Below are 114334 nucleotides of genomic sequence, written 5' to 3'. Positions count from 1 at the left end.
AGCGGCGAGTGGTTGAGCCGCCACCTGCGCCGGTTGCCGCCCGCGAAGGCCTTCTTGAACAGCTCGCGGGTCTGCTCCACGCCCAGGAAGTGCTCCTGGTCGGGCGCCTTCTCGTAGGCGTAGGCGGGCGAGATCATCATCTCGTCGACCTTGAGGTCGTCGTTGAGGAAGTTGAGCACCTCGATGATGGTCTGCGGGGTGTCGGTGTTGAAGAAGGTGGAGTTGGTGGTGACCCGGAAGCCGCGCCGCTTGGCCTCCTTGATGGCCGCCACGGCCTCGTCGAACACACCCTCCTTCGCCACGGACTCGTCGTGCCGCTCGCGCAGCCCGTCGATGTGCACGGCGAAGGCGAAGTAGGGGGAGGGCGTGAACTTGTCCATCTTCTTGCGCAGCAGCATGGCGTTGGTGCAGAGGAAGACGTACTTCCTCTTGGCCACCAACTGCCGCACGATCTCGTCGATCTGAGGGTGCATCAGGGGCTCGCCGCCCGCGATGGACACCATCGGCGCGCCGGACTCCAGCACCGCGCCCACGGCCTGGGCGACCGGCATGCGCTGCTTGAGCACTCCCGCCGGATGCTGGATCTTGCCGCAGCCCTCGCACTTGAGGTTGCAGGCGAAGAGGGGCTCCAGCTCGACGATGAGCGGGAACTTGTCCCGCTTACGGAGCTTCTGTTCGGCCAGGTATGTAGCGACCTTGATGGACTGGCGCAGCGGCATGGCCATGTGGCTCACCTCCGGGGGAGCAGAACATTACGGTGCCATTCGAAAAAAGCAGGCAGGACGGAGCGAAGAACACGGAAAGCCGATATTCCACCGCGCACCGTGCCGATCCGGACGAGTTCATGTTCTGGAGCGTCCACGACCACTCGGACGGCCGCAACCGGGCGCAGATCCGGGCGCACGGCGCTCAGGAGCGTCGCCGCCGACTCCATGTCGACCGCGATTGCGCCGGTGGCGAGCAGGTCGCCCCGTTCGTGACCGCGCACGACGTGGTCGGAGCCGATGACAGGGCCGGTGTGGACGGTGCGCCCCGGCACGGTGCGCACGAGCTCCTTGACGAGCAGTTCGGTGCCGACGCAGGGGACACTGCCGCGGGGGTCGCGGGTCTCCTCTGCGACGACCAGGTCACCGGGGTGCATCCCGGGGGCGAGCCCGGCGCAGAAGCCCGTGGCGAGCACCGCCGCCCCGTGGAGCACCGGGTCGGCCAGGACCCGGGTGACGGAACGCTCCGCCGCCTTCGGCCCCATGCCCGTCCGCAGGACGGTGACCGGCCCGTCGGCCCCGCTGCGGTCGCCCATGCGCAGCGCGAGGTGCTCGATGCCGAGCGCGCAGGCGATCAGCAGCGGGGCGGGGACGGGCTGTGCGCTCATTCAGCTCCCTTCGGCCCCGGCGGCGGCCGACTGGGCGCCGGGCTTCTTGCTGAACGGCTCGCCGTGGACGTACCGACCGAGTGCGGTCAGCGGGAAGACCTGCCGGTAGAGGTGGTAGTTGATGGAGAAGTCCCACGGGAAGCCGGTGCCGGTGAAGTACGGCTCGTCCCAGGAACCGTCCTCCCGCTGGGTCTGCGCCAGCCAGGCGATGCCCCGCTCGACGCTCTTGGCGTCCTTCTCCCCCGCGGCCAGCAGGGCCATCAGCGCCCACGCCGTCTGGGAGGCCGTCGAGGCGCCCCGGGCGCTGAAGCGGGTGGGGTCCTGGTAGGAGCGCAGGTCCTCGCCCCAGCCGCCGTCGTCGTTCTGCACCCGCTCCAGCCAGGCCACCGCCCGCCGGATCGCGAGGTGCCGGGCGGGCAGGCCCGCCGCGGTGAGGGCGGGCACCACGGACCCCGTCCCGTAGACGTAGTTGACGCCCCAGCGCCCGAACCACGAACCGTCCGGCTCCTGTTCGGCCAGCAGCCACTCGATGCCGCGCCGGGTGCGCGGATCGTGCGAGAGCCCCTCCACCGCCAGCATCTCGACGACGTGCGCGGTGACGTCCGCGGACGGCGGGTCGATGACCTCGCCGAAGTCGCAGAACGGCAGCCGGTTGGGGAACGGGCTGGTGTTGTCGACGTCGAAGGCGCCCCAGGCCCCGTTCCGCGACTGCATCCCGAGGTTCCAGCGCACCCCACGCGCGATGGCCCGGTCCATCCGCTGCGGGTCGTGGTGCTTGACCCGGCGCAGCGCGAGGACCACCTCGGCGGTGTCGTCGATGTCGGGGTAGTTGTCGTTGTGGAACTCGAATGCCCAGCCGCCCGGCGGCAGTTGGGGTCGCCGTACCGACCAGTCGCCGGGGCGCACCACCTGCTCGCCGAGCATCCAGTCGGCGGCCTTGACCAGTTGCGGATGGTCGGCGGGGAGGCCCGCGTCGGCGAGCGCGATGGTCGCCAGGCAGGTGTCCCACACCGGTGACTGGCAGGCCTCGATCATCCGGGCGCCGTCCTCGCGCCACACCGCGTACCGGTCGAGGGACTTCAACCCGGCCCGCATCACCGGGTGTTCGAGGTCGTAGCCGAGCAGGTGCAGGGCGATGATCGAGTAGACGGCGGGCGGCTGGATCCCGCCCCAGCAGCCGTCGTTCTCCTGGCGTTCGATGATCCAGCGGGCGGCGGAGTTCAGGGCGGACTTGCGCAGCCTGCGGACCGCGACCGACCGGTAGCCGCGCACCACCTTGTCGAGCCGCTGGAAGAGCCCGTCCCAACTGTTCACCGGAGCAAGGGGTTTGGGCGGGTTGGGGTTCGCCGGGTCGGTGTGCAGCTCGTCGAGCGGGAACGGCGCCGGGCGCACCGGGCGCTTCGCCGACACGACGGTGAGCGGCACGATCGTCTGCCGGGCCCAGCAGCCGAAGTTGTAGATGCTGAGCGGGAACCACTTGGGGAAGTACAGGAGCTCCGGCGGGAGTTCGGGCAGGTCCTCCCACTTCCACCAGCCGAACAGGGCCAGCCAGATCCGGGTGAAGACGCGGGCGGCGGCGATGCCGCCCTGGTCGCGGATCCACGCGGAGGCGTTCGCCATGTGGGGCGCCTCGGGGGCGTCGCCGGCCAGGCGGAGGGCGACGTACGCCTCGACGGTGGCGGAGAGGTCGGGCGGGCCGCCGTAGAAGGTGGCCCAGGTGCCGTCCGCGCGCTGCTCGCCGCGGACGAAGAGGGCGGCGGCCTGCGTGGTGGCCTCGTCGCGGATGCCCAGGAACTGACGGAGCAGCAGGTCCTCGGCGTCCATGGTGACGTTCGTCTCGAGGTCGCCCTTCCACCAGCCCTCGGCGTCCTGCCGGGCGAGCAGGAAGTCGGTGGCGCGCTGCATCGCGCGTGCGGCGGCTTCTTGTACCCCGGCCGCCACGGGGATGGTGATGTGGGTTTCGCTGGCCGCGGCAGCGCGGGGCGGGAGAGCCCCGGTGCTTCCGTCGGTCGTCGCTGTCATGGCTTCCCCTTCGTGCAGTGTGCATGTCGTTGCGTCTGCTGTGGGTCCGCCGTCGGCCGGTGCTCTGACTCCTCGCACACCGGCCGGCGACTACGCGAGGGCTATTCGACCGATAGTGATCATCTCTTTCGTACGACGACGAAGTCGGCGAGCGCCGTGAACCGGGCCCGTACCTGCTCGGGCATGTCGACGGCGTTCAGGGCCTCGAGGGCCACGGTGTGCTGACGGCGTGCCTCCTCGGCGGTCCACTCGCGGCCGCCGGCCTCCTCGATGAGCGCGGCGCGGGCCGCGAACTCCTCCTCGGAGAAGTTCTCGAAGTCGCTGCTCTTGGCGTCGGCGGCGAGGATCTCGCCGAGCCGCTCGGAGGCGGGGCCGCCCGCCGCGAGCGCGGCCACCACCGGCAGGGACTTCTTGCGCTGGCGCAGGTCGCTCCAGGTCTGCTTGCCGGTGGAGACCGGGTCGCCCCAGATGCCGAGCAGGTCGTCGACGGCCTGGAAGGCGAGGCCCAGGTGGTAGCCGTACTTCTCCAGCGTGTCGGCGGTGCGCTCGTCCGCGCCGCCGAGCACGGCGCCGACGGAGCTGGCGCAGGCCAGCAGGGCGCCGGTCTTGTTGCCCTCCATCTCCAGGCACTCCTCGACGCTGACGCGGTCGCGGTGCTCGTAGGAGATGTCCTGGGCCTGGCCGTCGATGAGGGCGCGGGTGGCGGTGGTCAGACGGCGGGTCGCGCGGCCGGCCTCGACGGTGCCGAGTTCGAGGAGGATCTCGTTGGCGAGGGCGAACAGGGCGTCGCCGACCAGGATGGCCTGGGCGGGGCCGTGCACCTTCCAGACGGTGTCGCGGTGCCGGCGCTGTTCGTCGCCGTCCATCAGGTCGTCGTGCAGGAGCGAGAAGTTGTGGACCAGCTCGACGGCGACCGCGCCGGGAATGCCGACCTCGGGCGCGGCGCCGGTGACCTCGGCGGAGAGCACGGCGAGGGCGGGGCGCACGGCCTTGCCTCCGTCGCCGTCGGTCGGATTGCCCTGGGCGTCGATCCAGCCGAAGTGGTAGGCGGCGACCGTGTCCATGGGCGGAGCCAGCCGGTCGACGGCCGCCCTCAGCACCGGCGTGGCCAGGGTGCGGCCGCGCTCCAGGAGCGCGGTCACGTCCACCGCGGTCCTACGAGCGTCCGGCGTGGCCGGGGGCACAGGGGGCACAGTTTCTCCTCTTGTTGCGGTACCGGAGGGGGTGCGGGGGTGTGCCGAGCCGTGCTGATCGAGCATCAGGCCGCCTCCTCGAACGCGAAGAGGCGGCGGGGGCGGGGCCGGCCCAGGGCGCTCAGCGCGGCGTCCGCCGCACTCACGCCGCTGCGGACCGCACTCTCCATGGTCGCGGGCCACCCTGTGGCGGTCCACGCTCCGGCCAGGTACAGGCCGGGGGCTTTGGTGCGGGCGCCGGGACGCAGCCGCCCGACGCCGGGGGTGGGGGCGAACGTCGCCGTGCGCTCCCGGGTCACGAAGAAGTCCCGCACCTCGGCGCCGCGCGCGCCCGGCAGCAGCCGCTCCAGCTCGGGCAGATAGCGCTCGCGCAGCACGGCGACGGGTTCGTCGATCTCGCTCTGCGCGGCGGACTGGGACAGGGCGAGGTACTGGCCCTCGCGCAGGCCGGAGGCGTGGGTGCGGTCGAAGACCCACTGCACGGGCGTGCCGAGCGCCGCGAAGAAGGGCTTGTCGAGCACCTTGCGGTCGTAGACGACATGCACGTTGAGGATGGGCGCGGTGTCGATGTCCAGCAGCAGCCGCGGGTCGTCGAGCGCTCCGTCGGGGAGCAGGTCGTACGTCTCGCGCTGCGGCACGGCGAGCACGACGGTGTCCGCGCGGAGCGTCTCGCCGGGAACCTGAACGCTCCACGCCCCGTTTTCGTCAGTAGAGATGGAGGTGACGCGTGAACGGACCTCGATCCGTACGCCCGAGGACTCGAGCGCCTTGCGGGTCAGCCGGTCGTGCAGTTCGCCCAGCGGGACGTGCGCCCAGCCGATGTCGGCCGCGCCCGGGTCGGACAGCAGACCGGTCTTGAACACCATCGCGGCGAGCCCCAGCGAGGAGTCGCCCGCGACCGCGTTGAGGGTGGCGACCCCGACCAGGTCCCACAGGGCCTCGACGGCGCGTGCCGACTGACCGTGCGCGGTCAGCCAGCTGCCGAAGTCCTGTGTGTCCAGGGTCGGATCGGCGAGGTCGAGTCCCTTGAGCGCGAGCGCGGCCCGGCCCACTCTGGCGCGTTCGGCGAGCGAGAGGTGGGGATACGTGGCGAGGCTGCGCCCCAGATGCAGGGGCACCGGCAGCGCGTCGCGCCGCAGTCTGCCCAGCCGTTGCCCCTCGGGCTTGGCGAGGTCGACGACGGGCACGTCGAGCCGGTCCTGCAGCGGCGCCAGCGCGCTGCCCTCGATGCGGTCGAGGAACCAGCGGTAGGCGGTGCAGCAGCGCAGGTACACGTGCTGTCCGTTGTCGACGGTGAGGTCGCCGCGCTGGAAGGAGAAGGCGAGGCCGCCGAGCCGGGGCCGGCTTTCGAGGAGGGTGACCCGTACGCCCGCGTCGGCGAGCGCGAGCGCGGCGGTGACACCCGCGAGCCCGCCCCCGACGACGACGGCTGTGCGTCCCGAAGTACCGGAGACCTCCGAGGCGTCGGCGAGCTGCTCGTCGTTCATCGTGCACCCTCCCGTGCGGGCCGGCCGTGGTGTGTGAACTCTGCACCGCAGGCCGTCGCAGTCAGGGACGCCGCGCCGGACCGGAGGGTTGCGTGCCGGTTTTCTCCGGGGGAATCGCCTTGTCCCACCGTGTCGTCCGCCGCGTCCATCAGGTGTGCCTCCTGACGGTCCGTCGCGACACATGCCGGGCGTCCAGGCCCGACAGGCCGCGTACGGCGACGTAGGCCTTCTCCCGTCCGGGCAGCGAGACCCGGCCGCGCAGCACCGCCTCGGGGTCGCGCTCGATGCGGTCGAGGAGCCGGCGGTAGATGCCGGCCATGGCGGCGACACAGGCGCCGCTGCGCCGGTCGAGCAGGGGGAGCAGCCGGTAGCCCTCGGCGAACAGGGTGCGGGCCCGTCGCACCTCGAAGTGCACGAGGCCCGCGAAGTCGGAGCCCTCCGGCGGTTTCGGCCCGTCGAAACCGGCCGAGCAGCCGAACTTGGCGAGGTCGTCGGCGGGCAGGTAGACCCGGCCGCCCTCGGCGTCCTCGCGGACGTCTCGGAGGATGTTCGTGAGCTGGAGCGCGAGCCCGAGTGTGTCCGCGTACTCCGGCGCGCGCTCGGCGCCGCGCGCCCCGGGTTCGGTGCCGAACACGCCGAGCGAGAGCCGCCCGATGGCGCCCGCCACGCACCGGCAGTACGTCTTCAGGTCGTCCCAGGTCTCGTAGGTCTCGCCGCGCACGTCCATCAGGACGCCGTCGATCAGCTCGTCCAGGCCGCCCAGCGGGATGGGGAAGGCCCGGGCCGTGTGCGCGAGGGCGACCGCGACGGGGTCGGTGTCGTCCTCCTCGACCTCGCCCTCGCGGACCCGGGTGAGCAACGCCCGGGTGTCCTCGAGCCGGGCGGTCTTGACGTCCCCGTCCAGCCCGCCGTCGCCGATGTCGTCGACGCGGCGCGAGAAGGCGTACAGCGCCGACATCGCGCGGCGCTTGGGCGTGGGCAGCAGTCTGATGCCGTACGCGAAGTTACGGGCCTGCTGTCCCGTGACGGTCTCGCAGTAGCCGTAGGCGGCGAGTACCGGCGCGGACACGTGTGGTGACGACTCCACGGTCCGGATCACCCCTCTCCTCGCAGGGTCACGCCCACCTCGCGCAGCAACTGCAGCTTGCCGGGCTCGGGCGGGCCGGGAAGTACGTCGTAATCGGCGGCGGCGATCGCGCGGATCGCCGCCCTTCCCCCCGCCACGAACCCTGCGAGCAGCAGTCTCAGCCTGCCGTGGACGCTACCCACCAGGGGGGCGCCTTCATTCAGGAGATCGCGGGCGCGTTGCGCCTCGTATGCAACCAGAGCGCGCACCGACGCGCCCGCGGTTTTCGTGGCGAGATCCGCTTCTCGCACGTGGAAGCGCTTCATGTCCGTGGCGGGCAGGTAGACGCGGTCGCGGCCGAGGTCCTCGGACACGTCCTGCAGGTGTTCGACGATCTGCAGTGCGGTGCAGATCGCGTCGGAGCGGCGGACGCGCTCGGGGGTCGAGGCGCCGGTGACGGCGAGGACGAGACGGCCGACGGGATTGGCGGACAGTTCGCAGTAGGCGAGGAGGTCGTCGTAGGTCTCGTAGCGGGTGACGAGCTGGTCCTGTCGGTTGGCGGCGATCAGGCCGAGGAAGGGCTCGGGGGTGAGCGAGCGGCGGCGGACCGTCGACTGGAGGCGGCGCAGCAGGGGGTGGCGGGGCGGGCCGTCGAATCCGTCGAAAACACGATGCAGATCGGCCTCGAAGGCGTCCAGCAGGAGCAGCCGGTTCTCGGCCTCGGCGGCCGACACGCCGAGCAGTCGGGCGTCGACGCCGCCCGGGGCGAGGTCGCCGTCGCCGATGTCGTCGACGAGCCGGGCGAAGCCGTAGACGGCCATCAGGTCCTCGCGCCAGTCCTTGGGCAGGAAGAACGGGGCCACGGGGAAGTTCTCGTGCGCGGCCTTGTCGAGGGTGCCGCGTTCCGGGTCGCCGGTGCGTGGCGCGACCGGCGCCGTCATCGTCGACCGCCTGGGGCGGAAACGGCACGGCCTGCGCTGAGCTGGGGAGTCTCCGTAGCCATTGCCGTCACATCTCCCGTTCTACACTGCGGACCCAATACACACTATTTCGGACACGCCGCCCGACCGCCCGTGCACCGGCCCGACCATGGGCGCTGCGCATTATCGCCCCACTTGACGCGTTTCGGGACCGGTCCAGCTTACGTTGTACAACGCAGCACGGTTCGCGGGGGTGTCCTGCACATCACAACAACACACCGATTGGCGTCAAGATTCCTAAGGCGACACGGAGTTGACGTTTCCTTTGCAGACGCAGGGCCCCGCCGGGAAGTTCCGGCGGGGCCCTGGTCGCATCGCTCTACCTGGCCGAGAACTTCTCGTACTCCTTGAGGACCTCGTCGGTCGGGCCGTCCAGGCGGAGTTCGCCGCGTTCCAGCCACAGCACGCGGTCGCAGGTGTCCCTGATCGACTTGTTGCTGTGGCTGACCAGGAACACCGTGCCGGCCTGCCCCCGCAGCTCCCGGATGCGTTCCTCGGAACGGCCCCGGAACTTCGCGTCGCCGGTGGCCAGCGCCTCGTCGATCATCAGGACGTCGTGGTCCTTGGCAGCGGCGATGGAGAAGCGCAGCCGGGCCTGCATGCCCGAGGAGTAGGTGCGCATCGGCAGGGAGATGAAGTCGCCCTTGTCGTTGATGCCGGAGAAGTCGACGATCTCCTGGTAGCGCTCCTTGATCTGCTCACGGGACATGCCCATGGCCAGGCCGCCGAGCATGACGTTGCGTTCGCCGGTGAGGTCGTTCATCAGCGCCGCGTTGACGCCCAGCAACGAGGGCTGGCCGTCGGTGTAGACCTTGCCGCTCTCGGGCGGCAGCAGGCCGGCGATGGCGCGCAGCAGGGTCGACTTTCCGGAGCCGTTGGAGCCGATCAGGCCGACGGCCTCGCCCCGGTGGACGGTGAAGGACACCCCGCGCACCGCATGCACCTTGCGCACGCCCCGCGTCGCCTCGCCGGAGCCCCGCTTGACCATGCGGCTGAGCGCGGACGTGGCGCTGCCCTTGCCGCCGCCCGCGCCGTTGACGCGGTACACGATGTGGACGTCCTCGGCGATGACGGTGGGGACGCGCGGCCCGGGGAGCCGCTCAGCCACGGCCGTACCTCTCCTCTGCGCGCCAGAAGAACACGAAACCGCCGACCGCCAGCAGCAGCGCCCAGCCGCCCGCGACCCCCCACACGTGGGCGGGCAGGTTCTCGGCCTCGTACTCCTCGATGAGCGCGAAGCGCATCAGGTCCATGTAGATGGCGGCCGGGTTCCACTGCAGGATGTTCGCCACCCACTGCGGCTTGTCGGCGAGGAAGACGGGGATGGAGAACATCACGCCGGAGGCGTACATCCAGGTCCGCATCACGAACGGCATCAGCTGCGCCAGGTCCGGGGTCTTCGCGCCGGCCCGGGCGAAGACCATCGCCAGGCCGGAGTTGAAGCAGAACTGCAGTATCAGCACCGGCACGATCAGCGCCCAGGAGGCGTCCGGATAGCTGCCGAAGCCGATGACCACCACGAACAGCACGACCATCGAGTACAGCAGTTGTTGGAGCTGCTGCAGCGCGAAGGAGATCGGCAGCGAGGCGCGCGGGAAGTGCAGGGCGCGGACCAGGCCGAGGTTGCCGGAGATCGCGCGGACGCCGCTCATCACCGAGCTCTGCGTGAAGGTGAACACGAAGACGCCCGTGACCAGGAAGGGGATGTACACCTCCTTCGACATGCCCCGGCCGGCGTCGAGCAGCAGGCCGAAGATCATGAAGTACACGGCGGCGTTCAGCAGCGGAGTGGCCACCTGCCACAGCTGGCCGAGCTTGGCCTGGCTGTACTGCGCGGCGAGTTTCGCCGAGGAGAAGGCCAGGATGAAGTGGCGTCGGCCCCAGAGCTGACGGACGTACTCCGGCAGGGAGGGGCGCGCCCCGCTCACGGCCAGCCCGTACTTGGCGGCCAACTGCCCCGCCGTGAGGCGTTCGTCGGGCGACGGAGGCGCGCTCACCGCGACTCCGACGTCATGCGTTGTCTCACTCACCAGTAGGAAACCTTCGTCTTCGGGATGCGCAGCCTTGACGGCTGGCATGAGCCGGCGGGCCCGTGGTACGGCCCGGGTGCCTCAGTAACGAGCTTGTCAGATCACCGGGGGCCGGCCCAGTCGGGTCAGCCGCCATACCGTGCGCCACTTCATGGGCCTGCGCGGTCCGCACGAAGTGCCCCAGCCTTCCCGGAAACCGCCGAACCAGGCCTTCAGCGCGGAGCCCGAGGGGCGGCGCGCCAGCGTCAGCAGCAGCCAGACCCCGAGGTAGACCGGAACCAGCGGGGCGGGAAGGTTGCGGCGGGCCAGCCAGACGCGGTTGCGGGCGACCATGCGGTGGTACACCGCGTGCCGCGAGGGCGCGGTCGTCGGGTGGTACAGCACCATGTCGGACCGGTAGTCGATCATCCAGCCCGCGTCGAGGGCCCGCCAGGCCAGGTCGGTCTCCTCGTGGGCGTAGAAGAACTCGTCCGGGAGCCCGCCGACTTCCGCGAAGACCTTCGTGCGGACGGCGTTGGCGCCGCCGAGGAAGGTGGTGACCCGGGAGGAGCGCATCGGGTCGGAGGCGCGCAGCCGCGGTACGTGCCGGCGCTGGGTGACCCCGGTCTCCGGGTCGGCGATCCGGAAGCTGATGATGCCCAGCTTCGGATCGGCGTCGAAGGCCTGCCGGCACAGCTCGGCGGTGTCGTGGTGGGCGAGCAGGCCGTCGTCGTCCAGGAACAGCAGGACGTCGACGTCCCGGCCGCTGGGGCCGAAGGCCTCGATGCCGACGTTGCGGCCGCCGGGGATGCCGAGGTTCTCGGGCAGCTCGACCGTGCGGACGCCCTCGGGGACGTCCGGGACGGGCGAGCCGTTGCCGACGACGACCACCTGGACCTGGTCGCCGTCCTGCTTGGCGACCGAGTCGAGCAGTGCGCGCAGTTCGTCGGGGCGGTTGCCCATGGTGATGACGACCGCGCCGACCGTTGTGGGCGCGCTCACTTGAGCCTGCTCGACACGAGGATGGACACCAGGTGCAGCAGCGTCTGCAGCAGCGCGATGCCGGCCAGTACGGCGACGCCGAGCCGGGAGAAGAAGAGGTCGCCGCGGACCTGGTCGACGACGGCCAGGACCAGGATCAGCAGGGACGCCTCGATGCCGAGGATCAGCCGGTGGAACTTGAGCGCCGAGGCGGCCCGCCGGGCCAGCGCCATGCCGGAGGAGCGCGGTTCGGAGGCCGACTCCTTGACCGGCGGCAGTCCGCCCTGGTGGCGGGCGACGCCGACGAGGTCGGTCTCGGCCTTGATCAGGATCGCCCCGAGCGCGGCCAGCGTGCCGAGGAAGGCCCACAGCCAGTCGATCCGGCCGCTGCCCCACAGGTCGGCGGCGCGCAGCCCGAAGCCGACCAGGACGGCGGCGTCGGTGAGATACGCCCCGACCCGGTCCAGGTAGACCCCGCCGAGGGAGTACTGCTTCTTCCAGCGGGCGATCTCGCCGTCCACGCAGTCCAGCAGCAGGTACATCTGGACGCACACCACGCCGAGCACGGCGCCCGTGATCCCCGGCACCAGCAGCGCCGGGGCCGCGAGGACGCCGAAGACGGTCATCAGGTACGTGAGCTGGTTGGGCGTGACCCTGGTGTTCACCAGATAGCGGTCGACCCGCAGGGACACCTCACGCATGTAGAGGCGCCCCATCCAGTGCTCACCGCTGCGCCGGTCCTTCACCCCCGGAGGGTGGACGACCGGTCTGAGTTCAGCTACCGATGGCCTTGACATAGTCGGCGTAGATGTCCTTGATCTGTTCGGTCTTGAGGTCGAGGTGTTCGAGGATCGTGTAGCGGCCGGGCCGGGTCTCGGGGGCGAACTCCACCGCGCGGACGAACTCGTCCACCGTGAAGCCGATCTCCTCGGGCAGGACCGGCAGTCCGTGCCGGCGCAGCACCTGGGCCATGTAGGCGGACTGCTCGTGGGCTCCGCGCAGGTACATCGCGAAGGCCGCGCCGAGTCCGCACTGCTCGCCGTGGGCGGCGGCGCGCTGGGGGAAGAGCAGGTCGAAGGCGTGGTTGATCTCGTGGCAGGCGCCGGAGGACGGGCGGGAGTCGCCCGACACCGACATGGCGATGCCGCTGAGCACCAGCGCCTCGGCCAGCACCTGCAGGAATTCGGTGTCCCCGATGCCGCCGGGGTGCCTGAGGACCGCCTCGCCGGCCTGGCGGGCGATCGCGGCGGCGAGGCCGTCGATCTTCTCGCCCTTGACCCGGCTCGCGAGCTCCCAGTCGGCGATGGCCGAGATGTTCGACACGGCGTCGCCGATGCCGGCCCGCACGAACCGCACCGGGGCCTCGCGGATGACGTCGAGGTCGATGACGACCGCGATCGGGTTCGGCACTCCGTAGGAGCCGCGGCCCGCGTCGTTGTCGAGGGTGGCGACCGGCGAGCACAGGCCGTCGTGCGCGAGGTTGGTGGGGACGGCGACCAGCGGGAGGCCCACCCGGGCCGCGGCGAACTTGGCGCAGTCGATGATCTTGCCGCCGCCGAGGCCGACGACCGCGTCGTAGTGGCCGGCCTTTATGTCACCGGCGAGCCGCACGGCGTCGTCGAGGGTGCCGCCGCCGACCTCGTACCAGGAGGCGCCGGGCAGAGCGGGGGTGAGGCGCTCGCGCAGCCGGGCGCCGGAGCCGCCGCTGACGGCGATCGCGAGCTTGCCGGAGTGCGAGATGCGCTCGTCGGCGAGGACCCCGACGAGGTCGTCGAGGGCGCCGGGGCGGATGTCGACGACGACCGGCGAAGGGATCAGCCGGGTCAGTACTGGCACGCGATCTCCCGTCCACGGGCGAGATCGTCGTGGTTGTCGATCTCGACCCACTTGACGTCGCCGATCGGCGCCACGTCGATGCGGAAGCCGCGGTTGACGAGCTCCTGGTAGCCGTGCTCGTAGAACTGCTGGGGGTCGGTCTCCCACACGGTCTTGAGCGCGTCGGCCAGTTCGGGGGCCGCGTCGCCCTCGATGAGGGTGACGCCGATGTACTCGCCGGTGGCCTCGGCCGGGTCCATCAGCTTGGTGATCTTCGTCATGCCCTTCTCGGGGTCGACGACGACCTTCATCTCCTCGTCCGCGAGAGACTTCACGGTGTCGAGGGCGAGGATGATCCTCTTGCCCTCGCCGCGGGCGGCGAGCAGCGTCTTCTCGACGGAGACGGGGTGCACGGTGTCGCCGTTGGCGAGGATCACGCCGTCCTTGAGGGCGTCCCGGCCGCACCACAGGGAGTAGGCGTTGTTCCACTCCTCGGCCTTGTCGTTGTCGATGAGGGTCAGCTTGAGGCCGTACTTCGCCTCCAGCGCCGCCTTGCGCTCGTACACGGCCTCCTTGCGGTAGCCGACGATGACCCCGACCTCGGTCAGACCGATCTCGGCGAAGTTGCCGAGCGTCAGGTCGAGCACCGTGGGCTCGCCCTCTATGCCCGCGGGCCCCACCGGCACCAGCGCCTTCGGCAGGGTGTCGGTGTAGGGGCGCAGACGCCGGCCGGCGCCGGCCGCCAGCACGAGGCCGATCATGCGGGTTCTCCTTCATCGTGTACGGCGGGAGCGCCGCCCTTGTGGGCAGCCACCCAGAAGCGGATGCTCTCGACGAGCACCACCACGGCGACGGCCACGGCGAGGACCGTGAGCGCGACCTTGAACTGCGAGGCGGTGAGCGCCATGGCCAGCACGGCCACGACCAGCGTCCGCCCCTCCTGCCCCCCGACGGCGCGCACCAGCCAGGCCGGCGGCGCTCCGGCGTTGCCGCGGATGCGGTACACCGTGTCGTAGTGATGGTAGGCGACGGCGCCGACGAGGCCGAAAGCCGCGGGCAGCGCCCCCTGCACGTCCGCCTGGGCCGCGAGGATCAGCACCGTGCCGTACTCGGCGGCCCGGAAGAGCGGCGGGACCAGCCAGTCGAGGGCGCCCTTGAGGGGGCGGGCGACGGCGTCGGCGGACAGCAGGACGTACAGCACGACGGCCACGAGGAGCGAGAAGCCCGGCCCGTCGAACCCGGCCGCGAGGACCAGCAGGCCGGCGCCGGCGCCCGCGGCGAGGGGGGCCGGGATGCGGATGCCCGCGGGCAGGGTGCGGGCGAGCAGTTCGGTCAGGAGCCCGTTGTCCGCGAGGTCCGCAAGGGCCTGCGCCGCCCGGTCCGTGCGCCTGGCCTTGCGGGTCAGGGAGCGCAGGACACGGCCCGCCGTGGTGTACGTCGCCGCGAAGGCGCAGCCGATGAGCAGCGCGTAGAAGGTGATGCGGGGGGTGGCGGCCGCGGTCAGGACGGCGATCATGGCCCAGCGCTCGCCGATGGGCAGGACGATCATCCGCCGCACCCAGACCGTCCAGCCGACGCTGTCGAGCTTGTCGGAGAGGGCGGCGGTGGGGCTGGTGTTGGCGGTGGCGTCGTGGTTGGCCTCGTTGAACGAGAAGTCGACGACGTGCCGGCAGGTCTGCAGCACCATCGCGCCGAGCGCGAGGGCCCATACGTCGTCGCCGCCGCGGGCCGCGCCGAGCGCGAGGCCGGCGTAGTAGGCGTACTCCTTGGCACGGTCGAAGGTGGCGTCGAGCCAGGCGCCGAGCGTGGAGTACTGCAGGGAGTAGCGGGCGAGCTGGCCGTCGGTGCAGTCCAGCACGAAGGACGCGATGAGCAGCACGCCGGCCGCGATGAACCCGCCCCGGGTGCCGGTCGCCGCGCAGGCCGCCGCTATGAGCGCGGTGATCAGCGAGGCGGTGGTGACCTGGTTCGGGGTGAGGCCGCGGCGCGCGCACCAGCGGGCGAGGTAGCGGGAGTACGGGCTGATGCAGAAGGTGGTGAAGAAGCCGTCGCGGGCCTTCACGGCCGACTTCAGTCGGACGGCCTCGTCGTCGACGGCGGCGACGGCCTGCCGGGCCTCGTTGCGGGCCTGCGGGTCGGCGGGGACCTCGGCGACCAGGCTGCCCAGCTCGGGGCGGTAGACGTCGACGCCGTCGGCGTCGAGGGCGGTGACGACACGGTCGGCGAGGCTGTCCACGGCCAGGACGGCGCCGCCGCTCGCGGAGTTCTCCCGGGCCATCGCGCGGGTCAGGGCCTGGCGGCCGTCGGGCTGCGCGGTCACGGCGCCCGGGATCGCGGCGATCGGGAAGCGGGGGTCGGTGAGGCCGAGGCGCAGCGCGTGCTCGTGGCCCACGAAGCGGGCGTCCACGACGGCGACGCGCTGGTCGCCGGGGACGGCCGCGAGGAGGGTCTCGGCGTCACCGGCGTCGGAGGCGGTCCGCACGTCGTAGCCGAGGGACCGCAGGTCGCCCTCGATCGACGATCCGGGGACCGGCAAACCGGTGAGGATGGCGGTCGGCAACCGAACTCACTCCCTGGGTCCGACGCGTTCACGCCGGTCATGTACACGATGGGGGCGCCCTTGGCCGCACCGGCGACTGCACCGGTGGCCGCGCCAGGCGGGCGGCATGTCGGCAGAGGCTATCGGATGCCGGGAAGGCCGGGTTCACCGCCCGTTCAAGGACGATCAACGAGGTCCGACAGCCCGGCTTGAGCCCGGCTTGAACCGGCCTTTGCCGAGATCATCATCGGTGATCTGCGGCCCGGCCGACAAACCGCGCCCCACAGAGCCGACATCCGGGACATTGCCCACCGCGCCCTGGTGCCGATACCGGTCCGCATAGGGTCTACAGGCATGACGTGGCTGATCACCGGCGGAGCCGGATACATAGGGGCACATGTGGCGCGGGCCATGACCGGCGCCGGGGAGCGCGTCGTCGTCCTGGACGATCTCTCCACGGGCGCCGCCGCGCGGCTCGGGGCGGACGTGCCGCTCGTGAAGGGCTCGGCGCTCGACGGCGACCTGCTCGGGCGGGTCTTCGCCGACCACGAGGTGACAGGGGTCGTGCACCTGGCGGCGCACAAGCAGGTCGCCGAGTCGGTGGCGCGGCCCACCCGCTACTACCGGGAGAACGTGGGCGGTCTGGCCGCCCTCCTCGACGCGGTCGCCGAGGCCGGGATCCGACGGTTCCTCTTCTCCTCCTCCGCGGCCGTCTACGGCAACCCGGACGTGGACCTCATCACGGAGGACACCCCGTGCGCCCCGGTGAACCCGTACGGCGAGACCAAGCTCGCCGGGGAGTGGCTGGTCCGGGCGGCGGGGCAGGCGCACGGCATCGCGACGACCTGCCTGCGCTACTTCAACGTGGCCGGGGCGGCGGCGCCGGAGCTGGCCGACACCGGCGTCTTCAACATCGTCCCGATGGTCTTCGACCGGCTCACCCGGGGCGAGGCCCCGCGGATCTTCGGCGACGACTACCCGACGCCGGACGGCACCTGCGTCCGTGACTACATCCACGTCGCCGACCTGGCCGAGGCGCACCTGGCGGCGGCGCGGCGGCTGACCGCGCCGGACGCGGGGGGCGATCTGACGGTGAACATCGGGCGGGGCGAGGGCGTCTCGGTGCGCGAGCTGGTCACCCTGATCGGCGAGGTCGCCGGCGACACCCGGCCCGCGGTCGTCGAGCAGCGTCGGCCCGGGGACGCGCCGCGCGCGGTGGCCTCGGCCGGTCTCGCGGCCCGGGAGCTGGGCTGGACGGCCCGGCGGGACCTGCGCGAGACGGTCGGTTCGGCCTGGCGGGGCTGGCGGCTGCACCACGCCTGAGCTGCAGGTGAGGGTGCCCTGACCTGCGGTTCGTTTCCGCAGGTCAGGGCACATGACAACGGTGTTCAGTGCCGCGTTGCCGGATACCCCCCACCCGTAGTTCACTGTGAGCCCGGGCAGAACACGACGGGCCGCGACGGACCACAGAAGGGCTGCTTCCATGGGGGCTGGGCACGACCACGGCCACACGCACACGCACCCGCCGACCACCGGCACGGCCGCTGCGGCGTACCGCGGCAGGCTGCGGGTGGCGCTGTCGATCACGCTCGGCGTCATGGTGGTCGAGATCGTCGGCGGGCTGCTCGCCGACTCCCTGGCGCTGATCGCGGACGCGGCCCACATGGCGACGGACGCGCTGGGCCTGGGCATGGCGCTGCTCGCCATCCACTTCGCCAACCGGCCGCCGAGCACGACCCGCACCTTCGGGCTGGCCCGCGCCGAGATCCTGGCGGCCCTCGCCAACTGTCTGCTGCTGCTCGGAGTGGGCGGCTACGTCCTCTACGAGGCGGTCCAGCGGTTCTTCACGCCGGCCGCCACCGAGGGCGGGCTGATGATCTGGTTCGGCGCGATCGGTCTGGTCGCGAACATGGTCTCGCTCACGCTGCTGATGCGCGGCCAGGCGGAGAGCCTGAACGTGCGCGGGGCGTTTCTGGAGGTGGCGGCGGACGCGCTGGGTTCCGTCGCGGTGATCATCTCGGCGGTTGTGATCCTGGCCACCGGCTGGCAGACCGCCGACCCGATCGCCTCGCTCGTCATCGGTCTGATGATCGTGCCGAGGACGGTGAAGCTGCTGCGCGAGACCCTCGACGTGCTGCTGGAGTCGGCCCCCAAGGACGTCGACATGGCGGAGGTGCGCACCCACATCCTCGCCCTGGAGGGGGTGGAGGACGTGCACGATCTGCACGCCTGGACGATCACCTCCGGGATGCCGGTGCTGTCGGCGCATGTGGTGGTGCGCTCGGAGGTGCTGAACGCGATCGGTCACGAGAAGCTGCTGCACGAGCTCCAGGGCTGCCTGGGACACCACTTCGACGTGGAGCACTGCACCTTCCAGCTGGAGCCGAGCGGGCACGCGGAGCACGAGGCACGGCTCTGCCACTGAGCGTGCGCGGGTCATGGGCGGCGGGTGATCCGCACCGATCCGTACAGGCGTTCCACACGGTTCCCCCCTGTCGGCGCCGGGCAAGATCACCTACGGGGTCCCCTTGCCGTGCGCGGGACATGCGCGCTTTCGCGCGAAGCGCCGGGAGTGCCGGGCGGGTACGGCAGACTGGGGGACGCGAGGACCGATGCTAAGGATGGGTATGCCGATCACACCTGCCACCGCGACACACACGTCGTCGAACGGCACCGCGGACGCGATCTTGCTGGAGCTGGTCGACGAGAACGGCGTCACGATCGGCACCGCGGAGAAGCTCGCCGCCCATCAGCCACCGGGGCAGCTGCACCGCGCGTTCTCCGTGTTCCTCTTCGACGAGCGGGGCCGGCTGCTGCTCCAGCAGCGGGCGCTCGGCAAGTACCACTCCCCCGGCGTGTGGTCCAACACCTGCTGCGGTCACCCCTACCCCGGTGAGGCGCCGTTCGCGGCGGCCGCCCGGCGCACCTTCGAGGAGCTGGGCGTCTCCCCCTCGCTGCTCGCCGAGGCGGGCACGGTCCGCTACAACCACCCGGACCCCGACTCGGGTCTGGTGGAGCAGGAGTACAACCACCTGTTCGTCGGGCTGGTGCAGTCCCCGCTGCGGCCGGACGCGGAGGAGGTCGGCGACACGGCCTTCGTGACGCCCGCCGACCTGGCGGAGCGGCATGCGAAGGACACGTTCTCGTCCTGGTTCATGACCGTGCTGGACGCGGCGCGGCCTGCGGTCAGGGAGCTGACGGGTCCCTCGGCCGGCTGGTGACCCTCACAGTCCCCGCACGGGTTTGAGCGGCAGGGCGGCCCAGATCACCTTGCCGCCGCTCGCCGTGTGCTCGACGTCGCACGCCCCGCCCGCCTCCCTGGTGATCTCCCGTACCAGGAGCAGTCCCCGGCCGCCGGTGCGGCCGTGATCGGTCTCCAGGGCGGTCGGGCGGTAGGGGTGGTTGTCCTCCACGGCCACCCGCACCCAGTCGGCTCCGACGGCGATCTCCACCGCGAGCACCGGCGACAGCAGTGCCGCGTGCCGCACGGCGTTGGTCACCAGCTCGGAGACGATCAGCAGCAGCCCCTGGGCCAGGTCGTCCGAGACGGGCACCCCCTGGCGGTACAGCAGGTCCCGCACCGCGTGTCGCGCCTGCGGGACGGAGGCGTCCACGGCTGGTGCGGTGAACCGCCAGACGCCTTCGTAGGGCAGCGGTCGCGGCACGGCTTCCCGTGGGGAGTCGGGAGGTCCGCCTGGGCCGCCCTCTGGGCGTGGGTCGGGCCCGCGCCCGTGATCGTCCATCGTCCGGTCGCCACCCTCGCGCTCGATTGTCACCACACGTCGAGTGTTGGTAACGAGACGCTTCCCTCCGGATGACTGAACAGAAGTCAGCAGTTATCGAGCGTTTCCGACCGCCCGCGGAGGACCCGGTCGACCGCAGGACCGTTTCTGTCGTATCAGCGCCGCCTTCGCGCACTCTTCGGGTTGTACGGGTTCGACGGCGCCGACCCTCCCCTGCGGGGGTGGCTAGCATCCTGGGCATGGAGCCCGAACTGCTGTACGGCGTCACCGACGCCGTGGCCACCGTCGTCCTGCACCATCCCGCGAAACGCAACGCCATGACGGCCGCGATGTGGGCGGCGCTGCCCCCGCTGCTGGACACCCTGGCCGCCGATCCCGGGGTGCGGGCGCTGGTGCTGACCGGCGCGGGCGGGACGTTCTGCGCGGGCGCCGACATCTCCACGCTCCAGGACGCGCCGGACGAGGCGCCGGCGCTGGCGGTACGCGCCGAGGACGCCCTCGCGGCGTTCCCCAAGCCGACGCTGGCGGCGGTCCGGGGGCACTGCGTGGGCGGCGGCACACAGCTCGCGGCGGCGTGCGACCTGCGGTTCGCCGAGGAGGGCGCGCTGTTCGGGGTGACGCCGGCGAAGCTCGGGATCGTCTACCCGTCCTCCTCCACCCGGCGGTTGGTGTCCCTGGTCGGCCCGTCCGCCGCCAAGTACCTGTTGTTCTCCGGTGAGTTGATCGACACGGAGCGGGCGCTGCGCACGGGCCTGGTCGACGAGGTGCTGCCCGCGGACGAACTCGGGAAGCGGGTCGAGGAGTTCACGCGCGTCCTGGTGTCCCGCTCGCAGCTGACGCAGGCCGCCGCGAAGGAGTTCGCGACCGGACGCACCGACCGGGACGCCCACTGGAGCGCACAGGCGCGCGGCAGCGGCGACACCGCGGAGGGCGTCGCCGCGTTCCTGGAGCGCAGGGAGCCGCGCTTCACCTGGACCGCGTCGGGCTGACGCGAAGGGTGGACGGCCGGGCGCGCGGTACCCGGGGTGTCCAGCCCGAGGGACGCCCGAGCGAGACCCGAGTGAGCCCGAGGGGAATCGAGTGGAAGGGGACGTACGTGTTCCGCGCGATCGCAGACGTGTTGCGGCAGATCGGTTCGGCGGTGGCCACCGTGGTGACCCTGCCGTTCCGGGCCCTGGCCCGGCTGTTCGGCGGAGCCTCCGGCTCCGCGCACGGCCGCAGGGCCTGAGCCCCGCCGCGAGTGCGCCCTGATCCCCGACTGTCGGCGCCACCTGCCACAATTGCGGCGCAACCTCAGTGGAGAAGGCGGTACGGGATCGTGACGACACCCGGGTCCATCGAAGTAGGGTCCATCGAAGGCAGGATCGCCGAGGAGCTCGGCGTACGGGAGCGGCAGGTCAAGGCCGCCGTGGAGCTGCTGGACGGCGGCTCCACGGTGCCCTTCGTCGCCCGCTACCGCAAGGAAGCGACGGAGATGCTCGACGACGCGCAGCTGCGCACGATCGAGGAGCGGCTGCGCTACCTGCGGGAGCTGGAGGAGCGGCGGACGGCGATCCTGGAGTCGGTGCGTGAGCAGGGCAAGCTCACCGACGCGCTGGAGGCGCAGATCCGCGGCGCCGAGACCAAGGCGCGGCTCGAGGACATCTACCTGCCGTACAAGCCCAAGCGGCGCACGAAGGCCCAGATCGCGCGTGAGGCGGGCCTCGAACCCCTCGCCGAGGGCCTGCTCGCCGACGCCACGGTCGACCCGCTCGCGGCGGCCGCCGCCTTCGTCGACGCCGACAAGGGCGTCGCCGATCCCCAGGCCGCGCTGGACGGCGCTCGGGCGATCCTCACCGAGCGGTTCTCGGAGGACGCCGACCTGATCGGCGAGCTGCGCGAGCGCATGTGGGGGCGCGGTCGGCTCGCCGCCAAGGTGCGCGACGGCAAGGAGGAGGCGGGCGCGAAGTTCGCCGACTACTTCGACTTCGCCGAGCCGTTCACCGCGCTGCCCTCGCACCGGATCCTGGCGATGCTGCGCGGCGAGAAGGAAGAGGTCCTCGACCTCGTCCTGGAGCCCGAGGAGCCCTCCGAACTGCCCGGCCCCTCGTCGTACGAGGGGATCGTCGCGTCGAGGTTCCAGATCGCCGACCGGGGCCGGCCGGCCGACAAGTGGCTGACGGACACGGTCCGCTGGGCGTGGCGCACCCGCATCCTCGTCCACCTGGGCATCGACCTGCGGCTGCGGCTGCGGACCGCCGCCGAGGACGAGGCGGTGAACGTGTTCGCCGCGAACCTGCGCGACCTGCTGCTCGCCGCGCCGGCCGGCACGCGCGCGACGCTCGGCCTGGACCCCGGCTTCCGTACGGGCGTGAAGGTCGCCGTCGTCGACGCGACCGGCAAGGTCGTGGCGACCGACGTGATCTACCCGCACGTCCCGGCGAACAAGTGGGACGAGGCGATCGCCAAGCTCGCGCGGCTGGCGCAGAGCCACGCGGTCGACCTGGTCGCCATCGGCAACGGCACGGCGTCCCGCGAGACCGACAAGCTCGCCGGGGAACTCATCGCCAAGCATCCGGAGCTGAACCTCACCAAGGTGATGGTGTCCGAGGCCGGCGCCTCGGTGTACTCGGCCTCCGCGTTCGCCTCGCAGGAGCTGCCCGACATGGACGTATCGCTGCGCGGCGCGGTGTCCATCGCGCGTCGGCTCCAGGACCCGCTGGCGGAGCTGGTGAAGATCGACCCGAAGTCGATCGGCGTCGGCCAGTACCAGCACGACCTGTCCGAGGTGAAGCTGTCGCGTTCGCTGGACGCGGTGGTGGAGGACTGCGTGAACGGCGTGGGCGTGGACGTCAACACGGCCTCGGCGCCGCTGCTGTCGCGGGTGTCCGGCATCTCCTCGGGCCTCGCCGAGAACATCGTGGCGCACCGGGACGCCAACGGGCCCTTCACATCCCGCTCCGAGCTGAAGAAGGTGGCGCGGCTCGGTCCGAAGGCGTACGAGCAGTGCGCGGGCTTCCTGCGCATCCGCGGCGGCAGCGACCCGCTGGACTCCTCCAGCGTGCACCCGGAGGCGTACCCGGTGGTGCGGCGCATGGTGAAGACCTCCGGGCAGGAAGTCGCGTCCCTGATCGGCAACACGGGCGTCCTGCGGTCGCTGCGGCCGACCGACTTCGTGGACGAGACGTTCGGTCTGCCGACCGTCAGCGACATCCTCAAGGAGCTGGAGAAGCCCGGGCGCGACCCGCGGCCCGCCTTCAAGACGGCCACCTTCAGGGAGGGGGTGGAGAAGATCTCCGACCTGTCCTCCGGGATGGTCCTGGAGGGCGTCGTGACGAACGTGGCGGCTTTCGGGGCGTTCATCGACGTCGGCGTCCACCAGGACGGCCTGGCGCACGTCTCGGCCCTGTCGAAGACGTTCGTCAAGGACCCGCGGGACGTCGTCAAGCCGGGCGACATCGTCAAGGTGAAGGTCCTCGACGTGGACATCCCGCGCAAGCGGATCTCGCTGACGCTCCGGCTGGACGACGAGGCGGCCCCGCAGGGCGGCCAGGGCCAGTCCTCCGGCGGGGGCGGCCGGCCCCAGCGCGGCGGGCGTCCGCCCCAGCAGCGCCAGCAGGGCGGCCAGCGCGGCGGCGGCAGCGGCGGTTCCCGCCAGGCCGCTCCCCCGCCGGCCAACAGCGCCATGGCCGACGCACTGCGCCGAGCGGGCCTGGTCGACCCGAAGAAGGGCAAGCGCTGAGAACGGACCGGCTCACGGGCCGGCCGCTTCGCCGTACGCGGCGAGCAGGCCGGCCGGGCCGGGTCCTCGGCGGCGGCCGGCCAGGGCCGGGTTCGGCCCCAGTGCGTCCAGGACGGCTCGGGTCACCTCTTCAGGGGTACGGCCGTCCGTGGCCACGACCGCACCGGCGACCGTCTCGTACAGCTGGCGGCGGGTCTCCATCAGGTCCTGCCACTGCTTGCGCGGGTCGGCCGCCAGCAAGGGCCGGGGCGTGTCCCGGCCGGTGCGCCTGAGCGCCTCCTCGGCGCCGACCGACAGGTAGACGACCCGGCACCCGGCCAGCAGGCCGCGCGTGCCCGCGTCCAGGATCGCGCCGCCGCCGAGCGCGAGGACGCCGTCGTGCTCGGCGAGCGCGCGGTGCACCGCCTGCTTCTCGATCGCGCGGAAGGCCGGCTCGCCCCCGTCGGCGAAGATCTCCGCGATGCCGCGGCCCTGCTCGGCGACGATGTCGTCGTCGGTGTCCCGGTATCCGGCGCCGAGGCGTTCGGCCAGCAGCCGCCCGACGGTGGACTTGCCGACGCCCATCGGGCCGACCAGGACGACCAGCGGCCCGCTCATCGGATGTGCAGGTTGTCGAGGTACGACCGCACGTTGCGGCGGGTCTCGGGGACGCTGTCGCCGCCGAACTTCTCCGCCACCGCGTCCGCCAGGACGAGGGCGACCATCGCCTCGGCCACGATCCCGGCCGCCGGCACGGCACACACGTCCGAGCGCTGGTGGTGCGCCTGGGTCGCCTCGCCCGTGGCCACGTCCACCGTCCGCAGGGCGCGCGGCACGGTCGCGATCGGCTTCATCGCCGCCCGCACCCGCAGCACCTCACCCGTCGACAACCCACCCTCGGTACCGCCCGAACGACCCGAGGCCCGCCTGATCCCCGCGGCGCCGGCGAGGATCTCGTCGTGCGCCTTCGAACCCGGCACGCGCGCCAGCTCGAACCCGTCGCCGACCTCGACGCCCTTGATCGCCTGGACGCCCATGAGAGCGGCGGCCAGCCGGGCGTCGAGGCGCCTGTCCCAGTGGACATGCGAGCCCAGCCCCACCGGCACCCCGTACACCAGCACCTCGACCACACCACCGAGCGTGTCACCGTCCCTGTGGGCCTGGTCGATCTCCGCGACCATCGCCTTCGACGCGTCCGGATCCAGACACCGCACCGGATCCGCATCCAACCGTTCCGCGTCCGCCGGAGTGGGACACACCCCGTACGGCGCTTTCGCCGAGGCCAGCTCGACCACGTGGGAGACGATCTCGGCGCCCGCCGTCTCCTTCAGGTACGACCGGGCGACCGCGCCGAGCGCGACCCGGGCGGCCGTCTCACGGGCGGAGGCGCGCTCCAGGATCGGACGGGCCTCGCCGAAGCCGTACTTCTGCATGCCGGCGAGGTCGGCGTGCCCCGGCCGTGGCCTCGTCAACGGCGCGTTGCGGGCCAGCCCCGCCAGCACCTCCGGGTCCACCGGGTCGGCCGCCATCACCTGCTCCCACTTCGGCCACTCGGTGTTGCCCACCATGACCGCCACCGGGGAACCCAGCGTCAGCCCGTGCCGGACGCCGCCGAGGAGCGTCACCTCGTCCCGTTCGAACTTCATCCGTGCACCGCGTCCGTAGCCGAGCCGCCGTCGCGCCAGGTGCTCGGCCACCATGTCCGTGGTGACCGGCACTCCGGCCGGGAGGCCCTCCAACGTCGCCACGAGTGCGGGGCCGTGCGACTCGCCCGCGGTCAACCACCGCAACCTGCTCGACACCTGTCTCACTGCTCCTCGAAGTCGTAGGCGGGAAAGAGCCTTCGCAGCTCGGTGTGGAACCCGGGGAAGGTCTTGCCGACACAGGCCGGGTCGTCGAGCGTGAGAGCGACCGAGCTGCCGAGGCCGAGCACGGCGAAGGACATGGCGATCCGGTGATCGCGGTGGCAGGCGATCCGCGCCCGCTGCGGTGTGCCGGGATGGACGGTGATCCCGTCCCGGCCTTCGTCGACGCGAATGCCGCAGGCGCGCAGGTTCGCCGCCGTCACGCCGATGCGGTCCGACTCCTTCAGCCTCGCGTGGCCGATGCCCGTGACGGTGACGGGTGCGTCGGCCAGCGGTGCGATGGCGGCGAGCGTCATGAAGGTGTCCGAGATCTCGCCCATGTCCACCTGGAAGCCGCCGCGCAGCCGCCCCGTACCGGTGACGGTGGTCGCCTCGTCCCCGATACGGACGTCGGCCCCCGCCCGCGCCAGCACCCGCACGAATCCCAGATCGCCCTGGAGGCTTTCGCGCCCCAGGCCGGGGACGGTGACGGTGCTTCCCGTGACGGCGGCCGCGGCGAAGAAGTACGACGCGGTGGAGGCGTCCGGTTCGATGGACACGTCCGTCGCGGTGTAGCCGCCGGGGGTCACCTCGATGCGTCCGGCGGCGGACTCGGTGACGTGTGCGCCGAAGGTCCGCATCAACGCCAGCGTCATGTCGACGTAGGGCCTGCTGACCAGGCGGGCGACCTCGACGGACAACGGGCGGCGCATCAGCGGTCCGGCCATCAGCAGCCCGCTCAGGTACTGGCTGCTGAGGCCGGAGTCCAGCTCCAGCGGCCCGCCGTCCAGCCCGTCGCCGCGCACGGTCAGCGGCAGGGATCCGCCGGGCCCGGTACGCACCTGCGCACCGAGGCGGCCGAGTGCCTCGGCCAGCGGGGCCAGCGGGCGGGCGCGCAGCTGGCGGGTCCCGTCGAACGTGAACTCCCCTTTCCCCGCCGCCGCGGCGAACGGCGGCAGGAAACGGACCGCGGTGCCCGCGTCGGCGCACCACAGGTCGGCGCGCCCGGCGAGGTGTCCCCGGACGCCGGTGACTTCCCAGGACGCGTCGGCCGGGGCGACCCGCACCTCGACGCCCAGCGTGCGCAGTGCCTCCCGGAAGGCGAGGGTGTCCTCGCTGACCAGCGGCGCCCGCAGCACGCTCGTACCGCTCGCGGCGGCGGCCAGCAGCAACGCCCGGTTGGTGAGACTCTTCGACCCGGGCATCCGCGCGGTCAACGGGGCGTGCGTGTCCCCGGCGGCGTGCGGCTCGCCCGCGGTCGTCCGGCGCGATGCGCCCACGGCTTCTCCTTCGTCGTCGGTGGTCAGCTCCGGGCAGGGGCCCGGAGACGGCTAGCCGGCCGTGCCGGCCAGCAGCGGGCCGGTGGGCGGGGCAGGTTCGGGTGCGGGAACGGCCGGGGCATCGCGGTGGCCGGGGGCCCGTTGCACCGTCCAGCCGTACTCGGCGAGCCGGCGGGCCATCCGGACGGCCGAGGCCGGTTCCACCAGGAGTTCGACCAGCCCGCTGCGCTCGCCCGGCGAGTGGTCGATCGACACCTCCTCGACGTTGACGCCCAACTCCGCCACGGTCGCCAACAGGCGGGCCAGCTCACCGGCCTGGTCACCGATGAGCACGTGCACGGGCGCGCAGTGCGACGGCTTCTCCCCGTGCTTGCCCGGCACCCGCTCACGGCCCTTCCTGCCGCGACCCAGCAGGTCGGCGACGAGCATCAGCCCTTCCGCCCGTTCGTCGGCGTTGTCGGTGGCCAGGCCCCGCAGCGCCGACACCGCCACCGTGAGGTCCACGGCGAGTTCCTGCAGCACATCGGCGACGGCCGTGGCGTTCGCGTCCAGGATGTCGCCCCACAGGCGCGGATCGCCCCCGGCGATGCGGGTGACGTCCCGTACGCCCTGGCCGGCGAGTTGCGAGGCGTCCTCAGGCATGTGCTCGAGCCGCGCCGCCATCAAGGAGGCGACGAGGTGGGGGGTGTGGGACACCAGGGCGACCGCCCGGTCGTGGGCGGCGCTCTCCATGACCACCGGAACCGCCGCGCACAGCGACGCCACTTCCAGCGCCCGGTTCAGAGTCTCCGTGGCGGTGTCCGGGGTGGGGGTGAGCACCCAGGAGCGCCCCTCGAAGAGCGTGGCGGAAGCGGCGAGCGGACCGGACAGCTCGCGCCCCGCCATGGGGTGTCCGCCGATGTAGCAGGACGGGTCGGCCAGGGCGAACACGTCCCGCTCCGGGCCGGTCTTGACGCTGGCCACGTCGGTGTAGCTGCGGGCCAGCCCGTTCGACTGCTGCTTGGCCAGCACCTCGCCGACGCTGCCGGGCGGCACGGCCAGCACGGCGATGTCCGCCGGCGCCGTGGGAGGTCCGACGGTGCCCGCGCCGAGCGCGGCGGCGGTGCGGGCCGCCGACTCGTCCGCGTCGAGCAGATGGACGTGCACTCCTCTGCGGGTGAGCGCGAGGGCCACCGAGGTGCCGATCAGGCCGGTGCCCACGACCGCTGCCGTACGGATCACCGGGCCTCCTCGGCAGTGCCGGCGAGATCGCTGCGCAGCGCGGCGGCGCCGCCCAGGTACACATGGCGCAGGTCGCGCTTCTGCCGGTCGGTCTCGGCGTGCAGCAGGACGCGTACGACGCGCGGCAGTGCTCCGGCGACGTCGAGTTCCTGGGCGCACATGAGCGGGGTGTCGGTGATGCCCGACTCCCGGGCGGCCACCGCGGGAAACTCGCTGTGCAGGTCGGGCGTCGCCGTGAAGATCACGCTGACGAGATCCCGCTGCTCCAGTCCGTTGGCGTCGAGCATCTCCTTCAACAGGCTCTTGGTGCTGTCCACCAGGTGGTCTCTGTCATCTCGTTCGAGCTGGACCGCGCCCCGTACTGCGCGCACTGTCATCTCACTCTCCTAGCGGCGCTCGGCGGTGGTGGTACAACTCGGCGACCTGGAAGGCCAGGTCCAGCGACTGGTAGCGGTTGAGGCGCGGATCGCAGGCGGACTCGTAGCGCTGAGCGAGGTCGTCCAGGCGTACCTCGGCGCCGCCGCCCACGCATTCGGTGACGTCCTCGCCGGTCAGCTCGACATGGATGCCGCCCGGGTGGGTGCCCAGTTCGCGGTGGACTTCGAAGAAGCCCTTCACCTCGTCGAGCACGTCGTCGAACCGGCGCGTCTTGTGGCCGCTGGGAGCGGTGAAGGTGTTGCCGTGCATCGGATCGCAGATCCAGGCGACCTGAGCGCCGGACGCCGTGACCTTCTCCACCAGCGCGGGAAGGACGTCGCGGACCTTGTCCGCTCCCATCCGGGTGATGAAGGACAGCCTGCCCGGCTCCCGGTCCGGGTCCAGTCGGTCGATGAGCGCCAGCGCCTCGTCCCCGCCGACGGTCGGCCCCAGCTTCACGGCGACGGGGTTGCGGACCTGCGCGGCGAACTCGACGTGGGCGCCGTCGAGTTGCCGGGTGCGTTCGCCGATCCAGATGAGGTGGGCGGACACGTCGTACCACTGCCCGGTACGGGAGTCCTTCCGGGTGAGCGCCGACTCGTAGTCGAGGAGCAGCGCCTCGTGGCTGGAGAAGAACTCGGTGGAGCGGAACTCGGTCGGCTCTGCCGCGCAGGCCTTGAGGAACGCCAGGGCCTTGTCGATCTCCCGTGCGAGGCGCTCGTACCGCTCGCCGACGGGAGAGTTGGCGACGAAGTCCTGGTTCCAGTCGTGCACCTGCCGCAGGTCGGCGTAGCCGCCGGTGGTGAACGCCCGGACGATGTTCAGCGTGGCGGCGGAGGCGTGGTACATGCGCTTGAGGCGCTCGGGGTCGGGGGTGCGGCCCTCGGGGGTGAACTCCAGGCTGTTGACGGCGTCGCCGCGGTATGCCGGGAGCTCGATTCCGGCACGCCGCTCCGTGGGCTGCGAGCGCGGCTTGGAGTACTGGCCGGCGATGCGGCCCACCTTGACCACCGGCACGGAGGTGGCGTAGGTGAGCACCGCTGCCATCTGCAGCAGCGTCTTGACCTTGTCCCGGACCTGGTCGGCGGAGACGGCGTCGAAGGATTCGGCGCAGTCACCGCCCTGGAGGAGAAAGGCCTCCCCGCGTGCCACCGAGGCCAGCCGGGTGCGCAACTGGTCGCATTCGCCCGCGAAGACGAGGGGCGGTGCGGCCGCGAGGTCGGTGAGCACCGTGCCGAGGGCGTGCTCATCGGGCCAGGTCGGCTGCTGCGCGGCGGGCAGGCCTCGCCAGGACTGCACCGGGGGGTTCTGCTGAGAGATCATGGGGTGTCCTTCATCTGTTCCACCTGGGGCACGAGATCCGCCGGGGCGTGGGTCGGACGCTCACTCCTCGAGCAGGTCGGGCTGCTCGGCGACGATCTCGTCCCAGAGCAGCTGGAAGCTGAACCAGCCGAGCTGGGCGTCGCCGAATCCGTCGCCCGCCGCCGTGGCCTGCTCATGGGTGAACGTCTTCGGGGTCCCGGCCGCGAGGGCGAGCAACTGGACCTGGGCGCAGCTGTCGTAGGTGAAGAACCAGTGCACCGCCTCGTCCAGTGAGCCGCCCACCGTGATCAGGCCGTGGTGGCGCAGCAGGATGGCGCGGTTGTCGCCGAGCTGCTCCGCGATGTCGCGCCCCTGCTCGAGGGAGACGGAGGGCCCTTCGTAGGCTTCGTACAGGGTCTGCCGTCCGTAGAAGGCGGCCGATTCCTGGTCGATGGGCTCCAGCAGTCGGCCGAGCGCGCCGAGGGCGCGGGAGTGGGCCGTGTGGCCGTGAGCGGCCGCGGTCGCTCCGGGGTGGAGTTCGTGGATCTGGGAGTGGATGACGAAGGCGCTGGGGTTGACGCGGTGTTTTCCGTGGACGACCCGCCCTTCGGCGTCCACGCAGATCAGATCGGCGACGCGGACCTGCTTGAAGGAGACGCCGAACGGATTGACCCAGAACTGGTCGGGATACTCCGGGTCCCGGACGGAGATATGACCCGAAATCCCTTCTCCGAAGCCGTACTTGCCGAACAGCCGGAGGGCCGCGGCCAGGCGCTGCTTCCGATGCCGCCGGGTCTCCTCCGGGCTGTCGAAGACCGGCTCACCGGGAATCGGCAGACCGGTCGCGGTGTCCGCGAGGTACGCCGCACGGGTCTCGGCGGTCGTGTCGGTCGTGTCGGTCGTGTCGGTCGGCGTGATCATGGTGGTCATGGTGACTCCCTCTCTCTGGGCCGGTGTTGACCGGGAACGGGGGGATCTCGTCGGTACGGGAGGCGCTAGGCGGGCAGCAGGACGTCCGCCGGCCGGGCGGTGTTCGCGGCGCCCGCGTGCTGCAGGATGGCGGCGACGATGTCCTCACCGCGGTCCACCAGCGACGGGACTCCGAACGTGAAGAAGAGCGCGCCGGAGCCGATGTTGCCGAGCCCGTACAGTCGCGGGTCCTGGGCGCCGTCGGCGATGAGCCGGCTGGTCGCCCGGGCCAGGTTCAGCCCGCCGTGGGGGTGGCGGACGGCCGCGTGACTGCGCGTCAGGGTGGTCACCAGCGGCAGCGCGCCGGTGGGGATCCGGCCTTCGGAAGCGTTGACCGCGTTGATCACCTTGTCCGCCGCCAGGGACGTCCCGTCCGCGGTGATCATCTCGAAGCCGCCGCCGGAGCGTGCCGCGACCTTCTGCAGGCCGGAACGGACGTCCAGTCGGCCCGCGTCGACGAGTTGCAGCATCAGGGACGCGCTGCTCGGCGGCATGGGGCAGCACAGGCTCATGACCGTCCGGTAGTGGGAGCGCAGAAGCTCGGCCTTGTCCTGTTCCCTGAGCAGCGGCCACACGTCGGGGCCGATGTCGGGCACCGCGCGCTGCAGGATGCGCAGACCCGGGTCCGTGGAGCCCACGGCGGCGAACTGACGTCGCAGGCGGTCCACCGGCGCTTCCCGGTCGGCGTGCATGATCTCGGCGTACACCGCGTCGAGGTCCGCGCCGGCGTCGCGCAGTTCGGCTTTCACGATGTCCGCGAACTCCGCGAGTGACAGCTCACTCCGCCGCCCGGCGAGGGACCGCATCCGCTCCTTCGTGAGATGGCGCGGCTCGAAGGCGGCCGGACGCTGCCGGACGCCGGGCAGCAGCCCTCGCCTCGACAGCAGGCTGATCCGGCCCTGATGACCCTGAGCGGCGAGGGCGAGGATGATGTCGACGGCCGTGAGGCCGCTGCCGATGACGGCCACGTCCTCCCGCGGGCCGATGTCCCACAGGCGGTGCGACACCGGGTACGGGTCCGCGATGAATCCCGGTGCGCCGGTGAGGCCGTAGGCGTCCTTGGGGCTGTCACCGCCCACGCACAGAACGACGTAGTCGAAGGCGCCGGCGTGGCCGTTGCTCGTGCTCAGCAGCACCTGGTCGGCGGTCCGCCGGGCCCCGGTGACCGCGGCGCCGACGAGATCGACCCGCCAGCCCTGCCGGCGCAGTTCTCCCAGGGCCGTGTAGGCCGACTGCTCCAGATATTCGCCGTAGACGGTCCGCGGTGCGAAGCGCGCCCCGGAATAGGGGTCGGCGCTGTCGAAGTCCTCGACAATGCGCTCGCGAATCTCCAGCCAGCGTTCGAAATGACCGAGGTCCCCCACGCGTACGGACATGTCGTCGGGCGGCGCATTCACCTTGATGGTCTCGACGTCGACCTGATAGGCGCGGCCTCGCCATAAATTCGGCGACGGCTCGAACACCGTGATGCTGCCCGGTCCGCCCTGCGCCTGGGCCAGTGCGTCGATGAGGCATACCGCAGACGCACCACCTCCGACCACACCGATCGATATTCCAGACATATGCTCTCTCATCCGCAGCTCTTCCGGTCCGCTCATATCGCGTTCCGGTCCATACGGTGGAATTCCCCGTGCAGGAATATGAGTGACGACCGGGAGTCGTTCACGCCGGCGCCGACGACCTCTCCGACGATCAGCAGGTGGTCGCCGGCCACCAGGTGGTTCCGGTATCGGCACTCCATCCAGGCCGCGGAGTCGAGGAGCAGGGCGCCGGTCTGTCGGCCGGGCTCCGCGGGCAGGCTGCTGAGGGCCTTCATCCGGTCCGCCGCGGGGCGGGCGAAGATCCGGGCCAGGTCTTCGGCGCCGCCGTCGAGGATGGAGAGCGCCCAGACCCGGGATTCCATCAGATCGTCCAGAAACGTGGAATCGCGGCGGATGCTCAGCGAAACCAGGGGCGGGGTCAATGAGACGGAGGTCAGTGAGTTGATCGTCAGAGCATTGTGCCGTCGAGTCGAATCCGCGTCGGAGAAAGTACTCACCACGCACACACCGGAGGCGAAATTGCGCATGACGGAACGCAGATCGTCCGTCACGGCAACCGGCGGATGATTCGCTGCTGACAGGTCACCCATGACTGGTCCTCTCCGGGGAATTTAAGATACGCACCGGTTCGATGCCGGAGACGTTACAGAGAGGCCGGGTGGCAGTTTTGCGGGGGCGCGCACAGGAATTAGCCCGTACACGCCTGCGGCGACGGTCGTGGCACATACGCGAAAGAGCCGGCGGAGACCCGCCGGCTGTCACTTCGAGCAGGCGCGCGGCTGCCGCACGGCGGGCAACAGGGGACGCCTCGGGAGGAAAATACCGCCGTGCATGTTCTGACCGATACCGGGGCCCGCGCCCCGGGCAAGCCTTCTAGTCGGAGCCTGAGCCCGAGTCGGAGCCACTGCCGCTGTCGCCGTCGCCGTCGCCGTCGGCGCTCTCTGCGGCGGCCGCAGCCAGAGCCTCCGCCTCGGCCAGCACCCGGGCGCCGCGCTCGGCGGTCAGGTCGAGTCGCGCGAGCACGGCCGGGACCGCGACGGTCGGCAGCAGCTGCATCAGGAGCACGGACAGCCGCTGCGCCATGTCCCTGCGGTCGGAGAGCACATGGGACAGCAACTGGATCCCGGAGAAGGAGGCCACGAGGAGTTCGGCGGTCTCCTGCAGGTCGACGCTCCGGTACAGCTCCCCCTGCTCGCTCGCCTCGGTCAGACCGGCCAGATTGTGCTCGATCCAGGCCAGGAACGGTCGTCGGCGGTCCAGTTGATGCGCGCCCCGTTCCAACGACAGGCTGACGCTGCCCTGGAGCATCTGGTCGTGCATGAGGCGGTGCGCGAAGACGAACCCGGCGTCCACCAACTCCTGGAGCTTCAGCTGACGCCGGACGATGGGGTAGGTCCCCCGGTCCACCTGGACCTCGAGGATCGCCTCGGCCAGATCCTCCTTCGAGGAGAAGTGGAAGTAGAACGCCCCTTTGGTGAGCCCGGCCCGTGAGTAGACGTCGGAGATGGTCGCGCCGTCGTATCCCCGCTCGGCGAAGACCGCCCCCGCCGCCTCCAGGATCAGCTCCCGAGTCCTGATCGCACGTTCCTGCTGGGCCACGAGCACCATCTCCTACTGACTCAAACTTGATTGAAACCATACCGCTAAGCACGTATCTTTCCCCGAGGGGGGACAGGCCTCTCCATGCTCGTGTCACGAGGGGGAGCCATGAGCTGGACACCTGTGGCCTGCGGCCGGCAGGCCGTCGACGCAGTGGGCGGAGCCGGAGCGTTACCCAAAGAGCTGGTGCACAGACCGCGCGTCGACGACGTTCTGCTGACCGACTGGCAGCGCCTGGACGACGAACGCTTCTCGGTGACGGCGAACTGGCCGCATGCCCACGAGTTCTTCGTCCCCTTACAGGGCAAGCACGCCCCGGTGCTGATCGTCGAGACGCTGCGGCAGGCCGCGATCCTCCTGTCCCACACGGAGTTCGCCGTCCCGCTCGAACACCACTTCCTCATGAGAGACCTCCATTACCGGTCCCACCCCGAGCACCTCGACGTGACGGGCACGGCGACCGAGTTGCGGCTGGACGTCGTCTGCTCCGACATACGGCGTCGTGGCCTGCGGCTGACGGCCACCGACTGCCGGATGACCGTCCGGCACGGCGCCCGTACGGTGGCCACGGGCGGCGGCCGGCTCAGCATCTCCACCCCGCAGGCCTACCGCCGGCTCCGCGGTGCGGTCTCCCCGGCCGGGTCGGCGGCGCCGGTGATACCCGTCGCGCCCGCTCTGGTCGGCCGGACGGATCCCGTACACGTCGCGCTGGCGCCCACCCGCGAACCGGGGCGCTGGCGGCTGCGGGGCGACACCGGGAACGCCACCCTGTTCGGCCGGGCGGCCGACCACTATCCCGGCATGCTCCTGGTGGACGCCGCGCACCAGGCCGCCACGGCCCTGCTCTCGCCGGAGCCCTTCTACCCCGCGTCGTTCACCATCGACTTCCACCGTTACGCGGAATTCGCCACGCCCTGCTGGATCGAAGCGCACACCGTCCCCGCCATGGTCCCGGGCGCCCGGTCGGTCCGGGTCACCGGCCGTCAGGACGGCCACCCCGTCTTCACCGCCTCCCTGACCGACGCGGGAAGGAAGTCGGCATGACCCGCGCGACCCGGCCGACCGTGCTGGTCACCGGAGGAGCGGGATTCATCGGCGGCCACGTGGTCCGCCGGCTCCTCACCGCCGAGGCCGCCGCGCCCGGCGCTCTCGTGCGGCTGCTGGTCCATGACCGGGGGGTCACGGCGCCGGCCGGCGCGACGGGGCAGACCGTCCACGGCGACCTGTGCGACGCGGACTCCCTGCGCGGCGTCTGCGACGGAGTGGACACGCTCGTCCATCTCGCCGCGCAGGTCGGCGCGGACATGGAGCGCTGCCGTGCCGTCAACGTCGAGGGCACGCGGGCGCTGCTCGCCGAAGCGGCCCGGGCCGGCGTCCGGCGGATCATCCACCTCAGCACGGCCGCGGTCTACGGCGACGGGCCCCACCGGGGCGAGACGGAGTCGCTGCTGCGGCCCGCCCCGGTGTCCCCCACCAGCATCACGCGGCTCGCCGCGGAGGAGAGCGTGCTCTCGGCGGGCGGCCTCGTCCTGCGGCCGCACATGGTCTACGGCGAGGGAGACACCTGGGTGGTGCCCTCCCTCGTGGCGATGCTGCGCCGCGTCCCGCACTGGGTGGACGAGGGTCGCGCCCGGGTCTCGATGATCGCCGTCGACGATCTGGCCGACGCCGTCGCCCGCCTGGCCCGCCTCCGCGCCCTGCCGGCCGGCCGGGTCCTGCACGCGAACCACCCCGACCCGGTGCGGGTCCGGGACGTGGTCACCGCGGTGGCCCGGGCGTTGCACCTGCCGCTCCCGCAGGGGAACGTCTCCCACGACGGGGCGCTCGACCTGCTCGACGCCCGGAACGACCCCGCCCGGGCGCGCCGGCTGTCGCTGCTCGCGGTCGACCACTGGTACGAGAGCTCGGCCCTGTGGAAGCTCGTCGGCGCCGACCCGGGTCCGGGTTTTCCGGAGCGCTTCGCGTCGTACGCCGCCTGGTACCGGGCCGCCGTGGCGGCCCGGCACGGGCCGGAGTCGGCCGCGCGGCCGGCCGGCTGAGCCGTCAGACGGCAGCGGTCTCCCGGTCCAGGAGGACCAGTAGTTCCCGGTGGCCGTTGGAGATGAACGACTCCTGCGCCTCGGCCGGCCGGCCGGGTTGGGCGAGAGCCAGCGCCGGAAAACGCTCGAACAGGGAGCGAAGGGCGATCGACACCTCCAGCCGGGCCAGCGGCGCGCCCAGGCAGTAGTGGACGCCGTGGCCGAACGACAGGTGGTCGCGGCGGCCGGGCCTGGTGATGTCGAAGCGGTCCGCGGTGTCACCGTGCCGCGCGGGGTCCCGGCCCGCCCCGGCGTAGGAGATCATGATCGCGTCGCCCTTGGGGATCACCACCTCGCCGAGGTCCAGGTCCTCGACGGCGTAGCGCAGGATCGAGTGGGCGCCGGGGGCTTCGTAGCGCAGCGTCTCCTCGATCACGTCGTCCCAGTCGGCGTCCCCCTGCTGTACGAGGCGGAGCTGTTCGGGGTGGTGCAGCAGGGCGTACACGGCGTGGTCGAGCAGATTGACGGTGGTCTCGTATCCGGCCGTGAACAGCAGGATGAGGTTGTCGGCCAGTTCCTTCTCGGTGAGACTCGCGCCGTCCTCGTCCCGCGCGGCGATCAGGTCGCAGGTGAGGTCGTCCCCCGGGTTCTCGCGCTTGTACGCGAGGACTTCCGACAGGGTGGCGTACAGGGCATAGCCGTTGGCCTGCGCCTCCTGTGCGGACGCGGACGTACGGAAGAAGCCCTTGATGATCCCGTGCAGTGCGGAGCGGTACGCGGCGGGGATGCCGAAGAGCTCGCACATCACCTGGTTCGGCAGCGGGTGCGCGAACTTCTCGCGCAGGTCCAGCGGTCGGCCCGGCGGCTCGGCGGCCAGGGCGTCGAGGAGTTCGTCGGTGATCTGCTGGATGCGCGGGCGCAGCGCGGTGACCCGGCGTTGCGTGAAGGCCGCGGCCACCGGTTTGCGCAGACGGGTGTGGTCGGGGCCGTAGGCGGTCACCATGTTCTGGACGGACACCCAGATGGCCAGGGGCCAGTCCTGGGGTATCTCGCCGTTGATCCAGGAAGGCCAGTGCTGATAGGCGTCCTTGGAGACGCGCGGATCCAGGAGAAGACTGCGGATCAGGTCGTAGTCCGTGACCGACCAGGCCGTCACCCCGCCCGGGAGCTCCACCTGCACCGCGGGTCCCAGGCTGCGTATCCGGGCGATCTCACCATGGATGTCGCGCCCGCCGGCGTCCATTACGAAGGGGCACAGCCCACTACGGTCCATCGGTCATCTCCAGGTCTCACCGGGTCGGTCCCGTCCGCCCGGGAAAGTGAACTCTGCCGGATTCGATCACTGCCCGCTGGGCATTTTCGGTGCCGCCGGGAGGGCCGGAATTCCACCCCGTTCCGCGCGCGGGGGTGGGGGCAGAACTCCGGCCCGTCCGATCGGCGGGCGTTCGCTACTGGATCGCCGCCGCGCCCTCCGGCCGGCGTCGCGCCGAGGCACGCAGCGCCGCGCCGAGCGTGAGGAGGGTGGTGAGGACGGAGATGGCGGTGACGACGTAGAGGCCGGAGTGGTAGCCGTCCAGTGTCGCGGTCGTGTCCTTCGCCCCTTCCTCGACCGACATCGTGGCGGTCACGATCGCGAGGACGATCGCCGCACCCACCTGGTAGCCCGTCTGCAGCACGCCCGCCGCGAGTCCCTGCTCGGAGTCGTCGACGCCGGTGGTGGCCTGGACGTTCGCGGCGGGGAAGGAGAAGGGGAACGCCACGCCGATGAGCAGGATGCTCGGAAGGATCACCCAGAGGTACGAGGACGTCTCGTCGATCCGCAGGAAGAGCAGGTACGAAGCGGTGTAGGCGACGAAGCCGGCGAAGATCATCCACTGGACGCCGAAGCGCGAGATCAGCTTTCCGGCCCGGGGGGCGATCGTCATGATGAGCAGACCGATGGGCAGGAAGGCCAGGGCCATCTCCATCGGCGACCAGTCGCGCAAAGTCTGCAGGTAGAGGCCGCCGATGAACTGGAAGCTCATGTAGGTGCCGAGGATCGCCGCGGCGACCAGGCTGGCCCCCACCAGGGCGCGGTTGCGCAGCAGACCCAGACGCAGCAGGGGCTGGACCGCCCGGCGCTCGACGGCCACGAAGACGGCGAGGAGGACCACCGACGCGGCGAACGTTCCCAGGGTGCGCGGGGAGGTCCAGCCCGCGTCGGGCGCCTCGACGATGCTGTAGACGAGGAGCAGCATCGCCGCGGTGACGGTGACGGCGCCGGTGACGTCGAACGTGCTCCCGCTCCGGTCGGTGCGGGGGTCGTGCGGCACCAGTGCCAGCGCGCCGCCGAACGCGATGAGCGCCACGACCACCGGGAGCAGGAAGGTCCAGCGCCAGCTGATCTCGGTGAGCGCGCCGCCGACGATGACGCCGGTGGAGTAGCCGACCGCGCCGCAGGCGGTGTAGATGCCGACCGCGCGGTTGCGCTGCGGGCCTTCGGCGAAGTTGGTGATGATGATGGACAGGCTGGCCGGGGCGGTGAACGCGGCCCCGATGCCCATGATGAACCGGGCTACGATCACGACGAGACCGTCATTGGTCACACCGCCGACGAGCGATCCGACGGCGAAGACGGCGACGCCCATCAGGAACATGCGGCGTCGGCCCAGCATGTCCGCCATGCGTCCGCCGAGCAGCAGGAAGCCGCCGAATCCCAGGACGTAGGAGCTCACGACCCACTGCACGGACTGGGTGCTCATGCCGAGGTCGGACTGAATCGGCGGAACTGCGATGCCGACCATGATGTTGTCGAGGGCGTCCAGGAAGAATGCCGCACAGACGCTGACGAGCAGGCCCCACTCGCGGAATCCCCAGGGCTTGGTCCCGTCCGGTTTTCCTCCGCCTGTGCCTACTGCGTCGACTTCTACTTCGCTGGAAGTTGCCATGAACTGTCCTCATCTAGTCAATTGCCGGTCATTTTGCGTCCGATGCCGGCGGTGCGGCCGGTGAGCGGGACGTTCGCCCCGCTGCACCGACCGCCGTCACCGTGTCCGGGTTATCCCTTGAGCCCGAGGGGGAAGGGCGCCTGCGGCGTGCCGCCGAGGAGATGGGCTCCCGCCGACTGCACGATCTGCTCCTGGGCGAGAATGTGCTGGCACATGGTGTGGAGGTCGCGCAGCCAGCGGTCCAGCGGAGAGGTCTGGTAGATGGAGGCCGTTCCGACGAGGTCGGAGAGCCGCGAGACGATCGAGCGGGCCGTGCGGAACGCGTTGACGCGGGCGAGCGCCGAGGAGACCTGCTGGTCGCGCGTCGGCTGCACCCCCTCCTCCAGCCGGCTCCACAGGTCGTTCAACGTGCCGTAGACCGCGTAGCGGGCCGCGGAGAGTTCCATCTCGGCCTGGCCGATGGTCGTCTGCACGCGGTAACTGTCCGACCAGGGGGTGCCCGTGGCCCGCTCGACGCGATCGGCCGCCAGCTCGCGTACGTGGTCCAGTGCCGCGCGGGCGACGCCCAGCGGCACCCCGGGCACATTGCCCAGGAAGGCGTCGGGGGCGGAGAGCGGCCCGGATCCCCGCGGATTCGTGAAGTCGAACGAGCGCTCTTCGGGGATGAACAGGTCGGTGGCCTGGTAGTCCATGCTGCCGCTGCCGGCCAGACCGTGGGTGTGCCAGGTGTCCACCGTCTCGAATTCCTCGCGACGGGCCAGCATCAGCCGCCAGTTCACCGGCGCGCCGCCCGGACCCGGCTCCGGCTCGCCGTCGGAGTGGACGACACAGCCGCCGACGACCCAGTCGGCGTGGGTGACGCCGCTGCCGAACGGCCAGCGGCCGTTGACCCGGTAGCCACCGGGGACCCGGTCGGCACGACCGACCGGGAAGATCAGACCGGCGGTGATCGCATCCGGGTTGGCGAGCATCTCCTTGAGCACCAGCTCGTCCAGGTAGCCCGCGTAGATCCAGGTGTCCATGCCGATCATGGCGCACCAGCCGGCGGCGGAGTCACCGTAGGAGAGCGCCTCGATCACTTCGGTCTGCTGCGCGAAGGTGAGTTCCGGGCCGCCCCATTCCTTCGGCATTCCGATGCGGAAGACGCCCGTGTCGCGCACCAGCCGGACGACGTCGTCCGGAAGGCGCCGGGTGCGGGCTATGTCCTCGGAGCGCTCGCGCAGCAGCGGGGCCGCGGCCCGCGCCCGCGCCAGGATCTCCTGCGCGGAGACGGGGGCCTGCTCGCCGCCCATGGCCGGACTCAGCGTCTCGGTAACAGTCATGGAAACCCTCCTGTGCCTGCGTGCTCGTCTGACGTCGGGGCGCGTCGACAGGCCGTCGGCCGATCTCGCGCCGCCCTCACGCTATGGACGGTGGCCTCTCGCTTCTCGTGTGAACGCGCACGCGATTTGGTACGTCCGCACACACCGATCCGACTAACCAACGAAACGGACTTTACAGGTTAGGAATCTCTCCTTGCAACCGGTCACGTATGCTTGAGGGGTTAGAACCGGATCGGATGGAGGATGCTGCGATGACCGAGACCGACCCGCGTCCGTTCGTCGGCGAGCCCCTGGCTCTCGACCTGCTGAACACCCGTTGGAAGGAGCACGGTCGGGACGAAGACCTGCTGGACTCGCCCGGCGGCCTGCACGTATGGCTGGCCGGCCACGGCCTGGCCGACCGCTTCCCCGCTGACACCGCGTCGCTCGAGGCGGTTCTCCTCGCGCGCGAGGCGCTGTCGGCCGCCGTCACCACGCCGGGCTCCGCCGCCGCGGCCCGGCAGGTCGACGACGTCCTGGCACACGGCCGTATCAGGCCCACCCTGAGCGCCGAAGGGCCCGGTGAGGCCACCGAGTTCGAGGATCCGGCCTGGGGCGCGGCATGGACCGCGGCCCGCGACTACCTGCGTCTGCTCGCCACGGCTGCGGACCGGATCCGCCTGTGTGACCAGCCGGACTGCATCCGGTACTTCTTCGACACCTCCCGCAACGGCGGCCGCCGCTGGTGCTCCATGGCCCTGTGCGGCAACCGCGCCAAGGCGGCACGGCATTACGCGCGGACCCGCCACACCTGAGTCCGAACGGGCCTACGGCGGCGGCACGACGGGCGCCGGCGCACGACCGCGGCAGCGCACTGCAGAGCACGACAGGACAGGGCAGGGCAGGGCAGAGGACGGCAGGGCACGCTCACAGCAAAGGGGTTCCATGGATCCGCATATCCGTCATCGCACCGTCAGCGTGCGCGGGCTCGACGTCTTCTACCGCGAGGCCGGCTCCCCCGACGCACCGGTCCTCCTCCTGCTGCACGGCTTTCCCGCGAGCTCACGCTCGTTCCGCGACCTCATGAGCCGCCTGGCCGGGAGCTACCGGGTGATCGCCCCCGACCACATCGGCTTCGGTCACTCCGCCCGGCCGTCCGCCGAGGACTTCGACTACACCTTCGCCAACCTGGCCACGATCACGGGCGACTTCACGCAGCGGCTGGGGCTGTCGCGCTTCGCCCTCTACGTCCACGACTACGGTGCGCCGATCGGATGGCGGCTGGCCACGGCCCACCCCGAGCGCGTCACCGCGATCGTCACGCAGAACGGCAACGCCTACCGGGAAGGCCTGCTCCCGCAGTTCTGGGGCCCCGTCCACGCCTACCTCGCCGACCCGAACCCCACGACCGAGGCCCCCCTGCGCAAGGCCCTGAGCCCGGAGGGGATCCGCTGGCAGTACACCCACGGAGTGTCCGACGAGAGTCTGCTGGACCCGGACGCCTGGCATCTCGACTCGGCCGCGCTACGGCGCCCCGGCAGCACCGCGATCCAGCTCCGGCTCATCCGTGACTATGCCTCGAACCTGGAGGCGTATCCGCTCTTCCAGGAGTACTTCCGCAGCAGCCGGGTTCCGTTGCTCGCCGTCTGGGGAGCCCACGACGAGATCTTCGGCCCCGAAGGCGCCCGGGCCTTTTGGCGCGACCTGCCCGAGGCAGAGGTCCATCTGCTGCCCACCGGGCACTTCCCGCTGGAGACGCACTGCGCCGAGACGGCCGACCTGGTCAGGGAGTTCCTGGGCCGCAAGCTCCCGGCGACCGCCCCCGCCATGGCCGAACCTCGCGGGTGGGCCGGTCGCTGAGCCGGCCCCGGAAACAGACCGGCGACGCCAGGGGAACCCTCCCCCTGGCGCCACCGCCTGCGTGTCGGGCCCTCTGCAGGGACCGGTCAGGAACGCCGCGCCAAGGCGTCGGCGCGGTCCGCGTCCCGTGATACCTCGAACCGCTCCCGCAGCTGCGCCCGGCGCAGCTTGCCGATCCCGGTCTTGGGGACGTCCTCCTTGGTGACCGCCACGACGTGCGCCAGGTCGACGTCGAACGCGTCCGCCACCCGGTCGCGGACCAGGCGTTCCGCCTCGGAGACGGCCACGCCGTCGCGCGGGTGGAAGAAGACCGCGAGTTCTTCGCGCTCCGCGTCCTCCCCGCTCACCAGGCAGGCCACGGTGTACGACGGCACGACGACGTCGAGTTCCTCCACCCGGGCTTCGATCTCGTGGCCGTGGTACGTGACGTCGTCGAGCTGGATGACGTCGTCCGCCCGCCCGGTCACCGTGAGGATCCCGTGCTGGATGTAGGCGAGATCACCGGACTTGAACCAGCCGTCGGCGGTGAACGACTGCCGGTTCTGCTCGGGGTTGCGGTAGTAACCCGCGGTCACGGAGGCACCGGTGACCTGCAGTCTGCCGGTGACGCCGACGGGGACGAGCTCGTTGCGCTCGTCGACCACCCGCAGGGAGGTGCCCGGTTGCGGCCGCCCCACGGGCACATAGCGCTCGTCGCCGGCGTTGGCGACGGAGAACTCGCAGTCGGCCACTCCGGCGGAGGTCTCCGACATGCCCCAGCCCGGGTACATGGCGTCCGACGGAAGCCCGAAGGGGGCGAGCAGTTCCAGGAACCGACGGACCACACCGCTGCGGACGGCTTCGCCGCCGTTCATGATGTAGCGCAGGCAACTGAGGTCCCAGGACTGCTCGTTGAGCCGTTCCGCCTGGTCGTTGATGAGCCCGAAGGCGAAGTTGGGCGCCCAGGTGGTGTCCGAACGGTGCCGGTCCATCGCGGCGATCCAGCGCAGTGGATCGCCGAGCACCCACGCGAAGCGGGCGTGCACCTGGTGGCAGCCGAGGTAGACGTCACGGGCGTGGAACATGACCAGACCGCCCACATGGTCCAGGGGCATCCAGTTGAAGGTGCGGGTCCTGCTGCTGAGCCCGTTCACCTGGACGGTGGCCGCCGTCCGGCTCAGCACGTTGCGATGGCTGAGCACCACCGCCTTGGGCACACCCGTGCTGCCCGAGGTGAGCAGCCGCACGGCCGGGTCGTCCGGGTCGGCCTGATGCCAGGTCATATCCGGTGTGTGCGCGAGCAGTTCGGACGTGTTTTTCAACCAGGCGCCGTCCCAGTTCGGATCGGCGGTGACCTCGGGCGACAGCTCCTGGCCGACGCCGGTGATCACCCTCGGCCTGCCGTAGCCGTGCCAGACCCGCCGCAGCAGCTCGGGAGCGTCCGCGCGCTGCTCGGCGGTGGCGCCGGCGTTGACGGGCATGGGGACGAAGCCGCCCAGGACGCACGCCCAGAAGGCGGCCAGCAGTTCCGGGTCGTCGCCCACCTGGAGAATGATCGTTTCCCCGGGAAGGACGCCCGCAGCGCGGATGCCGGCGAGCATGCGCGCGGCCTCGTCCAGCAGGCGCCGGTACGTGCTCGCCGCTTCGCTGCCGTCCGGCCGGATGAACCTGATGCGTTCCTCGGCGCCTGAGTCGTGCGCCGCACGGACGAGCGCCGCACCGAGATGGGCCACGGTCGGCTCGACGGCCGGACCGCCGTCGAGAAACGAGAGATCGGAGGTCGTCATTTGGAGCTCTCCCCCGCCGCGGTCGCCACGATCACCAGCGGGCCGCGTCCGTGGCCGGGCGCCTGTTCCTTCCGGAAACCGCCGAACTCGGCGGTTATGGTCAGTCCGACGTCGGCCAACAGCTCTCGCACCTCCGGCCCGGTGAGGACGGCCTGGTCGAAGAAGTTGTCGTACATGGCGACCCGGCCGTCCGCCTCACGGACGAGAAGGGTCTCCTCGTTCCGCCAGCTCGCCGCGTGCGGGTTGATCGACTGCCGGGCGAGCCGGGTGATGAGCACCCCGTCACCGCGGTGGTGGGCCACCGTGTGCTGCTGGTAGCTCTCCACGAAGTTCAGCAGATGACCGAATTCCAGGACGACATGGCCGCCGGGCCGCAGCAGGTCCCGCATCTTCCGGAGAACCGGCCGCAGCTCGGCTCGCGGCAGGTAGTTCAGCGTCATGAAGAGGCTGTAGACCAGATCGAACCGGTCATCGCAGACGAAAGCCTCGGCCCTGTCGTGCACGTACTCGACGCCCTCGCCGCCGGCGTTGCGCGCATAGTCGATGAAACGTGCACTCTGGTCCACTCCCAGGCAGGAGTAGCCCCGTGCACCGAGCTCGCGAAGGTTGGCGCCCGTGCCGCAGCCGAGATCGAGCACGCGCGCGCCGGCCGGTGCGAGGGAGGCGAGGAACTCCGTTTCCGCGGCGAGGTCCCGAAAGCCCCTGCGCATGATCTCGTAGTACTCTCCAGGGAATTCAAAGCTGGTCAACGCATTACCTTTCCATGACTGTTGTCAACCGTCCGGACCATGGAACACATGCACCGTGCGTCAATTGCTGAGAGCTGCCTCGCGCATTTTCCTGAATTCCCGGGGCGTGACGCCGTACCGGTCCCGGAAGAGGCGGCTGAAGTGGGAAGCCCCGTAAAAGCCGGATCGTTCGCCGATCACCGCGATGGAGAGGTGATCGAACCTGGGATCGGCCAGCTCGGACCGGCAACGAGCGAGCCTCTCGTCCCGGATCCAGCGCGCGGGGCTGGTGTTGTGCTCGTGGAATATCTTCTGCAGATAGCGAAGCGAGACGTTGTGCCGCTGGGCCACCGTCGACGGGCTGAGCTCGGGGTCGGCCAGCCGCTCGCGGATGAACGCCTGGATGCTCAGCATCAGGGTCGGTCTGGCCGCGCCGGCCTCCTCGGCCATCGAGCGCAACTGCTCGGCGAACAGCGCTGCGGCCAGGCCCGCCACGCTGCCGCCCAGGAGTTCGATCCCCGTGTCGACCTGCTCGCCGTACTGTTCGAGGCCGACGAGCAGGTCGGACATGAGCGCCCCGAGACCGTGCGATCCGCGCCAGGCCTTCGCCGTGAGCGTCCCGGTGTCCTTGGCGGTGAGCCCCATCAGACGATGCGGCAGCACCAGGATCACCATACGGAACCGCTCCGGCATGATGATTTTGTAAGGCCGTGAACTGTCGTAGCAGACGAGTTGCGCCCCACGCGCCGACGCATGTCGTCCGTCCTGGAACACCAGCACCTCGCCGGCCAGCGGGCGACATACGCTCAAATACCCGTCCAGGCCCGGTTCGAGCAGTCTGCTGGGCCGGATCATTTCGCGCGGGCCGCCTTCCACGAAATGGGCCCGCACTTCACCGAACCGTTTGGTCGCCCTGGTCCCTTGAGGCTCTTCGCCGTGCTCGCGGACGATTTGTACGCAGCCATGGGACTGCATGTCCGCATTGAGGTGGACAACGGTCTGAGCCGAACTCCGAACACCGACATGTGCCATCGACTAACCCCCGTCTGTCGAGCAGGAATCAGGGGGGTGCTTCGTCGCCTCACCACAGCCGCGCCTTTGCGGCCGCCGCACCCCGATGGGCTGGTGTCACCCCTGCATCCGTCCCGCCGCGAGCCATTGGAACATACCCGGTTGCTGGTTTTCTACAGCGACTGGTAGTTTCTCGATCAACAACATGGCCCTCTGTGACCCCACGAGTACTGCGCGCACCCGGCCCTGTCTGCGTCGATGCGGCCCACCGCCGCCGCCCCGAGCCGCAGGGCCGCCCGACGAACTGGACGCATCCCCTCCATGCGCGGTGCGCGATTCGACAACCAGAGGGGTTCCGCCCTCACTAGCGTCTCGACCACCGGCCGGGGCCGACGGCAGCGGACGGGGTCGGGGAGAACCGCGGAACACGAGGAGACCAGCGTGACCAAGCCGCGCCAGCACCAGGGTGAACAGGCCGTACAGAGGAGGGCCGGCGAGGGCCGCTCGGGGTGGGGCTCACCCATGTTCGACGATGTGATCCAGCCCCCGTTCGCCCACTTCCTGAGGCAGCAACGGCTGCTCCTGCTCGGCGCGGCCGACGCCCAGGGCGCCGTGTGGGCCTCCGCCGTCACAGGAGGCGTCGGCTTCGCCGACACCGTCGACCGACACCACCTCAGGGTCGCCGCCGTGCCGGTGGCCGGCGACCCCCTCGAGCACGCCTTCGACACCGAGCGCGCCGTCGGGATGCTCGCGATCGAACCGCGCACCGTGCGTCGCATCAGGCTGAACGGCGTGGCACGACGGCGGGAGGGCGCTCTCCACGTCCGCGCCGAGCAGGTCCTCGGCAACTGTCCCAAGTACATTCAGCAGCGGGTCCCCCTGGAGGACGCCGCGGACCCCGGACAGCCCCTGGCCGAGGTCCGCGCGGATCTCACCGAGCGTCAGCGGCAGTGGATCTCACAGGCGGACACCTTTTTCATCGCCAGCCACTCCCCCGACCACGGGGCCGACGCCTCGCACCGCGGGGGCGAGCCGGGCTTCGTGACCGTCGCCGGTGCGCGCCGGCTCTCCTGGCCGGACTACGTCGGGAACTCCTTCTACATGACGTTGGGGAACCTTCATCTCAACCCGTCCTGCGGGCTGCTCTTCCTGGACTGGGAGCAGGGCCACACGCTCCAGCTGACCGGCCGGGCCCGGCTCGACTGGGATCCGCAGCGCAGCGCGGCACTGCCCGGCGCGTTGAAGCTCGTCGAGTTCGACGTCGAGCGCGTGGTCGAGATCCGCCGCGCGACGGCCCTCCGCTGGGCCCTGGCCGCACCGTCCCCGTACAACCCTCCGCTCCCCGCCCCGCGGGACCAAGGCCGGTGAGGAGCGGTTGCCGGCGGCGTGGGAAGCGGGTGGGCTCGTGCGGTGGCTACCGCTCCGTCACCTTGCCGTCCGCCACTTCCAGCCGACGCGTCACCTGGACCGCGTCCAGCATGCGCCGGTCGTGGGTGACCAGGAGCAGCGTGCCCTCGTAGGCGTCGAGGGCCGACTCCAGTTGCTCGATGGCCGGGAGGTCGAGGTGGTTCGTCGGCTCGTCGAGGACGAGGAGGTTGACGCCCCGGCCCTGGAGCAGCGCCAGGGCGGCGCGGGTGCGCTCCCCGGGTGACAGGGTGCCCGCCGCCCGCATGACGTGGTCCGACTTCAGGCCGAACTTGGCCAGCAGGGTGCGCACCTCGACCGGTTCGGTGTCGGGGACGGTCGCGCGGAACGTGTCGAGGAGCGGCTCGGAGCCGTGGAACAGCTGCCGCGCCTGGTCGACCTCGCCGACCAGGACGCCCGAGCCGAGCGCCGCGTGGCCCGCGTCCAGCGGGACGCGGCCGAGGAGCGCGCCCAGCAGCGTCGACTTGCCGGCCCCGTTGGCGCCGGTCACCGCGACCCGGTCGGCCCAGTCGATCTGCAGGGACACCGGCCCGAGGCGGAAGTCGCCGTGCCGTACCTCGGCCTCGCGCAGCGTGGCGACCACCGCGCCGGAGCGCGGTGCGGCCGCGATCTCCATGCGCAGCTCCCACTCCTTGCGCGGCTCCTCGACGACGTCCAGGCGTTCGATCATGCGCTGGGTCTGCCGGGCCTTCGCGGCCTGCTTCTCGCTGGCCTCGCTGCGGAACTTGCGGCCGATCTTGTCGTTGTCGTTGCCCGCCTTGCGGCGCGCGTTCTTCACGCCCTTGTCCATCCAGGAGCGCTGGGTCTGGGCGCGGTCGTGGAGCGCCGCCTTCTTGTCGGCGTACTCCTCGTAGTCCTCGCGGGCGTGCCGACGGGCCACGTCCCGTTCCTCCAGGTAGGCGTCGTAGCCGCCGCCGTAGAGGTTGATCTGCTGCTGGGCGAGGTCGAGTTCGAGGACCTTGGTGACCGTGCGGGTGAGGAACTCGCGGTCGTGGCTGACGACGACGGTGCCCGCGCGCAGGCCGGTCACGAAGCGTTCGAGGCGCTCCAGGCCGTCGAGGTCGAGGTCGTTCGTCGGCTCGTCGAGGAGGAAGACGTCGTAGCGCGAGAGGAGGAGGGAGGCGAGGCCCGCGCGGGCGGCCTGCCCGCCGGACAGGGACGTCATCAGCTGGTCGAGGCCGACGCCGAGGCCCAGCGAGTCGGCGACCTCCTCGGCGCGCTCGTCGAGGTCGGCGCCGCCGAGGTCGAGCCAGCGCTCCAGGCTCGTGGCGTAGGCGTCGTCGGCGCCGGGCGCGCCGTCGACCAGGGCCTGGGTGGCCTCGTCCATCGTGCGCTGCGCCTCGGCGACGCCGGTGCGGCGGGCGAGGAACTCCCGCACGCTCTCACCGGGGCGGCGCTCCGGCTCCTGGGGCAGATGGCCGACGGTCGCGGTCGGCGGGGAGAGCCTGAGCTCGCCCTGTTCGGGCGCGGTGAGCCCGGCGAGCAGCCTCAGCAGGGTGGACTTGCCCGCGCCGTTGGCGCCGACCAGCCCGATCACGTCCCCGGGGGCGACGACGAGGTCGAGCCCGGAGAAGAGGGAGCGGTCGCCGTGCCCGGCGGCGAGGTTCTTGGCGACGAGAGTGGCAGTCATCAGGTCGTAGATCCTAGTGGTCGTCCGGGGACGCCGTCGCACCCGTTCTTCGGCGATCTCGCTGACCGTCGGAACGGTCGGTTACCGTCCGGGCATGGACACTCGGACGAACGGCGATGTGATCGTGGTCGGCGGCGGGGTCATCGGGCTGTCGACGGCCGTCGCGCTGGCCGAGCACGGGCTGCGGGTGCGGGTCTGGACGCGCGACCCGGTCGAGCGGACGACCTCCGCCGTGGCCGGTGCGCTGTGGTGGCCGTACCACATCGAGCCGAAGGCGTCGGCGCGGGCGTGGGCGCTGCGTTCCCTGGACATGTACGAACTCCTCGCCGAGCGGCCCGAGGAGACCGGCGTGCGCCTGGTCGACGGGGTGATGGGCGGGCAGGAGCCGGCCCGCGTCGAGGCCTGGGCAGCCGGTCGGCTGACCGGCTGCGCCGGACCACGGCACGCGAGTACGGCGCCGGGCCGGGCGTGCGGGTGCGACTGCCATTGATCGATATGTCGACTTATCTGCCGTGGCTGCGGAAGCGGCTGCTGCGGGCGGGCGGCACGGTGGAGGAGCGCACGGTGACCGACCTGGCGCAGGTCGAGGCGCCCGTCGTGGTCAACTGCACGGGGCTGGCCGCCCGGGAACTGGCCGCGGACCCGTCGGTGCGGCCGGTGCGGGGGCAGCTCGTCGTCGTGGAGAACCCCGGCGTCGACACCTGGCTCGTCACCACCGCCCCGGACGGCGCGATCGCCTACCTCTTCCCGCAGCCCGGACGGCTGCTGCTGGGCGGCACGGCCGAGGACGACGCGTGGTCGCTGGAGCCGGACCCGAAGGCGGCCGAGGCGATCGTCCGGCGCTGTGCGGCGCTGCGGCCGGAGGTCGCCGGGGCACGGATCCTGGCGCACCGGGTGGGGCTGCGGCCGGTGCGGGACACGGTACGGCTGGAGCGGGCGGAGCTGCCGGACGGGCGGCCGGTGGTGCACCACTACGGGCACGGCGGGGCGGGCGTGACCGTGGCGTGGGGATGCGCGCAGGAGGCGGCCGAGCTGGTGCTCTCGGCCGCCTCGGATTAGGGGACCAGGGGACTACGGGATCCGGCGGGCGCTGGGCGGGGTCCGTACGCCGTCCAGGGCCCCTGCGCCGGGCGTGACCGCTGCCGCCGCCGCGGACGTGGCGCGGGCGAAGGCGTCGGCGCCTCCGACGAACGGGACCCGGGCCGAGGCACGGGACAGGTCCAGGGTGAGGGTCGGGGTGTCGGCGGGCGGGTCGATGAGGTCCTTGTCGGTGCCCGCGACGATCAGCGCCAGTCGGTGACCGGCCGGGACGACATGGTCGGTGGCGGCCAGGTCGAGGGTGATCGTGTAGGCCTTGCCCGGGGTGAGCGGGACGCCCTTGCCGGGGTCCGCGTAGGTGCCGAGGTCGGCCCAGCCACGGCTGACGACCGTGTAGTCGACGTCGGCCGTGTTCGCCCTGGTCTGCTTGAAGCAGGCGCTGTCGCCCGCTGTGCTCGCGCCCCAGCAGGTGCGGTCGGTGAGGGTGGTGATGCCCTCGCCGCTCGCCGCGTAGTCCCGGATCGTGTCGGGGCCGAGGTCGACGAGGACGGCGGTGAGGTGAGCGGTCGCGGTCGTGGGCGTGGCGGTGACGGTGACCTTCGAGGAGCCGGACAGCCGCAGGTCGCGGGTGAGGGGACCGGTGCTGAAGCCGGCCTTGTCGGGGGTCGGGGTGTCGATCCGCGCGGCCCAGTCGGTCTCGCTCAGCTGCGGGTTGTCGGTGAAGGCCGCGGTGCCGGCGCCCTTGCGCAGGCCGAGCGTGCCGACGCCGGGCTGGGCCGCGGCGGCCGGGTGCAGGGTCGCGGTCCGGGTGCCGCGCGGCGGCCAGACGGCGGAGGTGACCCACTGGTCGGGGTGGCGCTCGACGTCGGCCATGGGCTCGCGGTCGATGCCGTTGTCGTAGCCGAGGAGTTCGTGGTCGAACCAGCGGTGAAGGGTGTCCACCCAGGCGGAGCGGCGGAAGTCGAACGGGTCGACGTGGCCGGTCTGGGAGAGCCAGATCTTGCGCTCGACGCCGTTCTTCGCGAGGGCGTCCCACCACTGGCCGAAGTGCTTGGTGCGGACGTTGAGGTCCTGCATGCCATGGACGAGGAAGACGCTCGCCTTCACCTTGCGCGCGTCCTTGACGTAGTCGCGTTCGGTCCACAGCGAGGTCCAGTCGCCGGTGCGCGGAGCCCCGTCGACGATCTTCTGCTGGACAGCGGCGCACTTGGCCCGGGCGTCGGGGCTGTCGACGTAGTTCGAGAGCCAGTCGGGGCCCGAGTCGTAGAGCGGGGCGCCCTGGGCGAAGTAGTAGTCGTACCAGGAGGATATGGCGCTGATCGGGACGATGGTCTTGAGGCCCCGCACGCCGGTGGCGGCGACGCCGTTGGCTATGGTGCCGTCCCAGCTCTTGCCGATCATGCCTGTTCTGCCGTTGGTCCAGCCCGCCTTGGCGGTCGTGGCGCCGGTGCGGGTGGTGTAGGCCTTGGCACGCCCGTTCAGCCAGTCGACGACGGCCTTCGCGGACTGGATGTCGGAGCGCCCGCCGACGTCCACGCAGCCGTCGGAGCGGTTGGTGCCGGCGAGGTCGACGCCGACGAAGGCGTAGCCGCGCGGCACGAAGTAGTTGTCGTAGAACAGCGGCGTCTGGACGACGTTCCCGGCCGCGTCGTACGTCTTGAGCTGGCTCTCGTTGCCGCGGCCGCAGCAGGAGTAGTAGGGGCTGGCGTCCATGATGACGGGCACCTTGCGCCCCTGTGCGGCGGGTTCGCGGGGGCGGACGATGTCGACGGCGACGCGGTCCGTCCTTCCGTCGCCGTCGCCGTCGAGTCCGGTGTCGACCCAGACGGCCTCGCGGATGGCGTGCTCGTAGGAGTAGACGGGCCTGCTCTCGCGCGGGGCGCCGTGGGCGGCGGTCGGGGTGAGGAAGGCGGCCACCAGGAGGGTGATGCCGGCTGTGGCGAGCGGTCTCCAGATCGTGAAGCGCATGCGTGTCGACATGCGCCGGACGGTACCCCGGTCAACTCCTGTGCAGAAGAGGGCAGATGGGAGAGGGACGGGCCCCGACGGCGGGTGGGCCGGTGGCCGAAACACGTCGGTGGAGACGGTCGCTCATGACGGCCGAATGGCGATCGTGTGACAGGGGTGGCGGTGGACACCTTCTGGGCACAGGGACTGAATAGGCTCCGAACAGCCTTCGCACCCCCACGACTTGGAGCTTTCGTGCACCGCAGACTCATCGCGCCGGGCGCACTCGCTGCCGCGTCCGTACTGCTGGCGATCCCGGCATCCGCCGCGGGCTACTCCCCCGGCGCGTCGGGCATCGGCGACCCGTACTACCCGGCCTACGGCAACGGCGGATACGACGTCTCGCACTACGACCTGCGGCTGACGTACCAGCCGACGACGGACGAGCTGCAGGGCACGGCGACGATCCTCGCCAAGACCACGCAGGACCTGTCGAGCTTCGACCTGGACTTCTTGCTGGACGTCCAGGAGGTCCGGGTCAACGGCGCCGCGGCCGCCTTCACCACCTCCGGCGAGCACGAGTTGGTGGTCACGCCGAAGCAGCCGCTGGCGAAGGGCACGTCGGCCACGGTCGTCGTCCGCTACCGCGGGGCGCCGTCGACGAAGAGCGCGTACGGCTTCTCCACCTGGCACCGCACGCCCGACGGCGCCGTCGCGGCGGACGAGCCCGAGTCGGCGTGGTGGTGGTTCCCGAGCAACGACCACCCGCTCGACAAGGCGACCTACGACGTGTCGGTGGCCGTGCCGGACGGCACCCAGGCGATCTCCAACGGCACGCTCCAGTCGACGACTTCACGCCTCGGCTGGACCCGCTACAACTGGCGCCAGAACAAGCCGCAGGCGACCTATCTGGCCACGTTGGCGCTGGGGAGGTTCGACGTCACGACGAGCACGTCCGAGGGCGGCGTGCCGGTGATCAACGCCTACAGCAAGGACCTCGGGGACAACGACGGGGCGGCGCGGGCGAGCGTGGAGCGCACCGGGGAGATCGTCGACTGGCTGAGCGGCTACTTCGGGCCATACCCGTTCAGCACGGCCGGCGGGTATGTCCCCAACACCACCACCTCGTTCGCGCTGGAGACGCAGAGCCGCGTCTACTACAGCCCCAAGCAGTTCGCGAACGGCTCCAACACCTCCGTGGTGGTGCACGAGTTGGCACACCAGTGGTACGGGGACTCGGTGTCCCTCAAGGGCTGGAAGGACATCTGGCTCAACGAGGGCTTCGCCCGGTACGCGCAGTGGCTGTGGTCCGAGCACGAGGGCGAGGGCACGGCGCAGCAACTCGCGGACTACGTGTACGCCTCGCACCCGGCCGACGACGCGTTCTGGACGGTGAAGCCGGGCGACCCGGGCGCGGCGAACCAGTTCGACATCGCCGTCTACGACCGGGGCGCGCTGGCCGTGCAGGCGCTGCGCAACGAGATCGGCGACGACGCGTTCTTCGCGATCCTGAAGGGCTGGCCGCAGAAGTACGCGTACGGCAACGCGACGATCGCCGACTTCCAGGCGTACGCCGAGCAGGTCTCCGGCAAGCGGCTGGGCGCGCTGCTGGACACCTGGCTCCTCCAGCCGACGAAGCCGGCGGCGCCCGCGGCGCGGACCGCGTCGATCGCGAAGTCGCCGGCCACGCCCGTGCAGCCGAGGTCCTGGAAGAAGATCGCGGCGACGAACTCCGTGCACGGGAACTGAGTGCGCGCCGCGCCCGCCGGCCTCCGCTACCGGGGGGCCGCCGCCAGGAGTTCGTCACGGGAGACGGCGGCACTCCCGGTGGCCGGGACGGTGCACGCGTACGCGCCGGCCGTCACGCCGAACCGAGCGCATCTCAGGGGCGTTTCGCCGCTGAGGCGGCCGTAGAGGAACGCGGCCGCGAAGGCGTCTCCCGCGCCGTTGGAGTCGACCACCGGCGCGGGAGGCGCGACGGCCGGCACGTGGGTCAGCTCGCCCTCGGACAGCAGGTACGCGCCCTCGGCGCCGGCGGTGACGACGACCGCCTCGGCACGGCCGCGCGCGGCGATCCGTCGCATCGTCGCCTCGGGGTCGGTGAGCGCGGCGGCCGAGAGGAAGACGACGTCCGCGGCGAAGGCGAAGGCCTCGTGGTACGGGTTCTCGCCGTCCCAGTTGTGCAGGTCGGTGGAGATGCGGGCGCCCGCCGCGCGCAGCAGCGGCAGGGCGTCGGCGCAGCCGGGGGTGATCGCCACGTGCACATGGCGGCTCGCCGTGGCCAGCGCCCGCAGGGTGTCCTGCGGGAAGCGGTCCTGCGGTCGCCCGCGGCTGGTGTCGTACAGCGACAGCCGCCGCCCGTCCGGGCTCACCAGGTTGACCGCGCGCTTGGTGCCGGCCGGCTGCGGGACGGCGGTGAGGGCGATGCCGTGCTTCTCGTGCAGGGCGCGGACCAGGTCGCCCTCCGGATCGTCGCCCAGGAAGTCGAGGTGGTGGGTGCGCAGGCCGAGGGCGGCGAGACCCAGCGCGACGAAGTCGCCGGTCTGTCCGGCGCGGGTGCGGATCCCGCTGTCGATCATGTAGCTGTCGGCGTACGGGAGCGGCAGCTCCGGTACATGGACGATGGTGTCCACCCCTGCCCCGCCCAGGACCAGGACGTCGATGTCCCTGTCCTCCCTGTTCTGCCTGTTCTGCCCGTAGGCGTCCATGCGCGCTACCCCTCCCCGTGGTCGTACACCGTCACCGCGACGCCCCGCTTCACCAGCCGCTCGCAGACGAGCGGTTCGACCCGGGACCACTTACCACCGGCCAGGCCGCAGCCTATCCGCGGCATGTGCACCGACGCGCCGAGTTCTGTCACGCGGTCGGCCAGACGGGCCAGGGCGGTGTCGATGGCGTCGTAGCGCACCGGGACGCCCTTGCTGCCCGTGCGCACCCCGCGCTGGCCGATCATGTTGGCGACCCATATGTACGGCTCGACCTGGACGAGTTGGAGCGCGCCCAGGCCGAAGTCGTTGGCGGCGCGCTCGCGGTGCCAGGCGCGGTAGGCCGCCTCCGGCTCCGGCCAGCGGCGTGACAGCGCCAGCACGAAGCCCTTCCCCCATCCCCCGAGGTCGTTGCAGACATGGGCGATCACCTTGACGCCTTTCACCGACGGCACGGTGGCGTCCCCCCGGACATACGTGATCTCCGACATGACGCCACCGTAGGCGATGCCACTGACAGTGGCTCCGGCCCCGGCCTGGGACCTGGCTGCGGGCGCGGCTGCGCGCTCCGCCGCCCCGGGTTTCACAGCAGTGGTGTGACAGCGATACTGCTGCACATGACGATCGAGACCGAGGAGCCGGACCTCACGGTCGACGAACTGGCCGCGCGGGCGGGGATCACGGTGCGGACGGTGCGCTTCTACAGCGCCAAGGGGCTTCTGCCCCCGCCCGTCATCGGTCCGCGTCGGGTGGGCCGATACGGTCCCGGGCATCTCGCGCGTCTCGCGCTGATCGAGGAGCTGCAACAGCAGGGCCTGACGCTGGCGGCGATCGAGCGCTACCTGGACCGGCTGCCGCCCCGTCTCGACGCCCATGACCTCGCCGTACACCGGGCCGTGGTCGCCTCCTGGGCGCCGGACGCCGTGGAGACGGTCACCCGGGAGGAGCTCGCACAGAAGGCGGGGCGGGCGCTTCGCGAGGAGGACGTGGAGCGGCTCGTCGCCATGGGCGTCGTACGGCGTGACCAGGACGCGTACGGGGTCGACCTCGGGCTGCTGAGGCTGGGCGTCCGCCTGCTCGACGTACCCCTGTCGCAGGAGGCGATCCTCGCGGCCCGCACCCTCCTCCTCGACCATGCGCGCGCCGCCGCCCACGAACTGTCGCGGCTGCTGCGCGAGGAGGTGCCGGAGCATGACGCGCAGGCGGTGCGGTCGCTGTCGGCGCACATGCAGCCCCTGGTGGTCCAGGCTCTGCTGACGGCCTTCCAGCGGTCGCTCACCTCGGAGCTGCGGGAGTGGCTCGGGGAGCCGCCCGCGGACGGCTCCCCTTGATGAGCCCTGAGGTGCCCTGACTGCCCCTGGCTCAGCGCGCGTCGGTGAAGGTCTCCCCCCGTTCCGCCTTCGCCACCAGCAGCGCCGGCGGGGCGAAGCGGTCGCCGTAGCGTTCGGCGAGCTCACGCGCGCGTGCCACGAACCCGGGCAGTCCGCCCTGGTAGCCGTTGATGTACTGGAGCACTCCGCCGGTCCAGCCGGGGAAGCCGATGCCAAAGAGGGAACCGATGTCAGCGTCCGCGACGGACGTCAGCACGCCCTCTTCGAGGAGCTTGACGGTGTCGAGGGCCTCGGAGAAGAGCATGCGTTCCTGCATGTCCTCGAACGGGATCTCGCTGCCCGCGCGCGTGAAGTGCTCGCGCAGCCCCGGCCAGAGGGCGCCGCGCTTGCCGTCCTCCCCGTACTCGTAGAAGCCCGCTCCCCCACTGCGGCCGGTGCGGCCGAACTCGTCGACCATGCGGTCGACGACGGTCTCGGCGGGGTGCCCGGGCCAGGTGCCGCCCGCCTCCTCCACCGCCCGCTTCGACTCGGCCCGGATCTTCTGCGGGAGGGTGAGCGTCAGGTCGTCCATCAGGGCGAGCACCTTGCCCGGGTAGCCCGCCTGCGCCGCCGCCTGTTCGACGGAGGCGGGCTCGATGCCCTCGCCGACCATGGCGACGCCTTCGTTGATGAAGTGGCCGATCACCCGTGAGGTGAAGAAGCCGCGCGAGTCGTTGACGACGATGGGCGTCTTCCTGATCTGCCGGACCAGGTCGAAGGCGCGCGCGAGCGCCTCGTCGCCGGTGCGCTCGCCCTTGATGATCTCGACGAGGGGCATCTTGTCGACGGGCGAGAAGAAGTGCAGGCCGATGAAGTCGCGCTGGCGCTCGACGCCTTCGGCGAGGACGGTGATGGGGAGGGTGGAGGTGTTGGAGCACAGCAGGGCGTCGGGGGCGACGATCTGCTCGATCTCCTGGAACACCTTGTGCTTCAACGCGGTGTCCTCGAACACGGCCTCGATGACCGCGTCGCAGCCTGCCAGGTCGGCCGGGTCCGCGGTGGGTGTGATCCGGGCGAGCAGCGCGTCCGCCTTCTCCTGCGTGCTGCGGCCCCGGGAGACGGCCTTGGCGCACAGCTTCTCCGAGTAGCCCTTGCCCCGGGCGGCGGCCTCCGCGGAGACGTCCTTCAGGACGACGTCGATGCCGGCGCGAGCGCACGAGTAGGCGATGCCGGCGCCCATCATCCCGGCGCCCAGGACGGCCACCTTGCGGACCGGGCGGGGCTCGATGCCCTGGGGGCGGCTGACTCCGGAGTTGACGGCCTGGAGGTCGAAGAAGAACGCCTGGATCATGTTCTTCGACGTCTGTCCGGCGGCCAGTTCGACGAAGTAGCGGGCCTCGATGACCTGCGCGGTCTCGAAGTCGACCTGGGCGCCCTCGACGGCCGCGGCGAGGATGTTGCGCGGCGCCGGGTAGGGGGCGCCGTTGGTCTCCTTGCGCAGGGAGGCCGGGAAGGCGGGCAGGTTGGCGGCGAACCGGGGGTTGGCGGGAGTGCCGCCGGGGATGCGGTAGCCGGGCCTGTCCCAGGGCTGCTGCGACTCGGGGTTGGCGTCGATGAAGGCGCGGGCCTTGGCGAGGAGCTCGTCGGGGGTGGCGGCGACCTCGTGGATCAGGCCGTGTTCCAGGGCGCGCCGCGGGCTGTACTGGGTGCCCTTGAGGAGGACCTTGAGGAGGGCGTCGGCGATCCCCAGGAGGCGGACGGTGCGCACGACGCCGCCTCCTCCGGGGAGCAGGCCGAGGGTCACCTCGGGACAGCCGATCTTCGAGCCGGGGGCGTCGAGCGCGACCCGGTGGTGGCAGGCGAGCGCGAGCTCGTACCCGCCGCCGAGGGCCGCGCCGTTGAGGGCGGCGACGACCGGCTTGCCGAGGGTCTCGATGCGGCGGAGGTTGCGCTTGATCTCCATTCCGCCGTCGAAGAGCTCCTGGGCGGTCTCGGGGGTGACGCGGATCAGGTCGCGCAGGTCGCCGCCGGCGAAGAAGGTCTTCTTGGCGGAGGTGAAGACGATGCCGCGGATGGAGTCCTTCTCGGCCTCCAGTCGGTCGGTGACGACCGCGAGCGACTCGCGGAACGCCTGGTTCATGGTGTTGGCGGACTGGTTCGGGTCGTCGAGGACGAGGGTGACGAGGCCGGTGCGGTCCTGTTCCCAGCGGATGACGGTGCTCTGTGTCATGACGGGGTCTCCGTAGAAGTCTCTGGCTGCGCTGGGGTGGTCAGACGCGCTCGACGACGGTGGCGATGCCCATGCCGCCGCCCACGCACAGGGTGGCGAGGCCGTAGCGCTTGTCCTGGCGCTCCAGTTCGTCGACGAGCGAGCCGAGGATCATCGCCCCGGTCGCGCCGAGGGGGTGGCCGAGCGCGATCGCGCCGCCGTTGACGTTGACCTTGTCCAGGGACAGGCCCATGTCCCGCGCGAAACGCAGGACGACCGCCGCGAACGCCTCGTTGATCTCGACGAGGTCGATGTCGTCGATGGTCAGGCCGGCCTTCGCGAGGGCCTTGCGGGTGGCGGGCGCGGGCCCGGTGAGCATGATGGTCGGCTCGGAGCCGGAGACGGCGGCGGAGACGATCCGCGCGCGCGGGGTGAGCCCGTACCGCTCGCCGACCTCCTTCGAGCCGATCGCGACCAGGGAGGCGCCGTCGACGATGCCGGAGGAGTTGCCCGCGTGGTGGACGTGGTCGATCTTCTCCACCCAGTGGTACCTCTGCAGGGCCACGGCGTCGAAGCCGCCCAGCTCGCCGATGTCGGCGAAGGACGGCTTCAGCCTGGCGAGGGAGTCGGCGGTGGTGCCGGGGCGCGGGTGCTCGTCGTGGTCGAGGACGACGAGGCCGGCGCGGTCCTTCACCGGGACGACGGACCGGTCGAAGCGGCCCTCCTTCCAGGCCGTCGCCGCCCGCTCCTGGGAGAGCGCCGCGTACTCGTCGACGTCGCGCCGGGAGAAGCCCTCGATCGTGGCGATGAGGTCGGCGCCGATGCCCTGCGGCACGAAGTTGACGGCCAGGTTGGTCATCGGGTCGTTGAACCAGGCGCCGCCGTCCGAGGCCATCGGCACCCGGGACATCGACTCCACGCCGCCCGCGAGGACCAGGTCCTCCCAGCCGGAGCGGACCTTCACGGCGGCCAGGTTGACGGCCTCCAGACCCGAGGCGCAGAAGCGGTTCTCCTGCACGCCCGCCACGGTGTCCGGAAGGCCGGCCGCCAGCGCGGCGATGCGCGCGATGTCGGAGCCCTGGTCGCCCACGGGCCCCACGACGCCGAGCACGATGTCGTCGATCGCGGCGGGGTCGAGGCCGGGGAAGCGGCCGCGGAGTTCGTGGATGAGACCGACGACGAGGTCGATGGGCTTCGTTCCGTGCAGGGCGCCGTCCGCCTTGCCGCGTCCGCGCGGGGTGCGGATCGCGTCGTACACGTACGCTTCGGTGCTCACTGGCAGGCCTTTCGGGAGGGTGGGCCGAGCGGGGCGGGGTCAGTCGCCCTGGTGCGGGAAGTCCTTCTCTGGGGTCACGGAGGTTGCGGGCGTCTTCTCAAGGTCCGTCACGAGCCCCGGTATGTCCCAGTCACGGGCCACCGCGTGCGTGTCGGCGCCCGGTTGCGCCGGTCCGGTCCGGACGGCGGTGGGCGTCGCGGAGAAGCGGGGCGCGGGGGCCGGCTGGGTGATGCCGTCGTGGTCGGTGAAGGTGCCGCGGGCCGCGAGGTGCGGGTGGTGCGGGGCCTCGCGCAGCGACAGCACGGGCGCCACGCACGCGTCGGAGCCCTCGAACAGCGCCGTCCACTCGTCCCGGGTGCGGGTCCTGAAGCGGGCGGCGACGGCCTCACGCAGCTCTCCCCAGCGGGTCCAGTCCTTGCGGGCCTCGCGGAAGTCCCCGAGGCCCAGGAGGTCCACGAACTCGTCGTAGAACTGCGGCTCCAGGGCGCCGACGGCCATGTGCCCGCCGTCGGCGGTCTCGTAGGAGCCGTAGTACGGGCAGCCGCCGTCGAGGAGGTTGGCGGCGCGCCGGTCCTGCCAGCCGCCGGCGGCGAGCATGCCGTGGATCATCGCCGACAGGTGGGCGGCGCCGTCGACGATGGCCGCGTCGACGACCTGGCCGGCGCCGTGCGCGTGCGCGTGGTGCAGCGCGGCGAGGATGCCGACGACGAGGTAGAGGGAGCCGCCGGCGAAGTCGCCGAGCAGGTTGGCGGGGGGCGGCGGCGGTCGGTCGGGGGCGCCGATCATGCCGAGGGCGCCGGTGAGGGCCAGGTAGGTGACGTCGTGGCCCGCGCGGTGGGCGAGGGGACCTTCCTGGCCCCAGCCGGTCATCCGGCCGTAGACCAGCCGGGGGTTGCGGGCGTGGCAGTCCTCGGGTCCGACGCCCAGCCGCTCGGCCACGCCGGGCCGGTTGCCCTCGATGAGCACGTCGGCGCGGGCGGCGAGGTCGAGCACGCGCGCGGGGCCGTCGGGCGCCTTGAGGTCGATGACGACCGAGCGCTTGTTGCGGTTGGTGACGTCGTGGGCGGGGTCGATGGCGAGAGACATCCCGCCGGGGCGGTCCACGCGGACGACGTCGGCGCCGAGGTCGGCCAGGAGCATGCCCGCGAAGGGGCCGGGGCCGATCGAGGCGAGCTCCACCACGCGCACCCCGGCCAGCGGGCCGTGGCCGTCCGTCCGTCCCGTCGTCATCCAGCCCCCTTGCTGTGACACAACCGATGTAACACCAGTGATGTTAAGAACGCGTTCCAGTGGACACAAGAGCCGAGCGAGCAAGCGCTTAGCCACTTTGGGGACACCTGTCGTCGGCCTCCGTACCCCTCACGCTAGCCTCGGCCACCGACAGCGGCGCGGGCTGCACGGCAAAGGGGTGTCATGAGCAGGCTGAAAAGGTCGGACCGTCCGTACGACATCGTGCTCTTCGGGGCCACGGGCTTCGCGGGAACGCTCACCGCGGAGTATCTCGCCGCCCACGCGCCCGCCGGTCTGCACTGGGCGATCGCCGGCCGCGGCGTGGAGAAGCTGGAGCGGCTGCGCGACCGGCTCGGCGTGGACGTCGGGGTGCTGCGGGCCGACGTCTCGGACCCGGCGTCGCTGCGCGCCCTCGCGGAGCACGCGCGCGTGGTGGCCACGACCGTCGGCCCCTATGTGACGCACGGCGAGGAACTCGTCGCCGCCTGCGCGGACACCGGCGCCGACTATCTCGATCTCAGCGGTGAGCCGGAGTTCGTCGACCTGATGTACGTCCGGCACGACGCCCGCGCGCGGGAGACGGGCGCGCGCCTGATCCACGCGTGCGGCTTCGACTCCGTCCCGCACGACCTGGGCGTGTACTTCACCGTCCGGCAGCTGCCGGAGGGCGTGCCGCTGACCGTGGACGGCTTCGTGACCGCGGACGCTGCCTTCTCGGGCGGCACCTTCGCCTCCGCACTGGGCCAGTTCGCGCGCGGCCGGCAGATGATGGCCGCCGCGCGGGAGCGGGGGCGGCACGAGCCACGGCTGATGGGCCGCCGGGCCGGCGCACCGGTGGGCGCGCCCCGGTTCGCCCCGGAGGTCAACGCCTGGGCGCTGCCGCTGCCGACCGTCGACCCGCAGATCGTGCTCCGGTCGGCGCGGGCGCTGCCGCGCTACGGGCCCGACTTCCGCTACCGGCACTACGCCGCCGTACGACGGCTGCCCGTCGCCGTGGGAGCGGTGGCGGCGGTCGGGACGCTCGTCGCGGCGGCCCAACTGCCGCCCGCCCGGCGCTGGCTGTCGGACCGGCTGCAGCCCGGGGAGGGGCCGAGCGCGCAGAAGCGGGCGCGGAGCTGGTTCTCCGTGCGGTTCGTGGGCGAGGGCGGCGGCCGACGAGTGTGCACCGAGGTCTCGGGCGGCGACCCCGGCTACGACGAGACGGCGAAGATGCTCGCCGAGGCGGCGCTGTCCCTGGCCTGCGACGATCTCCCGCCGACGGCAGGGCAGGTCACGACGGCGGTGGCGATGGGCGACACGCTGACCGAGCGGCTGACCCGGGCGGGCATCCGGTTCCGGGTGGCGGCGCGCCGCTGAACGGGCCCTCCAGGGGCCACTGCGCCTACAGGGGCCACTGCACCAGCGTGTAGATCATCCCGACGATCCAGCCCAGCCCCGCCAGGACGGCGAGGATCAGCGCGGCGTTCACGGCACGCTCGACAGGACGGCCGGGGTCGGCGAGGGGCTTGGGAGCACGGTGCGTGGTCATGCGGGCCAGACTGCCGAGCGCGGGGTCGGGCGCACATCCGTACAGATACTCAGACGACGTACTCAGGAGGTGGGTCAGGCGCAGGTCGTCGCCTCCTGAAGCGCCCGCCGGCACAAGGAGTCCGCCCTGCGGGTCGTCTCCGGGAGGCGGAACTCCGGGGTGAGGGCGAGCGTATGGGCGCAGGCGACGTCCAGGGTGACGCGGTGGCCGACGGACACGAAGACCGGCTTCACGGCCGCCCGGGTGCGCAGCGCACGCCCCACTTCGTCGTCGCCCGCCAGCAGCGGGGACGCCGCGCCACGAGCGGCGCCCGGGTCGTCGTACGTGAAGGCGAACGGGTTCTTGGCGACGCCGATCGTGGGCAGGCCGGTGAGGACCCCCAGATGGCTGGCGAGGCCGAAGCGGCGCGGGTGGGCCAGGCCGTAGCCGTCGCAGACGACCAGCCCCGGCGGGCGGGGCAGGCGGTCGAGGGCGGCGAGCACGGTGGGGATCTCGCGGAAGGCGAGCAGTCCGGGCACGTACGGGAAGGAGATCCGCCCGACGGCGGTGGCCTCGGCGACGACTTCGAGGCTCGCCGCGTCGAGCACGACGGCCGCCGCCGCGACGACGTCCCGCTCGTCGTCGTAGGCCACGTCGACCCCCGTGACGTACCCCGTCCCGGGCGGCGGCCCCGGCTCGTCGAGCACCACCCGCGCGCGCAGCTCGTCCTGGACGGCGCGGGCCTCTTCCTCGGTCGCGGGCCAGCCCGCGGGAATGTCTACGGTCGTCATGGTGGGGACGAGCGTACGGCTCCCGGGGCCTGACCCGCGATCGCGTTCCGAGGCGACTGCCGCCTCAGCTCTTGCCGCCGAGCGCGCGCTGCAGCTGACTCTTGTTCATGTCCGAGCGGCCCTTGACGCCGCGCCGCTTGGCCTCCTCGTAGAGCTGGTCGTAGGTGGGCCCCTGGGAGCCCTTGCCGGACCGCTGGCCGCCGCGCCTGCCGGACGACATGTCCTGGGTGGAGGTGCGGCTGGCGGTCTTCGACTCGCCGGACCGGGCGCGCTCCTTGTTGACCGTCCGGGCGGCGATCTCCTCCGCACGGCCGGTGCTCTCGCCCCGGTCCTGCGCGCTCTTCTTGATGTGCTCGTACTGGCGCTCCCGCTTGGGGCTGGAACCGCGTGGCATGGGCGCTCACTCCTTTCGTGTACGCGCCCACCGGGTACCCCGAAAAGCCGTTCAGCCCTCCAGCCGGGCCACGCGCCCCTGTTCGCCGGCGGCCCAGCAGCCGAGGTCGGGGGTGCAGTCCACGGTGTCGTACGAGCCCGTGTCGAGGGTGCGCCAGGTGCGGCCGGCGTCGGTGGTCAGGTCGGTGCCGGTGGGCCCGACCGCGAGGGCGGCGGTGCGGCTGTGCGGGAGCCAGGCGACGCCCGAGCGGTAGGCCGGCGGGGGCGCCGCGGCAGGTCGCCAGGTGCGCCCGGCGTCGCCGGTCGTGGCGGCGGCGAGCGGCGAGGGCTGGTCCGCGCGGTAGTCGCCGCCGACGGCGAGGCCGTGGGCGCGGTCGCGGAAGGCGAGGGCGAAGACACCCCGCGCGGGATCCCCCGCGGGGATGGGGGTGTCGGCGGCCGTCCAGGTCCTCCCCCGGTCGGACGAGTGCAGCACCCGCGCGCGTGCGGCTCCGCCGGTCGCCAGCCAGACGTCGTGGGCCCCGGAGGCGACCAGGCACTGACCACTGGCGGCGAAGCCCGCCTCGCCGTCCTGGGCGGCCGGCATGCCCTCGTTGGGCAGCACCTTCCAGGAGCGGCCGCCGTCGTCGGTCGACAGGATGCGGAACTTGCCGTCGACCGGGTCGCTCATGGCGAGGCCGTGGCGACGGTCGAAGAAGGTCATGCAGTCGTAGAAGGCGTGCGCGTCGGTGTTGCGGAAGGACTCCGTCCAGGTCGTCCCGCCGTCCTCGGTGCGGTAGACGCGCGAGGCCTCGCCCTCGCCGATGGCGAGCACCACGGCGCGGCGCGCGTCGAACGCCTCGATGTCCCGGAACTGCAGGTCGGCCGCGCCGGGCGGCGAGATGTCGCGCCAGCTCTCGCCGCCGTCGGCCGTGCGCAGGACGGTGCCCTGGGTCCCGGCGACCCACGCGGTGCGGCGGTCGACCGCCGCGAGGCCACGGAACCGTACGGCGGTGGCGCCGGTGTCCTTGAGGTCCCAGCGCGGCGCCGCCGGGCCCGGTGTGTGCGCCTGGGCCGGCAGGGCGGTCAGGACGGCGAGCGCCGCCCCGCAGACCGCTGCGGCCGCGCGGCCGCCTCTACGTGCTGTCCGTACCGTGCGTCGCGTGTTCCCCAAGCGCCTCATGGCGGGCGAAGCTAGTCCACGGCTTTCGGTGCCGTCCAGAGGCCCGCGATCATCTCAACCGCCTTATACGGCACGGGAGGAGAGGTGAGTCACTCCCGTGCATGAAAAGCGGTGACCGAGGTCACTCGAAATCAGTGTGCACGGATCGGCCGGTTCCGGCGTCTCTAGCAGTGTCCGGACGCACCGCCCGGAAGTTCGTCCCGCCGTCACGAGGGAGCAAGGCGATGTCCACCGTCATCGAGCAGCCCGTAGAGGCCCGTCTGGTCGCCGCTGCGCCCCGGATGCCGAGCATCCCCGCCACGCTGCACTACGACCGGCACGACCCCTTCGCCGTGCGCATGACCTTCCCCGCCCCGGCCACCCTGGAGGGCGTCGAGGTCTGCTGGACGTTCGCCCGCGACCTGCTCGCCGCCGGCCTGCACGAGGCCGAGGGCCACGGCGACGTCCGGGTCCGCCCCTACGGGTACGACCGTACGGTGCTGGAGTTCCACGCGCCCGAGGGCACCGCCGTCGTGCACGTCCACTCGGCGGAGATCCGCCGCTTCCTGCAGGCCACGAGTGAGCTGGTGCCCGCCGGCACGGAGTACCGGCAGCTCGACCTCGACCACGACCTGGCGGAGCTGATGCGGGACGCCTGCTGAGTCGCTTTTAAATCCTTTGACACCCCTCCCGGGCCCTCCTACGGTGTTCAACGGTTCTGTTGCCGCCGATTGGAGAAGGACGTTGCTCGTCTGAGGTCTTGAGACACCGCGCCACACGTCTTGCGTGTGGATGCCGCGTGCGACCTCGGCCTGCGAGCCGTCCCTGCGGAACGGGACCTTCCCCCTGCCTCCGCGCTCTCCGCTCCCGCGGTGGTCGCCGCCTTCCGGTGTCCCGACACGCGTTGCCCTGACCGCACACGCAACCGCGAGGCCCGCTTTGACTCATTCCATCACCTGTTCCTCCCTCGCCTTCTCCTGGCCCGACGGCACCCCCGTCTTCGAGGGACTCGACGTCGCCTTCGGCCCCGGCCGGACCGGACTGGTCGGCGTCAACGGCTCCGGCAAGTCGACCCTGCTGAAGCTGATCGCCGGAGAACTCGCCCCCGTCGACGGCACCGTGCGCCTCACCGGCGAGGTCGGCCACCTCCCGCAGAACGTCACCCTGGACACCGCTCTCAGGGTCGACGAAGCACTCGGCATCGCCGCACAGCGGGCCGCCCTGCACGCCATCGAGGCCGGCGACGTGTCCGAGGCCCACTTCGAGACCGTCGGCGACGACTGGGACGTCGAGGAGCGGGCCCTGGCCACCCTCGGCGAGCTCGGGCTCGGCCATGTCGACCTGGACCGCACCATCGGCGAGGTGTCGGGCGGCGAGTCCGTCCTGCTGCGGCTGGCCGCCCTGCTGCTGCGCCGCCCCGACGTCCTGCTGCTGGACGAGCCGACCAACAACCTCGACCTGTACGCCCGGCGCCGGCTGTACGCGGCCGTCGCGTCCTGGCCGGGCGTGCTGGTCGTGGTCAGCCACGACCGGGAGCTGCTGGACCTCGTCGACCAGATCGCCGACCTGCGGTCCGGGGAGGTCACCTGGTACGGCGGCAACTTCTCCGCCTACGAGGAGGCCCTGGCCACCGAACAGGAGGCCGCCGAGCGGATGGTACGCGTCGCGGAGGCCGACCTGAAGAGACAGAAACGCGAACTGACCGACGCCCAGATGAAGTTGGCCCGCCGCAAGCGGTACGGACAGAAGATGTTCGACCAGAAACGCGAACCGAAGATCGTCATGGGGGCGCGCAAGCGCGCGGCGCAGGAGTCCGCGGGCAAGCACCGGATCATGCACGAGGAGAGGCTCGCCGAGGCCAGGGAGCGGCTCGACGACGCGGTGGAGGCCGTCCGGGACGACGACGAGATCCGCGTCGACCTGCCGTACACGGCCGTCCCGCCCGGCCGGGACGTCCTCACGCTCATGGACCTGCGGCTCGCGTACGGCGCGCGCGTGGCGGGCGGGTTCGACCTGCGCGGTCCCGAACGGGTGGCGCTGGTCGGGCGCAACGGCGCGGGCAAGACGACGCTGCTGCGCACGATCGCCGGGGAACTGGCGCCCCAGGCCGGCGAGGCGCACGCGCACGTGCCGCTGCGTTTCCTGCCCCAGCGCCTGGACGTCCTCGACGGCGAGCTCACGGTCGCCGAGAACGTGGCCCGGTTCGCGCCGGGCGCCACCAACAACCGGGTCCGGGCCCGGCTGGCCCGCTTCCTGTTCCGGGGCGCCCGCGCCGACCAGAAGGCGGCCACGCTGTCCGGCGGGGAGCGTTTCCGGGCGACCCTGGCGGCCCTGATGCTGGCCGAGCCGGCACCACAGCTGCTGATGCTGGACGAGCCGACCAACAACCTCGACATGGCCAGCGTCCGCCAACTCACCACGGCCCTGGAGTCGTACGAGGGCGCCCTGATCGTGGCCTCCCATGATCTGCCGTTCCTGGAGTCCATCGGCATCACCCGGTGGCTGCTCCTGGACGGAGAACTACGGGAGACAACAGCACAGGAGATGACGAACCCAGCCTAGAAACCGCTCCCCGGAACGGCCTTGGAACCGGGCCTGGGCCAGAGTCTCGCCCCGCGGCCGGCCCACGCCCTCCGCCCGGAACCGGAACCGGACCCGGCGACGGGCTCGGCCCAGCTGGCGGAACGGGGCTCGGCCCGGGACCGGGAACGGCGCTCGGCCCGGGGCTGGGACGGCGCTCGGCCCGGGGCTAGGACGGGGCTCCGCGACGGGCTCGGCCCAGCTCGCGGAACAAGACTCGTCCCCGGCCCCGGAACGGCGCCCGGCCCGAGGCTGGGACGGCGCTGGACCCAGGGGCCGGCCCGGGACTGGGGCGGGGCTCAGGGCCGGACTCGGGGTGGGGGGTTCTTGTGGTGTCAGGAGGGGCACATTGTTACTGCGGGGTTTTGTCCTCGTGGTCCGGCGCTGCATGATGGCTGACCGGCGTCGTCCCGAAGACGCCGGTAGGGCCTGCCCTACGCCGCCGCCGATTCGGAGACCTGGACGTGCCCAGCAAGAAGGCCCTCATCCGCCGCCCCAGCCCGCGCCTCGCCGAAGGCCTGGTGACGCATGTCGAGCGGGAGAAGGTCGACGTGGAGCTCGCCCTGGAGCAGTGGGAGGCGTACGTCGAGGCGCTGCGGACGCACGGCTGGGAGACCGTCGAGGTCGACCCGGCCGACGACTGCCCGGACTCCGTGTTCGTCGAGGACACGGTGGTGATGTACAAGAACGTCGCCCTGATCGCGCGCCCCGGCGCCGAGTCCCGGCGCGAGGAGACCATCGGGGTCGAGGAGGCCGTGGCGCGCCTCGGCTGCTCGGTGAACTGGATCTGGGAGCCGGGCACCCTGGACGGCGGTGACGTCCTCAAGGTCGGCGACACGATCTACGTCGGCCGGGGCGGGCGGACCAACGCGGCCGGCGTCCAGCAGGTGCGGGCCGCCTTCGAACCGCTCGGGGCGCGGGTCGTGGCCGTGCCGGTGAGCAAGGTGCTGCACCTGAAGTCGGCGGTCACGGCGCTGCCCGACGGCACGGTGATCGGGCACATCCCCAAGGTGGACCGTCCTTCGCTGTTCCCGCGTTTCCTGTCGGTGCCCGAGGAGGCCGGCGCGCACGTGGTGCTCCTGGGCGGGCCCCACGTGCTCATCGCGGCCAGCGCACCGAAGACCGCGGACCTGCTCGCCGATCTCGGTCACGAGCCCGTCGTGGTCGACATCAGCGAGTACGAGAAACTCGAGGGCTGTGTGACGTGCCTCTCGGTGCGGCTGCGCGACCTGTACGCCTGAACGGGTGAACGGATCACCTTTTCAGCCCTGGGACCTGCGGATCCCGGGGCCGTTCGGCGTACCCCGAACCGCCCGGCAATACACGGCTGATCAGCGATCTTTACAGCATCCTTAACCTACGGCTTCGTAACCTACGGGTTCGTAGCCTACGATCCCGTAAGTTCCGGCCTCGCTCGCCGGATTGTGCCACTCCGTTTCACGTCCCCCTGGAGTACCCGTGACGATCACCTCCCCTCATCTCGGCAGCCCCGCCGTCTGGACCGACGCCAAGCTGCTGTACGCACTGGAGGAAGTGGTCGAGACCGAACTCAACCGGCACCTGAAGGTCACCAAGGACTGGATGCCGCACGAGTACGTGCCGTGGTCCGACGGCCGTAACTTCCCCGGCTTCTTCGAGGACGGCGAAGCCTGGGACAAGGAGCAGTCCAAGGTCACGGAGATCGGCCGGATCGCGCTGGTCGTGAACCTCCTGACCGAGGACAACCTGCCCAGCTACCACCACGAGATCGCCTCGCTCTTCGGCCGGGACGGCGCCTGGGGCACCTGGGTGCACCGCTGGACGGCCGAGGAAGGCCGGCACGGCATCGTGATGCGCGACTACCTGCTCGCCTCGCGCGCCGTGGACCCGGACAAGCTGGAGCAGTTCCGCATGACCCACATGAGCGAGGGCTTCGAGTCGGACAACCGGCACTCGATGCTGCACTCGGTGGCCTACGTCGCGTTCCAGGAGCTGGCGACCCGCGTCTCGCACCGCAACACCGGCCACCAGTCCGGCGACCCGGTCTGCGACCGCATGCTGGCGCGCATCGCGACCGACGAGAACCTGCACATGGTCTTCTACCGCAACCTGCTGAAGGCCGCCTTCGAGCTCGCCCCCGACCTCACCATGCAGGCGGTGCGGGACGTCATCGTGAACTTCCGCATGCCCGGCCACGGCATGCCCGGCTTCGAGCGGTTCGCCGCGCAGATGGCCATCGGCGAGGTCTACAACATGCGCATCCACCACGACGACGTCATCCAGCCCGTGCTGCGCTTCCTGAAGGTCATGGACATCGACGGCCTCGGCCCCGAGGGGCAGCGGGCGCAGGAGGAGATCGGCCTGTACATGAGCGGCCTCGACGCCGAGGCGCTGAAGTTCGACGAGAAGCTGGCCGCGCGCAAGGCCCGCATGGCGGCCCGCGCCGCGGGCTGACCGCCCCCCGTCTCACGAACGGCTCGCGAAGGGAAGCGATTCCCGGCGCGGGCCGTTCGCGCTGTCCGGACACAGCGGCGGCGTCTCGACTCGGCGGCGTCGCGACTCGGCGGTGTCGCGACTCGGCGGCGTCCGGTCAGGCCGCGCGGCAGAGCACCGCCCGACTGTCAGGCGCCGCGGTCCGGGCCACGGTCGTCCGGACGGGACGGGCGGTGCGGACGGCGCCCGCGGCCTGCGAGCGGGTGCGCGCGAAGACGACGAGGCGCAGCACCGCGAACCGCGCGACACCGGCGAGCGCGGAGGCGGACAGGTAGACGATCTGTTCGAGCACCGCGCCGGGCGCCGCCACCAGTAGCTGCAGGACGAGCATCGCCACGCAGGTCACCGCATACGCGGCCACCGCGGACCCGGCCGACTGCGCATGCTGTCGCCAGGTCGCGCGACCGCCCGCGCCGAAGGTGAAACGGGCGTGCAGCTCGGTGGCGAGGAGCGTGGAAACCGCGGTGATCAGGGCGTTGGCCAGCACCCAGGGAACCCACGAGGCGAGGGCCGCCACGGCGAAGCTGGAGGCGAGCCCGACTCCGCCGCCGCAGAGCACGAAGCGGGCGAAGGCGGTGAAGGCGGCGGGCGCCGCCGACTGCCGGTTCCGCGCCGTCTCCATGATCCACTCCCCTTGATCGCTCACTCCGCCGACCGTGCGCCCCTCGACCTGCGAGGCCCCCGCCCCATCGTTTCCCATGACGGAAAAGCTACGTTGCATTCACACATCAGGCAACGCATTTGTTGCGCACCGTTGACATACATGCAGCTCAAGGAAGGTAAATCGTTGCAATGGATATGTGACTAACGCAACGGATCAGACCCTGGCCGTTGCAATGGATGGGAGATGAACGCTACCGCGGAGAATGACGGCCCCCGGATCCTAACCGCACCCCCGCGACGCGGTCTCTCGGATTTAAGGGGCAGTGCAAGGTACGGGTCAGTGCGCCGTGCGCCTGATCTGCAGGCGCTCCTTCTCGGACAGGCCGCCCCAGACGCCGAAGCGTTCGTCGTTGGCCAGGGCGTAGTCGAGGCAGGCGGTCCGCATCTCGCACATGCCGCAGATGCGCTTCGCCTCCCGCACGGAACTGCCGGGCTCGGGGAAGAAGAAGTCCGCCCCGGTCTGCGCGCACAGCGCTTCCCGCTGCCAGGCGAGGTCGGGTGTGGGAATCGTGTCGGTGTACATGGCGAGAATCGTGCCCCGCGGCGACAAACGTTCCATCAACGCCGCATATACGCGCCGCGGCACGACCTCGGCCGCCCCGATGATGTCCCGGCGACGGCCACGACGCACGGCGGCGCGCGGAACACGCGGCACGCTCGCACCACGCGCGCGATTGTCAGTGGGCGGTGCCAGACTCGGCAGTGCAGAGGACGGGACCCCCTTCGAGGAGGGCAATGATGCTCACCACCCGTTTCGTCAACGGCGCCCCCAACTGGATCGACGTCGGCACGTCCGACATCGACGGCGCCACCTCCTTCTACGGCGCGCTCTTCGGCTGGCGATTCCAGTCGGCGGGACCCGACGCCGGCGGCTACGGCTTCTTCCAGTTGGACGGGAAGACCGTGGCGGGCGGCGTGCAGACGACGCCCGAGCAGGGCCCGCCGTCGTGGACGGTGTACTTCCAGACACCGGACGCGGAGTCCACGGCCAAGGCTGCCGAACAGGCCCACGGCAGGGTGTTCTTCCCGCCGATGGACGTGATGGGCCAGGGCACGATGGCGGTCCTCGCCGACCAGGCGGGCGTGCCGTTCGGCCTCTGGCAGCCGGCGCTGACCAAGGGCGTGGACGTGGCGAACGAACCGGGCTCCCTGTGCTGGGTCGAGCTGTACACGCCGGACATCGCCGCAGCGGCCGCCTTCTACAACATGACGCTGGGTCTGGAGACCTCGGCCGTCCCCTTCCCAGGCGGCACGTACACCTGCGTCAATCCCGCCGGCGCCGGGGAGGAGGCGATGTTCGGCGGGATCGTCCCGATGGCCGACGATCCGACGGAGGCCGAGTCGGCGCCGTACTGGCTGCCGTACTTCGAGGTCACCGATGTGGACGCGGTCGTCGCCAAGGCGGAGGAACGGGGCGGCGGGACGCGGATGCCCGCCGCGGACGTCCAGGGCGTCGGCCGTATCGCCAAACTCGCCGACCCGTACGGCGCCCGCTTCGCGGTGATCAAGAGCGTGTCGCAGGAGACGTGAGGCGGCGAGGGACGGACGGACCGGGCTACGCCGAAGTGCGGCGCACCATCGTGGTCGGCAGGATCACGCCGCCCGTTTCGTCGTCGGCGGTGTGCCGGTCGAGGCGGCGCAGCAGGAGGCGGGCCATGATCCGGCCCATCTCCTCTATGTCCTGACGGACCGTCGTCAGCGGGGGGTCGGTCTGTTCGGCGACGGGCAGCATGTCGTCGAAGCCGACCACCGCGACGTCCTCCGGCACGCGCCGTCCGCTCTCGCGCAGGACGCGCACAGCGCCTGCGGCGGTGAGGTCGTTGGCGGCGAACACGGCGTCGACGTCGGGGCAGCGGTCGAGGAGTTCGCGCATGGCCCGCTCGCCGCCGCCGGGGGTGAAGTCGCCCTCGACGACGAGCCGCGGGTCGCCGTCGCCCATGACCTCCCGGTACCCGTCGAGCCGGTCCGCCGCGGACGTCTGGTCGAGGGGGCCGGTGAGGTGCGCGATCCGGGTGCGGCCGAGGGCGGCCAGGAGGCGTACGGCCTCCCGGGCGCCGCCGCGGTTGTCGCTGTCGACGTACACCACGTCCCGTGTGCCGTCGCTCCAGCCGGGCCGGCCGCCGAACACGGTCGGGACGCCGGCGCCCTGGATCAGGCCGGGGAGCGGGTCGTCGAGGTGCAGGGAGAAGACCAGCGCCCCGTCGACATGGCCGCCGGCGAGGTAGCGGGCGACCCGGGCGTGGTCGTCGCGGCCCTCGGTGAGCAGCAGTACGAGCTGGTTGTCGTGGGCCGTCAACTCCTTGCTGATACCGCGGAGTTGGAGGGCGAAGAAGGGGTCGGCGAAGACCCGGGTCTCCGGTTCGGCGATGACGACGGCGACGGCGTCGTGCCGCTTCGTCACCAAACTGCGCGCGGCCTGGTTGGGGACGTACCCGAGCTCCTCCACAGCCCGCCGGACCCGCTCGACGAGCGGTTCCCGGACGCCGTCCCCGCCGTTGACGACCCGTGACACGGTCGCCCGGGAGACCCCGGCCCGCGCGGCCACGGCCTCCAGCGTGGGACGCGACACTGTCTCGGTCACTTCGGAGCTCCTCCTGGCCGGCTGCCGATCAGGATAGCTCCGGGCGAGCACGGTGAGAGCGCTCTCGCCGCCGGGCGTCAGTGCTGGTGCGGCTCATGCGGCTCATGCGGCTCGTACCCCGGGATCGTGCCGTCGGGCTTCTTCACCAGGAACAGTCCGACCATCCCCATGTCGGAGTGGCTCTGCACATGGCAGTGGTACATCCACGCCCCGGCGCCCACCCCCTCCCCCGCGAGCACCTGGAAGCCGAAGGAGTCGGCCGGGCCCACGATCTTGTTGTCGATGACCTGACTGGGGTCGTCGGGGCCGGTGAGCATGCCGGTGCGGTTGTCGGCCCAGCGGTGACCGTGCAGGTGGAAGGTGTGGTAGTACTCGCCGTGCGTGATCATCACGAACTCGACCCGATCGCCCACCGTCGCCTCGAAGTCGGGGCCCTGGTGGCCCGAGTGGGCGGACCTGTTGTTGATCGTCATGTCGTTGAAGACGATCGTGTGGGTCACGTCGGGCAGGACGTCGCCCTTGCGCCGGACGATCACCGGCCCGTACAGGCCCTTGCGGATGCCGCCCGTGCCGTGTTCCGTGCCGACGACGTGGTCGTGGTAGTGCCAGTAGCCCGCGCTGCCCGCCCGCCAGGTGCCGTCGGCGCGGCGGCCGGGGGCGTGGGTGCGCCAGGTGTAGGTGCGGGTGCCGCCGGGTTCGACGTCACTGCTGTTCAACTTCGTTCCGTCGCTGGACACTTCGTAGTCCAGCCCGTGGACGTGCAGACTCACCGCCACGTCCAGGGTGTTCTCGAACTCGATGTGGACGGTGTCGCCCTCGTTGAGTTCGATGAGCGGCCCGGGGATGGTCGCCTTGCCCTTCTCGAAGCCGTAGCCGAACTGCCCGTCGGCGAGCTTCTCGGCGTACAGCTTGAGATGTCTGACCGTTCCCCCCGGCGGCGCGATCCTCGCCGGCTGATCGGCGCTCACCGCCTCCGGCCCCAGGGACAACGATGTCGCGACGGCGGCGCCGCCCAGCAGCACCCGGCGGTTGAACCCGCGTCTGTCCATGCCGAACTCCCCACCCTGGTACGGAATTTGCGACGATGAAGAAGACGTGCCTGTGATGAACCTGTGAGACGGTACCGGTCGTTCCGTTGTTTCTCCACACCCAGGACAAAGTTCGTGCCATTGCGGTCATAGGTATTGGCGAGTCACGCAAAGCGGTCTAGCTTCCTTGGCGCTGTCGCTGTGACCGAGGAGGCGCCCATGCACTTACGAGGGTTGAGCACGAAAAGACGAATCCGGGTGACGACCGTGGCGTGCGGGACGCTCGTCGCCGGCCTGCTGTCCGCGCCCGCCGCGGACGCGCGCCCGGCCCCGGATCCACCCCTGACAACGATGTCCGTGAAGTCGCCGCCGGGCGGCGCGAACGTACGTGTGCTGATCTTCCACGGGTCGGCCGCGGCCGGGGACGAGTCCCCGGTCGTGAACGCCGGTATCGAGGCCATCGAGCGGATCGGTCTGTCCGGTCCGGCGGACCAGCGGTTCGCGGTCGAGGCCACCGACGACGCTTCGGTGTTCACCGACGGTACGGAACTGGGCCGTTACAACGCGGTCGTGTTCCTGACCGGCGGCGGTGATGTCCTCGACCCGGAGCAGGAGGCGGGCCTGGAGGCCTACATGGAGGCCGGCGGCGGGTTCGTCGGCCTCCACGACGCGGCCCGCGCGGAGCCGTACTCGGACTGGTTCACCGGTCTGATCGGCGCCCGCCCGGCCGCGTCGAGTCCGACGGCCGTGCAACGGGCGACCGTTGAGGTCGGCGATCGGCGGCATCCGGCCACCAAGGAGCTGCCGCTGGAGTGGAAACGCCCGGACCTGTGGCCGAACTGGGTGAAGAACCCGTCCGGCGACGTGCACACCGTGGCCCGGGTGCGCGAGTCGACGTACCAGCCGGGCGCGAGCGCCAACGGCGCGGACCACCCCGTCAGTTGGTGCCGGGACTACGACGGCGGGCGCTCGTTCTACACGGGCATGGGCGGCACGGTGTCGTCGTACGACGAGGTCGACTTCCGTGCGCATCTGCGCGGTGCGCTGCTGTGGACGACCCGGCTGGTGCAGGCGGACTGCAAGGCGACCATCACCGGGAACTACAAGGCGGAGCGGCTGACCCAGCCCAACCAGCCCGGGCAGAACGACCAGATCGGCGAACCGCACGGCCTGGTCACCGCGCCGGACGGCCGCGTTCTCTACATCGGGCGGGGCGGCGCCGACTCCTCCCAGCCCGTGATCACCGACTGGAACAACCCGAACGTCGGCAAGGGCAAGGGCCAGATCCACGTCTACGACCCGGCGACCAAGAAGGTCACTCTGGCCGGGGAGTTGACGGTCTTCGGCAACAAGGGCGGGGGCGACGAGCTCATCAAGGTCGAGGAAGGACTCCTCGGCATCGAGCTCGACCCGCGGTTCGAGCAGAACGGCTGGGTGTACCTGCACTACACGCCCCACTCGGGCGTCAACCGTGACACCCGGACGGCCGAGCGGCGCGTCTCCCGCTTCACGCTCGACCTCGCCACGAACCGGCTCGACCTGAACAGCGAGAAGGTGCTGCTCAAGTGGCCGGTACAGGTGCACAGTTGCTGTCACGCCGGGGGCGGGATGTCCTGGGACTCCAAGGGCAACCTGTACATCGCCACCGGTGACAACAACTCCAGTGGCTTCAGCGACGGTTACTCCGGAAACAACCCGCAACCGAACTTCAAGGGTGTTTCCTTCGCCGACGCGCGCCGCACCGCCGGAAACACCAACAACCTCAACGGAAAGATCCTGCGCATCCACCCGGAGGCCGACGGCACCTACACGCTCCCGACGGGGAACCTCTTCACGGGCCGGGAGACCGACGAGGGCGGCGGCAAGACGCGCGGCGAGATCTATGTGATGGGCGTCCGCAACCCCGCGCGGATCTTCGTCGACCGCACGACCGACATCCTGTACGCGGGCTGGGTCGGTCCGGACGCCGGCGACCCGTCGACGACATGGGGGCCGGCGAAGTACGACACGTTCGCCGTCATCACCCAGGCGAGCAACCGGGGTTGGCCGTACTGCATGGGCAACAAACAGCCCTACCGGGACCGCAACCTGCCCGATCCCTCGAAGCCGCTGGGCTGGTACGACTGCGACCACCCGAAGAACGAGTCGCCGAACAACGACGGACTGGTCAATCTGCCGCCAGTCACCGGGAACAACATCTGGTACTCGCCCCAGGGCGGCGCACCCGACTACCCGCGCGACGCGAACGGCGTCCCCTCGTACCGCAAGGACCAGGCGACCTACCGGCTGCCGTGGCTCAAGGGCGGCGGGCAGGCCGCGATGAACGGGCCCGTCTACCGTTACGACGCCACGAGCGCTAGCGCGGCCAAGTGGCCCGCGTACTGGGACGGCAAGTGGTTCGTCGGCGACTTCTACGACGCCGACCAGCCGCGCAACGCGGTGGTCATGGACCCCAGGACGCAAGGGTCGGGCGGTCTGCCGGTGCACTCGGAGTCGCTGAAGAAGATCGTGCCCGTCGGCAACGACGGCATCAAGAACCTCATGGACTGGAAGTTCGGTCCGGACGGCGTCCTGTACGTCCTCGACTACGGCCGCGGCTTCTTCACCTCGGACGCCAAGTCGGCGCTGTGGCGGGTCACTTACACCGGCGGCGGTCCGACACCGGCTGCCGGCGAACTGGCGAGGGGGGCGCAGTGACACGGCGAGCACCGCACCGAAGAGTCTGGGCGGCCCTGTTGGCGGCCGTGCTGATGATGCTGGGACTGCAGGCGGCTCCGACGAAGGCGGCGGCACAGTCCGGACCGGCGGCTGCCGCCCAGGTGCTCACCTGGGCTGCCGGCGACGGCATCACCGCGTATGTGTCGGCCCCGACCACGGCGGTGGCGGGTCAGGCGACGATCGTCTTCGAGAACAGCGCGGCCACCGGCAACACCACCGGCATGCCCCACACGTTGACGTTCGTGACGAGCGATCCCGAGTTCAACGACGACGTCACGTTGAACATCCTGGCCAACCCGAACGACGACATGGGCGGCCGCCACACCGCCGAGGTCACCCTGACCCCGGGCCGCTACTTTTACCACTGCACGATCCCCGGCCACGGTCAGATGCAGGGCATCCTCGTGGTGACCGAGGGCGGCGGCGAGGACACGACCGCGCCCGAGACGACGGCGCAGGTCACCGGCGTGCAGAACGCGCAAGGCGAGTACGTCGGCTCGGCGAGTGTCGCGATCGGCGCGACGGACGACGGCGGGTCCGGAGTCGACAGCGTTCAGTACGCCGTCGACGACCTGGCCGGCTGGATCCCGTACACCGCCCCGGTCGTCGTCGACCAGGTCGGCGGCCACCGGGTCCGCTACCGGGCGTTCGACAAGGCGGGCAACGTCTCGGCCGAGAAGACGGTCGCGTTCACGGTCGTCGCCCGGCCCTCCGACGACACGGCGCCACCGGACACCTCCGCAACGGTGACCGGCGAGCAGAACGCCGACGGGACGTACGTCGACATGGCGACCGTCACCGTGTCCGCCTCCGACACCGGTTCCGGGGTCAACACCATCGAGTACGCCGTGAACTCCGGTGCCTGGCAGCGCTACACGGCACCCGTGATGGTGCACCAGACGGGCGCCCACACGGTGCGCTACCGGGCCGCCGACAAGGCGGGCAACGTGTCCGCCGAGAAGGACGTCCGGTTCACGGTGGTCGCGGCGACCCCGCAGGACACCACGCCCCCGGTGACCGGCGTGACCGTCGACGGCACGAGGAACTCCGACGGGGCGTACGTCGGCAACGCCAAGGTGACCGTGAGCGCGACGGACGCGGGCGGCTCGGGTGTCGACCGGATCGAGTATTCGCTCGACAGCGGACCGTACCTCGCCTACCGCGCACCGGTGACCGTCGACCGCGCCGGACCGCACACCCTCGCCTACCGGGCCGCCGACAAGGCGGGCAACACCTCCACCGCGCGCACGGTGACCTTCACGGTGGTGTCCAGTCACGTCCCCGCCCCCAACTGCCCCGAGTACGACGAGCGGTTGACGGTCATCGTCGGCACGGTCGACTCCGGGGTGCCGAACCGGCTGACCGACAGCCGGTGCCGGATCAACGAGTTGATCGAGGACGAGAAGGAGTGGACGTCCCACGCGCTGTTCCTCAAGCACGTGAAGACGGTCCTGGACAAGCTGTTCACCGCAGGGGTCGTCGACGGCCGCGAGTACGACGCGGTCCAGCAGGCCGCCCGCGACTCCGGCATCGGCACGCCCGGCCAGACCGAGGGCTACCGCACCATCCTCGACGGGACCGCGGAGTCGTTCGCGCGATGGCAGCAGGTGGGCGGCGGCTCGTTCGCCCTGAACGCCGACGGGTCGATCACCTCCGGCACGACGCGGGACGGGCTCGGCATGCTGTGGTTCCCGCAGCGCAAGTACGGCGACTTCTCACTGAAGCTGCAGTGGCGCGACGACGCACCGGGCACGGGCAACGCCAACTCCGGTGTGTTCGTGCGCTTCCCGTGGGTCCATGACCACCCCGAGGAGCCGCGGCCGGAGTGGGTCGCCATCAAGTACGGCCACGAGGTGCAGGTGCTCGACCGGCCCGACGGCGACATGTACAAGACGGGCTCGGTGTACGGCTTCGACCGGGTGGGACTCGCCGGGGCCGGCGTCACGCAGAAGGGCGCCTGGAACGACTACGAGATCCGGGTGGTCGACCAGCACTACTCGGTCTTCCGCAACGGCGTGCTCATCAACGAGTTCGACAACATCGGCGGCCAGGACTTCTACCCGCCCCGCTCGGACGACCCGGGCACGGACGGGCGGCGGTTCGCGTCCGGCTACATCGGGCTCCAGGTGCACAGCACGACGGACGTCGTCTCGTACCGGGACGTCCGGATCAAGGAGTTGTAGCGTCCGGAGGAGGCGCCTCGGCCTCGGCCGGGGGCGCCTCCTTCTTCGCCCGGCTCGGCTGCACCCGCTTCGGCTCCCCCGGCATCTTCGGGTACTCCGGCGGATACGGCAGATCGCCCAGCCCGTGGTCGTGTTCGTCCCGGCGGGCGAGTTCGAGCAGGGCCTCCAGCGAGAAACGGTGATCGTCCATGTCCGCGTGCACGTCGCCGAGTTCGGCGAAGCGCGCGGGCATGGTCGCGACGTCGAAGTCCCGCGGGTGCGCGATCCCGACCTCGTCCCAGCTCAGGGGAGCCGACACGGGGGCGTGAGGGCGGGGGCGCACGGAATAGGCGGAGGCGATCGTGCGGTCCCGGGCCGTCTGGTTGTAGTCGACGAAGATGCGTTCGCCCCGCTCCTCCTTCCACCACTTGATGGTCACGTGGTCCGGCATCCGCCGTTCCAGTTCGCGGCCCACGGCGATGGCGGCGCGCCGGACCTGGGTGAAGGTCCACCTCGGCTCGATCGGCACGAAGACATGCAGGCCGCGGCCGCCGGAGGTCTTGGGAAAACCACGCAGACCGCCGAACTCGTCGAGGACGGCGCGCAGTTCGTGGGCGGCGCGGACGGCGTCGTCGAAGTCGGTGCCGGGCTGCGGGTCGAGGTCGATGCGCAGTTCGTCGGGGTGGTCGACGTCGGTGCGGCGGACGGGCCAGGGGTGGAAGGTGAGGGTGCCGTACTGGGCCGCCCACAGGACGGCCGCCTCCTCCGTCGGGCACATCTCGTCGGCGCTGCGCCCGCTGGGGAAGGTGATGTGTGCGGTCGGGATCCAGTCGGGCATGTTCTTCGGCGCCCGCTTCTGGAAGAACGACTCGCCCGTCACGCCCTCCGGGTAGCGCTCCAGGGTGGTGGGGCGGTTGCGCAGGGCGCGCAGGATGCCGGGGGCGACCGCCTGGTAGTAGCGGGCGAGGTCCAGCTTGGTGAAGCCGCGCTCCGGGAAGAACACCTTGTCCGGGCTGGACAGCCGTACCGTCCGCCCGGCTGCTTCCAGTTCCACCGCATCGCCCATGCGAGCCACGGTAGACATACCTCCGAAAGCTCGCATCAGGTCGGATCGGTTTGCCTCGGCCCACGGGCGGCGTCGGGTCGCACACCGGGCGCTCGGCGCGAGGGGCGCGCAGAATCGGAGGATGGATCTGCCGGTGATGCCACCCGTGAAGCCGATGCTCGCCAAGTCGGTGACGGCGATTCCGCCGGGCATGCAGTACGAGGCGAAGTGGGACGGTTTCCGGGCGATCGCGTTCCGTGACGGGGACGAGGTCGAGCTGGGCAGCCGTACCGGGAAACCGCTGACCAGGTATTTCCCCGAGCTGGTGGAGGCGCTGCGGGAGCGGGTGCCGGAGCGCTGTGTGCTGGACGGGGAGATCGTGATCGCACGGGAGGGACGGCTCGACTTCGACGCGCTCACGGAGCGCATCCACCCGGCGGACTCCCGGGTGCGCACGCTGGCCGAGCGGACCCCGGCGTCCTTCGTCGCCTTCGACCTCCTGGCGCTGGCCGACAGGGCGCTGCTCGACGTCCCCCTGAGCGACCGGCGCGAGCTGCTGACCAGGGCGCTGGCCGGGGTCACCCCACCCGTGCACGTGGCGCCGGCGACGACCGACGTCGAGGTGGCGCGGCAGTGGTTCGAGGAGTACGAGGGCGCGGGCCTGGACGGCGTGATCGCGAAACCGCTCACCCTGCGTTACCTCCAGGACGAGCGTGCCATGTTCAAGGTCAAGCACGAGCGCACCGCGGACGTCGTGGTCGCCGGATACCGCTTCCACAAGAGCGGGCCGATCGTGGGCTCGCTGCTGTTGGGCCTGTACGACGACCGGGGCACGCTGCAGCACGTCGGCGTGTCCGCCGCGTTCCCGATGAAGCGCCGGGCGGAGCTGGTCGAGGAGCTGGAGCCGCTGCGCATGGAGGACGCTGCGGGCCATCCGTGGGCGGCCTGGTCGCAGGAGGCCGCCCACGAGACGGCCCGGCTGCCGGGGGCGCCGAGCCGCTGGTCGGGCAAGAAGGACCTGTCCTGGGTGCCGCTGCGGCCCGAACGGGTGGCCGAGGTGGCGTACGACCACATGGAGAACGGGGCACGGTTCCGGCACACGGCCCGCTTCCGCCGCTGGCGCCCGGACCGCACCCCGCAGAGCTGCACGTACGCGCAGCTGGAGGAACCGGTGCGCTACGACCTGTCGGAGATCCTGGGGCCGCCGCCGAGGAGCTGAGCCGAGCGGCTCACGGCGTCATCAGGACCTTCACCGCACCGTCCTGCTTGCGCTGGAACATCTCGTACGCGTGCGGGGCGTCCTCGAGCGGCAGGCGGTGGGTGGCGAAGTCGTCGACGCCGAGGGGGTCCTCGTCGGTGAGGTACGGCAGGATGTCGTCGCTCCAGCGGCGCACGTTGGCCTGGCCCATGCGGATCTGGAGCTGCTTGTCGAACAGGGTGAGCATCGGCAGCGGGTCGGCCGTGCCGCCGTAGACGCCGACCAGGGAGAGGGTCCCGCCGCGACGCACCAGCTCGATGGCGGTGTGCAGGGCGGCCAGACGGTCGACGCTGAAACGTTCCGCGAGCGGTCCGCTCAGTTTCCGCGGCAGCAGGGCGGAGGCGTTCTGGACCATGCGGGCGGCCGCGCTGCCGTGCGCCTCCGTGCCGACGGCGTCGATCACTGCGTCGGGGCCGCGGCCGTCGGTCTCGTCGCGGATCGCGGCGACGAGCTCCTTCTCGCTGTCGAAGCTCCTCAGGTCGTACGTCTCCACGCCCCGCGCGCGGGCCCGGCGCAGCCGGTCGCCCACCAGGTCGATGCCGAAGACCCGGCCGGCGCCGCGCACCTGGGCGACCCGGCAGGCCATGTCGCCGATGGGGCCGAGGCCGAACACGGCGACGCTGCCGCCCTGCGGGACGTCCGCGTAGGCGACCGCCTGCCAGGCGGTGGGCAGGACGTCGGAGAGGTAGACGTAACGGTCGTCGGGCGGTCCCTCGGGCACCTTGATGGGCCCGAACTGGGCCTGTGGCACGCGCAGATACTCGGCCTGCGCGCCGGGCACCGCGCCGTAGAGGCGGGTGTAGCCGAACAGGGCGGCGCCCATGCCCTCGCCGGTGACCTGGGTGGTCTCGCATTGGGTGGGCAGCGCGTTCAGGCACATCCAGCAGTTGCCGCAGGCGATCTGGAAGGGCACCACCACCCGGTCGCCGGCCTTGAGGTCGGGCACCCCGGCGCCCACCGCCTCGACGATGCCCATGGGCTCGTGGCCGAGGATGTCGCCCGGGGTCATGAACGGGGTGAGCACCTCGTACAGGTGCAGATCGGAGCCGCACAGACCGCTGGACGTGATGCGGATGACGGCGTCGGTCGGTTCCTGGATCGTCGGGTCGGGCACGGTGTCCACCCGTACGTCGCGCTTGCCCTGCCAGGTCACTGCCTTCATGGTGCCGCTCTCCCTCCGCCGTCCGGTCCGTCCCGGCGGGTCCGGGGCCCCGGGTCCTGGCTGCGCCCCGGGTACCCGGGGCCCCGGCCCCGAACCGCCGCGGCCGCCGGTCGCGGTCGGATGGCCACTGTCGAACGGATGAGCGCACAATCAAGACACGGGACGGGGGTGCCCATGACGGACACGAGTCGTACGCGTCGTTCGAGACGCACGGGGCGCGCGGGGCGCGCCCGGCGCCCGACTGCTGTCGCGCTGTCGGTGACGGCACTGGCCGCCGCCCTGACGGTCTCCCTCGCCGCGGGCTGCTCCTCCTCGCGCGAGACCTCCCGGCCCGACGACGGCAGGAGCGCCTCGCAGAGCCCGGGCCCGACCGGCGCCAGCGGCGGCTCGGTGCTCGCCGTGAAGATCGACAACGCGCCGGACGCCCGACCGCAGACGGGCCTCGACGCGGCGGACGTCGTGTACGTCGAGCAGGTCGAGGGCGGGCTGAGCCGGCTGATGGCCGTGTACGCGACCAGACTGCCGACGGCGGTCGGCCCGGTGCGCAGCGCCCGCGAGTCCGATCTGGAGCTGCTGCGCCAGTTCGAGCGGCCGGTGCTCGCGTTCTCCGGGGCGCAGAGCAAGCTGCTGCCGCTGATCGACCGGGCGCCGCTGGACGCCGTCACGCCCGAGAAGGCGTCCGACGCCTACTTCCGCGGCACGGACCGGGCCGCTCCGCACAACCTGTACCTGCGTCCGAGCCGGCTGCTGCCCGCCGCTCCGGGCGCCGCCGCACTGACCACGGGCTTCCGTTACGGCGCCGCGCCCGCCGGCGGCAGGGCGGAGCGCTCGCAGACCGTGCGCTACCCGGCGGCTCGCTTCACCTTCACCTGGTCCGCGGGCCGGGCACGCTGGCTGGTCTCGACGGACGGCGCGCCGAGTGTGACGGCAGCCGGGCAGCCGGTGGCGCCGGCCACGGTGGTGGTGCAGCACGTGAAGGTGCACGCGTCTCGTTTCCACGACTTCCTCGGCAACAACACGCCGTACACCGAGACGGTGGGGGCGGGGAAGGCCGAGGTGCTGCGCGACGGACGCGTCTTCGACGTGAACTGGAAGCGGGCGACGGCCACGGACGGCACCGACTTCACCGCCGACGACGGAAAGCCCGTCGACTTCGCCGAGGGCCAGGTGTGGGTCGTGTTCGTGAGGACGCCGTAGGCGGTCAGTTCTGGGCGACGGCGGCGGGCTCGGCCGGGTTGCGCAGCCCTTCCGCCGCGTCCGAGACCCTGCGGATGAGGTCGAAGAACTGCGCCTGTTCCTCGGCGGAGAGCGGCGCGAGGAAGACCTGGTTCATCCGGGCCGTGCGCACGGTCAGCTTGCGGTGGGTGCGCAGGCCGTCGTCGGTGAGGCGCAACAGGAAGCGGCGGCCGTCCTGCGGGTCGCGCACCTTGTCCAGCAGTCCACGGCGGCCGAGCCGGCTGATGACCTCGGCGATGGTCGACCGGTCGAGACCGACCCGCTCCCCCACGGTGCGCTGGTCCAGTCCCGGCTCGGCGACGAGCGCGTTCAGGACCGCGAACTGCGGCGAGGTGGTGTCCTCGGAGACCATCGTGTTCCACAGGAGGTAGTGCGCCTGCTGCAGCCGCCGGGCCAGGTGCCCGGGGTGGGTCGTGAGGTCCAACGCGGCCATGTGCACTCCCACTGTCCGAATTAGTCGGTGCACTGAACAATACCGGCATCCGCTGCGACTGCGCGAGCGATCGCCGTCCCACGAGGTCTTGACGGTTTCGTGCGCCGGTGGCAGCGTGAGGCACCTCGCTGAAATACTCAGTGCGCTGATTAATTAGCAGAGATGGGGCCTCAGGGATGGTCAAGGTGGTCGCGCAGGTGCTCGGCTGCGTGGCCGAGTGGCCCGAGTCCGACCCGGCGGCCCGTGGCCCGCGGGGCAGCGGCGCCGGGGTCGCCGCCCTCTGCGTCGGCGTGGGCCAGGGCCTCGCCCTCGTCCTCGAACGATAAGGAACACAGGGAAACGCCATGACTCTCACGCAAGCCGACATCGACCAGGAGATCGCGGCCGAGCACGCCGCGTACGAGAAGCGGCTGGCCGACGGTGCGCCCGTCGAGCACCAGCCGCGCCGCGACTACGCGCCGTACCGTTCCTCCGTCCTGCGCCACCCCAAGCAGCCGCCCGTCGCGATCGACGTCAGCAAGGACCCGGAGCTGGTGGAGCTGGCCTCCCCCGCCTTCGGCGAGCGGGACATCACCGAGATCGACAACGACCTCACCCGGCAGCACAACGGCGAGCCGATCGGTGAACGGATCACGGTCTCCGGCCGGTTGCTGGACCGCGACGGGCGTCCGGTCCGCGGTCAGCTGGTCGAGATCTGGCAGGCCAACTCGGCCGGCCGCTACGCGCACCAGCGCGAGCAGCACGACGCCCCGCTGGACCCGAACTTCACGGGCGTCGGCCGCACACTGACCGACGACAGCGGTTTCTACCGTTTCACCACCGTCCAGCCGGGCCCCTACCCCTGGCGTCAGCACGTCAACGCCTGGCGGCCGGCCCACATCCACTTCTCGCTGTTCGGCACCGCGTTCACCCAGCGGCTCGTCACGCAGATGTACTTCCCGAGCGACCCGCTGTTCCCGTACGACCCGATCATCCAGTCGGTGACGGACGACGCGGCCCGGCAGCGGCTGATCGCGACGTACGACCACAGTCTGTCGGTGCCGGAGTTCTCGATGGGCTACCACTGGGACATCGTGCTCGACGGACCGCACGCCACCTGGATTGAAGAAGGGCGCTGACCAGCGATGACGAAGATCGACCCGAACCGTCCGGAGACCGTGCTCCCCACGCCGTCGCACACGGTCGGTCCCTTCTACGGCCACGCCCTGCCGTTCCCCGGCGGCGGTGACATCGCCCCCCTCGGCCACCCGGACACGATCACGCTCCAGGGCTACGTGTACGACGGCGAGGGCAACCCGTTGCCGGACGCGTTTCTGGAGCTGTGGGGCGCGGACCCCGAGGGCAACCTCCCCCAGGTCGACGGCTCGATGCGGCGGGATGCGTCCAGCGGCGGTTTCCTGGGCCGCAACGGCGTCGAGTTCACCGGCTGGGGTCGCGTCCAGACGGATGCCAACGGCCACTGGTCGGCGCGGACGCTGCGGCCGGGCGCGCGCGGGCAGAGCGCCCCGTACCTGAGTGTGTGCGTGTTCGCGCGGGGGCTGCTGGTGCACCTGTTCACCCGGATCTACCTGCCCGGCGACGACGCGGCGCTCGCCGCCGATCCGCTGCTGAAGCAGCTGGCCCCGGCGCGCCGCGACACACTGGTCGCCCAGGACGGCCCGCCGGCCGCCTACCGTTTCGACATCCGCCTTCAGGGCGAGGGCGAAACGGTCTTCCTGGAGTTCCAGTGACCTCTGCGCACACCGACGGTCCGTCCGAGGCCGGTCTGCTCTCCCCCGGGTGGACCGGCTCCCCAGCCGCCTCCGCGACCGGTGACAACGCGTTTCTGCGGGCGTTGCTCGACGCGGAGGCCGCGCTGACCCGTGCCCAGGAGACGCTGGGGCTGGCCCCGGAAGGGGCCGGCGCGGCGGTCACCTCGGCGGCCGACGACGTCGACTTCGACGTGCGTTCCCTCGCCGAGCGTGCCCGAGGCGGCGGGAACCCGGTGATCCCGCTGGTCGCCGACCTGACGCAGGCGGTCGGCAAGGAGTACGGCCCGTACGTCCATCGGGGCGCGACCAGCCAGGACATCATGGACACGGCGATGATGCTGGTCGCGGTGCGCACGCTCGGCCTCGTCCTGGCCGACCTCGACCGCAGCCGGCGCGCGCTGGGCCGGCTCGCCGCCGAGCACCGGGACACGCCGATGCCGGGCCGCACGCTCACCCAGCACGCCGTTCCGACGACGTTCGGGCTGAAGGCGGCCGGCTGGCGGTCGCTGGTCCTGGACGCACGCGACCGCCTGACGGCCGTACGGGACACGCTGCCCGCCCAACTCGGCGGCGCGGCCGGGACCTTGGCGGCCTTCACGGCGTACGGGGCTGAGGACGCGACCGCGCTGCCCGCCGGGTACGCCCATGAACTCGGGCTGCGAACACCGCAGTTGCCGTGGCACACCCTGCGCACGCCGATCGCCGACCTCGCCGCCTGTCTGGCCTTCACGGCGGGCGCCCTGGGGAAGGTCGCGACGGACGTCCTCTGCCTCGCCCGCACCGAGATCGCCGAGGTGGCGGAGGGCAGCGGGGGCGGTTCCTCGGCCATGCCGCACAAGGCCAACCCGGTACGGTCCACGCTGATCGCGGCCGCCGCCCGGCGCGCCCCGCAGCTCGCGGCCACGTTGCAGGGGTCCCTGGCGGCGGAGGACGAGCGGCCCGCCGGGGCCTGGCACGCCGAGTGGGAGCCCCTGCGGGACCTGCTGCGGCTGGTCGGCGGGGCCGCCCGGGACGCGGCCGAGCTGACGGAGGGCCTGCGGGTGAACGCGGACGCGATGCGCTCGAACCTCGACCTCACCCACGGGCTGATCGTCTCCGAGCGGCTGTCGGCCGAGCTGTCGGCCGTGCTCGGCCGGGCCCGCGCCAAGGAGCTCCTCACGGAACTCGCCCGACGCGCCTACGCCGAGGATCGTCCCCTGGCCGAACTGCTCGCCGAGGAGCCCGACTTGAAGGACGTCGAGCTGGACGACCTCACCGATCCCGCCCGCTACACCGGCTCCGCCGGAGCCCTCACCGACCGTGCCCTGGAGCGACGTTGACCGAGAAACTGCTCAACCACCGTGCCGAGGGGCCGACTTCCGCGCCCCCGCTGCTGCTCGGCCCTTCGCTGGGCACCTCGTACGCCCTGTGGGACAAGGTGGCCCCGGAGCTGTCCGTCACGCATCGGGTGGTCCGCTGGGACCTGCCCGGGCACGGGGGTTCGGCGGCCGACCTGATCGGTCCCGGCGCCACCGTCGGCGACCTCGCCCGACTGGTGCTGGCGCTCGCCGACTCCCTCGGGCTGGAGCGGTTCGCGTACGCGGGCGTGTCCCTGGGCGGCGCGGTGGGTCTGCAACTGGCGCTGCACCACCCCGAACGCCTCTCGTCGCTGGCGATGATCTGTTCCTCGGCCCACTTCAACGGGTCGAAGCCGTGGGAGGAGCGGGCGGCGCTGGTGCGCCGGGAAGGTCTGGCGGGGCTCGCCGAGAACGCGAACGCCCGTTGGTTCACACCGGGGTTCACCGTGCCGGAGCTGATCGACGACCACCGCGATGCGGACCCGGAGGCCTACGCCGCGTGCTGTGACGCCCTGGGCGCGTTCGACCTGCGCGAGCGGCTGCCGGAGATCGCCGTGCGGACGCTGCTGATCGCCGGGCGCCATGATCCGGCGACGCCGCCCGCGCATCTGCGGGAGATCGCGGACGCGGTGCCGGGCGCCGCGCTGGTCGAGCTGCCGGGGGCCTCGCACCTCGCGCCCGCCCAGTGCCCCGAGGCCGTGCTGACCGCGCTGCGGGCACATCTCGACGGCGGGGCGAAGCGGGGCATGCAGGTGCGGCGGGAGGTGCTCGGGGACGCGCACGTGGACCGGGCGCAGGCCGGGCAGGACGCGTTCACCGCGCGCTACCAGGACTTCATCTCGCGCTACGCCTGGGGCGAGATCTGGACCGACCCGACGCTCAGCCGCCGCGAACGCAGCATGATCACACTGACCGCGCTGGTGGCGCACGGCCACTACGACGAGCTGGCCATGCACGTACGGGCGGCCCGGCGCAACGGTCTCACTGCGGACGAGATCGGCGCCGTCCTGCTGCAGACGGCCGTCTACTGCGGGGTCCCGGCCGCGAACTCGGCATTCGCGACGGCCCAGCGGGTGCTGGCGGAGGAGGACGGCACCGGCTGAGACGCATCAGCCGCGGCTTCCGCAGAAACAGCCGGAAACCGGTGTCTCGTGCTTACCGTGGGGGCATGTCCACCCTTCTGATCACCGGCGCCACCTCCGGTCTCGGCCGGTACGTCGCGTTCGAGCTCGTCCGCTCCGGTCACCTCGTCCTCGCTCACGGCCGTGACCCGGGCCGCACGGAGCGGCTCGTCGACGAGCTGCGAGGCGAGGGCGCGGCGGAGGGGTTCGTCGCCGACCTGGCCTCGCTGGCGCAGGTGCGCGAGCTGGGCGCGCGGGTCGCCGAGGCTCACCCCGCACTCGACGTGCTCGTCAACAACGCGGGGGTGGGCGCCGGTTCGCCCGGTTCGGGCCGTGAGGTGAGCGCCGACGGGCACGAACTGCGGCTGGCGGTCGACTACTTGGCGCCGGTCGCCCTGACCCGCGCCCTGCTGCCGACCCTGCGTGCGAACGCGCCCGCCCGGATCGTCAACGTCGGCTCGGTCGGCCAGGAACCCGTCGACTTCGACGACCCGGGGTTCACCCGCGGCTACGACGGGTTCGCCGCCTACTGTCGCGCCAAGTTCGCCCTCGCCGCCCATACCCTCACCCTGGCCGAGGAGTTGGCGGGCACCGGTGTGTCGGTGAACGTGCTGCATCCGGCGACCTTCATGGACACCGCGATGGTCCGTGAGGGCGGGGTCGCGCCGTGGAGCACGGTCGCCGACGGCGCTCCCGGCGTGCTGGCGCTGGCCACCCAGGAGCTGGGCACGGGCCGTTACTTCGACGGGACGCGTCCGGCACGCGCGCACGAGGCGACGTACGACCCGCGGGTGCGTGAGCGGCTCGCCCGGCTCACCGAGAAGCTGCTCGCCGCCTGAGGGCTATCTCCGGGTCTGCCCGGGGACGAGCCCCACCTGCGGCGCGCCCAGCCCCTGCAGGGCCTGCTGCGCCTTGTCCACCAGGCCGTCGGCGCCGCAGGAACGGGCCAGGGTCAGGCCCCGGCCGAGTTCGGACGCCGAGCGCGAGAGGATGCCGTACTCGACGCGGGCGGCGGCGTGTTCGTACTGGCAGGGCGAGGACTCCAGATAGGTGACCGCCTGCTGGGCGAGCCGGACCGCGCGCTGGCCGGTCTCCAGGGCGGCGGCGCAGCGCAGGGCCTCGCCGATCGCGGTGTCGGTGCCGAAGCGTTCGGCCTGGCGGCGGGCCTCGATGACGAGCCGGTTCGCGCGGTCCGGGTCCGCGCCGGCCAGGGCCCGGGCGAGGTCGACGGCCCAGGGGCTCATCACCGGGTTGAGGTGGCCGCGGGCGGTGGCGGCCTTCTCGGCGGCCTCCAGTTCGTTGATGCCGTCCTCGACCCGGCCGACGGCCAGCAGCAGCCGGCCGCGCACGGTCCGCGGGTCGGGCAGCACGATCGTCGACGGGTACGGCGGGGCGAAGCCGTACTGTTCGGCGGTCTCCCAGGCCTCGGCCACATGGCCGCGGACCAGCAGTGTGTCGACGAGGTTGCAGGTCGCCGACCAGTACAGGGGCAGGCCGCGGCCGACGCGTTCGGCGAGGCGCAGCGATTCCCTGAGGGACTCCTCGGCCTCCTTCAGCCGGCCCCGGCGGCGCAGGCCCACGCCGAGGTAGGCGTGGGCCAGGGCGAGGTGGCCGCCGCTCCAGCCGACGGAGACGTAGGCGCGCAGGGCCTCGTTGAGGAGGGCGTCGGCGCGGTCCAGGCGGTCGGTGTAGGCGTAGGAGCCGGCCAGCATCATCAGCAGCTCGATGCCCCATTCCTGGTCGGTCCAGCCGAGACCGGGGGCGAGGCGGCCGTTGACGAGGGCGCGGTCGCAGAACTCGACGACCTCCATGGCGTTCTCGCCGTGGATCGCCGCGTCGAAGCCGCGCAGGATGAGCAGGGCGCGCTCGGCGTTGTCCCGGCCTGTGCAGGTCGCGACGAGCGAGGCGAGTTTCTCCGAGCCGCGCGGTGCGGCCGCCTCGCCGGCGTGCACGCCCTCCCACATCAGCTGCACGGCCTGCAGTCGCAGCCGGGCGGGTCCGGGGGCGTGCCGGGCGGCCTCCGCCTCGACCGTGCGGACGCCCTCCTCCAGCTGGTCGTTGTGCACGAGTGCCTGGGAGAGGCGGCAGACGGCGTCGACGCGCTCGGCGCCGTCGAGGCCGGGCATGCCCAGTGCTGTGCGCAGGTGCTCGATGGTCCTGGCGGGGGCGGTGAGGAAGGTCGCGGAGCCCAGTTCGTAGAGCACGTGCGCATGGACGTCGGGGGCGGGCGGTTCCTGCAGGGCCCGTTCCAGACAGCGGCGGGCGGCGTCCGGGGCGCCGACGGCGAGGTGTTCGCGGGCGGCCTCGCGCAGCTGCTCGACGAGTTCCTCGTCGCCCTCCGCGTGGACCTGGAGCAGGTGCCGGGAGGCGGCCGCGAGGCCGTTGCCGGCGTCGGCGACGACCTGGGCGGCGATGCCGTGCATCGCGGTGCGCAGGCCGGTGGGGATGGAGTCGTAGACGGCGGAGGCGATCAGCGGGTGGACGAACTCCAGGTCGCCGTCGTCCGCGGGGACGGCGCCCGGGGCGGGTTCGGTGAGGATGCGGGCGTTGCGCAGCAGTTCGGCGCAGCGCACCGCGTCGTCCCGGCCGAGGCCGGCGAGCCGGGCCGCCTGGGCGACGGAGATGTCGGCGCCGAGGATCGCGGCGGCCATGGCGAACTTGGTGGCGTCGACGCCCAGTTTCTCCAGGCGGTCGACGAGTCCGCCGCCGCGTGCCGCACGGTTCAGGGGGCGCAGTTCGGTGGCCGAGGACTCGCTCGGCTCGAGTTCGCTGTCGCGGACCTTGGCGAGGAGTTCGACGGTCTCGTAGGGGTTGCCGTCGGTGACGGCCCACACCTCGCGGCAGAACGCGGCGTCGGCGTGCGCGCCGAGGGTGGCGCGGGTGAGGCCGGCGATCGCGGCCGGGGTCAGGGCGCTGAGGCTGGTGACGGCGCGGCCCGCGGCCTCGCCGATGGCGTCGAGGTGGCGGGCGGCGTCGCCCTTGACCTCGCCGGGCCGGCGGGCCACGACGACCAGGACGCAGAGCTCGTCGAGGCGTTCGACCAACGCGGCGAGCCAGCGCAGGGTCTCCTGGTCGGCCCAGTGCGCGTCGTCGACGAGGAGCACCAGCGGGTAGTCCCGCCTTGCGAGCCGGGTCACGGCGGCGACGAGGCCGTCGCACACGCCCTGCGGGTCGGCGTGGCCCTCGCCGGGTTCCGTTATGCCGAGGGCGGGGCCCGCGATGTCGTACCAGTCGCCGAGGTACTCGCGGACCTCCTCCGGGTGCAGGGACAGCAGCGTGGGCTGCAGCAACTGCCGTACCACATTGAAGGGGACGGACTTCAGCGTCTCGCCGCCGCGGGCCGACCAGACCGCGCAGCCGCGGGCCTCGGCGATGCGACGTGTCTCGGCCAGCAGGGCGGTCTTGCCGAATCCCGCCTCGCCGCGGAGCACCAGCAGGTGACCCGACGAGGACTGGCGGGCGCAGAGTGTCTCCACCGCCTGCGCGATCGCGGCGACTTCCCTCTCGCGCTCCCAGAGGGAAGTCGAGGCGGCCGCCGCCGGCCTGACCTCCGTCATCCCGCTACCTCCCCAAGTCGCCCGAACGACGTACAGACCTCGAGCGTAGCCGCCCGGGGGCCGGAGCGGAGGGCGGTCGGCGCAGGTCCCGCCTCGACGGGTGACAAGGAAGGGGTCGCGACGCCCCGGCGGGCCTGCGGGAGTGGCCTTGCGGGTCAACGGCGAGTGACGCGCGCCGAATTGACGTCGAATTCACGCCAGCCGTGCGGTCGGCGCACCGGCGCGGCGACCGGCGCCGATTTCCACCGAGTGCCCGCCCTCTCATCCGGCTTTCACCGACGCCTCATACGGTGGGGGCATGACGCAGGTGACTCCTCCCGGGTGGTATCCCGATCCGGGGCAGACAAGTGACGGTCCCGCCACCGAACGCTGGTGGGACGGCAAGGCATGGACGGACCAGACCCGCGCCGCGGGCTCGGCCGCCGTATGGGGTCCGCCGGCGCAGACCCCGGCCGACGGAACCTATCCGGCGCACCCGGGGTACCCCGGCTATCCGGGCTATCCCGGACAGCCCGCCGCCCCGGCGGGCGCGGGTCAGCGGCGCGGGCTGCGGACGGGCATAGCCGTCGCCGCGGCCGTCGCCGTCCTCGCGAGCATCGGGGTCGGCGTGTACGCGCTGGCCAAGGACGACGGCTCGGGCGGTGGCGGTGGCACGGCCCAGGGACCGGGCGGCCAGGGCGGTCCCGGCGGCAACGGCGGGCCGTTCGGCGGCTCGGGCGGGTCCGGCGGCTCCGGCGGCTCGGGGGGATCCGGCGGTTCGGGCGGTTCGGGCGGGGCCTCTCCCTCCCCCGGCGAGTCCGAGCCGCCGAAGATCAAGAGCGGTGCGGTGACCGACGCGCTCAACGGGATCAGCATCCCCATCCCGAAGGGGTGGACCGGCCAGGAGCTCAACGTGGGGGCGCAGATCACCTCCGACTCCTCCTACAAGTGCCCCGGCGACACCTCGAAGACCTGCACCAAGGGGGGCGTGTACTCGGCGCCCGTCGAGGCGCTGGAGACCAAGGGCAGCACCGCGGAGCAGGTCGCGAAGGCGGACATCTCCGCCAACGCCGAGGAGTCCTACGGCGGGACGACGTACGGCTCGATCACCTCGCACCAGGTGCTCGCCTCGAAGGCGGTGACGGTGGCCGGGCAGAAGGGCTACCTGGTGCGCTGGAAGGCGGTCACGAGCAAGGGCGCGGACGGCGTCGTCGAGTCGCTGGCGTTCCCGGCGCCCGCGGACACCAAGCGGCTGGTGGTGCTCCGCTTCGGCGTGGACGCGGACCAGAGCCTGACGGTCATCGACACGATCACGCAGGGCATCAAGGTGGCGAAGGGCGGCGGCAGCGGCCAGGACGTCTGAGCCGGACCCACGGAATGCGCGGACCCGCGGGTTCCGTGGAGAAACGATCGGCCGGGTGGGGCGCCCCTCCGCTCAAAGGGGAACCCCACCCGGCCGGGGGGTGCGCGCCGCCCCCGTCCCCACGGTGCGGCGCGAGCAGGCCGTCGTTCCGTCATCCCGGGAACGGCGGCCTGGGTCTTCTACGGTGACGCCGCGGGGAGCCCGAGGGCGGGCAGTACGGCGGCCTCCACGAAGCGGACCAGGTAGTCCGGGTCGGCGTACTGTCCCTCGATCACCGGTCGGGAACGGGCCACGCCGAACAGCTGCGCCGGGATGTACTCCAGCGCGGGATGGCCGGCCGGAACCTCCCCGCGCTCGACCCCGCGCCGCAGGATGTCCCGCAGCGCCTCGATCTCCGGGTCGATGAGCGCCTCGCGCAACGCCCGCGCGAACTCCTCGTCCCCGTTCACGGCGTGGCCGAGGGCTTGGAGCAGCTTGCTGTCGTCGGTGGACCACCTGCCCGCGGCCCGCGCGGCCGCGCGCAGGTCGTCGGCGAGCGAACCGGTGTCGATGCCGGCGAGCCGCGCGGTCCGGCGGGAGCGCAGGGCCGCCACGACGAACTGGGGCTTGGTCTTCCACTGCCGGTAGAGCGTGGACTTGCTGCAGCGCGTGCTGGCCGCGACGCCTTCCATGGTGACCGCTTCGTACCCGCAGTCCCGGACCTGTTCGAGGACGGCGTCGAAGAACTCCTTCTCACGCTCAGGCGTGATCTTGGAGCGGCGCGTTGCGGCGACCGACTCCGGTCCCTCCCCGGCCTGCGACGTCATCTTCTCTCCCTCTCCGTTCTATGCCCGATTCCAGTGTGGCGTATGTCAATCGATACGCCAGTGTACCGGTACACGAACGTATCGGTACACTGGCGTATCGGTACGACATCGTATCGATCGATCAAACGCACCGTCGTCAGCGAAGGGGCCGGGGGATGAATGCCCGCACCGAGCCTGCAGCAGTGGAGCCGGCCACACCGGCCCGGCCGCCGATAGTCCGCGAGCTCCTGCTGGTCGCAGGGCTCTTCCTGGTCTACAAGTTCGGCCGACAGCTGGCCACGGGCCACACCGGCGAGGCCCTGCGCAACGCCCACGACGTGTGGCACGCGGAGCGGTGGCTGCACCTGCCAGGCGAGGGCTCGGTGCAGGCCCTGCTGCTGCACGGCGACGGGCTGGCCGAGGTCGCGAACACCTACTACGCGACCGTGCACTTCCCGGCCACCCTGGCCTTCCTGGTCTGGCTGTACCTGCGACGCCCCGCGCACTACGTGTGGGCCCGCCGGGTGCTGGCCGCCCTCACCGCGGCCGCCCTGGTGCTGCATCTCGCCTTCCCGCTCGCCCCGCCGCGGATGCTGGCGGCGACGGGGCTGGTGGACACCGCGCGCGTGTACGGGCCCTCGGTGTACGGCCCGCCGCAGACGGACCACCTGTCCAACCAGTTCGCGGCGATGCCGTCGCTGCACTTCGGCTGGGCCCTGATGGTGGCGATCGGCCTGATCGTCGCCACCCGGTCGCGGTGGCGGTGGCTGTGGCTGCTGCATCCGCTGCTGACCCTGCTGGTGATCGTGGGCACGGCGAACCACTACTGGCTCGACGCGATCGTGGCGGGCGCCCTGCTCGGTGTCGCGCTCGCGCTGATCCACGCCCCCCGGCGCACGGCCACCACGGCCGGACGCGGTACGGGCGCCCTCGTCCCGGCCGAGCAGCCGGTCCTGGTCGGAGCGAACCGATGAACGCCACCCTCGCCGCCGTCGTCCTGTCCCTCTTCTCGGCCGTCGCCTATGCGGCCGCCGCCGTCGCCCAGGAGCGGCTGGCCTCCCGGCACCCCGGCACCGGCCTGCTGCGCATGCTCGGCAACGGCGCCTGGTGGTGGTCGGTGGGGCTGAACGCCTCCGCCGCGCTGCTGCACGTGGTCGCCCTCAAGTACGGGCCGCTCACCGTGGTCCAGCCGCTGGGGGCGCTCACGCTGGTCGCGGCGGTGCCGATGGGCGCGCGGGTCGCCGGGCGCAAGGTCAGCTTCGCCGAGTGGCGGGGCACCGCCCTCACCCTGGCCGGCCTGGCCGCGATCCTGGTCACGGCCTCGGGGCCGGCCCCGGAGGACGTCCTGAGCCTGCCGGAGGCGGTCGCGGTGGCCGGGGTCACGGCGGCGCTGATCGGACTGCTGGCCCGGCGCGGCGCCAAGCCCGGACTGCGGCACGCGACCGCGTCCGGTTTCGCCTCCGGGGTCGCCTCGGCGCTCACCCAGACGGTGACCGTGGCCGCGACGGACCGATCGGGGCCGCTGCTCAGCGTGCAGGTGATCGGGGTGGCGCTGTTGGTCGCGGCCTTCGCGACCGCCGGGCTGCTTCTGTCGCAGACCGCCTACCGGGGCGGTCTCGGCGCCCCGCTGGCGATGGTGACCCTGGCCAACCCGGTGGCCGCCGCGGCGATCGGCCTCGTGCTCCTCGGCGAACGTCTCCAGGGCGGGCCCGCGGGTGTTCTGCTCGCCCTCGCGGGAGCGGGGCTCGCGGGGCGGGGCGTGGTGCTCCTGTCGCGGGCCGCGCCGGAACCCGACGCCGTCCACGACGAGGAGCACCCCGTGGCGGCGGTGCTGGCCCTGCGGCCGGAGACGGCGTCGGCGGAACCGGCGCTGCTGCCCCGGCCGACGACCGGGCCCGAGCACCTCACACCGCTGTGACGGGCGTCAGCCGATACCGCGGGCGTCCTGCTTCAGCGCCGTGTCCACGGTCAGAGCGGTGGCGACGACCAGGCTCAGCAGCGGCTCGGGCAGTTGGTAGTGGATCTGCAGGACGTAGTTGTCCGCGGTGGTGAACACCGTCTTGGCGAGGCCTTCCCAGGTCTTGGTGATCCGGGCGACCTCGTTCTCCTCGTGGTCGACGATGGCGAAGTTCCACGCCCGCCAGTTCTCCGCCTTGATGGCGCCGATCTGCCGGCCGTCGGCGTTGATCGCGAAGTTGATCTTCCCGAAGACGTTCTGCTGGACGATCTCGCCGACCTGCTGCCCGTCGGGGCGGGTCACGATCACGCGGGACTTGAAGATCTTCGCGGGACGGGTCAGCCGCAGCACGGGCTGACCGTGGGCGTCGCGGATCTCCAGCTTGTGCGTGAAGTACTGGTCCCAGTCGCTGAGGAAGCGCACGATCTTGCGCAGGACGCCCTGGCCGACCTCGACCACCGAGCCGAGCTGGTTGCCCTGCTGGTCCATGACCTTGTACTCGTTGGTCAGCTCGATGAGCTTGGCCTTCTGGTTCACCACCAGCACCGGCTCGCTGAACAACGTGCCGCCGCCGGGGCCGCTGGGGGCGACCCCGGCCTGCTGCTCCACCTGGCGCTGAACCCGCGGGTCAGGGCCGGCGGGCTGGTTCGAATGTATGTTCACCGGGGCACACTATCCCGAGCCCACCGGGACCTGACCAGACCTCACGATGCTGTGTTGACCGGGTGTTTACCCCCGCCGTGTTTACCCCCGCCGCTACTCCGTGATGATCGCCGGGTCGCTGACGCCGGGGCGGCCGTTCTCTACGTGGCCGGCGAACCGCCTGAGGAACGCGCTGTCCGCGGTGGACGTGACGGTGAGGTCGTACCACCGTCGGCTCGTGCGCAGGTCCACGGTGCGCTTGAGCACGGCGCCCGGCCGCAGCCTGACGGTCGTGGTGCGGCCGCTGTACCCGTCGGCCACCTTCAGCTCCACCGTGCCGTAGCCCCGGTGGGTGAAGGTCAGTTCGACGCCGTCGCCGACGTGCCGTGCGACCACCTCGGCCCCGGCCGCCTTCCCGGCCTGCTTGAACACGCGCAGGAATCCGTTCGGGCCGTGCACGGTGAGGTTGTGCGAGCCGCCGGAGTACGCCGAGTTCCAGGTGTCGGAGACGGTCGCGCCCGCCCCGGTGGTGTAACTCCACGGCCCGTCGGTGCGGTTGCCGGAGGTGACCAGGAAGGCGGCGCCGGCCTTGGCCCCGGAGGCGAAGGTGAGGGTGAGCTTCCCGGCGGTCGGATCGACCGACGCGTCCACGGCGGGCGTGTACTTGAGCGGGCGGGTGGGGCGGTGGCCGCGCTCCTGCTTCGGCAGCACGGGGTTGGCCGGCGGGGTGGGCACGTAGTCGGGGTGGCGGTTCTTGTCCGGGGGCTGGTAGCCGTCGGTGTCCGGCAGGGCGACCGGCCGAGCGTCCTTGCGGGAGAAGTCGAACGCGGAGGTCAGGTCGCCGCAGACCGCCCGCCGCCACGGCGAGATGTTCGGCTCGTGGACGCCGAAGCGGCGCTCCATGAACCGGATGACCGAGGTGTGGTCGAGCGTCTCGGAGCAGACGTAACCGCCCTTGCTCCAGGGGGAGACGACGAGCATCGGCACCCGCTGGCCGAGTCCGTAGGGGCCGGCGGTGTGTCCGCTGTCGCCCTGGAAGAGGTCCGGGCCGACGTCGACCGTCGACCTGCCCTGCGCGGCCGAGGCCGGCGGGAACGGCGGGAGCAGGTGGTCGAAGAAGCCGTCGTTCTCGTCGTAGGTGACGAACAGCGCCGTCTTCGCCCACACCTTCGGGTCCGAGGTGAGCGCGTCGAGGACCTGGGCGATGTACCAGGCGCCGTAGTTGGCGGGCCAGTTGGGGTGCTCGGTGAAGGCCTCGGGAGCGACGATCCAGGAGATCTGCGGCAGCTTGCCGCCCTTGACATCGGCCTTCAGCTGGTCGAAGAAGCCCTCGCCCTTGCGGGCGTCGGTGCCGGTGCGGGCCTTGTCGTACAGCGGGTCGCCGGGCCGGGCGTTCTGGTACTGGGTGAAGTAGAGCAGCGAGTTGTCGCCGTAGTTGCCGCGGTAGGCGTCCTGGATCCAGCCCCAGCTGCCTTCCTTGTCCAGTCCGTCGCCGACGTCCTGGTAGATCTTCCAGGAGACCCCCGCCTGCTCCAGACGTTCGGGGTACGTCGTCCAGTTGTAGCCGACCTCGTCGTTGCCGAGGACCGGGCCGCCGCCCTTGCCGTCGTTGCCGGTGTAGCCGGTCCACAGGTAGTAGCGGTTGGGGTCGGTGGAGCCGATGAAGGAGCAGTGGTAGGCGTCGCAGACGGTGAAGCTGTCGGCGAGCGCGTAGTGGAAGGGGATGTCCTCGCGGGTGAGGTACGCCATCGTCGTGGCGCCCTTCGAGGGGACCCATTTGTCGTACTTGCCCCCGTTGAAGGCGGCGTGGCCGTCGTTCCAGCCGTGTGGGAGGTCCTGGATGAAGGCGAGGCCCAGGTCGTCGGCGTCGGGGTGGAACGGCAGGACGTCCTTGCCGCCGGCGTCCGGCTGATGCCAGACGGACTTTCCGCCGGCCAGGGTCACCGGGCGCGGGTCGCCGAAGCCCCGGACGCCCCTCAGCGTGCCGTAGTAGTGGTCGAAGGACCGGTTCTCCTGCATCAGGACGACGATGTGCTCGACGTCCTCGATCGACCCCGTGCGGTGGTTCGCGGGCAGCGCGGCGGCGCGCTCGACGGAGCTGGAGAGCGCGGTGAACGCCGTGGTGGCGCCCGCTAGTTGGAGGAAGCGGCGCCGGTTTACTTCGGACATGGGTGAGGCACCTCTCGTGCAGATGGGGTTCTGCCGGCCGGTTCGGTGACGGAGTGCGCGCGCAAGGAGTTTTCCAAGGGCACCGAACGTCAGGGAAGGGTCGGGTGACGAAGATGTGAAAGTCGACGGTACGTGGGGTGTGCGACCGGCCAAGAGATCGCCAAGCGACCCCAACGGCCGTACAGGGGACGGAAGTCACCGCTGACGTCGACGCCCGGCCGGACGGGAATTTCCGTGGTTGTGCCAGGGTTACGACGCACGCGTTTCCCGGATCCACCGCACCCCCGTTGCACCTCCTCGACCTCGCATACGACATCGGACAAAGGACTTCGACCGTGGCAGCCGAGCTCTCCGACGAACTGAAGAAGTACCTCGACGACTCCCGGGTCTTCGCGACCGTGGCGACGGTGGCGGCCGACGGGCGCCCGCACCTGACCGTCGTCTGGATCAAGCGCGACGGCGACGACCTGCTGTTCTCCACCACGGTGGACCGGGCGCAGGGCAGGAACATCGCCCGTGACCCGCGCGTCACCGTGATGATCAACCCGCCCGAGAACCCGTACACCTACGCCGAGATCCGCGGCACCGCGACGCTCACCCCCGACCCCGCCAACGACCTGGTGAACGAGCTCTCCCTCAAGTACACGGGCCAGGAGTACGCCACCTTCAACCCGGCCTCGAAGAACGACGGGGACCGCGTCATCGTCCGCGTGACTCCGAGCAGGACGACCGGACGGCTCTGAGGAGTCCGGGTCCAGCCACGGCACGCGAGCAGAGAGAAGGAGGCCCGGTTCCTACTTCGGTAGGACTGGACCCGGCCACAATCAGTCCTCCGGTACTGGGGTGGAGCGGCAATCCGCTTCTACGTTGAGGACCGGGTCAGGTCGGCCCCGAACGAGACGATCCCTCATCCGGCAGCAACCGTCCCCGCGGGACCTCGTCGCCGTCGCCTCTGCGCCAGACCATGGCTACCCGACACGCACCCCGGCGGGAGAAGACATGCAGGTACTGCTCATCGAGGACGATCAGTTCGTGGCCGACTCCCTGCTGCGCGGCCTGCCGCGGTACGGCTATGAGGTGGTGTGGGCGTCCACCGGCGAGAAGGCGCTCCTCTCGGAGCCGACGGACATGGTCCTGCTCGACCTCGGCCTGCCGGACCTCGACGGGCTCGACGTCTGCAGAGCGCTACGGGCCCGGAGCGACGTCCCGCTCATCGTGGTGAGCGGACGAGCCTGCGCCACGGAGAAGATCGTCGCTCTCGAACTCGGCGCTGACGACTACGTGGTGAAGCCGTTCCTCATACGTGAACTGGTCGCGCGCATGCGAGCGGTACAACGCCGGCACTCCGGCCGCACGGCATGGCGCACGGCCTACGGTCGCGTGGCCGTCGACCGTCAGGCGCACCGGGTCTTCATGGACGGAACCGAGGTCTCGCTGAGCCCGAAGGAGTACGCCCTCCTGGAGTACCTCTCCAGGCGACCCGACACGCTGGTGACCCGCGAATCCATCATGGCGGCGGTCTGGGACAGCAACTGGTTCGGCTCGACGAAGACCCTGGACACCCATGTGACCTCCCTGCGGCACAAGTTGGGCGGCGCACTGTGCATCGAGGCGGTGCGGGGTGTCGGCTTCAGGTTGGTGATCACGCCGGATGCCCCGGCAGAGGCGGCCACGGCCTTGCGGGTCGCAGAACGGCGTGAACGCTCCAGCCGCCTTCGGAGTTGGGACCGGCGGTGACCGTGCCTTGGTAGAGCGCGGCGCGTTCACGCATGCCGAGAAGCCCCTGCCCGCCGCCTTCCCAGGAAGGATCCCGTTCCGCGGCGGGCGGACCCGTGTCCTCGACGGTGACGTGTACGGCGTCCTGCTCCGCGATCAAGGAGACACGGACCGCGGTGTCGGAGGCGGCGTGCTTGAGGGTGTTCGTCAGAGCTTCCTGGACTATGCGGTACAAGGCGAGTTGCAGTCCTGCGGGCAGGCCGGTCAGGTCACCCGCCGTATGGAGGCCGACGTCGGGACCGGCCGCACGGATCCGCTCCAGCAGAGCGTCGAGATCGCCGACGCCCGGCTGGGGGCGGAAGGGCGTCTGACGAGGTCCCTCATCGCGAATCCCGGTGAGGAGCCGGCGCAGGTCGGCCAGGGCGCCGCGCCCGCTCTCCGCGATGATCCGCAGGGTTTCCGCGCCCTGCTTCGGCTTGGTCTCGGCCAGCCCCGCCGCACCGTCGGCCAGACCGACCACGACGGCAAGGGTGTGGCCGAGGATGTCGTGCATCTCCCGGGAGATGCGTGCCCGCTCCATGGCCTCTGCGAGGCGGGCCCGTTGGTCGCGCTCCACCTTCAGACGCACCGCCTGGTCCTCCAGGGCCGTGATGTACGAGCGCGCCACCCGGCCGGCCAGGCCCAGGCCGGCGATGGCGAGGATGCAGAGCACCAGGTCGGTGGTCACCGCCAGGGGGCTGTCGATCCGTTCGATCCGCCGGTCCGGTGCGAACGTCATGATCGTCACGATGGTCTGGGGAACGGTGATCGAGACGGCGACGGTCAACTGGACCGGCGGTGCGAACCGGGCGAGGTTGTACAGCATGATCAGCTGGGCCAGAAAATGGGCGTAGGTGAGAACCCCGGAAACGGCCTCCGCCATGGAGAAGGCCGTGATGACGGCGAAGACCGGGAAGGGATGACGATCCCGCGCGAGCAGCGGGACCGTGAACCCGATCATCACCATGAGCGCGACCGGGAGACCCGGACCGCCCCCGGCGGCACTGTCCAGAAGACCCGGGACGCCGAGAGCCGCGCACACCAGCGGCGCCGCCCACTGCCTGACCCGGGGGTGCTCTTGGCCGGCCCGCTGTATCGATATCAGCCAGGCCAGTAGCCGCAAGACCGTGCGGTGCTCCGGGCCGCCCAGAAGGCTGCTGGGTTCCACCGGGCGGACCCGCGAGGAGGTGGTGGTCACTGAATGCGTCTCCGGGTGCATGCGGACCGTCCGCCACCTCTGCGTGGGAAGGACCGGCGGACGGCGGCTGACAGGAAGCGGCTCACGCCCGCGATCCGTTCTCGTCGCGGAAGAAGTGCGGAGGGGCCGTCGCGCGGGCCCATATGTCACGTTAAAGGCGTCGCCTCGACCACGCGTGGCACTGGGGGACCCAAAACCAGGACGGCAGCTCCTACCACGGTAGTGGCCGCCTTCCTCCGAAGGGACGCACTCCCCTCCTGGCCGGTACCCCACTCGTGTCGGCGGGTCAGGCCCCGGACGACGCGGGGTGCATCTGCAGGGTGCGGCTCTGGATCATCGGCTCGTTGGTCAGGCCGGCCGCACGAGCCCCACGTCGTAGGCGAAGATGACCGCCTGGACCCGGTCTCGGGCGCCGGTCTTGGCGAGGATGCGGCTGACGTGGGACTTGACGGTGGTCTCGGCCAGGTGCAGGTGTTCGGCGACCTCGGCGTTGCTGCAGCCGGTGGCGACCGCGGTGAGAACCTCGATCTCGCGTTCGGTGAGGGCTTCCAGCTGTCGCGCCTGCTCGGGGGTGTGGCCGGGCAGGCGCGTGGTGAAGGCGTCGATGAGTTTGCGGGTCAGCCCCGGTGAGATGACGGCGTCCCCGGCCGCGACCGCGCGGATGCCGGCAAGGAGTTCTTCGGGCAGGGCGTCCTTGAGGAGAAAGCCGCTGGCTCCCGCGCGCAGGGCGTCGTAGGCGTATTCGTCCAGGTCGAAGGTGGTCATGACCAGCACGCGGGAGCGGCCGCCGGAGGTGACGATGCGTCGGGTCGCCTCGATGCCGTCCATGCCGGGCATGCGCACGTCCATCAGGACGACGTCCGGGTGGAGTTCGGCCGTCTTGCGTACCGCTTCGGCGCCGTGCGTGGCCTCGCCGACGACGGTCAGGTCGGGGTGCTGTTCCATGAGCATGCTGAAGCCGAGGCGTTGCAGGGCCTGGTCGTCGACGATGAGGACAGTGGTCATGCCGGGTGCTTCTCCGTAGGCGTAGGCGTGTTGGTGGGTGGGAGGAGGTGCAGTTCCGCTCGGACGCTCCAGCCGCCCCGGGAGTTCGGGCCGGCGGTCACGGTCCCCTGGTAGAGCGAGGCGCGCTCGCGCATGCCGAGGAGCCCCTGTCCCCCGTCGCCGCGAGGGCCCTTGCGCGGCGTCCGTGGGGGGCCGCTGTCCTCGACAGCGGCACGTACCGTGCGGGAGGTCGCCACCACGACCACGTCGATCGTCGTGGCAAGGGCCGCGTGCTTGAGGGTGTTGGTCAGTGCTTCCTGGACGATGCGGTAGACGGTGAGCTGGAGTCCCGCGGGAAGGCCGGTCAGGTCCCCGTCGGTGTGCAGGGTCACGGTGGGGCCGGCGGCCCGGACCCTTTCCATGAGGGCGTGGAGGTCGGTCAGGCCGGGCTGAGGCGCCAGCGGGGAGTCGCAGGACGCGGTGCCGTTCTGGCGGAGGGTGCCGAGGAGCCGGCGTAGATCCGACAGGGCGCCACGCCCGCTGTCGGCGATGAGCTGCAGGGTCTCGGCGCCTCGTTTGGGTGCGGCCTCGGCCAACCCTGCCGCGCCGTCGGCGAGACCGACCATGACGGCGAGGGTGTGACCGAGGATGTCGTGCATCTCCCGGGAGATGCGGGCTCGCTCCGCCGCTTCCGCGAGCCGGGCCCGCTGGTCCCGCTCCACCTCCAGCCGCTCCGCCCGGTCCTGCAGTGCGGTGATGTACAGGCGCGCCACCCGGCCGCCCAGCCCCAGTCCGGCCATCGCGATCATGCCGAGCGTCAGCATGACGGCCAGCGCCAGGGCGGTGGTGATGCGCTTCAGCTGCACGTCGGACGAGAACGCGAGGACGGTGATCAACGTCTGGGGCACCGCGACCGACACGGCCCCGGCCAGCGCGAGGGGGGTGGCGAAACGGGCCACGTTGTGCAGCATGATCAGCTGGGCGAGGAAGTGCGCGTTGGTCAGCACCCCACAGGCGGCCTGCGCCGCGGAGAAGCCCGTGACGACGACGAACACCAGAACAGGACGGCTTTGGCGCCACAGGAGCGGGACGGTGATCCCGGCCAGCAGAAGCAGTGAGACCGGCAGAGCGGGTCCGGACGCGGGGTATGCCAGCAGGGGCTGGAGGCCGAGCGCGGCGCACAGGATGGGCACCCCCCACCTCCTGACGCGGGGATGCGTCTGGTCCGCCCGTCCCACCGAGGCCATCAGGGTCAGGAGCCGGACCACAGTGCGGTCCTCCGAGCTGCCCAGCAGGGCGCCGGAATCGACGATGTGGTCCTTCGATGCTGAGGTCACGGCGTGTGTCTCCGAGGTACCGGCGGACCGTCCGTCGGCCCTTGGGGGAAAGGGCCGACGGACGGCGGCGGAAGGGGCGGCTCCCACTCTGTGGGATCACGGGTGCCGGCCCACTGTAAGCGGCGCGGTGGTCAGTCCCGGCTTCGGCGGGCAGGCGCGAGCGGCCTGCCCTGATCGCTTCCCGGCCCGGCTTCCCCGTCCGGCCCTGTCGTGGCGGTCGGCCCGTCCAGGACGTGCCGCAGCTTCTCGCCCTCGACGTCCACGTTGGGCAGGATCCGGTCCAGCCACCGGGGCAGGGCCCAGGCACGGCGGCCCAGCAGGGCCATGACCGCGGGCACGATCGTCATACGGACCACGAAGGCGTCGAAGAGGACCGCCGAGGCGAGCCCCAGACCGATCGACTTGATCAGGGCGGCGTCGGCGAGCAGGAACCCGGCGAAGACGGAGATCATGATGATCGCCGCGGCCGTCACCACACGGGCGCCGTGCCGGAAGCCGGCCACGACCGCTTCGGTGGGCTCGGCGCCGTGGACGTACTCCTCCCGCATCCGGGTGACGAGGAAGACCTGGTAGTCCATGGCGAGGCCGAAGACCACGCCGATCATGAAGATCGGCATCACGCTCACGATGGGCGCGGTCGTGTCGACGCCGAAGAGGTCCTTGAGCCAGCCCCACTGGAAGACCGCGACCAGGACGCCCAGGGTCGCGACCACGCTGAGCAGGAAGCCCAGCGTCGCCTTGAGGGGCACCAGGATCGACCGGAACACGAGCAGCAGCAGGATCAGCGCCAGGCCGACGACCACCAGGAGGTAGGGCACGAGGGCGGCGCCGAGCTTGTCGGAGACGTCGATGTTCAGGGCCGTCGTACCGGTGACCACGACCTCCGCGTCCGTGGCCTTCAGCACCGCCGGGGCGGTGGTGTCACGGATCTCCCCGACCAGGTCCACCGTCTCCTGGCTGCTCGGGGAGCTCTTGGGGACGGCTCGGATCAGTGCCACGTCGCCCGAGGCGTTGAACACGGCCGGGCTCACGGAGGCGACGTCGGGCAGCTTGCCCAGTGCCGTGACCGTCTCCTCGGCGGCGGCCTTCGGGTCCTTGCCGTCCCGGGCGTCGACGACGACCGTGAGCGGACCGTTGTAGCCCGGGCCGAATCCCTTGCTGAGCGTGTCATAGGCGACCCGCTGTGTGCTGCCCGCGGGGGCGGTGCTGTCGTCGGGCATGCCCAGGCGCATCGAGAACACCGGCAGGCACAGGACGCCGAGGACGGCGACCGAGACGACGAGCGCCCGCCACGGGCGCCGGATGACGAGCCGTACCCAGCGCACGCCCATCGACTCGCTCTCGCCGCGCTCCAGCGCCCGCATGCGCTTGGTCTGGAGGTTCCCCTTCATGATGCGCATCCCGGCGAAGCCCAGGACCGCGGGCAGCAGGGTCAGCGCGACGACCACGGCCACGACGACCGCGAACGCCGCCGCCAGGCCCAGGTCGGACAGCAGTCGGATGCCGACGACGCTGAGTCCCGCCAGAGCGATCACCACGGTCAGACCGGCGAACACGACCGCTGATCCGGCCGTCCCCAGGGCTCGGCCGCAGGCGTCCTCGGGTTCGTGACCCTCCCTTATCTCACCGCGGTAGCGGGAGACGATGAACAGGGCGTAGTCGATGGCGACCGCCAGGCCCAGCATCAACGCGAGCGTCGACGCGGAGGAGCTCATGTCCCAGATCGCGGTGGCGACGGTGATCGAGAGGATCGCGATGACGACGCCCAACAGGGCGGTCAGCAGCGGCAGACCGGCGGCGAGCAGCGAGCCGAAGGTGATCACCAGCGCCACTGCGGCCACCGCGAGACCGATCAGCTCACCGGCGTTGGCGCCCTCCTTCTCGTTGACGGCGTTGCCGCCCAGGCTCACGGCGAGGCCCGCCTCGTGCCCCTTGTCGGCGACGGCGCGCAGGGCGTCACGCGCCTCGGCGGTGACGTCGGCCTGGGCGACCCGGTACGTCACCTGGGCGTAGGTGATGGCGCCGTCCTGGCTGATCAGACGACTCGCGTAGGGGTCACTGACGTTCGCCACCTGGGGAGCCTTCTTGAGGTCGGCGATCAGTGACTCGACCTCGGTCTTGTGGGCGCCGGACGTCAGCTTCTGCCCGTCAGGGGCCTCGAAGACGACTCGGGCGGTGGCCCCGGAGGCAGACGCCTGTGGGAACTCCTCGTCGAGCAGGTCCAGCGCCTTCTGCGACTGGGTGCCGGGAATGGTGAACTGGTCCGACGTCTTGCCGGAGACGCTCGCGGAGCCGATGCCCACGACCGCCAGGATGGCGATCCACAGCACCACCACGAGGCGTCGTCGCCTGAAGGCGAACCGGCCGAGCCTGTAGAGCAAGGTGGCCACAGAGACACTCCCACCTGGGAAAACAACGGGACGGATGACGAGAACTGGGGTGGGTCTGCGTGACCCGTCCATCAAACTAGGCGCGGAAATCCGGCCACCCACGGCACTGGGGAAGCGAATACGCCGCTGCCGCCTCCTACTCCGGTACTGGTCGCCCTCCTCCCAAAGCACAAGGAGTCCGGCACCCGGGTCTCGCACTCGGTGCCCGAAGACGGCGAGCGCGCACTACACATTGGATGAATGAGGCCAGGGCGGCCGTAAGTATCCGTAGAGCGACTGGCGATCCACTAAGGCCCTCGGCCTCTCGACGAGGGCGATCGGACGACGTCTGCGCTTTTCGTCAAAGGCGTTGGCAAATTCTGCGACGTCGCAGTCCGCATCCCTTTGGCTCACGATCCCTTTAAAGGCCCAGGTCAGATGGGTGCGTTCCGTTCCCTGAAGTCCGCCGCAGGCGTTCATGCCTCGTTCCGCGGCCCGCCGGCGCGTGAATCACCGCCACCGAACTCTTGTCATCGTCTGCAACCTCGCCGTAACGTCCTCACCGCTCAGAGACATAGGAGCAATTCGCAGCATCCCTGCACGGCGTGCCGCCCGGGAGGCGTGTGCCGGAGCCCCCTCCTGCGCTTCGCACTGTCAACCATCGGAACACTCAGTTGCCTTGGAGGCCTCTCAATGTCGAGAGCGATCAGCAGACGGCAGTTCCTCGCCGGTACCACGGCCGTCGCTACGGCCGTGGTCGCGGGCGGCCTGTTCGACGCCGGCCCCGCCCTGGCCGCACCGTCCACGTACACGCCCGCCTGGGACTCGGTGAACCAGCACCCGGCGTCTCCCGAGTGGTTCAAGGACGCCAAGTTCGGCATCTACTTCCACTGGGGGGTCTTCAGCGTCCCCGCCTACGACAGCGAGTGGTATCCGCGGAACATGTACTTCGGCGGCAGCAAGGTGAACCAGCACCATGTCGCCACGTACGGCGACCCCTCGGTGTGGCCCTACCACAACTTCATCAACGGAGCGAACGACAAGGCGGGCAACTTCACGCAGTTCGCGCCCAAGCTGAAGTCGGCCGGCGGGAACTTCGACCCCGACGAGTGGGCGCAGCTGTTCGTGGACGCCGGGGCGAAGTTCGCCGGGCCGGTCGCCGAGCACCACGACGGCTTCTCGATGTGGAACAGCCAGGTCAACGAGTGGAACTCGGTCGCCAAGGGTCCCAAGCTCAACCTGCTGCAGCTGTTCACCGACGCCGTCCGCGCGAAGAACCTCAAGCTGCTGGTGTCGATGCACCACGCCTACAACTACCTCGGCTACTACGAGGCGGTCCCGGCGCAGTCCGACCCCAGCCTGAAGAAGCTTTACGGACAGCTGGACAAGACCACGGAAGACCAGCTGTGGCACGACAAGCTCAAGGAGGTCATCGACCTGGCCAAGCCGGACATCATCTACCAGGACGTCCACCTGGACCAGATCGCCGAGACACAGCTGCTGAACTTCCTCTCCTACTACTACAACCAGGCCAACTCCTGGGGCCGGGAGGTCATCGCCACCTACAAGGACGCGTTCAACGGCCACGGCGAGGTCTTCGACTACGAGCGCGGCGGCCCGGCCGACATCACCTCGCCCTACTGGCTGACCGACGACAGCGTCTCCAGCACCAGTTGGTGCTACACGGAGGGCATCGGCTACTACACGGCGCAGTTGTTGCTGCACGCGATGATCGACCGGGTCAGCAAGAACGGCACCGTCCTGCTCAACATCGCGCCGAAGGCCGACGGCACCATCCCCCAGGGCCAGCGCGACATCCTGACGGGCATCGGCGACTATTTGAAGCGCTTCGGTGAGTCGGTGTACTCGACCCGGGCCTGGACCGCCTACGGCGAGGGGCCGACGAAGATGGGCGGCGGCACCTTCATGAACCCGAGCGCCGGCACCGCGCAGGACATCCGCTTCACCTGCAACAAGGCGAACGACACCCTGTACGCCACGGTGCTCGGCTGGCCCGGCGCCTCGCTGACCGTCAAGACGCTCAGCTCCAGTCGCATCAACCTGGGCTCCCTGACCTCGGTGAAGCTGCTGGACAGCACGGCCGGCGCCTACATCGACCTGCCGAACCGCACCCAGGACGCGTCCGGGCTCACGGTGACCCTGCCGTCGTCGGCGCCGTTCTCCGCGCCCATGTACGTACTGAAGCTGACCTTCTCCGGCCAGCTCCCCACGCTCCAGCCGGTCGACGGCGCCCTGGTCTTCGGGGACGTCAACTACAGCGGCGCCTCCGCCGCGCTCGGCCTGGGCGACTACACCGCCGACCAGCTCGACCTGCACGGGATGCCCGCGCTCAGCATCTCCTCCCTGAAGCTCGCCCCGGGCCAGCAGATCGTCGCCTACTCCGGCGACAACTTCACCGGCACCCAGTGGACGTTCACCGCCGACAACGCCGACCTGCGGGTCAGCGGCCAGAACGACAAGATCACCTCGCTGAAGGTGCAGTTCAACCCGTCGACCTATCTCAAGATCATCAACTACACCGACGGCCTGGCCCTGGACAGCGGCGGCAACGTCGCCGGCGGATCCGACCTCAAGCAGTGGCACTGGTTCGACAACGCCAACCTCCAGTGGCAGGCGGTAGAGGTAGGAGGCGGCTACTACAAGCTGGTCAACCGGACCAACGGCATGGTCGCCGACAGCTGGGGCGCCACCAGCAACGGCGCCACCTGCAAGCAGCTGGCCTGGAACGGCCACACCAACCAGCAGTGGAAGATCACGCACCGCGGCGGCGGCCAGTACAACATCGTCAACCGCACCACGGGCAAGCTCCTGGACGGCGGCGGCAACGTCTCCGAGGGCTCCGTCGCCAAACAGTGGGCCTGGGGCAACAACACCAACCTGCAGTGGACCATCAGCCCCGTCTGACCCGTTCCCGAGAGCCCATGGCCCGGTGCGGTGCTGAACCCCGGCCGGCGCCGATGGCGGATGACCTGACCCACCCAAGTGAAGAGGGACGCTTCCATGCAGATGAGACAACCACTCCGCGGACTGAGCGCGCAGGCCGCCGCTCTCGCCCTCGCCGTCACATGCGGAGTGGCGGTACTGGCCCCGTCGCCGGCGTCGGCCGCGAGCAGCACGATCGGCGTGACCCTGACCACGTCCGACCTCAGCCAAGCCCTGACCCCGCAGCCGGGCATCGCACTCGGTCCGGTGTCCTCGGGCAGCGTGAACCTGAAGGTGGACGACACCCAGACCTTCCAGAGCATCGACGGATTCGGCGCCGCGTTCACCGACACCTCCGCCTACCTCCTCCAGAACAAGCTCGACGCCACCGCCCGCGACCGGGTGATGCGCGACCTGTTCACCCGCGGCTCCGGCATCGGCCTGTCGCTGATGCGGGTCCCGATGGGCTCCTCCGACTACACCGCGACCCCCGCGAGCAACCCCTCCACGTACTCCTACGACGACAACGGCGGCGTCGCCGACCCCACCCTGGCGAACTTCTCCACCGCTCACGACGACGCCTACGTCATCCCGGTCATCAAGCAGGCCCAGGCGCTCAACCCGTCGATGAAGCTCTTCGCCAACGACTGGAGCCCGCCGGCCTGGATGAAGACCACCAACACGATGCTCGGCCAGGGCAACGGCACCCTGAAGTCCGACATGTACGGCCCGCTCGCGCAGTACTACGTCAAGTTCCTCCAGGAGTACAAGGCCAAGGGCGTCAACGTCTGGGGCGTCACCCCGCAGAACGAGCCGACGATCTCGCCGTCCACGTACTCCGCCATGCTGTGGCCCGCGGGCGACGAGGCGAACTTCATCGCCGACAACCTCGCGCCGGCACTTCAGCAGGCCGGCCTGAGCGACACGAAGATCCTCGGCGGGGACGCCGACCACGTGGACACCAACTACGCCAACACGCTGATGGGCAACCAGGCGGCGCATGACGCGATGTACGGCACGGCGTGGCACTGCTACCAGAACGACCTCGGCAAGATGACCACGATCCACAACTCCTACCCGGACAAGCGGATCTACGAGAGCGAGTGCTCCACCGGGCCGGGCATCGCCCCGATGAACGCCGCTCAGCTCGCCCTGGAGTCCACCTTCAACTGGGCCAACGGCGCACTGCTGTGGAACCTGGCGCTCGACACCAACGGCGGCCCGAAGATGGGCGTGGGCTGCGACAACTGCACCGGCCTGGTCACCGTCGACCAGGCCACCGGCAAGGCCACGTACACCAACAACTACTACCAGCTCGGCCAGTTCTCGAAGTTCGTCGTCCCCGGCGCGACGCGCATCGGCTACGGCGACGGCGGCAACGTCTGGGCCCAGGCCTACAAGAACCCGGACGGCGGTGAGGTGCTGGTCGCGCACAACAACAACTCCAGCAGCACCGCTTTCACGGTCACCTGGAACAACGCGGGATCCTTCCAGTACACCCTGCCTGCAGGCGCCACCGTGACCTTCACCAGAGGCGCGCAGACGGCCGCCGCGCAGATCGTCGGCCAAGGCTCGAACCGGTGCCTGGACGACACCGGCAACCCGGCCAACGGTGTCCAGCAGTACATCTGGGACTGTGCGGCCGGCAGCGCCAACCAGGCCTACACCTATTCGGCGAGCCGTGAACTCCAGGTCGCGGGCAAGTGCCTCGGCGCGAATGGGAACGGCACCGCCAACGGCACCAAGGTCATCACCTGGGACTGCAACGGCGGTTCCAGTCAGAAGTGGACGTTCCACGCGGACGGCAGCGTCACCAACGACCTGTCCGGCCTCTGCCTCGACGTGACGGGCACGGCAACGGCGAACGGTTCCAAGGTCCAGCTGTGGAGCTGCACCGGCGCATCCAACCAGAAGTGGTCGGTCTCCAGCGGAGGCTGACGGAGGAACGGCGCCCGCGGCGGCCGCGTCAGAACGGGAAGTCGCGAGGCTCTCCGCGCAGCGTGATCCAGCGGAGTTCGGTGAACTCCTCCGCCGCGAAGCCCGTTCCGAAGCGGCCCCAGCCGCTCTCCTTCACACCGCCGAAGGGCATGTTCGGCTCGTCGTTGACCGGTTGGTCGTTGACATGCACTATCCCCGCCTCGAGACGGCGGGCGATGTCCAGTCCGCGATGGGCGCCGCTGGTCAGGACACCCGCGGTCAGCCCGTAGCGGGAGGCGTTCGCGCGCTGCACCGCGTGGTCGGCGTCGTCGACCGTCTCCAGGATCACGACCGGGCCGAAGGTCTCGTCGAAGGCGAGTTCGGCGTCCTCGGGGACGTCGGTCAGGACGGTGGGCGGGTAACACGGGGGCTCGGCCACTCCCCCGGTCAGCAGGCGGGCGCCCATCGAGACGGCCTCCTCGACGCGGCGGTCCAGGAGGGACAACGCCCATTTGTTGATCACCGGTCCGATCACGGTGCGTGGATCGTGCGGGTCGCCGACGGGCAGCGCCGCCGCCTTCTCGGTGAACAGGCGGGTGAACTCCTCCGCGATGGGCCGCTCGACGTAGATGCGGCGGGCGCACATGCACACCTGTCCCTGGTGCACGAACGCGCCGTAGATCGCGGCGTCGACCGCGTAGGACAGGTCGGCGTCGGCGAGGACGAGGAGCGGGTTCTGGCCGCTGAGCTGGAGGACGATGCGCTTGAGATGGCGGCCTGCCGTCTCGGCGAGGCGGCGGCCGGTGGGCGTGGAGCCGGTGAAGTTGACGCGGCGCACCGAGGGATGGGAGAGGAGCGCGTCCGCTATGGCGCCGGCGTCCCCGGGGGCATGGGTGATCACGTTGAGGACGCCCGGAGGGAGTCCGGCCTCGGCGAAGATCTCCGCCCAGAGCGTGCCGCCGGTCAGGGGGGACTCCTCGGACGGCTTGAGGACCACCGTGTTGCCGACGGCGATGGGGCCCACGATGCTGCGACCGGACAGGACCAGGGAGGCGTTCCACGGGGCGATGGCCGCGACGACTCCGACCGGCTGGCGGACGGCGAGCGCCCGGGTGCCGGGGATGTCCGAGGGCAGCACCTGTCCGACAGCGGTGTAGGGGAGTCCGGCGGCCTGGCGGAGCAGCGAGACGCTGAAGTCGAGCTGGACGGTCGCGTAGTGGCGGCCGCACCCCGTCTCCGTCGTCAGCAGTTCGATGACCTCCGCGCGACGGCGGTCGAGGATGTCGCCCGCGCGCAGCAGAACCCGCTGTCGCTCGGCCGGCGGCGCGTCGGCCCATCCGGCGAAGGCCGCCTGGGCGGCGTCCACCGCCCGGCGGGTGTCCTCGGCGTCGCCGGCGGCGACCGTCGCCATGACGGATCCGGTCCAGGGGTCGTGGTCGGGGTAGGTTCCTCCGCCCAGCGGGTCGGTCCACTCGCCGCCGATGTGGTGGCGCACGGTGACCGGGAGATCCGGTCGGCCTGCGTCCGTCGCCGCGGGGTCAGGAACGTTCACCTGGTCAAGTCTCCCTCTTCGACGACCGGGGCGGGGTCCCCTGCCGTCGCAGATGGTAACCGACGGGTAGCAACTGGACGTGCAGCCGGTCGTTCAGCAGACTCCACAGGCCGCGCGGGAGGAAGAGGGCGAAGGCGACGGCGGTCAGGCCGAGTCCGATGAGGTACCAGGTTCCCTGGTCGGCGAAGAAGTACTGCACGGCGAAGAAGAGGACGGCGCCGATGACCGGGCCTTCGAAGGTGCCGATGCCGCCCACCAGCACCATGAAGATCATGTACGCCGACCACTGCACCCCGAAGATCGACTGGGGCTGGATGAACAGGGTGTTGGCCAGCGTGAGGGCGCCCGCGGCGCCGCATCCGAACCCGGCGAGGACGAACAGCATGAGCTTGAGCGGCCTGACCCGCACGCCGAGCGAGGCGGCGGCGTCCTCGTCGTCGCGGATCGCCTGCAGGGCCGCTCCGGTGCGGTGCCGCAGCAGGAGGAAGAGCAGCACGAGCAGGAGGACGGCGAAGGCGAGGGTCAGCCAGTAGGTGAAGGCGCGGCGCACCTCGGGGGCGTAACCGCTCAGCCCCTGGAGGGAGACTCCGGTTCCGCCTCCGAGGCTCTGGTCGAGCATGACGAACAGCGCGATCGCCTCGGCGACGACCCAGGTGCCCACGGCGAACTGTCCGCCGCGCAGCCGCAGGACGAGCAGGGAGAGCACCGCCGCGAGCACGGCGGAGGCGAGGGATGCCAGGACGACGGCGAGGTACGGCTGTACGCCGCGCTGGGTGAGGTAGATCGTGCCGTACGCGCCGAACCCGATGAACGCCTGCTGGCCGACCGAGACCAGCCCGGCGTATCCGGCCAGCGCGTTCCACATGACGGCGAGGATGAGGAAGATCAGCAGGCTGGTGAGCTGCTGGACGACGTTCGCGCTGAGGACCTGGGGGACGGCGAAGAGGGCGATCGCGACGAGGACGAGCGCACTGGAACCGATGCGGGACGCCAGGCCGGCGCGCTGGACGGACCATGCGCCGGGCGGGGCGGGGGCGGCTGCTGTGGTCATGCGTGGGCTCTCCGGGTGGCGATGAACCGGCCGCGGGGGCCGGCCAGGATGACGAGGAAGACCAGGTGCCCGGCGAGGATCGAGTACTGCGGGTCGATCTGGGCGCCGAGGGTCTGGGCGATGCCGAGGACGACGCCGCCGGCCAGCGTGCCCCACAGGGATCCCAGGCCGCCGATGACGACCGCCTCGAAGGCGAAGATGAGCTGGGTCGGGCCGCTGGAGGCGTCGAAGGTGGAGTGGACGGCCAGGAAGGTGCCGGCCAGGGCGGCGACCGCGACGGCGATCGCGGCGGCTCGGGCGTAGACGGACGCCGCCGGTACGCCCACCAGCGCGGCGGTGTCGGGGTCCTGGGCGGTGGCGCGCATCTCCCGGCCGAATCCGGTGCGTTGCAGCAGGAACTGGAGTGCGCCCAGGACCGCGACGGCGACGGCGAGGATCAGCGCGCCGAGGTAGGGAACGGACAGTTGGTCGGTGATCTTCCAGCTGCCGGTCGACAGTGAGCCCACGGACGGGCCCAGGGAGCGCACGTCCGGGGAGAAGATCTGAAGCAGGGCGTTCTGCAGGACGATGGCGAGTCCGAAGGTCGTCAGCAGCGGGGTGAGTTCTCCGCCGCGCAGGCTGCGGGCCAGGACGGTGCGCTGGAGCGCGTAGCCGAGGGCGAGCATCACCGGGAGCACCGCGAGCAGCGCCAGGAACGGTGACACGTCGGCCCGGTCGGAGACCCACCAGACCCCGAACGCGCCCAGCACGGCGAGGTCGCCGTGGGCGAGGTTGATGATGCGCATGACGCCGAACAGCAGGGACAGGCCGCAGGCGAAGAGGGCGTACAGGCCGCCGAGGAAGAGGCCCTGGACGACGGCGTTGATCCAGCTCATGTCCGCTCCGGGGTGGGGTGGGCCGCCGGTGTGCCGACGGGGGCGGAGGTCGTGCCGAGGCGGCCGAGACCGAAGTAGGCGTCGGTGACCTGGTCGCGGGTGATCTCGCCGACGGGGGCGTCGAGGACGACGCGGCCCTCGAGCACGCAGACCACGCGGTCCGCCACCGACATCGCGCGGCTGAGGTCCTGCTCGACCAGGACGACGGTGGCGCCGTCGGCGATGAGTGCCGTGAGCGACTCGTAGACGGAGTCGACGGCCACCGGTGCGAGGCCGAGCGAGACCTCGTCGACCAGCAGCAGCCTGGGGTTGGTCATCAGGGCGCGGCCGATGGAGGTGGCCTGCTGCTGCCCGCCGGACAGGCTGCCCGCCCTCTTGTGGCGGATCGGCCGCAGGAGGAGGAAGGCGTCCAGGACGGTGTCGACGCTCCAGGGGCCGGGCCTGGCGCGTCGGCCGGCGACGAGCAGGTTCTCCTCGACGGTGAGGTCGGGGAAGAGCTTGCGGCCTTCGGGGACGAGGGCCAGGCCACGCGCCACGCGGCGGTGCGCCGCCAGGCGGGTGATGTCGTCTCCGTCGAAGACGACGCTTCCCCCGGTGGTCGGGTGGGCCCCGGCCACCGTGCGCAACAAGGTGGATTTTCCCGCCCCGTTGGCGCCGACGAGGGCGACGGCCTCGCCGTTCGCCACCGTCAGCGACAGGTCCCGTACCGCCGGGAGGAGTCCGTGGCGGGCGTCGAGGCGGGAGACGTGCAGCAGGTCAGCCATGGCTGCCCCTTCCCAGGTAGGCGTCGACGACATGCGCGTCGCGCAGGACCGCCTCGGGCTCGCCCTCGGCGAGGACCCGTCCGGCGTCCATGCACACCAGGCGGTCGATGACCTGCACCAGTACGTGGACGATGTGCTCGATCCACACGATGCTGATGCCGAGGGCCCGCACCTGCTTGATGGTGCCGACGAGTTCGGCGGCCTCGGCGTCGGTGAGGCCGCCGCCGATCTCGTCGAGGAGCAGGACGCGCGGGTCGGTCGCCAGGGAGCGGGCGAGTTCGAGCCGCTTGCGGTGCA

At 71.3% G+C, this 114334-nt stretch carries 98 protein-coding genes and 2 pseudogenes (2 of these 100 cut by a window edge); 37 read left to right on the top strand and 63 right to left on the bottom strand.

Translation table 11 applies throughout. The features are described 5' to 3' along the window. The 15 genes from hpnH to ACIBAF_RS09255 all read right to left on the bottom strand — a co-directional run. Positions 1-725 carry the 5' portion of an adenosyl-hopene transferase HpnH gene (gene hpnH, locus ACIBAF_RS09325; RefSeq protein ID WP_399462534.1) on the bottom strand. Its footprint begins 298 nt before the window's first position, so only the first 725 of its 1023 coding nucleotides appear in the window; the start codon lies at positions 723-725; the stop codon falls past the left edge of the window. A gap of 5 nt (positions 726-730) precedes the next feature. Further along, positions 731-1372: a 1-hydroxy-2-methyl-2-butenyl 4-diphosphate reductase gene (locus tag ACIBAF_RS09320; protein ID WP_399462533.1), complete on the bottom strand. Its 642-nt coding sequence runs from the start codon at positions 1370-1372 to the stop codon at positions 731-733. Then, on the bottom strand, positions 1373-3394 hold the full coding sequence (gene shc / locus ACIBAF_RS09315; RefSeq protein ID WP_399462532.1) for a squalene--hopene cyclase: 2022 nt from the start codon (positions 3392-3394) through the stop codon (positions 1373-1375). Positions 3395-3513: 119 nt separating this feature from the next. Further along, positions 3514-4578, bottom strand: a complete 1065-nt coding sequence (locus ACIBAF_RS09310; protein WP_079658255.1) for a polyprenyl synthetase family protein — start codon at positions 4576-4578, stop codon at positions 3514-3516. A gap of 74 nt (positions 4579-4652) precedes the next feature. Further along, positions 4653-6074: a hydroxysqualene dehydroxylase HpnE gene (gene hpnE, locus ACIBAF_RS09305; RefSeq protein ID WP_399462531.1), complete on the bottom strand. Its 1422-nt coding sequence runs from the start codon at positions 6072-6074 to the stop codon at positions 4653-4655. Then, positions 6071-6223 (bottom strand): DUF6380 family protein, encoded by a 153-nt coding sequence (locus tag ACIBAF_RS09300; RefSeq protein WP_399462530.1) that lies wholly within the window; start codon positions 6221-6223, stop codon positions 6071-6073. Before ACIBAF_RS09300 ends, hpnE begins: the two co-directional genes overlap by 4 nt. Continuing rightward, the gene (gene hpnD / locus ACIBAF_RS09295; RefSeq protein WP_399462529.1) at positions 6223-7173 is read right to left on the bottom strand and encodes a presqualene diphosphate synthase HpnD; all 951 of its coding nucleotides are present in this window, start codon (positions 7171-7173) and stop codon (positions 6223-6225) included. The genes ACIBAF_RS09300 and hpnD overlap by 1 nt, the downstream gene beginning before the upstream one ends. Further along, positions 7170-8081 carry a squalene synthase HpnC gene (gene hpnC / locus ACIBAF_RS09290; RefSeq protein WP_399462528.1) on the bottom strand — a complete coding sequence of 304 codons (912 nt, stop codon included), beginning with the start codon at positions 8079-8081 and terminating at the stop codon, positions 7170-7172. The genes hpnD and hpnC overlap by 4 nt, the downstream gene beginning before the upstream one ends. A gap of 358 nt (positions 8082-8439) precedes the next feature. After that, positions 8440-9228, bottom strand: a complete 789-nt coding sequence (locus ACIBAF_RS09285) for an ABC transporter ATP-binding protein (RefSeq protein ID WP_399462527.1) — start codon at positions 9226-9228, stop codon at positions 8440-8442. Further along, positions 9221-10150: an ABC transporter permease gene (locus tag ACIBAF_RS09280; RefSeq protein ID WP_399462526.1), complete on the bottom strand. Its 930-nt coding sequence runs from the start codon at positions 10148-10150 to the stop codon at positions 9221-9223. Before ACIBAF_RS09280 ends, ACIBAF_RS09285 begins: the two co-directional genes overlap by 8 nt. 96 nt (positions 10151-10246) lie before the next feature. Next, on the bottom strand, positions 10247-11092 hold the full coding sequence (locus ACIBAF_RS09275; RefSeq protein ID WP_399462658.1) for a glycosyltransferase family 2 protein: 846 nt from the start codon (positions 11090-11092) through the stop codon (positions 10247-10249). 35 nt (positions 11093-11127) lie between these two features. Continuing rightward, positions 11128-11907: a CDP-alcohol phosphatidyltransferase family protein gene (locus tag ACIBAF_RS09270; RefSeq protein ID WP_079658262.1), complete on the bottom strand. Its 780-nt coding sequence runs from the start codon at positions 11905-11907 to the stop codon at positions 11128-11130. Further along, entirely contained in the window at positions 11885-12946 is a 1062-nt protein-coding gene (locus ACIBAF_RS09265; RefSeq protein WP_399462525.1) for an iron-containing alcohol dehydrogenase family protein, read from the bottom strand. Before ACIBAF_RS09265 ends, ACIBAF_RS09270 begins: the two co-directional genes overlap by 23 nt. Continuing rightward, positions 12934-13686, bottom strand: coding sequence for a sugar phosphate nucleotidyltransferase (locus ACIBAF_RS09260; RefSeq protein ID WP_399462524.1), 753 nt, complete (start codon positions 13684-13686; stop codon positions 12934-12936). Before ACIBAF_RS09260 ends, ACIBAF_RS09265 begins: the two co-directional genes overlap by 13 nt. After that, positions 13683-15485: a DUF5941 domain-containing protein gene (locus tag ACIBAF_RS09255; protein ID WP_399462523.1), complete on the bottom strand. Its 1803-nt coding sequence runs from the start codon at positions 15483-15485 to the stop codon at positions 13683-13685. The genes ACIBAF_RS09260 and ACIBAF_RS09255 overlap by 4 nt, the downstream gene beginning before the upstream one ends. A gap of 333 nt (positions 15486-15818) precedes the next feature. Between ACIBAF_RS09255 and galE the strand changes: the two genes are divergently transcribed. From galE to idi, 3 genes are all read left to right on the top strand, one after another. Further along, positions 15819-16787 (top strand): UDP-glucose 4-epimerase GalE, encoded by a 969-nt coding sequence (galE, locus tag ACIBAF_RS09250; RefSeq protein WP_399462522.1) that lies wholly within the window; start codon positions 15819-15821, stop codon positions 16785-16787. 160 nt (positions 16788-16947) lie between these two features. Further along, complete coding sequence (locus ACIBAF_RS09245; RefSeq protein ID WP_399462521.1) at positions 16948-17889, top strand: cation diffusion facilitator family transporter; 942 nt, start codon at positions 16948-16950, stop codon at positions 17887-17889. A gap of 202 nt (positions 17890-18091) precedes the next feature. After that, positions 18092-18685 carry an isopentenyl-diphosphate Delta-isomerase gene (gene idi / locus ACIBAF_RS09240; protein WP_399462520.1) on the top strand — a complete coding sequence of 198 codons (594 nt, stop codon included), beginning with the start codon at positions 18092-18094 and terminating at the stop codon, positions 18683-18685. A gap of 3 nt (positions 18686-18688) precedes the next feature. Here the strand turns inward: idi and ACIBAF_RS09235 are convergent, their stop codons facing one another. After that, the gene (locus ACIBAF_RS09235; RefSeq protein WP_399462657.1) at positions 18689-19207 is read right to left on the bottom strand and encodes an ATP-binding protein; all 519 of its coding nucleotides are present in this window, start codon (positions 19205-19207) and stop codon (positions 18689-18691) included. A 239-nt stretch (positions 19208-19446) separates the two neighbouring features. Here ACIBAF_RS09235 and ACIBAF_RS09230 point away from each other — a divergent pair, with 239 nt between their 5' ends. From ACIBAF_RS09230 to ACIBAF_RS09220, 3 genes are all read left to right on the top strand, one after another. Further along, a complete protein-coding gene (locus ACIBAF_RS09230) occupies positions 19447-20196 on the top strand; it encodes an enoyl-CoA hydratase/isomerase family protein (protein ID WP_399462656.1) in 750 nt (249 codons plus the stop codon). A gap of 107 nt (positions 20197-20303) precedes the next feature. Continuing rightward, positions 20304-20435, top strand: coding sequence for an LPFR motif small protein (locus ACIBAF_RS09225; RefSeq protein WP_327319321.1), 132 nt, complete (start codon positions 20304-20306; stop codon positions 20433-20435). A 90-nt stretch (positions 20436-20525) separates the two neighbouring features. Further along, positions 20526-22928 (top strand): Tex family protein, encoded by a 2403-nt coding sequence (locus ACIBAF_RS09220; RefSeq protein WP_399462519.1) that lies wholly within the window; start codon positions 20526-20528, stop codon positions 22926-22928. A 12-nt stretch (positions 22929-22940) separates the two neighbouring features. Here the strand turns inward: ACIBAF_RS09220 and ACIBAF_RS09215 are convergent, their stop codons facing one another. The 10 genes from ACIBAF_RS09215 to ACIBAF_RS09170 form a co-directional block, all read right to left on the bottom strand. Continuing rightward, positions 22941-23525, bottom strand: coding sequence for a shikimate kinase (locus tag ACIBAF_RS09215; protein ID WP_399462518.1), 585 nt, complete (start codon positions 23523-23525; stop codon positions 22941-22943). Then, positions 23522-24709, bottom strand: coding sequence for a chorismate synthase (gene aroC / locus ACIBAF_RS09210; protein ID WP_399462516.1), 1188 nt, complete (start codon positions 24707-24709; stop codon positions 23522-23524). Before aroC ends, ACIBAF_RS09215 begins: the two co-directional genes overlap by 4 nt. 5 nt (positions 24710-24714) lie before the next feature. Next, positions 24715-25956, bottom strand: coding sequence for a 3-phosphoshikimate 1-carboxyvinyltransferase (gene aroA / locus ACIBAF_RS09205; RefSeq protein WP_399462654.1), 1242 nt, complete (start codon positions 25954-25956; stop codon positions 24715-24717). A 126-nt stretch (positions 25957-26082) separates the two neighbouring features. Beyond that, positions 26083-27249, bottom strand: a complete 1167-nt coding sequence (locus tag ACIBAF_RS09200; protein ID WP_399462653.1) for a prephenate dehydrogenase — start codon at positions 27247-27249, stop codon at positions 26083-26085. Next, positions 27249-27629 (bottom strand): chorismate mutase, encoded by a 381-nt coding sequence (gene aroH / locus ACIBAF_RS09195; protein ID WP_399462515.1) that lies wholly within the window; start codon positions 27627-27629, stop codon positions 27249-27251. Before aroH ends, ACIBAF_RS09200 begins: the two co-directional genes overlap by 1 nt. A gap of 1 nt (position 27630) precedes the next feature. Next, entirely contained in the window at positions 27631-28992 is a 1362-nt protein-coding gene (locus tag ACIBAF_RS09190; RefSeq protein WP_399462514.1) for a class II 3-deoxy-7-phosphoheptulonate synthase, read from the bottom strand. Positions 28993-29052: 60 nt separating this feature from the next. Further along, positions 29053-29901: a class II aldolase/adducin family protein gene (locus ACIBAF_RS09185; RefSeq protein WP_399462513.1), complete on the bottom strand. Its 849-nt coding sequence runs from the start codon at positions 29899-29901 to the stop codon at positions 29053-29055. A 65-nt stretch (positions 29902-29966) separates the two neighbouring features. Further along, a complete protein-coding gene (locus tag ACIBAF_RS09180) occupies positions 29967-31502 on the bottom strand; it encodes an FAD/NAD(P)-binding protein (RefSeq protein ID WP_399462512.1) in 1536 nt (511 codons plus the stop codon). 32 nt (positions 31503-31534) lie between these two features. Beyond that, positions 31535-32008 (bottom strand): flavin reductase family protein, encoded by a 474-nt coding sequence (locus tag ACIBAF_RS09175; protein ID WP_399462652.1) that lies wholly within the window; start codon positions 32006-32008, stop codon positions 31535-31537. Positions 32009-32354: 346 nt separating this feature from the next. Continuing rightward, complete coding sequence (locus ACIBAF_RS09170) at positions 32355-33080, bottom strand: ScbR family autoregulator-binding transcription factor (protein WP_399462511.1); 726 nt, start codon at positions 33078-33080, stop codon at positions 32355-32357. Positions 33081-33188: 108 nt separating this feature from the next. Here ACIBAF_RS09170 and ACIBAF_RS09165 point away from each other — a divergent pair, with 108 nt between their 5' ends. Together ACIBAF_RS09165 and ACIBAF_RS09160 are read left to right on the top strand one after the other, a co-directional pair. After that, a complete protein-coding gene (locus ACIBAF_RS09165; RefSeq protein WP_399462510.1) occupies positions 33189-34124 on the top strand; it encodes a ScbA/BarX family gamma-butyrolactone biosynthesis protein in 936 nt (311 codons plus the stop codon). After that, positions 34121-35119: an NAD-dependent epimerase/dehydratase family protein gene (locus ACIBAF_RS09160; protein ID WP_399462509.1), complete on the top strand. Its 999-nt coding sequence runs from the start codon at positions 34121-34123 to the stop codon at positions 35117-35119. Before ACIBAF_RS09165 ends, ACIBAF_RS09160 begins: the two co-directional genes overlap by 4 nt. 4 nt (positions 35120-35123) lie before the next feature. On the opposite strand, the gene ACIBAF_RS09155 is transcribed toward ACIBAF_RS09160, so the two are convergent. The 3 genes from ACIBAF_RS09155 to ACIBAF_RS09145 form a co-directional block, all read right to left on the bottom strand. Beyond that, entirely contained in the window at positions 35124-36371 is a 1248-nt protein-coding gene (locus tag ACIBAF_RS09155; RefSeq protein WP_399462508.1) for a cytochrome P450, read from the bottom strand. Between the two features lie 175 nt (positions 36372-36546). Next, on the bottom strand, positions 36547-38025 hold the full coding sequence (locus ACIBAF_RS09150) for an MFS transporter (protein WP_399462507.1): 1479 nt from the start codon (positions 38023-38025) through the stop codon (positions 36547-36549). 110 nt (positions 38026-38135) lie between these two features. Next, on the bottom strand, positions 38136-39347 hold the full coding sequence (locus ACIBAF_RS09145; protein ID WP_399462506.1) for an acyl-CoA dehydrogenase family protein: 1212 nt from the start codon (positions 39345-39347) through the stop codon (positions 38136-38138). 251 nt (positions 39348-39598) lie between these two features. Between ACIBAF_RS09145 and ACIBAF_RS09140 the strand changes: the two genes are divergently transcribed. Both ACIBAF_RS09140 and ACIBAF_RS09135 read left to right on the top strand, forming a co-directional pair. Beyond that, the gene (locus ACIBAF_RS09140; protein WP_399462505.1) at positions 39599-40141 is read left to right on the top strand and encodes a CGNR zinc finger domain-containing protein; all 543 of its coding nucleotides are present in this window, start codon (positions 39599-39601) and stop codon (positions 40139-40141) included. 130 nt (positions 40142-40271) lie between these two features. Beyond that, complete coding sequence (locus tag ACIBAF_RS09135; protein ID WP_399462504.1) at positions 40272-41186, top strand: alpha/beta fold hydrolase; 915 nt, start codon at positions 40272-40274, stop codon at positions 41184-41186. 86 nt (positions 41187-41272) lie between these two features. Here the strand turns inward: ACIBAF_RS09135 and ACIBAF_RS09130 are convergent, their stop codons facing one another. From ACIBAF_RS09130 to ACIBAF_RS09120, 3 genes are read right to left on the bottom strand one after another with little or no spacing between them, the layout of a single operon-like run. Beyond that, the gene (locus tag ACIBAF_RS09130; RefSeq protein ID WP_399462503.1) at positions 41273-42952 is read right to left on the bottom strand and encodes an AMP-binding protein; all 1680 of its coding nucleotides are present in this window, start codon (positions 42950-42952) and stop codon (positions 41273-41275) included. Beyond that, positions 42949-43701 (bottom strand): class I SAM-dependent methyltransferase, encoded by a 753-nt coding sequence (locus ACIBAF_RS09125; protein WP_399462502.1) that lies wholly within the window; start codon positions 43699-43701, stop codon positions 42949-42951. Before ACIBAF_RS09125 ends, ACIBAF_RS09130 begins: the two co-directional genes overlap by 4 nt. A 60-nt stretch (positions 43702-43761) precedes the next feature. Further along, a complete protein-coding gene (locus ACIBAF_RS09120; RefSeq protein ID WP_399462501.1) occupies positions 43762-44655 on the bottom strand; it encodes a helix-turn-helix domain-containing protein in 894 nt (297 codons plus the stop codon). A 477-nt stretch (positions 44656-45132) separates the two neighbouring features. Between ACIBAF_RS09120 and ACIBAF_RS09115 the strand changes: the two genes are divergently transcribed. Continuing rightward, positions 45133-46059 (top strand): pyridoxamine 5'-phosphate oxidase family protein, encoded by a 927-nt coding sequence (locus ACIBAF_RS09115; protein WP_399462500.1) that lies wholly within the window; start codon positions 45133-45135, stop codon positions 46057-46059. Between the two features lie 46 nt (positions 46060-46105). Here ACIBAF_RS09115 and ACIBAF_RS09110 read toward each other — a convergent pair whose 3' ends face one another. Next, a complete protein-coding gene (locus ACIBAF_RS09110; RefSeq protein WP_399462499.1) occupies positions 46106-47746 on the bottom strand; it encodes an ABC-F family ATP-binding cassette domain-containing protein in 1641 nt (546 codons plus the stop codon). Positions 47747-47840: 94 nt separating this feature from the next. Here ACIBAF_RS09110 and ACIBAF_RS09105 point away from each other — a divergent pair. Continuing rightward, a pseudogene (locus ACIBAF_RS09105) lies at positions 47841-48805 on the top strand (NAD(P)/FAD-dependent oxidoreductase). A gap of 12 nt (positions 48806-48817) precedes the next feature. Here the strand turns inward: ACIBAF_RS09105 and ACIBAF_RS09100 are convergent. Next, entirely contained in the window at positions 48818-50764 is a 1947-nt protein-coding gene (locus ACIBAF_RS09100; protein WP_399462498.1) for a Xaa-Pro dipeptidyl-peptidase, read from the bottom strand. A gap of 222 nt (positions 50765-50986) precedes the next feature. Between ACIBAF_RS09100 and ACIBAF_RS09095 the strand changes: the two genes are divergently transcribed. Then, positions 50987-52480 (top strand): M1 family metallopeptidase, encoded by a 1494-nt coding sequence (locus tag ACIBAF_RS09095; RefSeq protein ID WP_399462497.1) that lies wholly within the window; start codon positions 50987-50989, stop codon positions 52478-52480. Positions 52481-52506: 26 nt separating this feature from the next. Here the strand turns inward: ACIBAF_RS09095 and ACIBAF_RS09090 are convergent, their stop codons facing one another. Both ACIBAF_RS09090 and ACIBAF_RS09085 read right to left on the bottom strand, forming a co-directional pair. Continuing rightward, positions 52507-53439 carry a PfkB family carbohydrate kinase gene (locus ACIBAF_RS09090; RefSeq protein ID WP_399462496.1) on the bottom strand — a complete coding sequence of 311 codons (933 nt, stop codon included), beginning with the start codon at positions 53437-53439 and terminating at the stop codon, positions 52507-52509. A gap of 5 nt (positions 53440-53444) precedes the next feature. Next, positions 53445-53927, bottom strand: a complete 483-nt coding sequence (locus ACIBAF_RS09085) for a macro domain-containing protein (protein ID WP_399462495.1) — start codon at positions 53925-53927, stop codon at positions 53445-53447. Positions 53928-54053: 126 nt separating this feature from the next. Here ACIBAF_RS09085 and ACIBAF_RS09080 point away from each other — a divergent pair, with 126 nt between their 5' ends. After that, on the top strand, positions 54054-54767 hold the full coding sequence (locus tag ACIBAF_RS09080) for a MerR family transcriptional regulator (protein WP_399462494.1): 714 nt from the start codon (positions 54054-54056) through the stop codon (positions 54765-54767). Positions 54768-54798: 31 nt separating this feature from the next. Here the strand turns inward: ACIBAF_RS09080 and ACIBAF_RS09075 are convergent, their stop codons facing one another. Genes ACIBAF_RS09075 through ACIBAF_RS09065 form a run of 3 tightly spaced genes read right to left on the bottom strand, consistent with a single transcriptional unit; the run spans position 54799 to position 59461 of the window. After that, positions 54799-56976 (bottom strand): 3-hydroxyacyl-CoA dehydrogenase NAD-binding domain-containing protein, encoded by a 2178-nt coding sequence (locus tag ACIBAF_RS09075; protein ID WP_399462493.1) that lies wholly within the window; start codon positions 56974-56976, stop codon positions 54799-54801. A gap of 40 nt (positions 56977-57016) precedes the next feature. After that, entirely contained in the window at positions 57017-58231 is a 1215-nt protein-coding gene (locus ACIBAF_RS09070) for an acetyl-CoA C-acetyltransferase (protein WP_399462492.1), read from the bottom strand. A gap of 39 nt (positions 58232-58270) precedes the next feature. Continuing rightward, positions 58271-59461 carry a CaiB/BaiF CoA transferase family protein gene (locus ACIBAF_RS09065; RefSeq protein ID WP_399462491.1) on the bottom strand — a complete coding sequence of 397 codons (1191 nt, stop codon included), beginning with the start codon at positions 59459-59461 and terminating at the stop codon, positions 58271-58273. Between the two features lie 183 nt (positions 59462-59644). Here ACIBAF_RS09065 and ACIBAF_RS09060 point away from each other — a divergent pair, with 183 nt between their 5' ends. Beyond that, positions 59645-60817 (top strand): saccharopine dehydrogenase family protein, encoded by a 1173-nt coding sequence (locus tag ACIBAF_RS09060; protein ID WP_399462490.1) that lies wholly within the window; start codon positions 59645-59647, stop codon positions 60815-60817. 25 nt (positions 60818-60842) lie between these two features. On the opposite strand, the gene mmpA is transcribed toward ACIBAF_RS09060, so the two are convergent. The 4 genes from mmpA to ACIBAF_RS09040 all read right to left on the bottom strand — a co-directional run bounded on the left by mmpA (position 60843) and on the right by ACIBAF_RS09040 (position 63314). Next, positions 60843-60989, bottom strand: a complete 147-nt coding sequence (gene mmpA, locus ACIBAF_RS09055; RefSeq protein WP_099935490.1) for a morphogenic membrane protein MmpA — start codon at positions 60987-60989, stop codon at positions 60843-60845. A 74-nt stretch (positions 60990-61063) separates the two neighbouring features. Further along, positions 61064-61759, bottom strand: coding sequence for an endonuclease V (locus tag ACIBAF_RS09050; protein WP_399462489.1), 696 nt, complete (start codon positions 61757-61759; stop codon positions 61064-61066). Between the two features lie 64 nt (positions 61760-61823). Next, complete coding sequence (locus ACIBAF_RS09045; protein WP_079658294.1) at positions 61824-62153, bottom strand: plasmid stabilization protein; 330 nt, start codon at positions 62151-62153, stop codon at positions 61824-61826. Between the two features lie 51 nt (positions 62154-62204). Beyond that, positions 62205-63314: a WD40/YVTN/BNR-like repeat-containing protein gene (locus tag ACIBAF_RS09040; RefSeq protein WP_399462488.1), complete on the bottom strand. Its 1110-nt coding sequence runs from the start codon at positions 63312-63314 to the stop codon at positions 62205-62207. Between the two features lie 224 nt (positions 63315-63538). On the opposite strand from ACIBAF_RS09040, the gene ACIBAF_RS09035 reads away from it, so the two are divergent. The 4 genes from ACIBAF_RS09035 (at position 63539) to ACIBAF_RS09020 (ending at position 68306) form a co-directional block, all read left to right on the top strand. Next, entirely contained in the window at positions 63539-63955 is a 417-nt protein-coding gene (locus tag ACIBAF_RS09035; RefSeq protein WP_399462487.1) for an SsgA family sporulation/cell division regulator, read from the top strand. Positions 63956-64232: 277 nt separating this feature from the next. Then, positions 64233-65855 carry an ABC-F family ATP-binding cassette domain-containing protein gene (locus tag ACIBAF_RS09030; RefSeq protein WP_399462486.1) on the top strand — a complete coding sequence of 541 codons (1623 nt, stop codon included), beginning with the start codon at positions 64233-64235 and terminating at the stop codon, positions 65853-65855. Positions 65856-66337: 482 nt separating this feature from the next. Continuing rightward, a complete protein-coding gene (ddaH, locus tag ACIBAF_RS09025; protein ID WP_399462485.1) occupies positions 66338-67114 on the top strand; it encodes a dimethylargininase in 777 nt (258 codons plus the stop codon). Positions 67115-67331: 217 nt separating this feature from the next. Next, on the top strand, positions 67332-68306 hold the full coding sequence (locus ACIBAF_RS09020) for an acyl-ACP desaturase (RefSeq protein ID WP_399462484.1): 975 nt from the start codon (positions 67332-67334) through the stop codon (positions 68304-68306). A 136-nt stretch (positions 68307-68442) separates the two neighbouring features. Here the strand turns inward: ACIBAF_RS09020 and ACIBAF_RS09015 are convergent, their stop codons facing one another. Both ACIBAF_RS09015 and ACIBAF_RS09010 read right to left on the bottom strand, forming a co-directional pair. Next, positions 68443-68967, bottom strand: a complete 525-nt coding sequence (locus tag ACIBAF_RS09015; RefSeq protein WP_399462651.1) for a hypothetical protein — start codon at positions 68965-68967, stop codon at positions 68443-68445. Between the two features lie 318 nt (positions 68968-69285). Continuing rightward, positions 69286-69531 (bottom strand): WhiB family transcriptional regulator, encoded by a 246-nt coding sequence (locus ACIBAF_RS09010; RefSeq protein ID WP_173877647.1) that lies wholly within the window; start codon positions 69529-69531, stop codon positions 69286-69288. A 215-nt stretch (positions 69532-69746) separates the two neighbouring features. On the opposite strand from ACIBAF_RS09010, the gene ACIBAF_RS09005 reads away from it, so the two are divergent. Further along, a complete protein-coding gene (locus ACIBAF_RS09005) occupies positions 69747-70538 on the top strand; it encodes a VOC family protein (protein ID WP_399462650.1) in 792 nt (263 codons plus the stop codon). A 25-nt stretch (positions 70539-70563) separates the two neighbouring features. On the opposite strand, the gene ACIBAF_RS09000 is transcribed toward ACIBAF_RS09005, so the two are convergent. Continuing rightward, a complete protein-coding gene (locus tag ACIBAF_RS09000) occupies positions 70564-71589 on the bottom strand; it encodes a LacI family DNA-binding transcriptional regulator (RefSeq protein WP_399462483.1) in 1026 nt (341 codons plus the stop codon). Between the two features lie 77 nt (positions 71590-71666). Further along, entirely contained in the window at positions 71667-72638 is a 972-nt protein-coding gene (locus ACIBAF_RS08995; RefSeq protein ID WP_399462482.1) for a multicopper oxidase domain-containing protein, read from the bottom strand. Positions 72639-72836: 198 nt separating this feature from the next. On the opposite strand from ACIBAF_RS08995, the gene ACIBAF_RS08990 reads away from it, so the two are divergent. Together ACIBAF_RS08990 and ACIBAF_RS08985 are read left to right on the top strand one after the other, a co-directional pair. Further along, positions 72837-75314: a ThuA domain-containing protein gene (locus ACIBAF_RS08990; RefSeq protein ID WP_399462481.1), complete on the top strand. Its 2478-nt coding sequence runs from the start codon at positions 72837-72839 to the stop codon at positions 75312-75314. A gap of 53 nt (positions 75315-75367) precedes the next feature. Then, positions 75368-77518, top strand: coding sequence for an OmpL47-type beta-barrel domain-containing protein (locus ACIBAF_RS08985; protein ID WP_399462649.1), 2151 nt, complete (start codon positions 75368-75370; stop codon positions 77516-77518). Here the strand turns inward: ACIBAF_RS08985 and ligD are convergent. Beyond that, positions 77505-78563 (bottom strand): non-homologous end-joining DNA ligase, encoded by a 1059-nt coding sequence (gene ligD, locus ACIBAF_RS08980; protein WP_399462480.1) that lies wholly within the window; start codon positions 78561-78563, stop codon positions 77505-77507. The two genes, ACIBAF_RS08985 and ligD, sit on opposite strands and share 14 nt — an antisense overlap. Before the next feature lie 121 nt (positions 78564-78684). Between ligD and ACIBAF_RS08975 the strand changes: the two genes are divergently transcribed. Further along, positions 78685-79761 carry an ATP-dependent DNA ligase gene (locus tag ACIBAF_RS08975; RefSeq protein ID WP_399462479.1) on the top strand — a complete coding sequence of 359 codons (1077 nt, stop codon included), beginning with the start codon at positions 78685-78687 and terminating at the stop codon, positions 79759-79761. Positions 79762-79771: 10 nt separating this feature from the next. Here the strand turns inward: ACIBAF_RS08975 and ACIBAF_RS08970 are convergent, their stop codons facing one another. Then, entirely contained in the window at positions 79772-80962 is a 1191-nt protein-coding gene (locus tag ACIBAF_RS08970; protein ID WP_399462478.1) for a zinc-dependent alcohol dehydrogenase, read from the bottom strand. Between the two features lie 174 nt (positions 80963-81136). On the opposite strand from ACIBAF_RS08970, the gene ACIBAF_RS08965 reads away from it, so the two are divergent. Continuing rightward, positions 81137-82159, top strand: a complete 1023-nt coding sequence (locus ACIBAF_RS08965) for a DUF3048 domain-containing protein (RefSeq protein WP_399462477.1) — start codon at positions 81137-81139, stop codon at positions 82157-82159. 4 nt (positions 82160-82163) lie between these two features. On the opposite strand, the gene ACIBAF_RS08960 is transcribed toward ACIBAF_RS08965, so the two are convergent. Further along, positions 82164-82631: a MarR family winged helix-turn-helix transcriptional regulator gene (locus ACIBAF_RS08960; protein WP_399462476.1), complete on the bottom strand. Its 468-nt coding sequence runs from the start codon at positions 82629-82631 to the stop codon at positions 82164-82166. Between the two features lie 191 nt (positions 82632-82822). On the opposite strand from ACIBAF_RS08960, the pseudogene ACIBAF_RS08955 reads away from it, so the two are divergent. The 6 genes and pseudogenes from ACIBAF_RS08955 to ACIBAF_RS08930 form a co-directional block, all read left to right on the top strand. Next, positions 82823-82957 (top strand): annotated as a pseudogene (locus ACIBAF_RS08955) (3-oxoadipyl-CoA thiolase); the annotation flags it as partial. A gap of 18 nt (positions 82958-82975) precedes the next feature. Beyond that, a complete protein-coding gene (gene pcaH, locus ACIBAF_RS08950) occupies positions 82976-83749 on the top strand; it encodes a protocatechuate 3,4-dioxygenase subunit beta (RefSeq protein ID WP_399462475.1) in 774 nt (257 codons plus the stop codon). A gap of 6 nt (positions 83750-83755) precedes the next feature. Then, positions 83756-84361 (top strand): protocatechuate 3,4-dioxygenase subunit alpha, encoded by a 606-nt coding sequence (gene pcaG / locus ACIBAF_RS08945; RefSeq protein WP_399462473.1) that lies wholly within the window; start codon positions 83756-83758, stop codon positions 84359-84361. Beyond that, entirely contained in the window at positions 84358-85701 is a 1344-nt protein-coding gene (gene pcaB, locus ACIBAF_RS08940) for a 3-carboxy-cis,cis-muconate cycloisomerase (RefSeq protein WP_399462472.1), read from the top strand. Before pcaG ends, pcaB begins: the two co-directional genes overlap by 4 nt. After that, entirely contained in the window at positions 85698-86822 is a 1125-nt protein-coding gene (pcaD, locus tag ACIBAF_RS08935; RefSeq protein ID WP_399462471.1) for a 3-oxoadipate enol-lactonase, read from the top strand. The genes pcaB and pcaD overlap by 4 nt, the downstream gene beginning before the upstream one ends. A gap of 65 nt (positions 86823-86887) precedes the next feature. Further along, entirely contained in the window at positions 86888-87679 is a 792-nt protein-coding gene (locus ACIBAF_RS08930) for an SDR family NAD(P)-dependent oxidoreductase (protein ID WP_399462470.1), read from the top strand. Between the two features lie 3 nt (positions 87680-87682). On the opposite strand, the gene ACIBAF_RS08925 is transcribed toward ACIBAF_RS08930, so the two are convergent. Beyond that, positions 87683-90397, bottom strand: coding sequence for an ATP-binding protein (locus ACIBAF_RS08925; protein WP_399462468.1), 2715 nt, complete (start codon positions 90395-90397; stop codon positions 87683-87685). A gap of 298 nt (positions 90398-90695) precedes the next feature. Here ACIBAF_RS08925 and ACIBAF_RS08920 point away from each other — a divergent pair, with 298 nt between their 5' ends. Further along, complete coding sequence (locus ACIBAF_RS08920; protein ID WP_399462467.1) at positions 90696-91739, top strand: DUF2510 domain-containing protein; 1044 nt, start codon at positions 90696-90698, stop codon at positions 91737-91739. Positions 91740-91918: 179 nt separating this feature from the next. Here ACIBAF_RS08920 and ACIBAF_RS08915 read toward each other — a convergent pair whose 3' ends face one another. Further along, entirely contained in the window at positions 91919-92545 is a 627-nt protein-coding gene (locus ACIBAF_RS08915) for a TetR/AcrR family transcriptional regulator (protein WP_399462466.1), read from the bottom strand. A 155-nt stretch (positions 92546-92700) separates the two neighbouring features. Here ACIBAF_RS08915 and ACIBAF_RS08910 point away from each other — a divergent pair, with 155 nt between their 5' ends. Continuing rightward, positions 92701-93498 carry a phosphatase PAP2 family protein gene (locus tag ACIBAF_RS08910; protein WP_399462465.1) on the top strand — a complete coding sequence of 266 codons (798 nt, stop codon included), beginning with the start codon at positions 92701-92703 and terminating at the stop codon, positions 93496-93498. Further along, positions 93495-94442, top strand: a complete 948-nt coding sequence (locus tag ACIBAF_RS08905; RefSeq protein WP_399462464.1) for a DMT family transporter — start codon at positions 93495-93497, stop codon at positions 94440-94442. Before ACIBAF_RS08910 ends, ACIBAF_RS08905 begins: the two co-directional genes overlap by 4 nt. A gap of 6 nt (positions 94443-94448) precedes the next feature. Here the strand turns inward: ACIBAF_RS08905 and ACIBAF_RS08900 are convergent, their stop codons facing one another. Both ACIBAF_RS08900 and ACIBAF_RS08895 read right to left on the bottom strand, forming a co-directional pair. Continuing rightward, on the bottom strand, positions 94449-95144 hold the full coding sequence (locus ACIBAF_RS08900) for an LURP-one-related/scramblase family protein (RefSeq protein ID WP_399462463.1): 696 nt from the start codon (positions 95142-95144) through the stop codon (positions 94449-94451). 93 nt (positions 95145-95237) lie between these two features. Next, a complete protein-coding gene (locus ACIBAF_RS08895) occupies positions 95238-97292 on the bottom strand; it encodes a phosphocholine-specific phospholipase C (protein ID WP_399462462.1) in 2055 nt (684 codons plus the stop codon). Between the two features lie 335 nt (positions 97293-97627). Between ACIBAF_RS08895 and ACIBAF_RS08890 the strand changes: the two genes are divergently transcribed. Beyond that, entirely contained in the window at positions 97628-98035 is a 408-nt protein-coding gene (locus tag ACIBAF_RS08890; protein ID WP_399462461.1) for a PPOX class F420-dependent oxidoreductase, read from the top strand. Positions 98036-98291: 256 nt separating this feature from the next. Continuing rightward, positions 98292-99029: a response regulator transcription factor gene (locus ACIBAF_RS08885; RefSeq protein WP_399462460.1), complete on the top strand. Its 738-nt coding sequence runs from the start codon at positions 98292-98294 to the stop codon at positions 99027-99029. On the opposite strand, the gene ACIBAF_RS08880 is transcribed toward ACIBAF_RS08885, so the two are convergent. From ACIBAF_RS08880 to ACIBAF_RS08865, 4 genes are all read right to left on the bottom strand, one after another. Next, a complete protein-coding gene (locus ACIBAF_RS08880; protein ID WP_399462459.1) occupies positions 98935-100245 on the bottom strand; it encodes a sensor histidine kinase in 1311 nt (436 codons plus the stop codon). The genes ACIBAF_RS08885 and ACIBAF_RS08880 overlap by 95 nt on opposite strands. Positions 100246-100593: 348 nt before the next feature. Continuing rightward, positions 100594-101250: a response regulator gene (locus ACIBAF_RS08875; RefSeq protein ID WP_399462458.1), complete on the bottom strand. Its 657-nt coding sequence runs from the start codon at positions 101248-101250 to the stop codon at positions 100594-100596. Next, on the bottom strand, positions 101247-102566 hold the full coding sequence (locus ACIBAF_RS08870; protein ID WP_399462457.1) for a sensor histidine kinase: 1320 nt from the start codon (positions 102564-102566) through the stop codon (positions 101247-101249). Before ACIBAF_RS08870 ends, ACIBAF_RS08875 begins: the two co-directional genes overlap by 4 nt. A gap of 131 nt (positions 102567-102697) precedes the next feature. Further along, positions 102698-104956 carry an MMPL family transporter gene (locus tag ACIBAF_RS08865; protein WP_399462455.1) on the bottom strand — a complete coding sequence of 753 codons (2259 nt, stop codon included), beginning with the start codon at positions 104954-104956 and terminating at the stop codon, positions 102698-102700. Between the two features lie 672 nt (positions 104957-105628). On the opposite strand from ACIBAF_RS08865, the gene ACIBAF_RS08860 reads away from it, so the two are divergent. Continuing rightward, positions 105629-107860, top strand: a complete 2232-nt coding sequence (locus tag ACIBAF_RS08860) for an alpha-L-fucosidase (RefSeq protein ID WP_399462454.1) — start codon at positions 105629-105631, stop codon at positions 107858-107860. Positions 107861-107962: 102 nt separating this feature from the next. Beyond that, complete coding sequence (locus ACIBAF_RS08855; RefSeq protein ID WP_399462452.1) at positions 107963-109816, top strand: ricin-type beta-trefoil lectin domain protein; 1854 nt, start codon at positions 107963-107965, stop codon at positions 109814-109816. A gap of 28 nt (positions 109817-109844) precedes the next feature. On the opposite strand, the gene ACIBAF_RS08850 is transcribed toward ACIBAF_RS08855, so the two are convergent. The 5 genes in view from ACIBAF_RS08850 to ACIBAF_RS08830 are tightly spaced (at most 4 nt apart) and all read right to left on the bottom strand, a layout consistent with a single transcriptional unit that may run on beyond the window. Further along, positions 109845-111347 (bottom strand): aldehyde dehydrogenase family protein, encoded by a 1503-nt coding sequence (locus ACIBAF_RS08850; protein ID WP_399462451.1) that lies wholly within the window; start codon positions 111345-111347, stop codon positions 109845-109847. Positions 111348-111351: 4 nt separating this feature from the next. Then, positions 111352-112398, bottom strand: coding sequence for a branched-chain amino acid ABC transporter permease (locus ACIBAF_RS08845; protein ID WP_399462450.1), 1047 nt, complete (start codon positions 112396-112398; stop codon positions 111352-111354). Then, positions 112395-113273 carry a branched-chain amino acid ABC transporter permease gene (locus ACIBAF_RS08840; RefSeq protein WP_399462449.1) on the bottom strand — a complete coding sequence of 293 codons (879 nt, stop codon included), beginning with the start codon at positions 113271-113273 and terminating at the stop codon, positions 112395-112397. The genes ACIBAF_RS08845 and ACIBAF_RS08840 overlap by 4 nt, the downstream gene beginning before the upstream one ends. After that, positions 113270-114037 (bottom strand): ABC transporter ATP-binding protein, encoded by a 768-nt coding sequence (locus ACIBAF_RS08835; RefSeq protein WP_399462448.1) that lies wholly within the window; start codon positions 114035-114037, stop codon positions 113270-113272. Before ACIBAF_RS08835 ends, ACIBAF_RS08840 begins: the two co-directional genes overlap by 4 nt. Then, positions 114030-114334, bottom strand: the end of a protein-coding gene (locus tag ACIBAF_RS08830) for an ABC transporter ATP-binding protein (RefSeq protein WP_399462447.1). Its footprint extends 472 nt past the window's final position; 305 of the gene's 777 nt are visible here — the last part of the coding sequence; its start codon lies off the right edge, out of view — the gene reads right to left on this strand; it ends in the stop codon at positions 114030-114032. The genes ACIBAF_RS08835 and ACIBAF_RS08830 overlap by 8 nt, the downstream gene beginning before the upstream one ends.

Origin of the sequence: Streptomyces sp. NPDC051677 (assembly GCF_044453465.1) — a bacterium.
GTDB lineage: Bacteria > Actinomycetota > Actinomycetes > Streptomycetales > Streptomycetaceae > Streptomyces.
The sequence above is the reverse complement of the archived record's forward strand: the minus strand, read 5'-3'. Positions and strand labels throughout refer to the sequence as shown.

Bases quoted from the DNA above. Each gene is read 5' to 3' on its own strand.
- ACIBAF_RS09215 (WP_399462518.1), bottom strand. From the start codon at position 23,525: ATGAGCGGGCCGCTGGTCGTCCTGGTCGGCCCGATGGGCGTCGGCAAG.
- ACIBAF_RS09075 (WP_399462493.1), bottom strand. From the start codon at position 56,976: ATGACACAGAGCACCGTCATCCGCTGGGAACAGGACCGCACCGGCCTC.
- ACIBAF_RS08985 (WP_399462649.1), top strand. From the start codon at position 75,368: ATGATGCTGGGACTGCAGGCGGCTCCGACGAAGGCGGCGGCACAGTCC.
- ACIBAF_RS08845 (WP_399462450.1), bottom strand. From the start codon at position 112,398: ATGACCACAGCAGCCGCCCCCGCCCCGCCCGGCGCATGGTCCGTCCAG.
- ACIBAF_RS09140 (WP_399462505.1), top strand. From the start codon at position 39,599: ATGACCGAGACCGACCCGCGTCCGTTCGTCGGCGAGCCCCTGGCTCTC.
- aroA (WP_399462654.1), bottom strand. From the start codon at position 25,956: ATGCCCGGGTCGAAGAGTCTCACCAACCGGGCGTTGCTGCTGGCCGCC.
- ACIBAF_RS08990 (WP_399462481.1), top strand. From the start codon at position 72,837: ATGCACTTACGAGGGTTGAGCACGAAAAGACGAATCCGGGTGACGACC.
- ACIBAF_RS09135 (WP_399462504.1), top strand. From the start codon at position 40,272: ATGGATCCGCATATCCGTCATCGCACCGTCAGCGTGCGCGGGCTCGAC.
- ACIBAF_RS08875 (WP_399462458.1), bottom strand. From the start codon at position 101,250: ATGACCACTGTCCTCATCGTCGACGACCAGGCCCTGCAACGCCTCGGC.
- ACIBAF_RS09010 (WP_173877647.1), bottom strand. From the start codon at position 69,531: ATGTACACCGACACGATTCCCACACCCGACCTCGCCTGGCAGCGGGAA.
- ACIBAF_RS08895 (WP_399462462.1), bottom strand. From the start codon at position 97,292: ATGTCCGAAGTAAACCGGCGCCGCTTCCTCCAACTAGCGGGCGCCACC.
- ACIBAF_RS09235 (WP_399462657.1), bottom strand. From the start codon at position 19,207: ATGGACGATCACGGGCGCGGGCCCGACCCACGCCCAGAGGGCGGCCCA.
- ACIBAF_RS08835 (WP_399462448.1), bottom strand. From the start codon at position 114,037: ATGGCTGACCTGCTGCACGTCTCCCGCCTCGACGCCCGCCACGGACTC.
- ACIBAF_RS09130 (WP_399462503.1), bottom strand. From the start codon at position 42,952: ATGACGACCTCCGATCTCTCGTTTCTCGACGGCGGTCCGGCCGTCGAG.
- ACIBAF_RS08840 (WP_399462449.1), bottom strand. From the start codon at position 113,273: ATGAGCTGGATCAACGCCGTCGTCCAGGGCCTCTTCCTCGGCGGCCTG.
- ACIBAF_RS09005 (WP_399462650.1), top strand. From the start codon at position 69,747: ATGCTCACCACCCGTTTCGTCAACGGCGCCCCCAACTGGATCGACGTC.
- ACIBAF_RS09120 (WP_399462501.1), bottom strand. From the start codon at position 44,655: ATGCAGTCCCATGGCTGCGTACAAATCGTCCGCGAGCACGGCGAAGAG.
- ACIBAF_RS09045 (WP_079658294.1), bottom strand. From the start codon at position 62,153: ATGCCACGCGGTTCCAGCCCCAAGCGGGAGCGCCAGTACGAGCACATC.
- ACIBAF_RS08910 (WP_399462465.1), top strand. From the start codon at position 92,701: ATGAATGCCCGCACCGAGCCTGCAGCAGTGGAGCCGGCCACACCGGCC.
- ACIBAF_RS09145 (WP_399462506.1), bottom strand. From the start codon at position 39,347: ATGACTGTTACCGAGACGCTGAGTCCGGCCATGGGCGGCGAGCAGGCC.
- ACIBAF_RS09050 (WP_399462489.1), bottom strand. From the start codon at position 61,759: ATGACGACCGTAGACATTCCCGCGGGCTGGCCCGCGACCGAGGAAGAG.
- pcaH (WP_399462475.1), top strand. From the start codon at position 82,976: ATGACTCTCACGCAAGCCGACATCGACCAGGAGATCGCGGCCGAGCAC.
- ACIBAF_RS09320 (WP_399462533.1), bottom strand. From the start codon at position 1,372: ATGAGCGCACAGCCCGTCCCCGCCCCGCTGCTGATCGCCTGCGCGCTC.
- ACIBAF_RS08885 (WP_399462460.1), top strand. From the start codon at position 98,292: ATGCAGGTACTGCTCATCGAGGACGATCAGTTCGTGGCCGACTCCCTG.
- ACIBAF_RS08915 (WP_399462466.1), bottom strand. From the start codon at position 92,545: ATGACGTCGCAGGCCGGGGAGGGACCGGAGTCGGTCGCCGCAACGCGC.
- ACIBAF_RS09230 (WP_399462656.1), top strand. From the start codon at position 19,447: ATGGAGCCCGAACTGCTGTACGGCGTCACCGACGCCGTGGCCACCGTC.
- ACIBAF_RS09270 (WP_079658262.1), bottom strand. From the start codon at position 11,907: ATGTCAAGGCCATCGGTAGCTGAACTCAGACCGGTCGTCCACCCTCCG.
- ACIBAF_RS09040 (WP_399462488.1), bottom strand. From the start codon at position 63,314: ATGAGGCGCTTGGGGAACACGCGACGCACGGTACGGACAGCACGTAGA.
- ACIBAF_RS08920 (WP_399462467.1), top strand. From the start codon at position 90,696: ATGACGCAGGTGACTCCTCCCGGGTGGTATCCCGATCCGGGGCAGACA.
- hpnC (WP_399462528.1), bottom strand. From the start codon at position 8,081: ATGACGGCGCCGGTCGCGCCACGCACCGGCGACCCGGAACGCGGCACC.
- pcaG (WP_399462473.1), top strand. From the start codon at position 83,756: ATGACGAAGATCGACCCGAACCGTCCGGAGACCGTGCTCCCCACGCCG.
- ACIBAF_RS08930 (WP_399462470.1), top strand. From the start codon at position 86,888: ATGTCCACCCTTCTGATCACCGGCGCCACCTCCGGTCTCGGCCGGTAC.
- ACIBAF_RS08905 (WP_399462464.1), top strand. From the start codon at position 93,495: ATGAACGCCACCCTCGCCGCCGTCGTCCTGTCCCTCTTCTCGGCCGTC.
- aroH (WP_399462515.1), bottom strand. From the start codon at position 27,629: ATGACAGTGCGCGCAGTACGGGGCGCGGTCCAGCTCGAACGAGATGAC.
- ACIBAF_RS08970 (WP_399462478.1), bottom strand. From the start codon at position 80,962: ATGAAGGCAGTGACCTGGCAGGGCAAGCGCGACGTACGGGTGGACACC.
- ACIBAF_RS09015 (WP_399462651.1), bottom strand. From the start codon at position 68,967: ATGGAGACGGCGCGGAACCGGCAGTCGGCGGCGCCCGCCGCCTTCACC.
- ligD (WP_399462480.1), bottom strand. From the start codon at position 78,563: ATGGGCGATGCGGTGGAACTGGAAGCAGCCGGGCGGACGGTACGGCTG.
- shc (WP_399462532.1), bottom strand. From the start codon at position 3,394: ATGACAGCGACGACCGACGGAAGCACCGGGGCTCTCCCGCCCCGCGCT.
- ACIBAF_RS08995 (WP_399462482.1), bottom strand. From the start codon at position 72,638: ATGGACAGACGCGGGTTCAACCGCCGGGTGCTGCTGGGCGGCGCCGCC.
- ACIBAF_RS09245 (WP_399462521.1), top strand. From the start codon at position 16,948: ATGGGGGCTGGGCACGACCACGGCCACACGCACACGCACCCGCCGACC.
- ACIBAF_RS09100 (WP_399462498.1), bottom strand. From the start codon at position 50,764: ATGTCGACACGCATGCGCTTCACGATCTGGAGACCGCTCGCCACAGCC.
- galE (WP_399462522.1), top strand. From the start codon at position 15,819: ATGACGTGGCTGATCACCGGCGGAGCCGGATACATAGGGGCACATGTG.
- ACIBAF_RS09160 (WP_399462509.1), top strand. From the start codon at position 34,121: ATGACCCGCGCGACCCGGCCGACCGTGCTGGTCACCGGAGGAGCGGGA.
- ACIBAF_RS09110 (WP_399462499.1), bottom strand. From the start codon at position 47,746: ATGACTGCCACTCTCGTCGCCAAGAACCTCGCCGCCGGGCACGGCGAC.
- ACIBAF_RS09065 (WP_399462491.1), bottom strand. From the start codon at position 59,461: ATGACGACGGGACGGACGGACGGCCACGGCCCGCTGGCCGGGGTGCGC.
- ACIBAF_RS09090 (WP_399462496.1), bottom strand. From the start codon at position 53,439: ATGGACGCCTACGGGCAGAACAGGCAGAACAGGGAGGACAGGGACATC.
- mmpA (WP_099935490.1), bottom strand. From the start codon at position 60,989: ATGACCACGCACCGTGCTCCCAAGCCCCTCGCCGACCCCGGCCGTCCT.
- hpnE (WP_399462531.1), bottom strand. From the start codon at position 6,074: ATGAACGACGAGCAGCTCGCCGACGCCTCGGAGGTCTCCGGTACTTCG.
- ACIBAF_RS08860 (WP_399462454.1), top strand. From the start codon at position 105,629: ATGTCGAGAGCGATCAGCAGACGGCAGTTCCTCGCCGGTACCACGGCC.
- ACIBAF_RS09190 (WP_399462514.1), bottom strand. From the start codon at position 28,992: ATGATCTCTCAGCAGAACCCCCCGGTGCAGTCCTGGCGAGGCCTGCCC.
- ACIBAF_RS09150 (WP_399462507.1), bottom strand. From the start codon at position 38,025: ATGGCAACTTCCAGCGAAGTAGAAGTCGACGCAGTAGGCACAGGCGGA.
- idi (WP_399462520.1), top strand. From the start codon at position 18,092: ATGCCGATCACACCTGCCACCGCGACACACACGTCGTCGAACGGCACC.
- ACIBAF_RS09180 (WP_399462512.1), bottom strand. From the start codon at position 31,502: ATGTCTGGAATATCGATCGGTGTGGTCGGAGGTGGTGCGTCTGCGGTA.
- ACIBAF_RS09275 (WP_399462658.1), bottom strand. From the start codon at position 11,092: ATGGGCAACCGCCCCGACGAACTGCGCGCACTGCTCGACTCGGTCGCC.
- ACIBAF_RS09175 (WP_399462652.1), bottom strand. From the start codon at position 32,008: ATGCGCAATTTCGCCTCCGGTGTGTGCGTGGTGAGTACTTTCTCCGAC.
- ACIBAF_RS09165 (WP_399462510.1), top strand. From the start codon at position 33,189: ATGAGCTGGACACCTGTGGCCTGCGGCCGGCAGGCCGTCGACGCAGTG.
- ACIBAF_RS09085 (WP_399462495.1), bottom strand. From the start codon at position 53,927: ATGTCGGAGATCACGTATGTCCGGGGGGACGCCACCGTGCCGTCGGTG.
- ACIBAF_RS08960 (WP_399462476.1), bottom strand. From the start codon at position 82,631: ATGGCCGCGTTGGACCTCACGACCCACCCCGGGCACCTGGCCCGGCGG.
- ACIBAF_RS09300 (WP_399462530.1), bottom strand. From the start codon at position 6,223: ATGGACGCGGCGGACGACACGGTGGGACAAGGCGATTCCCCCGGAGAA.
- ACIBAF_RS08965 (WP_399462477.1), top strand. From the start codon at position 81,137: ATGACGGACACGAGTCGTACGCGTCGTTCGAGACGCACGGGGCGCGCG.
- ACIBAF_RS09185 (WP_399462513.1), bottom strand. From the start codon at position 29,901: ATGACCACCATGATCACGCCGACCGACACGACCGACACGACCGACACG.
- ACIBAF_RS09080 (WP_399462494.1), top strand. From the start codon at position 54,054: ATGACGATCGAGACCGAGGAGCCGGACCTCACGGTCGACGAACTGGCC.
- ACIBAF_RS08925 (WP_399462468.1), bottom strand. From the start codon at position 90,397: ATGACGGAGGTCAGGCCGGCGGCGGCCGCCTCGACTTCCCTCTGGGAG.
- ACIBAF_RS09060 (WP_399462490.1), top strand. From the start codon at position 59,645: ATGAGCAGGCTGAAAAGGTCGGACCGTCCGTACGACATCGTGCTCTTC.
- ACIBAF_RS08975 (WP_399462479.1), top strand. From the start codon at position 78,685: ATGGATCTGCCGGTGATGCCACCCGTGAAGCCGATGCTCGCCAAGTCG.
- ACIBAF_RS09035 (WP_399462487.1), top strand. From the start codon at position 63,539: ATGTCCACCGTCATCGAGCAGCCCGTAGAGGCCCGTCTGGTCGCCGCT.
- ACIBAF_RS08855 (WP_399462452.1), top strand. From the start codon at position 107,963: ATGAGACAACCACTCCGCGGACTGAGCGCGCAGGCCGCCGCTCTCGCC.
- ACIBAF_RS09155 (WP_399462508.1), bottom strand. From the start codon at position 36,371: ATGGACCGTAGTGGGCTGTGCCCCTTCGTAATGGACGCCGGCGGGCGC.
- ACIBAF_RS09260 (WP_399462524.1), bottom strand. From the start codon at position 13,686: ATGATCGGCCTCGTGCTGGCGGCCGGCGCCGGCCGGCGTCTGCGCCCC.